General features: G+C 42.6%; 90 protein-coding genes (1 of these 90 running past the window's edge). 37 read left to right on the forward strand and 53 right to left on the reverse strand.

The genetic code is table 11. The features are described from left to right. Positions 1–306 precede the first annotated feature (306 nt). Positions 307–1,128 (reverse strand): hypothetical protein, encoded by an 822-nt coding sequence (locus DN068_RS15150; protein WP_123985367.1) that lies wholly within the window; start codon positions 1,126–1,128, stop codon positions 307–309. Positions 1,129–1,362: 234 nt separating this feature from the next. After that, positions 1,363–1,881: a ferritin gene (locus DN068_RS15155; protein ID WP_110999784.1), complete on the reverse strand. Its 519-nt coding sequence runs from the start codon at positions 1,879–1,881 to the stop codon at positions 1,363–1,365. 490 nt (positions 1,882–2,371) lie between these two features. Here DN068_RS15155 and DN068_RS15160 point away from each other — a divergent pair, with 490 nt between their 5' ends. The 3 genes from DN068_RS15160 to DN068_RS15170 are packed head-to-tail and all read left to right on the forward strand — an operon-like array spanning position 2,372 to position 4,912. Then, on the forward strand, positions 2,372–3,745 hold the full coding sequence (locus tag DN068_RS15160; RefSeq protein ID WP_110999785.1) for a pyridoxal-phosphate dependent enzyme: 1,374 nt from the start codon (positions 2,372–2,374) through the stop codon (positions 3,743–3,745). A gap of 6 nt (positions 3,746–3,751) precedes the next feature. Further along, on the forward strand, positions 3,752–4,117 hold the full coding sequence (locus tag DN068_RS15165; protein WP_123985368.1) for a hypothetical protein: 366 nt from the start codon (positions 3,752–3,754) through the stop codon (positions 4,115–4,117). 3 nt (positions 4,118–4,120) lie between these two features. Continuing rightward, positions 4,121–4,912 carry an ABC transporter substrate-binding protein gene (locus DN068_RS15170; protein ID WP_243630268.1) on the forward strand — a complete coding sequence of 264 codons (792 nt, stop codon included), beginning with the start codon at positions 4,121–4,123 and terminating at the stop codon, positions 4,910–4,912. A 273-nt stretch (positions 4,913–5,185) separates the two neighbouring features. Here DN068_RS15170 and DN068_RS15175 read toward each other — a convergent pair whose 3' ends face one another. After that, positions 5,186–6,061, reverse strand: a complete 876-nt coding sequence (locus DN068_RS15175; RefSeq protein WP_110999787.1) for a hypothetical protein — start codon at positions 6,059–6,061, stop codon at positions 5,186–5,188. Positions 6,062–6,207: 146 nt separating this feature from the next. On the opposite strand from DN068_RS15175, the gene DN068_RS15180 reads away from it, so the two are divergent. The 4 genes from DN068_RS15180 (at position 6,208) to DN068_RS15195 (ending at position 11,460) form a co-directional block, all read left to right on the forward strand. Then, positions 6,208–7,794 carry a glycosyltransferase family 39 protein gene (locus DN068_RS15180; RefSeq protein ID WP_110999788.1) on the forward strand — a complete coding sequence of 529 codons (1,587 nt, stop codon included), beginning with the start codon at positions 6,208–6,210 and terminating at the stop codon, positions 7,792–7,794. 309 nt (positions 7,795–8,103) lie between these two features. Next, positions 8,104–9,162 (forward strand): class I fructose-bisphosphate aldolase, encoded by a 1,059-nt coding sequence (locus DN068_RS15185; protein WP_110999789.1) that lies wholly within the window; start codon positions 8,104–8,106, stop codon positions 9,160–9,162. A gap of 169 nt (positions 9,163–9,331) precedes the next feature. Next, on the forward strand, positions 9,332–11,098 hold the full coding sequence (locus tag DN068_RS15190; protein WP_110999790.1) for a T9SS type A sorting domain-containing protein: 1,767 nt from the start codon (positions 9,332–9,334) through the stop codon (positions 11,096–11,098). 86 nt (positions 11,099–11,184) lie between these two features. Then, positions 11,185–11,460 (forward strand): carboxypeptidase-like regulatory domain-containing protein, encoded by a 276-nt coding sequence (locus DN068_RS15195; protein WP_110999791.1) that lies wholly within the window; start codon positions 11,185–11,187, stop codon positions 11,458–11,460. Between the two features lie 259 nt (positions 11,461–11,719). On the opposite strand, the gene DN068_RS15200 is transcribed toward DN068_RS15195, so the two are convergent. The 3 genes from DN068_RS15200 to DN068_RS15210 all read right to left on the reverse strand — a co-directional run bounded on the left by DN068_RS15200 (position 11,720) and on the right by DN068_RS15210 (position 15,104). Continuing rightward, positions 11,720–12,694, reverse strand: coding sequence for an electron transfer flavoprotein subunit alpha/FixB family protein (locus DN068_RS15200; RefSeq protein WP_110999792.1), 975 nt, complete (start codon positions 12,692–12,694; stop codon positions 11,720–11,722). A gap of 90 nt (positions 12,695–12,784) precedes the next feature. Continuing rightward, entirely contained in the window at positions 12,785–13,528 is a 744-nt protein-coding gene (locus DN068_RS15205) for an electron transfer flavoprotein subunit beta/FixA family protein (RefSeq protein ID WP_110999793.1), read from the reverse strand. A 526-nt stretch (positions 13,529–14,054) separates the two neighbouring features. Next, positions 14,055–15,104, reverse strand: a complete 1,050-nt coding sequence (locus tag DN068_RS15210; protein ID WP_207798966.1) for an endonuclease/exonuclease/phosphatase family protein — start codon at positions 15,102–15,104, stop codon at positions 14,055–14,057. Positions 15,105–15,241: 137 nt separating this feature from the next. On the opposite strand from DN068_RS15210, the gene DN068_RS15215 reads away from it, so the two are divergent. The 4 genes from DN068_RS15215 (at position 15,242) to DN068_RS15230 (ending at position 22,026) form a co-directional block, all read left to right on the forward strand. Next, entirely contained in the window at positions 15,242–18,067 is a 2,826-nt protein-coding gene (locus DN068_RS15215; protein ID WP_110999794.1) for a peptidase associated domain and porin domain-containing protein, read from the forward strand. A 39-nt stretch (positions 18,068–18,106) separates the two neighbouring features. Then, a complete protein-coding gene (locus DN068_RS15220) occupies positions 18,107–19,507 on the forward strand; it encodes a DUF5689 domain-containing protein (protein ID WP_123985369.1) in 1,401 nt (466 codons plus the stop codon). A gap of 91 nt (positions 19,508–19,598) precedes the next feature. Continuing rightward, on the forward strand, positions 19,599–21,419 hold the full coding sequence (locus DN068_RS15225) for a T9SS-dependent choice-of-anchor J family protein (protein ID WP_110999796.1): 1,821 nt from the start codon (positions 19,599–19,601) through the stop codon (positions 21,417–21,419). Positions 21,420–21,519: 100 nt separating this feature from the next. Continuing rightward, complete coding sequence (locus DN068_RS15230) at positions 21,520–22,026, forward strand: DinB family protein (protein ID WP_110999797.1); 507 nt, start codon at positions 21,520–21,522, stop codon at positions 22,024–22,026. A 170-nt stretch (positions 22,027–22,196) separates the two neighbouring features. On the opposite strand, the gene pfkA is transcribed toward DN068_RS15230, so the two are convergent. From pfkA to DN068_RS15245, 3 genes are all read right to left on the reverse strand, one after another. Beyond that, positions 22,197–23,180: a 6-phosphofructokinase gene (pfkA, locus tag DN068_RS15235; protein ID WP_207798968.1), complete on the reverse strand. Its 984-nt coding sequence runs from the start codon at positions 23,178–23,180 to the stop codon at positions 22,197–22,199. Positions 23,181–23,247: 67 nt separating this feature from the next. After that, positions 23,248–23,883, reverse strand: coding sequence for a response regulator (locus DN068_RS15240; protein ID WP_110999798.1), 636 nt, complete (start codon positions 23,881–23,883; stop codon positions 23,248–23,250). Then, positions 23,880–25,823 carry a tetratricopeptide repeat-containing sensor histidine kinase gene (locus tag DN068_RS15245; RefSeq protein WP_110999799.1) on the reverse strand — a complete coding sequence of 648 codons (1,944 nt, stop codon included), beginning with the start codon at positions 25,821–25,823 and terminating at the stop codon, positions 23,880–23,882. The genes DN068_RS15240 and DN068_RS15245 overlap by 4 nt, the downstream gene beginning before the upstream one ends. A gap of 228 nt (positions 25,824–26,051) precedes the next feature. On the opposite strand from DN068_RS15245, the gene DN068_RS15250 reads away from it, so the two are divergent. Then, complete coding sequence (locus DN068_RS15250; RefSeq protein ID WP_110999800.1) at positions 26,052–32,123, forward strand: Ig-like domain-containing protein; 6,072 nt, start codon at positions 26,052–26,054, stop codon at positions 32,121–32,123. Positions 32,124–32,282: 159 nt separating this feature from the next. On the opposite strand, the gene DN068_RS15255 is transcribed toward DN068_RS15250, so the two are convergent. The 3 genes from DN068_RS15255 to DN068_RS15265 form a co-directional block, all read right to left on the reverse strand. After that, a complete protein-coding gene (locus tag DN068_RS15255; RefSeq protein ID WP_110999801.1) occupies positions 32,283–32,960 on the reverse strand; it encodes a carbonic anhydrase family protein in 678 nt (225 codons plus the stop codon). Between the two features lie 83 nt (positions 32,961–33,043). Further along, entirely contained in the window at positions 33,044–34,705 is a 1,662-nt protein-coding gene (locus tag DN068_RS15260; RefSeq protein WP_110999802.1) for a SulP family inorganic anion transporter, read from the reverse strand. A gap of 142 nt (positions 34,706–34,847) precedes the next feature. Further along, positions 34,848–35,135, reverse strand: coding sequence for a hypothetical protein (locus DN068_RS15265; protein WP_123985370.1), 288 nt, complete (start codon positions 35,133–35,135; stop codon positions 34,848–34,850). A gap of 607 nt (positions 35,136–35,742) precedes the next feature. On the opposite strand from DN068_RS15265, the gene DN068_RS15270 reads away from it, so the two are divergent. From DN068_RS15270 to DN068_RS15295, 6 genes are all read left to right on the forward strand, one after another. After that, a complete protein-coding gene (locus tag DN068_RS15270; protein ID WP_110999804.1) occupies positions 35,743–36,846 on the forward strand; it encodes a tetratricopeptide repeat protein in 1,104 nt (367 codons plus the stop codon). A gap of 91 nt (positions 36,847–36,937) precedes the next feature. Next, positions 36,938–38,353, forward strand: a complete 1,416-nt coding sequence (locus DN068_RS15275; protein WP_110999805.1) for a peptidylprolyl isomerase — start codon at positions 36,938–36,940, stop codon at positions 38,351–38,353. Positions 38,354–38,477: 124 nt separating this feature from the next. After that, positions 38,478–39,068, forward strand: a complete 591-nt coding sequence (locus tag DN068_RS15280) for an RNA polymerase sigma-70 factor (RefSeq protein ID WP_110999806.1) — start codon at positions 38,478–38,480, stop codon at positions 39,066–39,068. 8 nt (positions 39,069–39,076) lie between these two features. Beyond that, a complete protein-coding gene (locus DN068_RS15285; RefSeq protein WP_110999807.1) occupies positions 39,077–40,051 on the forward strand; it encodes a FecR family protein in 975 nt (324 codons plus the stop codon). Positions 40,052–40,095: 44 nt separating this feature from the next. Then, complete coding sequence (locus DN068_RS15290) at positions 40,096–42,642, forward strand: TonB-dependent receptor (RefSeq protein ID WP_207798970.1); 2,547 nt, start codon at positions 40,096–40,098, stop codon at positions 42,640–42,642. Positions 42,643–42,645: 3 nt separating this feature from the next. Then, positions 42,646–43,698 carry a DUF4249 family protein gene (locus DN068_RS15295; protein ID WP_110999809.1) on the forward strand — a complete coding sequence of 351 codons (1,053 nt, stop codon included), beginning with the start codon at positions 42,646–42,648 and terminating at the stop codon, positions 43,696–43,698. 133 nt (positions 43,699–43,831) lie between these two features. On the opposite strand, the gene DN068_RS15300 is transcribed toward DN068_RS15295, so the two are convergent. The 7 genes from DN068_RS15300 to DN068_RS15325 form a co-directional block, all read right to left on the reverse strand. Then, entirely contained in the window at positions 43,832–47,578 is a 3,747-nt protein-coding gene (locus tag DN068_RS15300) for a DEAD/DEAH box helicase (RefSeq protein ID WP_110999810.1), read from the reverse strand. A 317-nt stretch (positions 47,579–47,895) separates the two neighbouring features. Next, positions 47,896–48,030, reverse strand: coding sequence for a hypothetical protein (locus DN068_RS22435; RefSeq protein WP_262508863.1), 135 nt, complete (start codon positions 48,028–48,030; stop codon positions 47,896–47,898). 147 nt (positions 48,031–48,177) lie between these two features. Further along, entirely contained in the window at positions 48,178–49,374 is a 1,197-nt protein-coding gene (locus tag DN068_RS15305; RefSeq protein ID WP_110999811.1) for an inorganic phosphate transporter, read from the reverse strand. 18 nt (positions 49,375–49,392) lie between these two features. Further along, entirely contained in the window at positions 49,393–50,040 is a 648-nt protein-coding gene (locus DN068_RS15310) for a DUF47 domain-containing protein (RefSeq protein WP_110999812.1), read from the reverse strand. Positions 50,041–50,527: 487 nt separating this feature from the next. Then, entirely contained in the window at positions 50,528–51,580 is a 1,053-nt protein-coding gene (locus DN068_RS15315; protein ID WP_110999813.1) for an ABC transporter permease, read from the reverse strand. A 116-nt stretch (positions 51,581–51,696) separates the two neighbouring features. Next, the gene (locus DN068_RS15320; RefSeq protein ID WP_110999814.1) at positions 51,697–52,809 is read right to left on the reverse strand and encodes a BT_3928 family protein; all 1,113 of its coding nucleotides are present in this window, start codon (positions 52,807–52,809) and stop codon (positions 51,697–51,699) included. Between the two features lie 154 nt (positions 52,810–52,963). Beyond that, complete coding sequence (locus DN068_RS15325; protein ID WP_110999815.1) at positions 52,964–53,503, reverse strand: DUF1599 domain-containing protein; 540 nt, start codon at positions 53,501–53,503, stop codon at positions 52,964–52,966. 44 nt (positions 53,504–53,547) lie between these two features. On the opposite strand from DN068_RS15325, the gene folP reads away from it, so the two are divergent. From folP to DN068_RS15340, 3 genes are all read left to right on the forward strand, one after another. Next, on the forward strand, positions 53,548–54,402 hold the full coding sequence (gene folP / locus DN068_RS15330; protein WP_110999816.1) for a dihydropteroate synthase: 855 nt from the start codon (positions 53,548–53,550) through the stop codon (positions 54,400–54,402). A 507-nt stretch (positions 54,403–54,909) separates the two neighbouring features. Then, positions 54,910–56,388 carry a C1 family peptidase gene (locus DN068_RS15335; protein ID WP_110999817.1) on the forward strand — a complete coding sequence of 493 codons (1,479 nt, stop codon included), beginning with the start codon at positions 54,910–54,912 and terminating at the stop codon, positions 56,386–56,388. 164 nt (positions 56,389–56,552) lie between these two features. Beyond that, on the forward strand, positions 56,553–57,137 hold the full coding sequence (locus DN068_RS15340) for a hypothetical protein (RefSeq protein ID WP_110999818.1): 585 nt from the start codon (positions 56,553–56,555) through the stop codon (positions 57,135–57,137). A gap of 88 nt (positions 57,138–57,225) precedes the next feature. Here DN068_RS15340 and DN068_RS15345 read toward each other — a convergent pair whose 3' ends face one another. Further along, the gene (locus tag DN068_RS15345) at positions 57,226–59,565 is read right to left on the reverse strand and encodes a T9SS type A sorting domain-containing protein (protein ID WP_110999819.1); all 2,340 of its coding nucleotides are present in this window, start codon (positions 59,563–59,565) and stop codon (positions 57,226–57,228) included. 446 nt (positions 59,566–60,011) lie between these two features. Here DN068_RS15345 and DN068_RS15350 point away from each other — a divergent pair, with 446 nt between their 5' ends. After that, the gene (locus tag DN068_RS15350; RefSeq protein ID WP_165836414.1) at positions 60,012–62,837 is read left to right on the forward strand and encodes a discoidin domain-containing protein; all 2,826 of its coding nucleotides are present in this window, start codon (positions 60,012–60,014) and stop codon (positions 62,835–62,837) included. A 143-nt stretch (positions 62,838–62,980) separates the two neighbouring features. Here DN068_RS15350 and DN068_RS15355 read toward each other — a convergent pair whose 3' ends face one another. Continuing rightward, complete coding sequence (locus tag DN068_RS15355; protein WP_243630269.1) at positions 62,981–64,105, reverse strand: hypothetical protein; 1,125 nt, start codon at positions 64,103–64,105, stop codon at positions 62,981–62,983. 425 nt (positions 64,106–64,530) lie between these two features. Between DN068_RS15355 and DN068_RS15360 the strand changes: the two genes are divergently transcribed. Both DN068_RS15360 and DN068_RS15365 read left to right on the forward strand, forming a co-directional pair. Then, a complete protein-coding gene (locus tag DN068_RS15360; protein ID WP_110999822.1) occupies positions 64,531–66,564 on the forward strand; it encodes a vWA domain-containing protein in 2,034 nt (677 codons plus the stop codon). Between the two features lie 65 nt (positions 66,565–66,629). Then, positions 66,630–67,031 (forward strand): four helix bundle protein, encoded by a 402-nt coding sequence (locus tag DN068_RS15365; RefSeq protein ID WP_165836415.1) that lies wholly within the window; start codon positions 66,630–66,632, stop codon positions 67,029–67,031. Between the two features lies 1 nt (position 67,032). Here DN068_RS15365 and DN068_RS15370 read toward each other — a convergent pair whose 3' ends face one another. The 5 genes from DN068_RS15370 to DN068_RS15390 all read right to left on the reverse strand — a co-directional run bounded on the left by DN068_RS15370 (position 67,033) and on the right by DN068_RS15390 (position 73,957). Next, positions 67,033–68,421 (reverse strand): exonuclease domain-containing protein, encoded by a 1,389-nt coding sequence (locus DN068_RS15370; RefSeq protein ID WP_110999824.1) that lies wholly within the window; start codon positions 68,419–68,421, stop codon positions 67,033–67,035. Positions 68,422–68,554: 133 nt separating this feature from the next. Continuing rightward, complete coding sequence (gene metK / locus DN068_RS15375) at positions 68,555–69,808, reverse strand: methionine adenosyltransferase (RefSeq protein WP_110999825.1); 1,254 nt, start codon at positions 69,806–69,808, stop codon at positions 68,555–68,557. A 49-nt stretch (positions 69,809–69,857) separates the two neighbouring features. Continuing rightward, complete coding sequence (gene glmS, locus DN068_RS15380; RefSeq protein WP_110999826.1) at positions 69,858–71,696, reverse strand: glutamine--fructose-6-phosphate transaminase (isomerizing); 1,839 nt, start codon at positions 71,694–71,696, stop codon at positions 69,858–69,860. Between the two features lie 13 nt (positions 71,697–71,709). Then, the gene (locus DN068_RS15385; RefSeq protein ID WP_110999827.1) at positions 71,710–73,092 is read right to left on the reverse strand and encodes a hypothetical protein; all 1,383 of its coding nucleotides are present in this window, start codon (positions 73,090–73,092) and stop codon (positions 71,710–71,712) included. 37 nt (positions 73,093–73,129) lie between these two features. Then, positions 73,130–73,957: a glycogen/starch synthase gene (locus tag DN068_RS15390; RefSeq protein ID WP_110999828.1), complete on the reverse strand. Its 828-nt coding sequence runs from the start codon at positions 73,955–73,957 to the stop codon at positions 73,130–73,132. A 91-nt stretch (positions 73,958–74,048) separates the two neighbouring features. Here DN068_RS15390 and panC point away from each other — a divergent pair, with 91 nt between their 5' ends. After that, on the forward strand, positions 74,049–74,918 hold the full coding sequence (panC, locus tag DN068_RS15395; RefSeq protein ID WP_243630270.1) for a pantoate--beta-alanine ligase: 870 nt from the start codon (positions 74,049–74,051) through the stop codon (positions 74,916–74,918). 155 nt (positions 74,919–75,073) lie between these two features. Here panC and pyk read toward each other — a convergent pair whose 3' ends face one another. Further along, positions 75,074–76,495, reverse strand: a complete 1,422-nt coding sequence (pyk, locus tag DN068_RS15400; RefSeq protein ID WP_110999830.1) for a pyruvate kinase — start codon at positions 76,493–76,495, stop codon at positions 75,074–75,076. 261 nt (positions 76,496–76,756) lie between these two features. Here pyk and atpG point away from each other — a divergent pair, with 261 nt between their 5' ends. From atpG to DN068_RS15445, 8 genes are all read left to right on the forward strand, one after another. Next, positions 76,757–77,638 carry an ATP synthase F1 subunit gamma gene (gene atpG / locus DN068_RS15410; RefSeq protein ID WP_110999832.1) on the forward strand — a complete coding sequence of 294 codons (882 nt, stop codon included), beginning with the start codon at positions 76,757–76,759 and terminating at the stop codon, positions 77,636–77,638. A 194-nt stretch (positions 77,639–77,832) separates the two neighbouring features. Next, positions 77,833–79,077 (forward strand): ABC transporter permease, encoded by a 1,245-nt coding sequence (locus DN068_RS15415; protein ID WP_243630271.1) that lies wholly within the window; start codon positions 77,833–77,835, stop codon positions 79,075–79,077. Between the two features lie 36 nt (positions 79,078–79,113). Beyond that, a complete protein-coding gene (gene rsgA, locus DN068_RS15420; protein WP_110999834.1) occupies positions 79,114–80,040 on the forward strand; it encodes a ribosome small subunit-dependent GTPase A in 927 nt (308 codons plus the stop codon). Between the two features lie 125 nt (positions 80,041–80,165). Continuing rightward, a complete protein-coding gene (locus DN068_RS15425; RefSeq protein ID WP_110999835.1) occupies positions 80,166–80,471 on the forward strand; it encodes a DUF4286 family protein in 306 nt (101 codons plus the stop codon). Between the two features lie 311 nt (positions 80,472–80,782). Next, positions 80,783–81,067 (forward strand): HU family DNA-binding protein, encoded by a 285-nt coding sequence (locus DN068_RS15430; protein WP_110999836.1) that lies wholly within the window; start codon positions 80,783–80,785, stop codon positions 81,065–81,067. A gap of 79 nt (positions 81,068–81,146) precedes the next feature. Then, on the forward strand, positions 81,147–81,266 hold the full coding sequence (locus DN068_RS15435) for a 30S ribosomal protein THX (protein WP_110999837.1): 120 nt from the start codon (positions 81,147–81,149) through the stop codon (positions 81,264–81,266). A gap of 238 nt (positions 81,267–81,504) precedes the next feature. Beyond that, complete coding sequence (locus DN068_RS15440) at positions 81,505–82,794, forward strand: nucleotide sugar dehydrogenase (protein WP_110999838.1); 1,290 nt, start codon at positions 81,505–81,507, stop codon at positions 82,792–82,794. Continuing rightward, complete coding sequence (locus DN068_RS15445; protein WP_110999839.1) at positions 82,795–83,787, forward strand: SDR family oxidoreductase; 993 nt, start codon at positions 82,795–82,797, stop codon at positions 83,785–83,787. Between the two features lie 15 nt (positions 83,788–83,802). Here the strand turns inward: DN068_RS15445 and DN068_RS15450 are convergent, their stop codons facing one another. Beyond that, positions 83,803–85,011 (reverse strand): glycosyltransferase, encoded by a 1,209-nt coding sequence (locus tag DN068_RS15450; RefSeq protein WP_110999840.1) that lies wholly within the window; start codon positions 85,009–85,011, stop codon positions 83,803–83,805. A gap of 163 nt (positions 85,012–85,174) precedes the next feature. Further along, positions 85,175–87,088 carry an asparagine synthase (glutamine-hydrolyzing) gene (asnB, locus tag DN068_RS15455; RefSeq protein ID WP_110999841.1) on the reverse strand — a complete coding sequence of 638 codons (1,914 nt, stop codon included), beginning with the start codon at positions 87,086–87,088 and terminating at the stop codon, positions 85,175–85,177. A 51-nt stretch (positions 87,089–87,139) separates the two neighbouring features. On the opposite strand from asnB (DN068_RS15455), the gene DN068_RS15460 reads away from it, so the two are divergent. Continuing rightward, positions 87,140–88,489 carry a hypothetical protein gene (locus DN068_RS15460; protein WP_110999842.1) on the forward strand — a complete coding sequence of 450 codons (1,350 nt, stop codon included), beginning with the start codon at positions 87,140–87,142 and terminating at the stop codon, positions 88,487–88,489. 80 nt (positions 88,490–88,569) lie between these two features. Here DN068_RS15460 and DN068_RS15465 read toward each other — a convergent pair whose 3' ends face one another. The 23 genes from DN068_RS15465 to DN068_RS22160 form a co-directional block, all read right to left on the reverse strand. Further along, positions 88,570–89,655 (reverse strand): glycosyltransferase family 4 protein, encoded by a 1,086-nt coding sequence (locus DN068_RS15465; protein ID WP_110999843.1) that lies wholly within the window; start codon positions 89,653–89,655, stop codon positions 88,570–88,572. Beyond that, entirely contained in the window at positions 89,633–90,535 is a 903-nt protein-coding gene (locus DN068_RS15470; RefSeq protein ID WP_110999844.1) for a class I SAM-dependent methyltransferase, read from the reverse strand. Before DN068_RS15470 ends, DN068_RS15465 begins: the two co-directional genes overlap by 23 nt. 95 nt (positions 90,536–90,630) lie before the next feature. Next, entirely contained in the window at positions 90,631–91,689 is a 1,059-nt protein-coding gene (locus DN068_RS15475; protein WP_165836416.1) for a glycosyltransferase family 4 protein, read from the reverse strand. Positions 91,690–91,814: 125 nt separating this feature from the next. Beyond that, positions 91,815–93,092, reverse strand: coding sequence for a glycosyltransferase (locus tag DN068_RS15480; RefSeq protein WP_110999846.1), 1,278 nt, complete (start codon positions 93,090–93,092; stop codon positions 91,815–91,817). Beyond that, positions 93,035–94,927, reverse strand: coding sequence for an asparagine synthase (glutamine-hydrolyzing) (asnB, locus tag DN068_RS15485; RefSeq protein ID WP_110999847.1), 1,893 nt, complete (start codon positions 94,925–94,927; stop codon positions 93,035–93,037). The genes DN068_RS15480 and asnB (DN068_RS15485) overlap by 58 nt, the downstream gene beginning before the upstream one ends. A gap of 4 nt (positions 94,928–94,931) precedes the next feature. After that, positions 94,932–96,071 carry an acyltransferase family protein gene (locus DN068_RS15490; protein ID WP_110999848.1) on the reverse strand — a complete coding sequence of 380 codons (1,140 nt, stop codon included), beginning with the start codon at positions 96,069–96,071 and terminating at the stop codon, positions 94,932–94,934. A 67-nt stretch (positions 96,072–96,138) separates the two neighbouring features. Further along, positions 96,139–97,032 carry a glycosyltransferase family 2 protein gene (locus DN068_RS15495; protein ID WP_110999849.1) on the reverse strand — a complete coding sequence of 298 codons (894 nt, stop codon included), beginning with the start codon at positions 97,030–97,032 and terminating at the stop codon, positions 96,139–96,141. 14 nt (positions 97,033–97,046) lie between these two features. After that, positions 97,047–97,871, reverse strand: coding sequence for a glycosyltransferase (locus DN068_RS15500; RefSeq protein WP_110999850.1), 825 nt, complete (start codon positions 97,869–97,871; stop codon positions 97,047–97,049). After that, complete coding sequence (locus tag DN068_RS15505; protein WP_110999851.1) at positions 97,864–98,970, reverse strand: glycosyltransferase WbsX family protein; 1,107 nt, start codon at positions 98,968–98,970, stop codon at positions 97,864–97,866. The genes DN068_RS15500 and DN068_RS15505 overlap by 8 nt, the downstream gene beginning before the upstream one ends. Positions 98,971–99,192: 222 nt before the next feature. Continuing rightward, positions 99,193–100,137 (reverse strand): glycosyltransferase, encoded by a 945-nt coding sequence (locus DN068_RS15510; RefSeq protein ID WP_165836417.1) that lies wholly within the window; start codon positions 100,135–100,137, stop codon positions 99,193–99,195. Between the two features lie 12 nt (positions 100,138–100,149). Beyond that, positions 100,150–101,271: a DegT/DnrJ/EryC1/StrS family aminotransferase gene (locus DN068_RS15515; RefSeq protein WP_110999853.1), complete on the reverse strand. Its 1,122-nt coding sequence runs from the start codon at positions 101,269–101,271 to the stop codon at positions 100,150–100,152. After that, the gene (locus DN068_RS15520; RefSeq protein WP_110999854.1) at positions 101,271–102,203 is read right to left on the reverse strand and encodes a GNAT family N-acetyltransferase; all 933 of its coding nucleotides are present in this window, start codon (positions 102,201–102,203) and stop codon (positions 101,271–101,273) included. The genes DN068_RS15515 and DN068_RS15520 overlap by 1 nt, the downstream gene beginning before the upstream one ends. After that, positions 102,200–102,682 carry an acyltransferase gene (locus DN068_RS15525; RefSeq protein WP_110999855.1) on the reverse strand — a complete coding sequence of 161 codons (483 nt, stop codon included), beginning with the start codon at positions 102,680–102,682 and terminating at the stop codon, positions 102,200–102,202. The genes DN068_RS15520 and DN068_RS15525 overlap by 4 nt, the downstream gene beginning before the upstream one ends. Further along, a complete protein-coding gene (locus tag DN068_RS15530) occupies positions 102,669–103,604 on the reverse strand; it encodes an aspartate aminotransferase family protein (RefSeq protein ID WP_110999856.1) in 936 nt (311 codons plus the stop codon). Before DN068_RS15530 ends, DN068_RS15525 begins: the two co-directional genes overlap by 14 nt. Then, positions 103,591–104,019, reverse strand: coding sequence for a sugar 3,4-ketoisomerase (locus DN068_RS15535; protein ID WP_110999857.1), 429 nt, complete (start codon positions 104,017–104,019; stop codon positions 103,591–103,593). Before DN068_RS15535 ends, DN068_RS15530 begins: the two co-directional genes overlap by 14 nt. A 4-nt stretch (positions 104,020–104,023) precedes the next feature. Next, positions 104,024–104,428 (reverse strand): sugar 3,4-ketoisomerase, encoded by a 405-nt coding sequence (locus DN068_RS15540; RefSeq protein ID WP_110999858.1) that lies wholly within the window; start codon positions 104,426–104,428, stop codon positions 104,024–104,026. After that, positions 104,400–105,701, reverse strand: a complete 1,302-nt coding sequence (locus DN068_RS15545) for an ABC transporter ATP-binding protein (RefSeq protein ID WP_110999859.1) — start codon at positions 105,699–105,701, stop codon at positions 104,400–104,402. The genes DN068_RS15540 and DN068_RS15545 overlap by 29 nt, the downstream gene beginning before the upstream one ends. Positions 105,702–105,864: 163 nt before the next feature. Then, positions 105,865–106,740: an ABC transporter permease gene (locus DN068_RS15550; protein ID WP_207798971.1), complete on the reverse strand. Its 876-nt coding sequence runs from the start codon at positions 106,738–106,740 to the stop codon at positions 105,865–105,867. A 104-nt stretch (positions 106,741–106,844) separates the two neighbouring features. Next, positions 106,845–109,232 (reverse strand): GumC family protein, encoded by a 2,388-nt coding sequence (locus tag DN068_RS15555; RefSeq protein ID WP_110999860.1) that lies wholly within the window; start codon positions 109,230–109,232, stop codon positions 106,845–106,847. 22 nt (positions 109,233–109,254) lie between these two features. Further along, entirely contained in the window at positions 109,255–110,076 is an 822-nt protein-coding gene (locus DN068_RS15560; RefSeq protein WP_110999861.1) for a polysaccharide biosynthesis/export family protein, read from the reverse strand. Positions 110,077–110,132: 56 nt separating this feature from the next. Further along, complete coding sequence (locus DN068_RS15565; protein ID WP_110999862.1) at positions 110,133–110,894, reverse strand: tyrosine-protein phosphatase; 762 nt, start codon at positions 110,892–110,894, stop codon at positions 110,133–110,135. Positions 110,895–111,096: 202 nt separating this feature from the next. Then, complete coding sequence (pdxH, locus tag DN068_RS15570) at positions 111,097–111,747, reverse strand: pyridoxamine 5'-phosphate oxidase (protein WP_110999863.1); 651 nt, start codon at positions 111,745–111,747, stop codon at positions 111,097–111,099. Between the two features lie 12 nt (positions 111,748–111,759). Further along, positions 111,760–111,903: a hypothetical protein gene (locus tag DN068_RS22160; RefSeq protein ID WP_165836418.1), complete on the reverse strand. Its 144-nt coding sequence runs from the start codon at positions 111,901–111,903 to the stop codon at positions 111,760–111,762. A gap of 225 nt (positions 111,904–112,128) precedes the next feature. Between DN068_RS22160 and chrA the strand changes: the two genes are divergently transcribed. The 3 genes from chrA to DN068_RS21970 all read left to right on the forward strand — a co-directional run bounded on the left by chrA (position 112,129) and on the right by DN068_RS21970 (position 114,982). Beyond that, a complete protein-coding gene (gene chrA, locus DN068_RS15575; protein ID WP_262508864.1) occupies positions 112,129–113,322 on the forward strand; it encodes a chromate efflux transporter in 1,194 nt (397 codons plus the stop codon). Positions 113,323–113,367: 45 nt separating this feature from the next. Beyond that, positions 113,368–114,522 (forward strand): hypothetical protein, encoded by a 1,155-nt coding sequence (locus DN068_RS15580; protein ID WP_110999864.1) that lies wholly within the window; start codon positions 113,368–113,370, stop codon positions 114,520–114,522. Positions 114,523–114,703: 181 nt separating this feature from the next. Further along, the gene (locus tag DN068_RS21970) at positions 114,704–114,982 is read left to right on the forward strand and encodes a hypothetical protein (protein WP_123985371.1); all 279 of its coding nucleotides are present in this window, start codon (positions 114,704–114,706) and stop codon (positions 114,980–114,982) included. Positions 114,983–115,131: 149 nt separating this feature from the next. Here DN068_RS21970 and DN068_RS15590 read toward each other — a convergent pair whose 3' ends face one another. Continuing rightward, positions 115,132–115,343: the 3' end of an SCO family protein gene (locus DN068_RS15590; RefSeq protein ID WP_110999866.1), read on the reverse strand. It continues 421 nt past the right edge of the window; 212 of the gene's 633 nt are visible here — the last part of the coding sequence; its start codon lies beyond the right edge, outside the window — the gene reads right to left on this strand; its stop codon occupies positions 115,132–115,134.

A 115,343-nucleotide genomic window follows, 5' to 3' on the forward strand; every position in this document is an offset into this window, starting at 1 on the left:
ATGCCTGGTTTCTCGGCATGACATGCGCGAATAACACACATCGTGTCTTAGCGCCATTGCGAGAGATTTTCAATGTTAGTGAGACTTTGCAAAATTGAGTTTATATATCGTGGGATGCCTCGTATCTCGGCATGACATGCGCGAATAACACACATCGTGTCTTAGCGCCGTTGCGAGAGATTTTTCAATGTTAGTGAGACTTTGCAAAATTGAATTTATACATCGTGGGATGCCTCGTATCTCGGCATGACATGCGCGAATAACACACGTCGTGTCTTAGCGCCGTTGCGAGAGATTTTTTCAATGTTAGTGAGCTGTTTTAGCCGAACTGCTACCTGTACGGAACCGCGGCGCCAGATTAAACGTCACACCCAGCGACATATAAAACGGCGATGGATTGTTGAGATGTTCTGAGGTTGCCATGTTTACACCAGCGCCTGTTTGCAGGTTGAATTTGGCGTATTTGCCACCAACGGAAAAATCAATAAACGGTTCCCAGAATACAAAACTTGAGCCCTGAATACGCACACCAGAGCCGGAGAGATTTTCTTCCATATTTGGGTCGGTAGAGGAGAAGTCGGTGAAGTGCTGATAAGAAAAGCGCATCCCACCAGCAATCTCTACAATGTCTTTAATCTTCGCACCACAGGTTGGCTGGATGAAAATGCGATTGTAATTGGCACGGAAATTACCATCTATCGCTTTCAGATTATCACGATTGATGCTGCCAAATCCGCCACCGGCATAAATTTCAAATTGTCCGACACGACCGAACGGCATATAATAACCGGCACCAAATTCAAAGCGATTACCTGAATAGTGAATGCTATCTTGTTCTGTGTTGCCCAGTGTGAGCCAATTTTCATCATTGGCGAAACGGTTGGTGTTGCGGAAGCTCACCATCAATCCCAGACCTTTTATTGGCGATGCAGAAAAATCCAGCGAAGGACTCATGGAAACATGTCCAGAAATTTGATTCTGCACTTTAGTAGCGGCGGTCAGTTTCATCTCGCCGGCTTCACTCAAAAAAGGAACATTCGCCCGGTCAGGAAAATAAATTCGCGGGGAACATGAACTAACGAACAGTGCTAAAATAGCGAGGGTATATAATGGGAGTCTGGTTTTCATTGTGCGAAAATAGTCAATATGATTAATGTGGGCTGATAATGTGTTTAATGTGGTAAATGTGATTAATGTGCCAGTCCATAATTTTCCATATTCACCACATTGATCGCATTTATTTTATTGCGGGCAACACATTTACCATTTTATAGTAATTGTGTTGACCACATTGATCACATTATTTTATTTGCGGGCAACACATTTATCATATTAATCACATTAAACACATTGAAGCGGCCGCTAGCGGCGTCCAGGTCCCTTATTATCCTGATCCAGCGAAAGAATATCACGGTCAAATAGATATAAGCCACCACGGTCATCACCGATCATTTCCAGTTTATCGTTGCAGTCGCGGGCGAGTTTTTCTTCTTCTATCTGTTCATTCACATACCATTGAAGGAAATTGTAGGTAGCATAATCTTTTTCGCGCAGCGCCATATCTACGAGATCATTGATGCCTGCACTTACTTCAAGCTCATGTTTATAAAGCATTTCAAAAGCCTGTTTCAGCGATACAAATGTAAGCGTAGGCTGGGCCAATGGCGGCACTACGGCAAATCCACCGCGTTCGTTGATATAGTGGATGAATTTGAGCATGTGCATTCTTTCTTCATCGCTATGCCGGAAAAAGAAGGCCGTCACGCCTTTCAGCCCAGGCTGTATCTCAGCCCAGCTGGCCATAGCAAGATATGCCTGCGAACTCTGCGCTTCCATTAGTAATTGCTGATTAAGTGCTTTCTGCATGTTTTCACTGAGCATAATGTGTGGTTTTGTTCTAAGTTACTTAATTTTTTTAATGTGTTAAATCTGTTTAATGTGGGGAATGTGCTACTCTGCGCGAGTCTTAAAATGTATGCTTTAAATGCTTTAAATGTGTGAATGTGTGAATGTGTGAATGTGTGAATGTGTTGAATGTGTTGAATGTGTTGAATGTGGAAAATGTGGAGAAACATATTAATCATTTTCTGACACATTAAAGCACATTAATTAAAGAACACATTAAACACATTATTTCGGGAACACATTAACCACATTCTGACACATTAAAGCACATTAATTAAAGAACACATTAAACACATTATTTCGGGAACACATTAACCACATTCTGACATATTAAAGCACATTAATTAAAGAACACATTAATCACATTCCCCACATTAAACACATTATTGCGGGACCACATTAACCACATTGCCATGCAGTATTTTGAAGAAAAGGTTACCTTAGCGACTAACCTCAAATTGCTATAATGAATCCGAATAAACGGGTATACGACAATATCCTCCAAACGATTGGTAATACTCCTCTTGTAAAATTGAATAAAATAGTAGCGGACCTTCCGTGTACCGTGTATGCGAAAGTAGAGACCTTTAATCCGGGCAATTCTATCAAAGACCGTATGGCTTTGAAAATGCTGGAAGTGGCGGAGAAAGAAGGCAAAATCAAACCGGGCGGTACTATTATTGAAGGTACATCCGGCAATACAGGCATGGGATTGGCGCTGGCAGCGATCATTAAAGGCTACCGCTGTATTTTTACCACTACCGATAAACAATCAAAAGAAAAAGTAGATATCCTGAAAGCCGTTGGAGCAGAAGTAATCGTTTGTCCTACAAACGTAGAGCCGGAAGACCCACGTTCTTACTATTCTGTATCTAAACGCCTGGCAAAAGAAATTCCGAATTCATGGTACGTAAATCAATACGATAACCTGGCTAATCGTCAGGCGCACTATGAACAAACCGGTCCTGAAATCTGGGATCAGACAGAAGGTAAAGTAACACACCTCGTTGTGGCGGCCGGTACTGGTGGCACAATTGTGGGTACGGGTAAATATCTCAAAGAACAAAACCCCAACGTACAGGTTTGGGCGATCGATACATATGGTTCACTGCTGAAAAAATGGTTTGATACGGGAGAGCTCGATATGAGTGAAGTACATCCGTACATCTCCGAAGGTTTCGGCGAAGATTTCCTGCCAGAAAACTATATCAAAGATGCCATCGATCATTTCGAAAAAGTAACCGATAAAGATGGTGCGGTAATGGCGCGTCGTATTTCTAAAGAAGAAGGCATTTTTGTTGGTTATTCTGCCGGTTCTGTGATTGCAGGCCTGAAGCAGATGAAAGATAAACTGAAGCCAGAAGATGTGGTGGTGGTTATTTTCCATGATCATGGCAGCCGTTATGTCGGTAAAATTTACAATGACGAATGGATGCTGGACCGTGGTTTCCTGGAAGTGAAAACCGTTCGCGATCTGGTAGGCGGTCTGGGTACGCGTCGTCTGGTGACTATTGATCAGGACAGTAAAGTTTCTGATGCAATGGAACTGATGAAGAAATATGATATCGAGCAGATTCCGGTGATGAGTAGCGGCGATATTACGGGTACGGTAACACAGACTGGTTTGTTCCGTCGACTGATGGAGGACATCGAAGTGAAAGATGCATTGGTAGCCGATGTTCAGGAAAAAGAACTGCCAGTGGTGGAAATGGATACAGCTGTTGAACGCTTGTCACATTACATCAACAAGGACAACGGTGCTGTGCTGACCAAAGATGAAAGCGGCCAGTTCCACATCCTCACCAAATATGATATTCTTACTGCTTTTTCAAAAGGCTAATTAAACGTGCGTAGTACTAAAACATTTTTTAAAGACATCATCAGCAAGCCACCCATGTTATTTCCCTGGGTGGCTTTGTTTCACCTTGTGCTCTGCTGTATTTCCATCTATATCTACAGAACAGAGCCGTTTCCATCAATAGGCTGGATACAGCCTGCATGGATCGTAGCATCTGCAATTGTTTGGATCTTCATCTGCGATATGAAACGGTGGGCGGCGTACACTTATGTATTTCTCACTTCGCTGAGTTTGCTGCTTCGTTTCCTGCTTAAGATGAACGTTACTGAAATCTCGCTTTATTCCTCGGCGCTTTTCCCGATGGATGTTATTTTCAGCTTTTTTGTCCTTTACTATTTCAAACGTTTCAGATAATACGTGCCGAAGCAAAAGATTTCCGATATGATGGGCCGGGAAATGGAAATCAATTTTCCGCCCAAACGTATTGTGTCGCTGGTACCTTCGCAGACTGAACTGTTGTATGACTTGGGTCTGGATGAAGAAGTGGTAGGTATTACGAAGTTTTGTCTGCATCCTGAAAGTTGGTTTCGAAGCAAGAAACGAATCGGCGGCACCAAGCAAGTGCATTATGAGGAAATAGCGGCTTTGCAGCCTGATCTTATTCTCGCCAATAAAGAAGAAAATACGCAAGAGATTGTCGATAAATTGTCGGCACAATTTCCGGTGTGGGTGAGCAATATTACAAGCTTGCAGGAATCGCTGGAGATGATTACAGAAGTTGGAAAGATTACAGGCACTGAAGAAAAGGCAATTGCAATCGCAAATGAAATTCGAGGTAAGTTCGATGCACTCGCTAAAGCTTCAAGACCTTTACGAGTCGCCTACTTTATCTGGCGTAATCCCTGGATGAGTGTGGGCGCTGATACGTTTATCAGTCACATGATTGCCGAAATCGGCTGGGGAAATGTTTTTGCTGATAAAGTACGTTATCCTGAAATCTCTTTGGAAGAATTAGCTCACGCAAACCCCGATCTGGTGCTGCTTTCATCAGAGCCATATCCGTTTAAAGAAAAGCATATTGCCGAAATACAGTCGGTTGTTCCCAATGCAAAAATCTTACTGGTAGACGGTGAAATGTTTAGCTGGTATGGAAGCCGTTTGAAATACGCACCTGCGTATTTCAAACAATTGACAGCGGACAGGCAATGAATGGTGAATGGTCAATTCTCAAAACGTGTAGCTTTCCACTGGCGCGAGAGTTAGCGTAGCGCTCTCGTGCCGGAATACAAGACCAGTCTCTGACTGGTGCCAAAGCCACAATTCATTTGATGACAGTCAGAGACTGTCGACGTAAATAGACACGAGAGCGCTGCGCTAACTCTCGCGCCAGAATTAAAAAACAAAGAGGTCAACGAAACGTTGACCTCTTTGTTCATATTTTAATGAGTGCATTCACCATTGCCCATTCACCATTGACGACTATTATTTAACCGCCATTCCTGTTTCGTACCAGGTTTTAGAGCTTTCAAACAGCGCTTCGCGATCGCCGCCTACGCCACCGCCGCCGTGCATACCACCACCGTGCATACCACCGCCACCGCCGTGCATGCCTCCACCGCCGCCGCCCATGTTACCCATGTTCTGACGACCAGCTACGCTGCCGTTACTCATACTGCCACCGCTGCCGCCATCTGTTTTCGGGCGTTGCAAGCCTTTAATCGAAAAGCAAATACCGATTGGTTTGTGTGCATCAGTTGCGGCGAGCGCATCTTTATAAAATGATTTGAAAGGAATCACTGCTTCCCAGATAAGTGTGTTGTATTCATCAAAACCCATACGCACATTAACGCCGCAACCATTGTTCTGTTTGATCAGGAAACTACCATTGCAGCCTTTAAAGCCGGTGAGGTACAGATCGCGTGCGCTTTCCAACATACGCTTGTGCATTTGATCTGCATCCATTTTATCCATTGGCTGCGTTTGGTCTTTTTGCACATGGGTTGGTGCATCTGCATTTTCCATCGGGTAATTGACCGAAATATTCTGTGCTTTTTTACCGCTGGTATCAATCCAAAGTGTCATGCCATTGCGCAGAATCTTCATGATCGTCATACGGTCGCCGGTTTGCATGGTGACGTACAGATTGTCTTTATCATTGGTTACCACGTAGCCGATTTTGGCTTTTTCATCGTAAAAAGGATAAGGCGAAGGCCAGTCATTGTTGGCGCCATCAACTACGATAGGCTGATCTTGCCAGGTGCCATTGGCTACCGCGTGTGTTTTTTGTGAACTTTTACAAGCGGTAAGTCCCGCTGCTACAGCGATACAGCCGATTGCAATATTGGTAACGAATCTCATATTGTTTTTATGTCAGTCGATTTAGACGAATTCAGCGGCGTAAAGTTGCATGATTACATCAAAACTTTTTGTGAAAAGATTTTAAATATATCCAAGGCGGCTGATTCTTCTATATTTGTGCCAGTAATTTATAGATAAAAAATAGCATGCATTCAGCCTCAGCAGAAAAACGCGGTTTACGTATTCTTCCTTTGCTCTTTTCCATTGGCTTGTTGCTTTTGCTTTTTGCAGGTAGTTATCATTATTTCCAATACTTTATTGATCCGGACGGCGTCAATTATCTGACTATTGCACGCCGCTATGCGACCGGCGATTATTTGCGGGCAGTCAATGGTTTGTGGAGTCCGTTCAGTCCCTGGCTGATTGCTTTGGCTATGCGGCAGGGTATAGATCCGGTGACGGCGGCTCATTTTATAAATCTGGGTGCGGCAGTTTTTGCATTGTGCGGTATGTTCTTCCTGTTTCGCAGGTTTCGTGTGCCGGATAAAATTGTGAATGCATTTATGCTTGTATTGCCGGTGTTCTTGCTGTACAGTATTTACAAGCAGTTGTTCGATGATTTATGGCAGGTTGGTTTTCTGTTGTTCTATCTTTTGCTGCTTTTATCTAAGGATTTCTTGCATCGTTGGTGGAAATGGATTTTGTGTGGAGTGTTGATCACTATGGCTTTTTACGCGAAGACTTATTCATTTTATTTTGCGCTGTTGCACTTACCTGTAACGGTATTTCTCCTTTCAAAAAAAGAAAATCGTCGGTTTAAGAAATCGATAGGCTTGTTGGTAATGGTGGCTGTCGTGTTTCTCATGCTGGTATCGCCATGGCTGAATTTGATGCACGAAAAATACGGGTCATGGACAATAAGCAATGCCGGTGCACTCAATACTTCCTGGTCGCTGAAAGGACATAAGACACTTAAAGATGGTATGACTTATCTGGTGCCGCCTTCTTATCCGGATGGGCCCAGCAATATGGAAGATCCGTCAATTAACGAAGGGTATTTAAATACATTCCTCAATAATTTCCCCGGATCGGTCATTAAGCAAATAGGGCGAAGTGGATATGCGGTAGTACAAGGCATTTATGTGACCAGTGAAATCAGTATTCTGATGTTGGGTATTATTGTGGCGACGGCGATTTTTATTTTCTTCAAGAAAGACCAACGCCTGTTTGATGATGATCATAAAGTCTTGCTCTGGGCTTCGCTGATTATGCCCCTGGGTTATTTTATGTTGCATTTTGAGGCGAGGTATATCTGGCTGCTGGCTTATGTTTCCCTCATTTTTGCGTCGGTATGGCTTGCTGCCTTTCGGGATTATATCAATAATCGTCGCGCGTTTAATATCGTATTGGCGATGGTTGTTTTTTCCTACATCGCGTATCCTGTTTACGATCTGAAAAATTTATTCCGGAACGGAGAAAGAGAATATCAGCTTTCGGAACAGATAAAAGCGTTGCACCTTAATGGTGCTTTCACATCAAACAGTGACCCTGATATCGAGTCGATCGTAGCGTATCGCACAGGTATGCCTTATTATACCATTGAATTTGCACCGCCTTCCGAGAAGGAATTGCTGCAGGAAATCAGGAAGTATAATATTAAGTACTATTTCTATTACGTAAAACCATATGATGCCGTTTCTGTTCAAATGAAAAATGAGCAGGGTAATCCGTTTCCGGAAGTGACTGGAGGAAAAATTGAAGGGCTGAAAATATTTCTGATCGATGATCGCTGATGTCTGATTTCGGGCAAACGTGAAACGTCAAATGTCAAAGCTCGTGTTTTCGTCTACTCTTGCTTGTCAGGCTGAGCGAAGTGAAGCCCGGATTCTTGTATATTTCTCACAAAGGCGCAAGGATATTTCTTTCTCACGGTGGCACGACGACGCAAAGGTTGTGTTATACCACATTGACGTTTGACGTTTGACCATTCACCATTGACTATTCACCATTGACCCTGACATTGTTATGTAATTTTGTGTATCATTTTTCACTTTTGACGCCAGATAAATTACCTTTGCGACACTTTTAAAAAAAACCATTGTATGGCTTCTCAAAAAATTCAGGAACTTCTGGGCGATCAGGCCGCATACTACTTAGACCACACGTGTACTACAATTGATAAATCATCTCTTTACCTGCCTACTGGCACTGCGGTAAATGATGTATGGATGAATTCAAACCGTAACGTACAAACGCTCCGCAGCATCAGCACGCTGATGAACCACGGTCGTCTGGCTAACTCTGGTTATGTGTCTATCCTTCCGGTAGATCAGGGTATTGAGCACAGCGCTGGCGCTTCTTTCGCTCCAAACCCAATTTACTTCGATCCTGAAAATATTGTGAAACTGGCTATCGAAGGTGGTTGTAACGCAGTTGCATCTACTTACGGCGTACTTGGTGCTGTAGCCCGCAAATATGCTCACCAGATTCCTTTCATCGTAAAGATCAATCACAACGAATTTATTTCTTACCCTAACCGTTTCGACCAAATCATGTTCGGCAATATTAAAGATGCATGGAACATGGGTGCTGTAGCGGTAGGTGCTACTATCTATTTCGGTAGCGAAGAAAGCCACCGTCAGATCGTAGAAGTAGCGAAAGCTTTCGAATACGCGCACGAACTGGGTATGGCAACTGTACTGTGGTGTTACCTGCGTAACAACTCATTCAAGAAAGATGGTGTTGATTACCACACTGCAGCAGATCTTACAGCTCAGTCTAACCACCTTGGCGTAACTATCCAGGCAGATATCATCAAACAAAAATTACCTACGAACAATGGCGGTTACACTGCTATCAACTTCGGTAAAACACATAAAGACGTTTACAACAAACTGACTACCGATCACCCAATTGATCTGGCTCGTTACCAAGTGGCAAATTGCTACATGGGTCGCGTAGGTCTCATCAACTCTGGTGGTGAATCTAAAGGTGCATCTGATATGGCAGAAGCTGTAATGACTGCAGTTGTAAACAAACGCGCTGGCGGTATGGGGCTGATCTCTGGCCGTAAAGCGTTCCAGAAACCAATGAACGAAGGTGTTTCTTTGCTGAATACTATTCAGGACGTTTACCTCGATAACAGCATCACTGTCGCTTAATTTTCGCGATTGCTATATTATTCTTTGGAAAAGCTGCCTTCGGGCAGCTTTTTTTATTGTCCGTCAACTCCTTAATTATTGCTAAGTAAAAAAGTAACAGGAATGCATTGTCTTTAATTTAAATATTAAAATATTGTTATTATATTGTTTGAGAACAAGCCCAAACTGTATGAAACAATTTCTTTACACTTTATCCGCTATTGCAATTCTGGTGGGATTGCAGAGCTGTCTTCCTACACTTACTGTTACCAATTACAGCATTTGCCAGAACAACACAGTTCCTTCCGGACAAGGGATGGTAGCGAGTACTACGCTTACTTCGTCCATCAATTGGTATGCTGCCCCGACTGGTGGTTCTGTGTTGTATACCGGAACTGTCTTCAATCCGGTGGGTGTAGCTGGCTCCGGTATTACGAATACGGGCACGTCGGGAACTACAACCTTTTACGCCATTGAACAGACCAGTACCAGTTCCCGGACTGCAGTAACGTTTACAATTAATCCGTCGCCGACAGCAAGCATTACATCGAATACCACTGTTGTCTGCAGCTCCGGCGCCAATGCGACGCTAAGTGCCAATACGGGCACCGGACTGACTTATCAGTGGAAGTTGAATGGAAGCAATGTTTCAGGCGCGACGAATGCGACTTATACGACGAATGTTACAGGTGCTTATACCTGTGCAGTTTCTAACAGTACCTGCGGCCCAATTATCTCAAATAGCATTACACTAACGGCGGGAACACCACCAACGGCAACGGCCACAGCAGCTGGGGCCACTAGTTTTTGTCCCGGAGGAAGTGTAGTGCTGAATGCCAATACAGGTACAGGTCTTACGTATCAGTGGCAACAAAACGGTTCCAATATTTCTGGTGCTACAAATGCTGCATATACCGCGAGCGGAACGGGCAGTTACACAGTAATAGTGACCAATGTCGCCGGTTGCAATGCTACATCTTCCGCCATCGCAGTTTCGGCAAACGGCAGTTTTACTGTTGCCATTGCCTATACAGGTCCGGTAAATGTATGTGCCGGAAATCCTGTGACACTTAATAGCAGCGTGTCTTCAAGTGCCGTGACTTACCAATGGAATCTTAATGGAATAGCAGTTCCGGGCGCTACGGATGCATCTTTCCAATGCGCCACTTCCGGAAATTATACAGTTACGGCGCACGATGCCAGTATTAGTTGTACGGTGACGTCCAACCCGATGGTGATTACCGTTTATCCGCAGCCCAACAGTTATGTTGCCTATGCATCGCCTTTGTCTTTTTGCGAGGGTGGGGCAGTAGTGCTGACCGCAAATACTGATCCTGCTTTAACGTGTCAATGGCTGCGTGACGGCTATGTTATTCCTGGTGCAACAGGCTATTATAATGTTGCCGAGCAAACCGGTTATTACAGTGTCATCGCAACCGATGTTCATAATTGCGCTGACACGTCAGATCGTGTTTCTATCAATGTTTTTCCGCTGCCACAGCCAACGATAACACGCACAGCTAATGTTTTTGCCACAGCATCTACTTTCAGCAATTACCAATGGCTGCGTAACGGTGCTGAAATTCCGGGTGCTACGCAATACAGTTATACGGCGACCTCTAACGGCGCTTTTTCTGTGACAGTATGGGATGCCAATAATTGTACACGGACTTCCGACGCGATTTTTATCAATGACTTGAGTGCAAATGGTGCAGTTGCTCCTTCTGATCAGATAATAGTATATCCAAACCCAACTGCGAAAATTGTATTTATAGATGCGCCTCAGTCATCGTTGAACGTATACTTGTGTACTATGGATGGTAAGCTGGTGTGCTATTGGCTTGCTACAAAAGAAGTAGATCTGACAGATGTTGCCGCAGGTAATTATGTTATGACTTTATTGGATCAGGATAACCGGGTTTTAAAAGTGGAGAAGTTGCTGAAATCGGACAAATAAAATGTTTTAAAAAATAATCTGTGGAAATATATAAACTATTATACTTGTTTATATATTTATCATAGTTTTTTAAACCACATATAAACATGGATTACAAAGTAACTATCGAAACGGGAGAATACCTTCCGGATGGTACTCCACTGGTACGTTCGTTGTTGATTAACGGCCGTGTCACTACACCGACTGGAGACCCTGTTGGCAATGCCGCTATCAGAATCATTGAGCCCGATATTAACGATATCGGCGAAGGCAGATCAAACCCTGACGGAACGTTTAGCATTCGCGTAGGCGACGACACAACGCACCAGGTATGGGTAAATGGTGTGATGTCTCAACTGGTAAAGGTTTTGACGAAAGGATAATTCTCTTGGATTCATACAACGAAAAAGATTGTCTCAGCAATGAGGCAACCTTTTTTTACACTGGCGCGAGTCTTCCGAAAGGTGACTTGTGTCTGCAATGCCACGACAGTCTCTGATTGTCCTCGTGTTCCATAAGAACCAGTCGGCAGACTGGTAAGACATTTTAGACACGGGAGCGCTGTGCTAATGCCCGCGCCAGTAAAAACGAAAACGCGGGAACATCAACCGATGCTCCCGCGTTTAATATGATTAGTTGCGACTAGTGATTCGCTTTGAATTTCTTCACTGCTTCAGTCAGTTTCGGAACGATTTCCAGTGCATCACCAACAACACCGTAGTCAGCCGCTTTAAAGAACGGAGCTTCCGGGTCTTTGTTGATAACAACAATTGTTTTAGAACCGTTTACACCCGCCAGGTGCTGGATTGCACCGGAGATACCTACAGCGATATACAGGTTCGGACGGATGGTACCACCTGTCTGACCAACGTGTTCGTGGTGCGGACGCCAGTGGCTATCTGCTACCGGACGGCTACAAGCCAGTGCTGCACCAAGTTCGTGTGCCAGGTCTTCCAGGATGCCCCAGTTTTCAGGGCCTTTCATGCCACGACCGCCAGATACTACGAGTTCAGCTTCGCTCAATGGCACTTCACCAGTTACTTTATTTACCGCTTTAACTTTTACGCTAAAGTCTTTGTCTTCGAAAGCAACATCCAGTTTTTCAACAGAAGCACTTCCTGCGCCAGCCTTCACCTGGAAAGTGTTTGGCATCAGGGTGATTACTTTTACATCGCTGGTTACATTTACGAAAGCAAAAGCTTTACCTGCAAAAACGTTTTTCTTTACTACAAAACCTTTGCTTAGGTCTGGTGCAGAAACAGCACCGGCAACCATACCAGCTTTCAGTGCAGCAGCTACGCGTGGTGCTACAGCTTTACCTGTAACATCGTGTGGTGCTACTACAACTTTTGCACCTTCTTTCTGCGCAGCAGCGATGAGCGCTTTGCTGTAGGCACGTGCGTTCAGCGTATCGAGGCGGCTGTCTGCAACCTGCAATACTTTATTGGCGCCATATTGGCCCAGACCTTGCATTTCTGCGTCGGTTGCATCACCCAATACTACAGCAGTAGTGGTAGTGCCCATGCTTTGAGCGATACCTGCAGCATATTGTACGAGTTCGAGTGTTTTCTTTTTGAAAACGCCCTGAGTATGTTCGGCTAAAACGATTACTGACATTTTAGTTTCTTTTTTGTTTTGTTGTTAAGTAGATGATTTGCGAAGCCATTTCAGTTGAACAGCTCTGCATTTTACGCCTTTACAATAAGCTTAGATCACTTTCGCTTCTGTGTGCAGCAGGCTCACCAGTTCGTCCATATTATCGGCGCTGATAAGTTTTACACCTGTTTTTGCAGGCGGCATTTCATAAGAAACGATTTGTGACAGCGGCTGAACATCTGCCGGAGCAACCACTTTCAGCGGTTTAGTGCGAGCTGCCATAATACCGCGCATGTTTGGAATGCGAGCTTCAGCAACACCTTTCTGGCAAGAGATAACTACAGGAAATGCACATGTGTCTACTTCTTCACCACCTTCAATTTCGCGGGCAACCGTTACTTCGTTACCTGCTACATCAATTTTAGTAGCGAAACCGATGTAGTTCATATCCAGCATTTCTGCGAGCATACCACCTACAACACCATTGTTGTAATCGATGGATTCTTTACCGCAGAGTACGAGATCGTAGTTTTCGCTTTTTGCGTAAGCGGCGATTTGCGCAGCTACTACATATGGGTCATTGCTGTCTGTGTCGATACGGATTGCTTCATCACCGCCCAATGCCAGCGCTTTACGGATAACCGGTTCGGCATCAGCTTTACCAACAGTTACGAGATTTACAGTTGCGGCAGTACCTGCTTCCGTCAGTTCCAGCGCACGAACCAGTGAATACCATTCATCGTAAGGGTTGATGATCATGGTAACACCCTGTGTATTAAAAGTAGTATTGTTGTCGCTGAAAGCGATCTTGGTAGTGGTGTCTGGCACCTGGCTTATACAAACTAATATCTTCATCAGAAGTGAAATTTGTTTCAAAAAGTTAGATTGCCGTAAAACGGCAGAAATCGAGTGCGAAAGTACGGGAAAATGGTCAATTTGTTATATTGACAGTAGACAATTGACAGTGGTCAATGTTGATAATTGATAATTTCCTTGCTGTTAATAAAAAAGACCGGAACGTTCCGGTCTTTATATTATCCATTTGATTTTTTTGTTTTTGGCAGACAGCCATCGGGATTGTGTGTCGCATTCCGCGGGACCCTTCCTTCGTGCCAATGACACATAACGCGTATCCACATTCCGCGGGGCCTCTCCTTCCGTCGAGGTGACAAACGCGAGTGGCTCATTATTTAACGATAAGAGTGTATAATACCATGTCTTCCCGACGAAGGAGGGAGCCCGCAAAAATATAGACAGTTATTTCTGTCATACTCTTTTGATTGCGGTCGCCGAATGATTGGTCAGGGTGACCAGCACGAGTAATTGTTCCCAAACACGAATAACTGATCCCGACCCATGTCGGGATCAACTGTCAACTGAACTACGGATTCTGCGTAGCTCGGATAAAATAAATAATCGTTGGGAAGTGGTCGCTGTAGCCATTGATCCAGTTGTTGCCGTCGAAAGAACGGTGCGGCGAACCTTTATACTGACCGAATTTGTTTTTCAGAAATTCACGGTTGAAAACTTCCGCTTTGTAATAGCGCCAATGTTCATCCGGTTGCTTGAGCCATTCGCCAGAGATCATAATCTGATCAAATAAATTCCATGCATTATTATATGCCAGTGTGCCAATACCTTGTTTGTAAAAATTAACGAACGGGTTAAACAACCCTGTTTGGTCTACTTTGTCTTTATCACCTTTTGCACCTAATACTTTTGCAACACTAGGACTGATTGGGTCGTCGTTTAAATCGCCCATCAAGATCACACGCGTAGCCGGATTGGCAGCCATCATAGAGTCAATTAATTTCTTGCTCACGTTTGCAGCGATGGCACGAAGTGGCGCAGACGCAGCTTCACCGCCGCGGCGCGATGGCCAGTGGTTTACGAATACATGAACGGTATCTCCTGCAAGCACTCCTGCAACATGAAGTACGTCGCGGGTCTTACCACCTTTTTCACCAGTGGTGCTGATGTCTGTGTATAATGCTTCTGCATTTAGTACCGTAAAATATTTTGGATTGTACAGCAATGCTACATCGATACCGCGTGAGTCCGGACTTTCGAAATGCACGTATTTGTAGTTGCGGGCTTTGATTTCTGGTTGGCTGACTAACACATCCAGCACATGATCATTTTCAATTTCAGCAGTGCCTATAAGTGCCGGCCCTTCTGGGTTTAGCTCTGTGCCGAGTTGTTGTAACACAGTTGCAATATTGTGTGCTTTTTGTTGAAAGATTTCTTCGGTATAATGATACGGACCGTTTGGCGTAAACTCATCATCGCCCCAGTTTTTCGGATCATCATCCGCATCAAAGAAGTTTTCGAAGTTGTAAAATGCAACGGTTGTTACGTGGTAATTTTTCTTTTCGGCAATTGAAGAAAAGGCAATAAAAGACGCAATGAGCAGCAGAGAAATTCGTTTCACTACAAAAAATTTTTGCAAAGGAACCGAAAAAACAAGTGCACTCAGTTTCTTAAAGATCACTTAATGGAAACTTAACCATTCCGAAATATTCGGCATAAGAATTGCAAGGAACTTTGCAAACAAGATTTATAGCTCTTATGAAATTAAAACTACCCGCAGTTTTGTTGCTTGCCGCTACCCAAACAGTAGTCGCATCTGCACAAAACAACAGGCAGACCTCTCTCGTAAAGGGCAGGCTGTTTAATAAGATAACGAAGCAGCCCGCCAATGATGTTCAGATTATTTTTCCTGGTCTGAAATTGCTTACAATCACTGATGGCGAAGGCAATTTTAATTTTAGCCAGGTTCCTTATGGTACTCAGAAAATGGTTGTAGGCGGTAACACCGTTAAGGCAGATACCATCACAATCGTGATCAGTAAAGACCTCGTAGATGTTGGCGACATTCAAGTGACTCCTTCCGAAAATGGTCTTGTAGCTACACAGTTAACACAGATTCCGACAATCGCTATTGAAGATGCGAATGTGAGCGTGGACGACGATGGTGTGAAAGGTTCTGCAGTAAGTGGTTTGCTGACTGCTAGTCGTGATCCGTTTGTAAATACTGCTTCCTTCACATTTGGTCAGTATCGTTTCCAGGCGCGTGGTTATGATCGTAACGCGCAGCAAGTGTTGGTAAACGGTATGCCGATGAATGACGTGGAAACCGGTGATGCAAGCTGGAACCAGTGGGGCGGCCTGAACGATGCATTCCGTGCAAGAAACAATACTTACGGCCTTACGCCGTCTGATTATACGTTCGGTGGTATGAACGGTAGTGTTTATTTTGATGCAACTGCAGCCAACCAACGTAAGCAAACACGTATTACTTATTCAGCGACCAACCGTCAGTATAAAAATCGTCTGATGTTAACGCACAGTTCTGGTTTGATGAAAAATGGCTGGGCTTATTCATTGTCTGTGTCTAAACGCTGGGCGAATGAAGGATATATTCCGGGTACGTTTTACGATGCGTATTCTTATTACGCCGGTGTCAGTAAAGTGTGGAAAAAACATCAGTTTAACCTGACGACATTTGGAGCGCCAACCCGTCGTGGTAAAGGTACAGCGGCAACGCAAGAAGCTTATGATCTTGCTGGCAGTCACTTCTATAATCCAAACTGGGGTTATCAGAATGGCGAAAAGCGTAATGCTAAAGTGAACGAGTATTTCCAGCCGGTGGTTATCGCTAACTACGAATACAAACCTTCTGATAAAACGGATTGGAATACTACAATAGGTTATCAGTTTGGCAAGAATAAAAACTCTACGCTGGACTGGTATAACGCACAGGACCCTCGTCCGGACTATTATAAAAACATGCCGAGCTATTATGTAAATGGTCTGACGAATCCATCTCCGGATCTGGCCGATCAGGTGCGTGCTCAGCTGGAAGCAAATCCAAGCCAGATGCAGCTCGACTGGAATAAACTATACGATGCGAATTCTGTGAATTACGAAACAATCCACAACGCAAACGGTATTGCCGGTAACGATGTGTATGGCCGTCGTGCAATGTATATCGTCGCTAATGATGTGGATGATATCAAGAAATTCAACTTCAGCAGTAACCTCACGCATTCACTGAACGAGCATATCATTCTGTACACAGGTATCACGTTTATTACACAACGTACAGAAAGCTACAAGGAAGTTGCAGACCTGCTTGGTGCCGATTTCTATGTAAACTACAATCAGTTTGCATCACGTGATTATCCTGGTAAAGCGGATGTGTATCAAAATGATCTGAACAATCCAAACCGCATTGTGAAAGAAGGTGATAAATATAGTTACGACTATATCACGCATTTCAACAAAGGCTGGTGGTGGGGCCAGGCGGCATTTACTTACAACAAGTTTGATTTCTTTGTTGCGGCAAATGCAGGCATCAATTCATTCAGTCGTGAAGGTCTTTATCGTAATGGTTTGTTCCCGAATACTTCTTATGGGAAAGGCGCTACTGAAAGCTTCTTTATCTATGGTCTGAAAGGTGGTGCTACTTATAAGATCAACGGTCGTAACTATCTCTTCGTAAATGCGAGCGCTGGTGCAGATGCCCCAACGGTTGATAACACTTACATTTCTCCGCGTACCCGTGGTAACGTAGTGGATAACCCGACAACGCAAAAATACCAGACGGTAGAAGGTGGTTATTTGCTGAAAGCACCGAATATCAATGCGCGTGTGGTTGGCTATGCAACAGATATCAAAGACGCAACAGATATTCAGCGTTTCTATAACGATGATCCGAACGTACAGTCTTTCGTAAACTTTGTATCGCAGCACGTAAACTCACGCTATGTGGGTACTGAACTTGCGGTAGATGTGAAGGTAATGCCAACGCTGAATCTTATTGGTGTTGCGGCTGTAGGACAGGCATTCTATACAAATCGTCCGACGATTTCTTCTTACAAAGACAACGACACAACAAGTAATCCTACGACCTATACTGTTTATAACAAGAACTACTATGTTGCTGCTGGTCCGCAAAGCTCTTACACTGCTGGTGCACGATACAACTCTAAAAAGTACTGGTGGGCTGGTATCAATTTCAACTATTTCGACAGAAACTATGTTGCTGCTGCGCCAATCCGTCGTACGGTAGATGCTGTTGATGGTCTGGTGCCGGGTTCTCCTGAATGGAATGAAGTATTGAATCAGGAAAAACTGCCGTCTGCTTTCACTGTAGATCTGAGTTTTGGTACTTCTATTATGCTGCACAAATGGCTGAAACAAATTCCGCGTAGCACAATTTTATCAATTAACGCCGGGGTGAGCAACCTGCTTGATAACCAGGATGTCGTTACCGGCGGGTTTGAACAGCTGCGCTTTGACTTTACTAACGGTAATATCGGCAAGTTTCCAAGCAAATATTTCTATGGTTTTGGCCGTAACTACTTCGTGAACGTGAGTCTTAGATTTTAATCAATTATCAAAAAGCTTTTAATAAAAAATATTCCAATAATGAAACGTTTTCAATTAGCTCTGTGTGTTCTGGTTAGTGCTTTGTCATTCACTTCATGTGTGAAGAAAAATTTCGACGCGCCACCAGATTCAAGTAACTACGATCCAAATCTGCCGACCAGCGGTTCGCTTGCAAAAGCACGGGCGCTTTTAGCCGGTACTGTTGCTGTACCTATCGATTCAGACTGGACCATTTCGGCGACAGTTATTGCAGATGACCGTTCGGGTAATCTGTACAAGCAGATCGTAGTGGACGATGGTACCACAGGTATGACTTTGCTGCTCGAAGCAAACAATCTGTATGGTAACTATCCGGTAGGCCGTAAGATCTATCTGAAAACAAAAGGCCTTTACATTGGTATGTACGGTGGCTTGCCCCAGATCGGCATGATAGATGAAACAGGTTCTATGATCGGTATTCCGTCTACACTGATCGGTGGTCACGTAATCAAGGGTGATTTTCCGCATCCGGTTATTCCAGATACTGTTTCCCTGAATGATCTGAACGATGGTTTACTGAATCGTTTGATCTATATCAAAGACGTAGAATTTGCAGGTTCTAACCTCGGTATGAGCTACGCACAGCCGTCAGCAATTGCGAGTGGTACAAGTCGTACTGTTGAGGATTGCGCTGGTAACACCATTACGCTGCGCACCAGTGGTTATGCAAACTTCCAGCCTTATATCGTTCCTTCTGGTAAAGGTGGTATTGCTGGTATCTACACTACTTACAACGGTACGCCGCAGCTGATACTCCGCGATACTACAGATGTAACTATGTATGGCGAACGTTGTGGCGCAAATACGCCATTTATTACGATTGACAGCATGCAGAAAATGTATACCGGCGCTGATGCGGTAATGCCAACTGCAAAAATCTCTTGTATCGTAATTTCTGACCGTGCAAACGGCAATACGACCGCTTCTAACGTAATCGTTCAGGATGCAAGCGGTCGCGGTGTTGTAATGTATTTCTCCGGTAGTGGTAACACGCCAACTTATGATATGGGCGACTCGCTGGTTGTAGATATCACGGCTATGACGCTCACTACTTATCAGGGCGGACTGGAACTGAAAGCAAACACAAGTAAAGTTGTAAACTATAAAGGCAACCACGCTGTAACGCCTTTGTCGATCTCCCTGGATGACCTGAATGCAAGTTTCATCACTTATCAGTCTACACTCGTAGAAATCAAAAATGCAACAGTGTCTGGCGGTGGTACTTACAGCGGCAACAAAACACTGAACGACGGTACTAGTACCATTTCTCTGTACACAACGAGTGCAGCAGGTTTTGCTTCGCAGCCTGTACCGACTACCCCGATGACTTACCGTGGTATCGCAACGCCATATACTAACGGTAACGAAATCAAACTCCGTAACCTTAACGACGTTTATTAAAATTTAAGTGTAGCGGTTGAGCACTGAACCCGTTTGGCTGCTGCGCTTTTCATAAATACCCATAATAGAAGAAAATTTAAAAATCCATAAAATGAAAAGAATCGCTTTACTTATCGCAGGCATCGCTGCCGGTTTCGCAGCGAATGCTCAGCTTTCCCTGTCTGGATCAAGCTACACTCAAAATTTTGACAACATCGGCAACGGTTTGCCGGCAGGTTGGGAAGTAGACTCGCTCGCTACGCCAACTTCAAAAGGTGTTGTAATGGCATTTGATACGACAAAAACAGCCTGGTCGGTAACAACCGGAAAGTTTAAAAACTTTGCTTCTAAAGGCACTTTCGCTGTAAATAACATTCCTTCGGCAACTCAGTCTGCTGCCACAGACCGCGCTTTGGGTGTTCGTCAGGTAGGCTCGCTCGATTCAATGATTGCATTTGAATTGCAGATCACAAATACTTCAGGGCTTACAGGTTTCAATCTCGGTTTCGATCTGATGTCTCTTGATTCTACTACGCCTCGTACTTCTACATGGGCTGTTGATTATGGTTTTGGCGCTAGCCCTTCGTCATTTACAACAGCAAATGCTACTGGTACGCTGACTACAGGTAACGGTGTTTTTTCAAGCAATCACATCACTGTAAACTTTGGTAGCGCACTGGATAATCAGACAGGAACAGTTTGGATTCGTGTAATTGTACCACACAGAACAACCGGTTCCGGTACGAGATCTTCTGCTGCAATTGATAATTTTAACTTGACATGGAATGGCTCGGGCGTGACAAACTATCGTCCGCTGGTGAGTGCTAAGAACCCTACAAACGGTGCTACCGGTGTACTGCCAACGACCAATCTGGCTGTAACTTTCGACCGCAACATTTCAAAAGGTTCAGGAAATATCTACCTGAAAAATCGTACAACGCAGCACACAGATACTTTCGCAGTAACTGCTTCAAGTGTAGCAGTAGCAGCAAAGGTAGCTACGATCACTACGGGTTTCTTGTTGGATAGCAATACAGTTTATCATGTTACTTTTGATTCTACTGCTTTTGATACAGCTTCTTACAGAAGCTACGGTATCTATGATACAACTGCGTGGATGTTCACAACTATTCCAAATGCATCTCCTGTAATCACTGTTACTTCGCTGAGCGAAAATTTTGATAATGCATGTGCTACAGGTAGCACCAACCAAATGCCGAATGGCTGGAGCAAATACAGTGTAACTGGTGCTCAGCAATGGAATTGTTATAGCTACGGTTACCAAAGCACTCCTTGTTACAACATGAACGGTTACCAAACGAGTGTTAACTATGTAAACGAAGACTGGTTGATCACGCCACGTATGGATCTGTCTGCAATGTCTGCTGCTTATTTCACTTTCCGCGCTTACAAAAAATTTGCGGGTGATGATATGAAAGTAATGGTGTCTAACAGCTACTCTGGCAATGGTGCGCCTACAGGCTTTATTGATCTGGCTGTAAACTTCTCTGCTGTTGATACAAACTTCAAACAATTCTCTGCTGATATTTCTTCTTATAAATCACAGCCGGTATTCGTAGCGTTCAAATATACCAGCGATGCTTCTAATGCAGCTCAGTGGAAAGTGGACAACGTACTCGTGTCTGCAACACCTGCAAGCGTAGCTAACCTGGCTAAAAACAATATGGAGCTGACAGTTGTTGGTAATTCAACATCAAATAACATCACGCTGATGTTTGATGTAAAACAAGCTGGTGCTTACACTGTGAGCGTACTTGATATCACTGGTCGCGAAATTGTTCGTCGTAATGTAACATTAGGAACAGGTGTACAACGTTTTTCTGTAGATGGTATGTCGCTGAACAGCGGTATGTACATCGTTAAAATGAGCAATGAAAATAGCTTCGGTGCTACAAAAGCTGTAGTACAATAATTTAGTTCTGATTTTTTGAAAAAGCCTGCCTGTATTTACAGGTGGGCTTTTTTCTTGTCATAAAAAATTGGTTAATTGCAGCACTAAAAAAATTGAAATTATGTCACTGAATCAAGCGTTGATCGCAGAACTGAAACAAGAAGCGGCTAGCACCCGCAAAATGCTGGAACGTGTACCTACAGAACACCTTGGCTGGAGACCACACGAAAAATCAATGACACTGCGCGGCCTGGCCGGTCACGTGGCGGAATTGTCTGGCTGGACTGCTATGACCGTGCACACCGACGAGCTTGATTTTGCTAAGACAGAATACGCGCCGCCAGCGGTAGAAAGTACAGAAGATTTGCTGAGAATTCACGACGAACATCTTGAAAAAGCGGTTGCTGCTTTGCAGAACATTCCGGAAGAAGATTTTAATAAAATCTGGACGCTGAAAGCTGGTGATCAGATTTACCTGCAACAGCCGAAGAAAGTGGTATTGCGCAGCATGTGCTACAATCACGTATATCATCACCGCGGTCAGCTGAGTGTATATCTGCGTATGCTCAATGTACCGGTTCCGGGTATGTACGGTCCGTCTGCAGATGAAATGCCAGCTGCTAATTAATTGCTCAAAGCTTAACGCACAAAGCTACTCTTTTCATCCGGAGCGGAGTCGAAGGGGAAGTTTCCCACAAAGAGTCATAAGAAGCAAAGATGCCTTATAGAAAACGGTCCCACAGCACTGCGGGACCGTTTTTACTATATGACCTTTTAACTTTTTAACCCTTTAATCTTTTACACAGACAGCACCCGTATCATTTCAATCATATCCGTACTGATACCGGCATTCGTTTTGATCACCTGCTGGAAAGGTGTGTACGTAATATCTCCATTAACGATGCCCGTCATTACTTGTGTTTTATTTTCACGAAGTGCTAATACTGCTGCATAGCCCAAACGGCTCGCCAGCACACGGTCGGCATAAGTAGGAGAGCCGCCGCGCTGAATATGCCCCAACACTGCATAGCGCGTATCTATTTTCGGAAAACGCTCAATTATTCTTTTCGCAACTTCTGCGGCACCGCCAAATTCATCGCCTTCCGCAACTACTAATATATGTACACTTTTACTGCGGCGCTCATCACTATCAATCCGGCACAATACGTCCTCGATATCGGTCATGATCTCCGGAATTAAAATATCTTCTGCACCGCAGGCAATGCCACTATTGAGGGCAATATAACCGGCGTCACGCCCCATTACTTCAATCACAAATAAACGATCGTGTGCTTCGGCAGTATCTCTGATTTTATCGATCGCCTCTACTGCAGTGTTTACCGCCGTATCAAAACCGATTGTAAAATCGGAACCGGAGAGATCTTTATCAATAGTGCCCGGAAGTCCTACTGCAGGAATTGTATATTGTTTAAAAAATTCTACCGCTCCGCGAAAAGTACCATCGCCACCGATCAAGACCAAAGCTTCAATGCCATGTTTCTGCAATTGATCATAAGCAGCCTTTCTGCCTTCATCAGTTTTAAAAGCGTCACTGCGGGCGGTTTTCAGGATGGTCCCCCCTCTTTGAATAATATTGGCGACATCGGTTGTTTTCATCTGGAAAATATCACCTTCGATCATGCCCTGATAGCCATGGCGGATACCGTACACTTCCATGTCATAATACAACGCCGTACGTACCACCGCACGAATTGCAGCATTCATCCCCGGACTATCGCCGCCTGAAGTCAGTAAGCCTATTTTTCGGATCGTCTTTTCCATAGTGTTTTTCCAATCAGTTATTACTACTGCAATTTACAACTAAGCTGTGTTTAAAATAGAGGTCCGACTAATCTATCAGCCCCATGTCAATCGCTTTTTTTATCAAAGCTGCAGCATTTTTTACACCGAGTTTCAGCAGCAGATTATTACGGTGATGATCTACTGTTCGCTTACTGAGAAATAATTTATCGGCAATATCCTGACTGGTTTGATTGGTTGCCACCAGCTGCAGAATTTCTTTTTCCCTGCGCGTCAGCACCAGCTCTTCTGGAAATGTTTGCGCGCTGCTGATGGTATGGCGCAGTACTTTATCTTTCAGTTCATCTGCCAGAAAACTCTTGCCGGAGTTGACTGCATGTATAGCGGCTACAATCTCTGCTTCTGGCGCGGTTTTCAACACATAGCCCAAAACGCCTTGCTGTAGCATGTTTTTGATATGGTAAACAGTGTCCAGATTAGTGAGTGCTACCATTTTTACAGAAGGATAGAGCCGGGATACAATCTTTGCCAGTTCATCGCCTTGTTGTCCGGGCATTTGAATATCGAGCATCAAAACATCGGGTAATGTTTTTTTCAGACCTTCCAGCAATTCAGTTCCATTCCGGTAAGAACCGCAGAGTTCCATGTTGTTCTGGCGTTGAATAATACTTTCCAGTCCGTTCAATATAAGTGGATGATCGTCTGTGATGGAGATTTTGATCATAAAGTTGTAGTCGCATTAACGCCAGGTAAATCAAACTCAATATAAACTGTTGTTCCTTTTCCTTCAAAAGATTCTATGGAAAGCTGTCCGCTCATGCTCTGTATCCGTGATTGCAAATGCAGCAGACCCTGACCCGAATGGTGGTTTGTATCGGTGATTCCCCGACCGTTGTCTTCTGCGGTAATGCTAAAAAGTCCGTTGTCTGAGATTAACTGTACCAGCATTTTTGAAGCATTTGCATGTTTAATGGTATTTTGGACGAGCTCTTGGATAATCCGGTAACTAAATAGTTTAAAATCTTCGGAAAACGATTGAAAATCTCCGTATGCCTGCACATCGATGTGAAGGGACTTATTTTCATTTACCGTTGCACAAAATAGCCGTACCGCTTCCGGAAGACTGTTGTGCAGCAGTACGCCAGGCATCAGATTATGTGCGGCATCACGGATATCCTTTCCCATTTCCTGCAGCATTTTCCAGACGCGCGTATATCCCGGTTGGGAAGAAAGATTGTTTTCTAAGCCTAATGTTTCATAACCCATTTTCACGGCAGCTAACATGCCGCCAACACCGTCGTGCAATTCCCCGGCAAGACGTTCCCGTTCTTTTTCTTCGCCCTGCATGGTGGCGCGCAGCATCATGATCTCCTGCGTCCGTTGAAGGTTTAGCAGTTTTTCAGTTTGTAATTTCTGTTTTTGCTGTACGTTCCTGTACCGTGCTACCAAAAGCGTTGTGAGCAACAGAAGACACCCGATAATGATAACGATCCAGCTATTTTTTTCTTTGAGTGAATTTTCCTGCTGAGCGATCAGGAGCTGGTTTTGGGCCAGTGTTTTGTCTTTCTCTGCTGTCCGGTATTTTATTTCTAGTTGATTGATATTTTGTGTCAGGTCCTTCCCTTCAATACTGTCTTTGAGTTTATTGAAATTCATCAGATGTTTGTAAGCCGCTTCGTAATTACTTTTACGGGCATAGATCAGTGACAGTATTTCCTGAAGCTGCATTTGATTATCCTTGAGCGATGATGCTTCTTTTGCATCAGATGCCAGTTGCAGATATTTTTCCGCAGCGTCATAATCATGAAGCATGTAATAAGCTCTGCCAAGTGATAAAAAAAGACTTTGTGTATTCAGGTCTTCCGGAAGGAATTGGTCGTGCATGCGGAGTGCTGTCTGTAAGTAAGGCAGCGCTTTCGCTGCACTATCTAATCCGATGTAGTGCGTGCCGATATCGGTAAGTGTGATAAATTCTATTTCAGTGAACTGGTGTTCCCGGGCTATTTTAAGCGCCGCATTGAAATAACCTAAAGCTTTTTCTGTATCTTTTTTATGACTGTAGATAAAGCCTTTATTTTCCAGAATGCCGGCCATCAGTAAGTAATTTTTTTCGCGTCCGGCTGCTTTGGCTGCTTTGTCGAGATAATAAAGCGCTTTGTCGGGTTGCCCCATCCGGTTCATCAGGATTCCGAGATTGCTGTATATTCTTCCACCCGGTATGATTGCCGGAAACATTTCCGCCAGGAACATCGATTTATAACAATACTGAGCGGCGCTATCATAATTGCCGCGGGTATAAAACACATTCGAAATATTGTAGTAGAGCTTAGCTGTAAACAATAATCCGGCGGGAGACCGGTCGCAATAGGGAAGTGCCTGCCGGTATCTGGAAAGGCTTTTTTCATATTCGCCTTTTATGAAATATATATTACCTGTTTCAATCAGTGAAAATATCAGCCCTTTGGTGAAACCGATTTTCCGGCTGTCGTCAAAAATCTGAGGGAGAAGCTGCAGCGCGCTATCCGGCATTTTCTGCTCTAGCTTGATAATCAGCGCTTCGTTTTTTAGAATCGAAACGGTGTCAGGATTTTGTGCCAGGGCCGACGAAGTAAATAAGGAAATAATAATAATAAGGTGGGTTAAATATAGTTTAATGTCAGTCATTAACAGAGATGTATTTTTTTAATACTTAATTTTGGATCCGACTGTTATGTTAGGGGTATTTAGGTGAAACTAGGTATTTATACCGAATCTTAAAACTGGTATAAATGCGGAAAATAGTGCCAGTTAATGAAAATATTTTTATCGGTTATATAAAATAAAAAAAGTCATACTGGGTCGAGTCACTCTTTGTAAGGTATAAATTTTCTCTTTAATTAAAAATAACAGCTTATGAACCGGAAATTTCGGATAGGCGCATTTCTCCTTGTCGGCCTCCTATCCTGGAGCGAGAGCAAAGCACAGCTGACGGGCACTATTACAGTGCCAAGTGCTACGTATCCTGATCTGACAACGGTGATCGGTGCATTGAACACCCAGGGTGTAGGAACTGGTGGCGTAGTGATTAATATTACTGCATCAAACCCACAGAGCGCGCCAACTGGCGGCTATCTGTTGGGTAGCGCCACACTCAACAGTTCTGCAACTGCAGCCAACCCAATTACGATCAACGGTAACAACAACACCGTGACTGCGAATGTGGGGACCAGCACAACCACAGATGGTATTTTTATCATTCAGGGTGTCGATTATCTGACTATTAACGGACTTAATCTCGCTGATCCTAATACTGCGTCACCAACCGCTGAAATGGAGTGGGGGTATGCTTTATTGAAATTAAATAATACAGCGCCTTTCGACGGTTGCCAGAATGTGACGATCAAGAATTGTACGATCACAATGAATAAAGCCAACACAGCATCTGTTGGTATTTATTCCGGTAATCATACGGCTGCAGCCACAACAGCGCTGACGATTACGGCTACTACAGACGCCATGAATAATGGTACGTTTACAGGCAATACGATTCAAAATACATTTGTCGGAATTAAACTGACGGGTTTTGCTGCGCCTTCTCCTTATAGTTTGTATGACCAGAATAACGTGATCGGTGCCGCTGGTGGTGGAAACACTGTTTTGAATTTAGCGCCAGGTTCATCTGCAAATGGTTCTTCAGCCGGCATTTGGCTGGTCAATCAGAATAATGCAAACGCATCTTACAATACGATTGATAATGCTGGTGGCGGCGGTTCAGGCGCAGCCTATACTTCTTACGGTATCTTTCATTCCACTGGTGTGACTTCATCGTTCACTGCCAATCAGAATTCGATTACTTCAACCATTTACACGTTGCCGGGCGGTGCTAACACGGTGTATGGAATTAATAGCGCTGCAACAGGTACCGTTTCTATTTCGAACAATACCTTTCAATTGAACACGCCTGCGGCGGTGAATGTGTTTGGCGCCTACTATTCTATTCTATCAAGTGGGGCAAATAATCTTACGGAGCAGAATAACAACTTCAGCAATAGCTTTGGGATTGTCTCTCCCTCAACCATGGGTTTTATCAGTAACTCCGGTAATCTGACGACGACGGCGCAAGGCAATACCGTCAGCAATCTCTCGTTTGCGTCAAATAGCAGCGCAACATTTTATTGTTACAATAGTTCTGGTACTGGTACAAATGGTTCTGAAACTATTTCAGGCAATACATTTTCCAATATCAGTGGCGCGCCAGGTTTGTCGATGTATGGTTTCTACTCCTTTTTGTCGAATGCCAACAAAACGGTGCTGAATAACACGGTTTCTAATATTAGCGGCGGTTCGCTTACCGGTTTTGATATTGAGAGTGGCAACGTCGTTTCGGTAACAGCAAATTCGGTTAATAATATGTCCGGCATCGGCAACTCTGGCGGTTCGGGAAATGTCTTTGGTATGAAACTCGCAGTGAGCGCTTCCTTGTCGACTGCGCAGATGAATGCCAGTCAGAATACGATAGCGGGGCTTAAAGACACTTGTACGGCTTCAAACGTTTATGGTGTACAGGTGGTTACCGGTATGGCGGTCAATTTATACAGCAATAAAATTTATAACCTCGAAAATACAGGTCGTTCTACCGGTGCTGGTACTAATGCTAATGTCTACGGCATTTACATTAATAATGGCACGCAAAATAATGTGTATAACAACTTCGTGAGCGATTTGAGAGATACAGGCACTGTGGGTTATTCTACCATTTTCGGAATTTATGAAAATGGCGGGGTATCCAATCTATATTACAACACGATTAATCTGGGATCGGCAGCTCCGCTAACCGGTGTTGGTGTTACGGGTATCAGTTATCTCGCAACGGCAGCAACCAACAACATTCAGAACAACATTATCAACATTAAAGCGACAGCCGGTGCCGGAAACAACGTTGCGGCAATCCGACGCGGTGTGGCGGGTACAGCAGGCATTGCGCCAACGGCAGCGAACTTTAACGTTGGCAACAATATTTATTATGTAACACCGGCCGCCAACAACTATATCTATGCAGAAGGGACTACCAATGCAACATTGGTAAATGCTTACGCCGTTTCCGGTGTTACTGCAAATACTGCGGCCAATATCTTTAACGACCCTGCGTTTAATACAGGTTGTAGCGTGTACAAACAATTTATGGCTGGTCGTGAAAACGGAAGTTTTACAGAAAATAATCTGAGTGCTGCCGGTACCGGGTTATTTGCGCCGTCAGGTTCTTCTTATGCGAAATCCGCAGCAACAGGAAGCACGACCATTCCGATTACTACAGATTACAACGGCAGCACGAGAGCTACACCAGCAGATATCGGCGCATTGCAGTTTACCGGCACGGCTATCAGCACGGTAACGCCTACGATCGTTTTTACTGCGCTGCCAACTACCGTATATTGTAATAATGGGCAAATTCTCACAGCTAACATTACAACTACTGCAGGTAGTATCAATACCACTGCTGGCACTGCGCCAAGATTGTATTATAAGAAGGCAACGGAGAATAACAGTTTCGGTAACTATCCAACTGATAATACTTCAGTATTCAATGGTTGGAAATATGTAGAAGCAACAGGTACTGCTCCGAATTTTACATTCAATATTGATTATACTAAGTTAAACTCACCAATTGCGATAGGTGATTCTATCAGCTATTTTGCGGTAGCGCAGGACAATGCGGCAACACCAAGAGTTGGCATTTATGCAGCTGCATTAGCTTCGTGCCCTGTAAGTGTAAATCTTACTTCAGCGGCAGCGCCAGTGTCGGCTACACCGGCTCCGTTTGGTTACAAACTGGCAGCTCTGCCATCCTTTGCAGCGCTGGCCACGCCTGATACCGTTTGTGTGAGTGGTTTCAGTACGATTAAAATGAATACGCTGCCATTGGGTATGCAGGTACAATGGCAGATGAATAATGGTTCCGGTTATACAAGCATTACCGGCGCTACAAACACGACCTACATTACACCTACACTTACTTCTACTGTAAAATATCAGGCAGTATTGAATTGCGGTAGCACAGTAGCAGCTACAACTTTGCCCGATACAGTATTCGTGAGCAATCCAACTGTAACAGGAACCACACCGGGTAACCATTGTGGTGCTGGCACAGTAGTATTACAAGCGACAGGTAATGCAGGTGCTAATTTTAACTGGTATGCCGCAAGTACTGCAGGCGCACCGCTTGGAACAGGCGCATCATTTACAACGGCTCCAATCTCTGCTACCACCACGTTTTATGTAGGGGCAGCATTAGGAACGAATACGTTGAGCACGGGTATCAGCAGTACTACTTCTTTGACAACTGCAAGCACCACTACCGGTCTGGTATTTGATGCAGCGGCTCCTTTCGTCTTAAAGTCAGTGTCTGTTTACGTTATCGGCACAGCTGCGGGTACTGTTAGTGTAAGCCTGATGGATGCAACTGGCACTAACATGCTGCAAATGCAGACATTTAATGTGAACGTTGGCACATCTGCCAGTCCGGTAAGAAATGATCTGCCACTGAATTTCTCTGTGCCGGTGGGTACTGGTATGAGACTGCTACTTACTGCTAAATCTACTACGGTAACTGGTGTTTTGAGAGACCTTTCCGGACTTAGTTTCCCGTATACGGTACCGAACGTTATGTCGATCACTGGCGGTGTCTCAACGGCTACCGGTACGCCTGTTACGACCAGCTATTATGATTTCTACGACTGGAAAGTAGGGGTGGTCTGCGAAAGCGCGCGTACGCCGGTGGTTGCAAACATCACAAGCTCGCTGCCATTTTCTGTAAGTACTGCGCAAACGGTATGTAACAACAATATTGCAACGATCTCTGTTACTTCTCCAACTGCAAACTTCAGCAACTATTCATGGGCACCGATTGCTAATCTTTACACAGATGCTGCAGCAACTATCCCTTACACGGGTAACAGCGCAACAACAGTTTATGCAAAAACGACTACGCCGGGCAATACCAACTACATTGCAACAGCGAGCGATCCAGTTTCACAATGTGGCGCGATTGATACAGGAAAGGTATTTGTACAACCCTCCGCAGCAACTGTTACGTCTCCGTTATTTAACTTCTGTGGCAGCGGTTCTTCGGTGATGACGCTGACGGCTGCAGGCAATGCCCCGGTAAGTAATATTCAATGGCAGAATTCACCTACCGGTACGACATTTACAGATATCGCAGGAGCTACAAGCAATACGTTTACAACACCAACGCTTACTGCAACTACTTACTATCGCACTCAGCTCAAGAACAGCGCAGGTACTGCATGTTTGCAGATTTTGGATACGGTTCATATTTACAATGCACAGATCGTAAGCAATACTCCGGCTACACGTTGTGGTACCGGTACTGTGACGTTGGCTGCAACGGGTTCGGCAGATGCAACGCTTAATTGGTATACTTCTGCAACTGGCTATACGCTGGCAGGTACAGGTGCATCTTTTACAACGCCAGTACTCAATAGCACCACTACTTATTATGTAACGGCGCACAATGAAGCGGGCAGCGAAAGTATTCCTTCGCCAACTGCAAATGATTCTACTTCCAATCTGACCTTAAGCGGCGGTGGTCTTTTCTTTACTGTAAATACTCCGGCAACGATCCGTACTGTAAAAATCTATCCTTATTCTATTAATACGGTCCCGGCAAGTATCCAGATTAAGATTACCGACTCTTCGAATAATGTGTTGTTCACCGGTCCGCTTTATACCTTCACTTGTGGTCCGAATGCAGGTCCGCAAACAGTGCCGGTAAATATCTCGCTCCTGCCAAGACATTACAAGATGGAAATGGTATCTTCTGGTATCAGCTACATGCGTATCACTACACCAAATATTGGTGCGCTGTCTTATCCTTATTCAGCCCCTTCAGGTGCAATTGATATTACGGCTAGCTATCTGGCTACCGCGAATACAACTTATTACATGTGGTTCTATAATTGGGATGTTACCACTGGTTGTAACAGTACCCGCGTGCCGGTTGTGGCAACGATTACAACGCCACCGGCATTTACAATTACACCTGCTGCTCCGGCAATTTGTACGGGAGATACGGCACATGTGAGCGTTAGCTCTGCAAACACGGGTTATACATACAACTGGACTCCGGGCAACCTCAGTGGTACCACACAGGCACTGAGCCCGGCAGGTACTACTAAATATTATGTAACAGGTTCTGATAACAGCGGTGGCACCAACAATGGTTGTGTACGTGTTGATTCGGTAACAGTGATGGTAAATCCAAGACCGAATAATGCTTTAAGCCTGATTGGCCCATCTACTTTCTGTCCTACGGATAGTACCCGCTTGCAGGCCGTAGGTACATTCAACTGTGGTTTTAAATGGTATAATAATGGAACACTCATACCGGGTGCAAACCAGCCGGCATACTATGCGCATACAGCCGGCAGCTATACAGTGGTGATTACCGATACAGTTTCTACTTGTAGCGCTACATCTGCACCTAAGGTTATCACAGTGTATTCAACGATAACGCCTGTGGTATCTGCTAGTGGAGCTACTTTCACCGCTACGGGTGGCACGTTTACAAGCTATCAGTGGAAATTGGACGGCACAGATATTCCTGGCGCTACGAATGTTACTTATACCGCAACACAACCGGGTCAATATACGGTCGTCGTTACGGATGCAAACGGTTGTAGCACGGCTTCTCTGCCTTACGCATATAATGTGGGTATTGTAAACGTGACTGTAGCCGCAGATATGATTAAAGTTTATCCAAATCCGGTAAGTACAAAAGTTTACATTGATGCACCGGTTGCGGTAAATGTATCATTGCAGAGCCTCGATGGTAAGCAGATTCTACAACAGAAAAACGCGAAAGAAATCGATATGAATGATCTGGCGGATGGCGTTTATATGATTAGAATTACTGACGGAAACGGACAATTAATAAAAGTAGACAAACTGGTAAAGACGAATAGATAGATGGAAACACAAGGGCCGCTTCTGCGGCCCTTTTTTTATGATCTGTCTGCAGTTTGATATTTGAGATTGATTCGCCGCGAGAGGGAAATTAATGAACAAAAAAATAAGCCGTGTAAAAACACGGCTTCACCCTAAAAAATAAAAAAACAAAACGAGGTATTATGCTGCTTCAGATCCGTCATTAAACGGTACAGCCATTTCAATTATTTCAGTTTCTAAAAAATTTACTTTTCCGGTAGATACATTGTACACCGCAGCCGCAATGCTCACTTTCTCCTGCTCTACGAGGTTGCGGATTACTTCACTTTTTTCCAGAATTTCCTTTACACCGTTTTTTACATTTAGTTCTGCCACGGCGTCTACAAACGGAGCATTTTTGCTGTTGCGGTTTTCTGTAAATGTTGTTTCCTGTGCTACAGCCGGAAGAATGCGCTCGATCAGCGAAGTGAGGTTGCCCATTTTTACATGATCGCAGGCTCCTTTAATGGCGCCACAATTAGTGTGACCCAATACCAGGATCAATTTAGAACCAGCCACTGCTGTTGCATATTCCAGGCTGCCGAGAATACCTTCGGAAATAATATTGCCCGCAATGCGCACGCTGAAAATATCGCCCAGTCCCTGATCAAAAATCAGTTCGGCAGAGGTGCGGGAATCCATACAGCTCAGGATAGCTGCGAAAGGCCATTGACCATCCTTGGTTTCATTTACCTGTTGCAATAGGTCGCGGTTTTTCCGGAGGTTATTCATAAACCGGAAGTTGCCTTCTTTCAGCTCCTGTAAAGCCAGCTCCGGCGTTATATCATATGGTATCGTTTGACGTTGTTCGTTTTTCATACTGGTTTTTATTTTAGATAGTTTTCAAAAAAGTGATAGGAATTTATAGTTAGGTCAGCTAATATGGTTAAGTGATTATTTTCTTATTCAATGCCCAATTGTTTGAGCAACTTTTTGTGGTCGCCTGCCGAGCGTTTCGGTACTTCGTTGATGTCAAGCAGGCTGGAGATGACATCTTTGTCTGAAGCTGTTTTAGGAACGTTATACACGTTTTTAAATCCTTCCAGCGATATGTTTATGTTTTTCGCAGTAGCCTTTGAATCTGCAAAATCGCGGATGATATCCAGCACATCAAAATCGATGTATTCGGTTTGACTAGCGTCGATGATCACACTACTGTTTTCCGGCAGTTTATCGAGTGTTCGTTTGATACTCGCTTTATTTAGAAACGAAACTTCCTGCGCCAGCACAATTTTGATCAGATCTTTGTTAGTGTAACTGCTGCGGCTGTAGTAGTAAGGAATGCGCATGTTGTTGCGCAGAATAAAAAATACACTTACTACAAGTCCCAGCGCTACGCCTTTCAGCAGATCCGTAAGCACTACGGCAACGACGGTAATGATAAACGGCGCAAACTGATTGAACCCGCCTTCTTTCCACATATGTTTGAACACTGCGGGATTGCAGAGTCGGTAACCCGTGATAATCAGAATGGCCGCGAGTGACGCCAGTGGAATATGATTGAGCAGTTTTGGAATAAACGCCACACAAACCAGCAGCAACGTGCCATGCACCATTGTCGACAATTTGGTTCGCGCACCTGCATTGATATTGGCGGATGAACGAACGATTACTGAAGTAACCGGCAGCGCACCGATCAGACCGCAGATCAGATTGCCGATTCCCTGGGCTCGCAGTTCTGCGTTACCAGAAGTATATCGCTTCAGAGGATCTAGTTTGTCGGTAGCTTCAATACACAGCAGTGTTTCAATAGATGCTACAATGGCGATGATCAAACCCGTTTGCCATACATGGGGATTGGCAAAGCCTCGAAAATCCGGTAAGGTATATTGTTGCAGATATTCGCCAAACGAGCTGGGAGTGGGTAGATGTACCATGTGTTTTGCACTGATGGCCCAATTACTGCCGGTCATTCTGAAGAGCTCATTTACGAGCACACCTGCCAGCACCGCAGCCAGTCCGCCCGGTAACCATTGTATTTTTTTTAGCGCCGGCCGTTGCCAGATAATCAATACCGCCAAAGAAACCAATGCTACCACAATTGCACCCGGATGTAGAAAATTGACAGAGTTGAGAATCGCGGAAAAAGTATTTTCTCCGGAAGCCTCAATAAAAAAGAAATCGCCCATATTGTCCTTATCATAACCCACCGCATGGGGCAATTCTTTTAGTATGATGATAACGCCGATCGCAGCCAGCATCCCTTCAATCACGTTAGAAGGAAAATAGTTGGAAATGCTTCCGGCTTTTAAAACGCCAAGAATAAACTGGATAAGCCCTGCCACCATAACGGCGCACAGGAAAACTTCAAAACTGCCGAGTGCTGTAATAGCCGTAGCTACTATAGCCGTAAGCCCGGCAGCAGGTCCGCTGACGCTCAGGTTGGATTTACTGAGAAATCCTATGACAATTCCCCCAACAATACCCGCGTTAATACCGGCAATCAGTGGGGCTCCGCATGCCAGGGCAATGCCTAAACATAACGGAACCGCAATGAGGAAGACCACGAGTCCCGCCGTCGCGTCGTTTTTTGTATTGGAGAACAAATTAGTTTTTGTGTTCATGTTTTTGGAAATGGTATGCCGGCAAATGCACGGAACAAACATGCATGCACGTGGCACAAGATGATTTTGTGAGAATAAAAAGGAAGATGCTGCAGTCTTTCTCAGACAGCAGGATACAATGAGCGGGGAGGCTCAGAAAAAACTAGCAGTTGGGAGGCGGCGTGAGGATGTCCGGTATATGGTAATCCGGAAGTGAGGCGGTGCGGTGGATTACCAGCAGCACTTTAGCTGTAAATTCTTTCGCTCTTGCGGTGGAGGTCATGTCCATGAAACTCACATGAAACGGGTCGCCTTCTTTTTTGATTTTAAGGTCGGGACCGTCGTCTGCATGGCCTTCATGTATTTCTTCAGTAGTGGTTGATTTGAACAATAACTTGCCGATCTCCTTTACAGGCAGTACCTGAAAGGAGAAGATCAATAGAAAAAACATGGCAAGATGTTGACGCATCAAGGCAAATATGCATCATTCCGGTGAATTATAAAAAACTGATCTGTTTAAAAGAATGTTAAGACCCTGTTTTCGTAATGTGAGGAATGTGCCGAAATGTGATTAATATGGTGAATGCACGAAATAGAGGGAATGTGATAAATGTGCGCAATTGGGTATAATGTGCCCAAGAGGGGAATGTAAGTACGTGGGTTAAACAGATTCCTCAGATTAAACACATTTTTAATCAGGATCTGGGCAAACACATTAAACCACATTTATCACATTCACCGCATTTTTATTTAGAATCTGGACCAAACACATTCCTCACATTAAACAGATTAAACGCATTTTTAATCAGGATCAGGGCAAACATATTAAACCACATTTATCACATACATCACCTTTTTAATCAGAATGTGGGTCAAACACATTCCTCACATTAAACAGATTAAACACATTTTTAATCAGGATCAGGGTAAACACATTAATCCACATTTCAGCACATTCCTCACATTTTTAATCAGAACGTAGGTCAAACACATTCCTCACATTAAACAGATTAAACACATTTCATTGGTACAAATTATCAATACCTTTGCTGCAATTTATGACCAACCAATTCACGAAGACCGTGCGCAGATATGTATTGGCTGCCGGCATTACGCTGGCTTCCGTACAGGCTTTTGCGCAAACCGCATGGCCCTCGCCGGAGGTAGAGCAGATGTATCAGCAGGCGCGTAATTATCTCACGTCAGGCAATATCCGTCAGGCAGTTGTGACCTATCAGCAGGCCATACAGCTGGCGCCAGATATAATGGTGCTTCGTCGTGATCTGGCACAGGCATATCAGCTTTCCGGCAATTACGTGGATGCGTACAAACAATTGGACCCGGTTATCAAATCAGGCGCAGCTGATGAACAATGTTTTCAGCTCGCTGGTGCAAGCTTGGCGGCACAGGGAGAAGCAAAGAAGGCAAAATCTGTTTTATCTAAAGGAATAGAACGTTTCCCGCATTCCGGTTTACTTTATCATGAGCTCGGTAAGCAATATGATGATGTAAATGATGAGGAGAACGCCTTAAAAGCCTGGGTGGAAGGCATTGAGGCAGAACCTGCGTACCATGTTAATTATTATGAGGCAAGTCGGACCTATTTTATTTCAAATAAGATTGTCTGGGCTATTATATATGGAGAGATTTTTGTGAACATGGAACAGCAGACGCCAAGGTCTAACGAAACCCGGAAAATGCTGCTGGCGGCCTATAAAAAACTGTATTATACACCTGTTACAGGTGAATTGCCCGGTTTCGGACAGAATAAGAAGGAGAATATCAGCAACTTTGAAACTGCGGTGAAAACCACTTATATGAAGCTGGCGCCGGTAGTGAGTGATGGCATTACGACCGAAAACCTCATTATGCTGCGTACCCGTTTTTTGATGGAATGGCAGACAAACTATGCTGCCCAATATCCGTTCACCTTATTTAAGTTTCAGGATGAATTGCTGAGAAATGGCAATTTTGATGTATATAATCAGTGGATGTTTGGCCGTGCCGATAACCAGCAACAATATGATGCCTGGAATAAGTTCCACGAAGGAGAAGTGAAAGCATTTACCGCCTGGGCAGGTCAGCACCGTCTGGCGCCGGTTGCCGCGGACTTTTACAATGATAAAAAGGTAAAAGATATCTTCCCGAAAAATAAAAATTAATAATAAACGTTAAAAAACAGGGCCTGCCTATGTAAAGCCCTTAAATACACTACTTTTGTTCGCTAACTATTTTCGTTATTATCCAATTCGCATGATGAGGCGTTACTCTTTCCTGTTCAGTACCTGTTTATTTGCGCTTGTTCTGTCTATCAGTTTGTTTGCCGGCCACAAAGCCGCCGCACAGCCACAGGGCGCTGCTGATAAAATACTTGCCGTAGTAGGACGTAACCGCATCATCCTTCAGTCTGAACTGGAAGCGCAGGCAACAAGCATGCGTATGCAAAATCCTGATCAGTGGAATGATACTATGAAATGTTCCATTCTGCAGCAGATGATCATGTCTAAAGTACTGGTAGAACAGGCAGAACGTGACAGCTTGCTGGTGAGTGACGATGATGTAGACGGTCAGCTCGATAACCGTATCCGTTACTTCATCAGTAGTGTATACGGAACAAAAGAAAGAATGGAAGAAGCAACCGGTAAAACCATTTACCAGTTGAAGGACGAATATCGTGACGTGGTGCGGGAAGAAATGATGCGTGAAAAAGTGCAGCAGAAAATCCTGGAACACGTAACCATTACACCGACAGAGGTAAAAGCATTCTACAATAAAATTCCAAAAGATAGTTTGCCGTTTTTCCCTGCATCAGTAGAGATCGGACAGATCGTAATTGATCCGCCGGTAAGTCCGGAAATGGACCAATATGCTTACAAAAAACTGGAAGATATCCGTAAACAGATCGTAGACGAGGGCAAAAGTTTCGAAACAATGGCCAGCATTTACAGTCAGGATCCGGGAAGCCGTGATAATGGCGGTCGCTACGATGGGGTAAGCCGCACCTCGGGTGGCTGGGCTCCGGAATTCGTGGTGGCAGCGTTCAAACTGCAGAATGGTGAAGTATCGCCAATCATTAAAACACAATTTGGTTACCATATTATACAGATGATCCAGCGCAAAGGCGATCAGGCCGATCTGCGTCATATCCTTATTATTCCTGACCGTACTTCAGCCGATTTCAAAAAATCGATGGAAAAACTGGACAGTGTACGTGCAGAACTGGTAACTGGAAAACTGACTTTCGCCCAGGCAGTAGGTAAATATTCTACGGATGAGGCATCCAAACTTACCGGCGGTATGATTTCAGATCCGCGTACGAACAGTACACAGCTGGAAATTGATCAGCTCGATCCTGCAATGGCGTTGATGGTAGACAGTGTGAAAATGGGTACTTATTCGCAGCCACAGGTTTTCACAAAACAATCAGGTGATAAATCTTGCCGCATCATTTATATGAAGGGCAGAAACGAACCACACAAAGCCAATCTTACAGACGATTATAATAAAATTCAGCAAGTAGCTCTTTCTCAGAAGCAAAATGAAAAAGTAGAAAAATGGCTGGAAGATAAATTGCCTTCTTACTATATGAAGATTGATCCGGAATATGAATCCTGTAGTGCTTTTGCCAATTGGAGAAAATATCTGAATCACAGTGGTGAGAGCAAATAAAGAGATAGCGACGGGGCATTAAAAAGCCCCGTTTTTTGTTTTATGTAATTTTTCAATCCGATATCCGGTGTTTTGCTTTTCCGGTTAAAGAAAATCCCGTTTTTTTGTTTCGTCAATTAGCCCAATGACAAAAGTGTCGGAAGAATCTGTATTTAAATCCCTGTTTGATCAAGAATACGTCAAATTATGCCGCTATGCGTATACCTATATGCAGGATTCGCAGCTGGCGGAAGACGTTGTGCAAGACACTTTTATTAAGATCTGGGAGCAAAAGCGCGAACTGATCACTGCCCCTAATATTCGTTTTTATCTCATTACGGCCGTAAAGAATAACTGCATTTCAGCTATCAGAAAGCAGAAAACGCAAATGATGGTGTTTACGGAAACGGCACCTGAGCCAGATCCGGAACCGGCATTTCATGTAGAAATTGTGGAAACAGAAGATCCGCAGGTAAAAAAGATAGCGGGAGCGCTTAATATGTTGCCGCCAAAATGTAAAGAGGTTTTTCTTCTGGTAAAACTGCATGGGCTGAGTTATAAAGACGCAGCCGCAACGTTGGGACTTTCGGTTAAAACGATCGAAAATCAGATGGGCAAGGCGATTAAGATTCTGAGAGAATCAGTTGCATTCTCCTTATTGACTGGACTTATGATATTGTTTGCAAAAAAATATTTACTTTTTGTAGGGGTTTCTATGATTTCCTGCGTATTATAGAGTAGAGCATGAATGAGCAAATTCAAATAATTATTGCAAAGCAACTGAGCAACGAGGCCTCAGCTGCTGAATTGCAATTATTGCAAAACTGGCTCGCTGAAAATCCGGACCACTCAAAAGAGCTGGATTCAGTAAAAACAGCGTGGCAGGCAGCCGGCCAGGTGATTGAAAAATTGCCGGTTTGTGATGCTTCCGCCGCCTGGGCTAAAATATCGTCAAGAATCTGCCCCGATAAATTACAGGACAAAAAGCCTACCCGCGTTATTTCTTTGACAAAATGGGCAGTTGGTGCTGCCGCCGTTTTGCTCATTGGCTTTTTTGTATTTCGCCTGGCTTCACCAGCTGATGTGAAAGTACTGGCTTCCACCCAAAACCAAATGATTGTATTGCCTGATGGTACGCATGTAACCCTGAAAAAAGGCAGTACACTTACTTACCCTAAAGAATTTGCCGCTTCAGAACGTCATGTCGCGCTTAGCGGCGAGGCTTTCTTCGAAGTAACTCACAACGAGCACCAGCCGTTTACCATCGGTGCTAAAAAAGCTGATGTACGTGTGCTTGGCACCAAGTTTAATGTTTGCTGTAATGATCAGCGCACAGAGGTAACCGTTGCCAGCGGTCGTGTGCAGGTAACCAATCATGACAACTCGGAAGAAAAAGTAGTACTCACAAAAGGCGAGCATGCAATTGTTGCTGCCGGACCAATTGCGAAAGATGCGGTGGCCGATGATAATTATCTTTACTGGAAAACCGGCAATCTGGAATTTCGCCAGACGCCATTTGACGAGGTCGTAGCATCCATTGCAAAAGTGACCGATACGCAGATCCGGCTTGACGCCAGCCTGTCTGCCACCCAAAAATCCCAGGCGATCAATATCTCTTTCCACGAGCAATCTGTTGAAGAAATGCTGACGGAAATATGTCTCATCACCCAATGTAAATGGGCAAAGCAAAATAATATGTATATTATCACCGCAAAGTGATAATGAACAGGCTTTTGAGATGTTTTTTCCTGTTGTGCTGCTGCATGATAGTCTCCGGGTTTTTATGGGCCCAGGACGGACGCTTATTGCAAACGCCTTTCACACCGCCATTTTCTAAAGGATCTATCCAGTCTTATTTCGAGTCTATTACCCAAAAGACGGGCATCTCTATTTCTTATAGCACTGCTGTTTTAAACGGACAGCAAAAAGTAAAAATGCACGGCGATGAGCATTCTGTTTCAGACGTGCTGAAAACGATTATCGGTAAGCAGCCGCTGAAAATTGTGGAGCGCGCAGATAAAATTCTGATTGTTCCGATAGATGCACCCGATGAGGGGAGCACAGGTAGCGTTTCGCAGTTTTTTCCTACAGACGGTTATATAAAAGATAAGAACACCAAAGAGGCGCTCATCGGTGCCAGCATTTATTTTCCCGCATTAAGTGCCGGAACAGTGACTAATAGTTTTGGTTTTTACAGTATCACTTTACCAAGAGGCATTTACAAGGCGTACGTCTCTTATGTTGGTTACCGCACGGATACTGTTGTTTTTAACGTAAATGATCATCGTCGCGTGGATATGTTGCTGCAGCAAGACGGTAGTAGATTAAGAGAGGTAAAAGTCTCCGCACATCGCTCCAACGAAAACAATGGTGATTACATACAGCTCTCGATGCGTGATATTGCGCGTTATCAATCGTTGCTGGGCGAAACAGACGTGATGCGTGCCTTGCAGATGTACCCGGGTGTGCAGTCGGGCATAGACGGTACAACAGGTATACAAGTGCGCGGCGGCGACCCGGGGCAAAATCTGAATTTGCTCGATGGTGTACCGCTTTACTATGTCGATCATCTTTTCGGCGTCACGTCGGTGTACAATTCGGATGCAATAAAGTCAGTGGATTTTTACAAGGGCGCTTTTCCGGCGCGTTATGGTGGCCGTATTTCTTCTATCGTAGATGTGCACACCAAAGATGGCGATATGCAAACAACCGGCGGGCAGTTTACGATGGGGTTGGTGAAGGCGAGTCTCATGCTGGAAGGGCCGATTTTAAAGGATCGCTGTTCTTACATGGTCTCTGCGCGGCGCACCTGGATTGATGGTTTGTTTGCACCGTTTTACAGTCAGGTAGGCGTTAATTTTTACGATATTAATGCTAAGGTCAATTATATCCTTAATGATGACAACCATATCTACCTGAGTTTTTATAATGGCCGCGATCAGATCCGTTATTCTGAAGATGACGCGTTCTTTCGCACCCGCTGGGGAAATACTATTGCTTCCGCCAAATGGAATTCGATCCTCAATCCGAAATTCTTTTTGAATACAATCTTTACCTATAGCCAGTTTTCTTATGAATTGAAGGATCAGAACCAGGTAATCGATAGTGGTATTATTTCCAATCTGAGTAACTATGTTGGTGTGTCTTCGATCAAGGATATTTCGCTGCAACTGCAAGGGCAATGGTTCCCGAATTACAGACATAAAGTAGAGTTTGGCGGTAACTATGCGCGTACTTATTTCGTGCCGACAGAAATTCAAAGTACCGATTCTAAAGTGATCGTTCCGCCGACGAAAGGCAGTGGTACTATGCTTTCTAACGAACTTACCGTATATGCCGAAGATGAAATCAAAATTTCTAAAAAGTTCTCAACGCGCTTAGGTTTGCATTGGGCTAACTGGTATAGCGGTCAGTACGATTATTCCAGCCTGCAGCCCAGAGTTTATTTTTCTTATGATGTCAATAGTGAAAGTTCGCTCTACGCTTCGTTTTCGCATATGGCGCAATTTCTACACCTGATTAATAACAATACATACGGTCTGCCCACTGATTTCTGGGTGCCAAGTACGAAGATCATAAAGCCGGAAGAAGCATATCAGGGCACGCTTGGCTACAATACAACTATTGCCGGCGTTCACGCGAATGTTGAAGTGTATTATAAAGACATGCTCAACGTGATTACCTATACAGCTGGTAAAACATTGTTTGATAATTCAGATAACTGGCAGCAGAAAGTAGAGCAGGGGAAAGGTTGGGCATATGGAGCAGAGCTTTCGCTTGAAAAGCGCATAGGGCCGGTGTCTGCTTCGCTTGCGTATACGCTTGCATGGAACTGGCGGCAATTTGATGATCTGAATAATGGAGATCCGTTTCCATATCGTTATGATCGCAGGCATAATATAAAAATTGCGGGAACCTACCGTATCAAAAAAGGCATGCGCTTTACAGCCAACTGGATGTTCATGAGCGGCGAAGCATTTACCTTACCTGATCAGGTGTACCCCGATTTTGACAACAACCTTTTAATTACGCAAGGTAATGCGAGCAGCACATCGTATACATATCATTACTCGAAGTGGAATGCTTACCGTTTGCCTGCAGTTCACCGGTTAGATATCGGTATGGATTTCGTGAAAAAGAAAAAGAATAATCTGGAAAGAACCTGGTCTGTGGGCATTTTCAACGTGTATGCACGCAAGAATGTAATGTTTGTTACACTGACCAATGATCTGGAAAAAGGGAACCTGCAACTACAAGGACTCAGCTATCTGCAATTTATTCCTTACGTCACTTATAAACTGAAATTCTAAGCGATGAAATGGACTAAAGTAATCAGTAAAACCATCGCGTACTTTAGCATTGCGGTGCTGTTGAATGCCTGTACCAAAGATCTGAAATTGCCCGATATCAGCGCAAAAAACGAAGTGGTGCTGCTTGGAGAATTGGTTGCCGGTGATTCCATCAATTTCCGTGGTGGCCAAAGTGTACCGCTTTCTTCGGGCTCTTCGCTTAAGTTTGAATTGCCCGCCGGGCTTGCTGCAACGATGACTTCTTCGTCGGGAATGTTGTGGACACTGAACGGACGTGTGGACGGATTTTCGAACATGGTGCATACGCTGATTTTTTCTGCACCTGATTTAATTCAAAGCGGACAGACTTATACGATCACGGCGCAAAATAGTCAGCTAGGTACAGCGAGTTGTAGCGTCACTATTCCGCAGCCGTTCAATACTTATGTCGCAGACACTGCCACTGTTTTGTATTCGGGTTCTAATCTCTGGCGGGCAAAAGTGAATATTATTGACGATGGTTCGGCTATGAATTTTTATACTATCGAAGCGCTGAAACAAAAAGTGTATATCGATGGAACCTTTACCTACAACGGACAAACTATAAAAGCTTCAGACAATAAAGATCTGTATGATAGTCTGAAAGCGGCTGGCACATTGCCGCCGGTAATTTGGGATACTAGTTATAGTCCTACTTATGAGCGAGTGGATATTTATACCGATGATCCTGCCACAGAAAATATTAAGTTGAGTAATGCCTTGAGTACAAATCGTCGGATTCTCTTATCTGACGTGCGTTTCAACGGCCTGGCGTATACCACATCTGTTTATTTGGATACTACTATTTTCCGGGCGGATGAAGACAGCGCAAAGGGGCGGATTGTGTTATTGGTAAAATCAGTCAGCGAATCTTATTTTAATTTCCTGAAAGGTTATGAAATGTATGAACCTTCTACCGGATTTACATCGTTGGCGCAGCCCGTAAAAATAGATGGAAATGTTACGAACGGCATGGGCATGGTTGGTGGGGTGTACTTACATAAGTTTGTGTATACATTTGATCAATGGGATTGGTAAGTGGTGAATGGTCAAACGTGAAGTTTCAACCATTCTGTAGAGACGTAGCATGCTACGTCTTCAGATAATAGAAAATGAAAAGGTCAACGACGTTGACCTTTATTTCATAAATAACATGAGCAATTCACCATTGTTAGCTTAAAAGGAATGCAATATCCTCTCTGGTCAAGCGTTTCAGGAAGGCGCTGTCATCAGCTACGAGATCATTAGCGAGTGAGCGCTTGCGGTCTTGTAATTGCAGCATCTTCTCTTCAATTGTGTCCTTACAAATAAGACGGTATGCAAAAATATTTTTCGTTTGTCCGATACGGTGCGTCCGGTCAATTGCTTGTTGTTCTACAGCAGGGTTCCACCATGGATCTACGATGTACACATAATCAGCTGCAGTTAAGTTGAGACCGATACCACCAGCTTTCAGTGAAATCAGAAACACACGGCATTCGTGATTGTTCTGGAAATTCTGAATCGCTTTTTCTCTGTCTGTCGATGAAGTACTACCATCAAAATATGCGTATGGAATGCCTTTCGCTTCCAGCTGTTCACGAATAAGACCAAGCATGCCCAGGAACTGAGAGAACACCAGCGCTTTGTGGTCGCCAACGTTTTCTTCAATTTCACGCATCAGTTCTTCAATCTTCACAGAGTGATTGCCGAATTTTTCCTGCTCATTTAAGATCGCCGGAGAGTCACATATCTGGCGAAGTTTGGTCAATCCCTGCAAGATGTGCAGTTGTGATCTTTCCAAACCGCGCTCGTCGATCATGCCGAGGATCTGGCTTGCATAAGCATTGCGGTATGCATCGTATATTTTGCGCTGATCGTTGCCCATTTCGCAGAACAGCAATGTTTCTGTTTTTTCCGGTAAATCTTTTGCCACCTGCTCTTTAGTGCGGCGCAATAGGAATGGATAAATCAGCTTGCGCAATTGTTGTTTTACCTCTGTTTCCTGGAATTTATCGATTGGCGTAGCAAATTCATTCATGAAGAATTCACGACTGCCCAACATACCCGGATTCAGGAAGTTCATCTGAGCAAAAAGGTCAAACGTATTATTCTGTACCGGTGTACCACTGAGTGCCAGACGGTTTTTGCTGTTGAGTAGCAATGCCGCTTTCGCTACTTGTGATTGCGGATTTTTGATTGCCTGCGATTCATCGAGCACTACGTAATCAAAGTTGATTTCCTTGATCACTTTAATATCACTGCGCATGGTGCCGTAGGTCGTGATCATGATATCATAATCATCGATTTTCAGTCCAAGTGCGTTGCGTTTTGGTCCGTGATGGATAAAATGTGTGAGGTTCGGTGTGAATTTTTTGATCTCGTTTTCCCAGTTATACATTAGCGTAGTAGGGCACACGACCAAAAATTTCGCATCCGGATTATTTTCTTTATGATGTTGTAAGAAAGAAAGTGTCTGTACTGTTTTACCAAGACCCATGTCATCGGCCAATAAACCTCCCCAGCCTGCTTCTTTCAGGAACACCAGCCATTGGAAACCAGCCACCTGATATGGTCGCAGCGTTGCTTCGAGATGTGAAGAAGGAGTGATATTGCCGTAGTCATTTGAGATGATGCCGTTGAGGCGTTCTTTCTTTTCCTCCAGTTCATTCGCAAGTTCTTCTTCACTCACTTCGGCGAGCAATTCATCGAGCACACTGAAATGCACTTTACGCAGGCGTAATTTACCACCTTTGTTTTCGCCCATTTTCAGCAGCAGCGAATATTTTTTCAGCCATTCTTCAGGAAGCAAACCTAAAGTGCCGTCGCCCAGCTTTACATAATTTACTTTCTGCGCCAGTGCTTTTTTTACATCAGCAATCGTTACGGATTGGTCACCGAACACGATTTCTACAGAAGCATCAAACCAGTCGATACCGCTGCTGACCTGCACACGGGTATCTGGTTTGTATTGGCTGATCCGGAGATTTTTCAATCCCTCAAATCCATACATCTCCACATTCCATTCTTTCAGCGTATCTACAAACCGGAAGAACCAGTTATTGGCCAAAACCTGCGTAGCCGGCAGATAGAAGAAATGGTCTTTATAATTCTGTTGCATGTCTGAATGCAGACCACGCAGTATATTGATGTATTGAAGTTCTGTTTCTTCGTCGCGCTTTACGATTTTTACCACGCCATTATGCGGCATGATCACATCGCCGAAAAAGCCCCATTTTATTTCCGCGTTATTATAACGGAATATCGGGTACATCAACAGCATTTGTTCACGCTCCTGCAGCAGCAACCCAAAAGTTGGCTTTACTTCGTCCACGTGTTCAACGAGATCATCGGCAAAGTCTACTTCAGTTTCTTTGCTCCAGTTCATGACTTCTTTTTCGAGATAAGAAGGCCATGCGTCTGCGGGAACAATCAGATTGCCATCGGGTGCAAATTCCTGCGCCAGTTTTACAACGGCCATATTGGCTACGGCATAAAGCTGGTCATGATGCAGGATGAGACCAGGATTGAGCATACGCACTTCTTTCCAGCCGGCATAAACACCTTCTACTTCCCATTGGAAAGAAATGTGCACCATATCATTTTTGCGTTTTACCTGCAGACGCACATGCGCTGGTTGCGGAGCAAAGCGGATTGGTTCTAATGATGTACTGTTGAGTGCTTTTCCCGGTTTTTTCAAAAAGCAAAGCGGATACGCGGAAAAGCGCTGCAGCAGTTTTTGATATTTAGGTAAGAGGAATTCCCACACCTGCTCACGCACATCCTCTGCGGGCTGTTCTTTCAGCACCGTTTGATAGTCGTCGAGGAAATCACCGAAAGGAAGATTTTTCCTCAGGTATTTCATTATTTCTTCTGGCCCGAATTTGCGAACGATCGGTAATAACTCACGTTCTGCTTCCGGAAAACGGTTGGGATTGATGTACTGTTGTAATTCCAGCTTCTCAATCGGGCCGTTGAATTTATGTTCGGTTTCGTCAGCATTACCCGCAATAAGCAGGATCTGTACAAACGGATACCAGGATACCGACGGATCGATTACAATACCCAGCCGTTTTATTTCCGGCTGTACAATCGTTTCTACCGGCTGTACTCTTTCTTCACGCTCGCGCACATGTGTTGGTGCGCTGTTTACTTTCTGAATTGTCGGATCTAATACACGAAGAAACGGTTTGCCACTTTCATAGGTAAACGTAAACTTATTGGTCAGATCATCATTGAGCGTATACCCGTATTGCTGAAGCAATTTATTCTTCTGCTCATCCCAGTTGCGCAATGTCTGAAAGTATTGCGGGCCGAAGGTTTGCAGCAGTTGAATAAACAGCGTCGCCTTGTGTACGCACAATGGGTGTTGCGTCTCGCTACAGCCGCAGGAAGTATCAAAATACTTCTCGTCGTTCTGTTTGATGATGACTTTATATGTAAGCTCAGCTTCCGGAACTTCCGCTTCAATGCGATCGTTGCGATTGCTGGTAATAATTGCTTTTTTGTTAGATGCCCAGATAGTTGCCTGCTCCATGATCGTCGGAGAGGCAAACACACGCAGCGTATGTTCGTTTACGTTGCGCAAACGGACTACCGTATGTTTTTGATCATAGGTAACATCAGTGTTTTCAAACAGACCACTTTGTATGATATCATTCAGTTGAAAAAGGGCAGCAACTTCATGACGGCAGATATCGCCCATATTATATGGACATTGACAACGTACCGAAAGCTGGTCGGGATGCAGATATTTGGAAATAGTGACAGTGTAGTAGTTCTGATACAGATCGTTTCGTACGCGAAAACGCACCTGTTCGAGCAGATGGTCAACGTCTAAAAGGCTTACGCCGGAAGTACCAAAAATCTTTTTACCACGGCGAATAACCTCCTCTGTACCATAATTATAAACGTGCTTCAGCAGCGGCGGTAAAGACATGTAATATGAATCAGTTCAAAATAAGGCAATCTCCAAAGTTAGCGAAAAACGTGCTTATTCTTTGTCACAACTGATTAAAAGTATGTTAAACGGAAAATGAATATATAAGTGCTTCTTCTTACTTTTTTGCTTGCCCAAAAAAGTAAGCAAAAAAAGGCAGTCGGAGCCCGATCACGCCGGGCCTCCGACAGTTGCTCGATTAAACTGAATTACTACTGTGCTGCCAGGCATCGGAATGCTACTACGTTTTCGTTTGTTGAAATATTCTGTACTGAAGCTGACCTCGCACAAAGCAACCGGCCTAAGGAAACACAGCGTTAAAAAATGAAATGCAGGCGCGTAAAGCAATTATGATGGTTGTAAGAATTGGAAATGGTCGGCAATAGATTTGATTGGTATTGCAATAACGCCAGATAGTAAGCTTCAATAATTGTAGCTGCATGCCTTTTCATTTTAGCCGGAGTTTCCTTAAGCCTTGAATTTTTTGGTTACTTTTTTTTCAAGAAAAAAGTGACAGATGCACTAACTCCCGCCAGTTAAAACAAAAACGGTTGCCTCAAACGAGGCAACCGTTTTACGTTTATTTAAAATCTATTTTACTACATAAACAAAGAGCAAATCAGATAAACAACGGCAGCGATACATGCGCTCACCGGAATGGTAAGAATCCATGCCCAAAGGAGATTGATCGTAACGCCCCAACGTACTGCGGATAGACGTTTTGTAGCGCCTACACCAATAATGGAACCGGTGATAGTATGTGTGGTACTTACCGGAATCTTGAGGTTTTCTGTAATGAATAACGTCAGCGCACCTGCAGTTTCAGCAGCTACACCTTCAAACGGAGACACCTTCGTGATACGTGTACCCATTGTTTTGATGATCTTCCAGCCACCGCTCATAGTACCGAGGGAGATTGCCGTATAACATGCAAGCGGTACCCAGATCGGCATTTGATTAAAGTCGTTGATTGTACCGTTGGCGATCAGCGCAGCGGTGATGATACCCATCACTTTTTGCGCATCGTTACCGCCGTGACCAATACTGAATGCTGCAGAAGAGACCAGCTGCAGGCGTTTAAACCATTTCTGAGAGCTGGCATAATTCAGCGAACTCAGGAAGAGTGTAAAGCCACTCATGATCGTCATAATAAACGCGAGCAAGATCCATTTAAAATTTTTGCCGTCGAAAATCACGCGCAGTGCATAAGAGTCAAAATGTGATTTCAGTTTTGCCGGGTCATATTCCAGCGTCTTGTTCAAGAATACCAGCACGCCAATGATCACCGCAAACGAGATGATTTTGGGTAGCAGTCCTTTCTTGAACGAGTTAATAAACCAGACCGAAATGATAAATGCGGCAATCATGCCCACCAGCGGCGCCAGGATGATAAAACTTACTGTTTTAATAACTGGTTCCGGGTTTACCGAATGGAAGCCAGCGTGTGCAATAGCAGCACCGGCAAAGCCACCGATAAGGGTATGCGAAGAAGACGAAGGAATACCAAACCACCAGGTCAGCAAGTTCCAGCTGATGGCAGCAAGCAAACCTGAGATGATAACGGGCAGGGTGATGAATTCTTCTTTTACAGTTTTGGAGATCGTATTGGCAACCCCATGATCTTTGAAAATGAAGAACGCTGCAAAGTTGAACAATGCTGCCCAAACAACAGCCTGCAGCGGCGTCAGTACTTTTGTGGAAACGACGGTGGCGATGGAGTTGGCTGCATCGTGGAAACCGTTGATGTAGTCAAATATCAGCGCCAGAGCGATGATTACAATAAGGAGTGCCGGCATAAAATTGAATGAAACAGATTAAGAGTATTTGATGATAATAGACTCAATGACATTCGCTGCATCTTCACATTTATCTGTTACGATTTCGAGCATCTGGAACAAGTCTTTTTTCTTGATCAGTTCAATCGGGTTGATATTGGAAGAGAACAGCCCGATCATTGCTTTATCGAGCAGCTCGTCGCCTTCGTTCTCAAGGCTGTTGATTTTTACACATGCTTCGGTGATAGAACGCAGATCGCGCATATTACGAAGCTCTTTTACTGCTTTGTTCAGTTCATTTACCGAACGGTGGATGATATCTGCAAAGCCAACTGTGATAGCATCTTTCTCATGAATGCTGTAATTGACAATTCTTTTGGCTGCGCCCCAGATGTAGTCGGCAACATCGTCGAGTGATGTAGCGAGAAAGTGAATGTCTTCGCGATCAAAAGGAGTAATGAAATTACGGCCCAGCTCAATAAAGATACGGTGGGTGATCTCATCGTTTTTGTGTTCCAGTTCTTCCAGGCTTTTCAGCAAAGAATCACGACGAGCGTAATCCTCTTCAGAAACCGCTTTTTTAAACACTTCACTCATTTGCACCAGAGAAGCGGTTACTTCTTCAAACAATCCGTAGAATACACGGTCTTTCGGCATGAACAGTTTTACAAAAGATCCAAACGCCATAATTCGTTTTAGTTAAAAATTTGGTCGCAAAATTATCTCTTACAAAGGGCTATGTTAAGTCTTAACACAGAATTAATAATTTCTTAACCTTGATTGTGAATAAATAATTATTATAAATTTAAATGTTTATTGTCTTTATATCGCTGATGTCTGATTTCCTGCTATCTGATTTGAAAGGAAATTCTGGAAATCTTGTATAAATACGGGAATCCATGGTGTTGGTCAGGAAGCTTTGTGTGTTCGCGGAACTGCTCGCACAAGAGTAAAAGATGAACTGCGGTCAATCTTTTGAGTCGCATTAAACATTGTTTGGTTCTGCGGGCAAAAGTATCTGTTAATATTGTCCTGACACAATGATAATTCAAACTTAATAATTTGGTAACAGTGAGGTTAAAAATGTTTCGTATGACGTTGATAAAGAAAGTATAATAGGATATGCGAAACGTGTTGTTTGTGTAAAAAGAAGTGTGTATTGAATGAGGTGCGATTATAAACGGACGCGCGGATCGATCTTGCTGTATAGAATATCGGTCAGCAGATTAACGATGATAAAGATGAATGCAGTGAGTAGTACAGCGCCCATAACCAGGGGAAAGTCAAATTTGTCGAGGGCATCAACCGTTATTTTGCCAACGCCTTTCCATCCGAAGATGTATTCGACGAAAAAAGAACCCGCCAGTAATTCGGCCAGCCAGCCAGAGACTGCGGTAATAACTGGGTTAAGCGCATTAGGTAAGGCATGCCGGAAGATAACGCGTGTTTTGGTCAGCCCTTTGGCATTGGCTGTGCGGATATAGTCCTGTGATAAAACATCCAGCATAGCGCTGCGGGTCAGCTGTGTGATGATCGCCAGCGGACGAATGCCTAGTGCTAACGCCGGTAAAATCAGATTGCGCAGCATGAGTCTTTTTCCTTTGAATGCATCATATTCCCAAAGGCTGCCCGTCATATTCAGGCCGGTAATGCTGTGCAATAAAAAGCCGAAGAAATAAGCAATCAGTAAGGCTGCGAAAAAGGAAGGCATAGAGATGCCCGCTACACTCGCCACGATTGAAGATGTATCAAGCCAGGTATCTTTTTTGAGTGCAGCTAACGTACCGAGTAAGATGCCAATGATAGTAGCAAACGTCATTGCTGCCAGTGCTAGTATAATGGTTCCGGGTAATGCTTCTGAAAGTACGGCGCTTACTTCTTTTTTGGTGCGGTAAGAACGGCCGAGATAAGGCCATTTGGCAGCAATGCACCTGGAAGAAAGCGGAATCAGTTTTTGATAATGGTACTTTGTTTGTGTGGCCGAATCATTCTCGTGCAGTCCGATCGGTGAAAGGTCATTCAGGTAAAGGCAATAGCGCAGCCACATCGGTTTGTCTAAATTCAGGTCGCGGCGTGCATTTTCAATGGACGCAAGGTCGCTGCGCTGGCCCATTACCAGTCGTGCAGGATCTGCAGGTAGTACGTTGAACATAAAGAACACCAACGTTACCACACCCCAAAGAATAAACAGGCTGTACCTGATTCGTTTTGCTAAAAACCTGATCATCTATTTAGTTGACAGTTCTCAATATTAATTGACAACATTAATTTGAGTTGACAATTGACAATGGTGTTGGGAGTCAATTTGGGAAAACTGTCAACTGTCCATTGTCAATTGAAAATTTAGTTATGCCAATCCACTTGTTTCGGATAGTCACGGAAGCTCCATTTGTTGACTACCGTGCCATTATTCAGTAACATGAGACCAGGATTGGTGCGCATGCCGGTTTTGCTTGCTGTATTGTCTACCACCAGCAGATTGAATTTGGTCAGATTCCATTTTTGCAGGAATGCCATAGTGCTCGGCTGGTCAGAGGAAGACAATATATAGGTTGGGATGTTTTTCGCTTCGGCTGCGTCCAGCAATTGTTTCAAACGATCCATATTGTCGGTCCGCGCTTTGTTGACATCGCGAACAAAGAAAAGAAACACATAACCCGGTGCTTTCAATACTTCATCTGTGTGATCATTGCCTTCGTAATCGCTCAGTTTAAAATCCTTGATTGCCGCTTCACCCGTACCTTCTTTAATCAGTTTGGTTTTGCTGTCCACAAATTTCCAGGTACTGTCCTGCCATGGATAATCAGCGGTTGTGAAATCTTTCTTCACACCGTCTTTTTCATAAGTCAATACCGTTTCAAAAACGGGAGGCTGAGCGCCTGGCGGCAGTTGTGATTTCTCGTAGAGATTATTGCCAATTTTATAAGGCAGACAATCGTAGAAAGGCAGATGTTCCAAAACATACCACTGAATACCAAATGCAAAGAATACTGTAATGATCATCAGGGCCAGGCTAGGGTAGCCGCTGAACAGCGGTTTGATGCGCTTGCGGAAAATCCAGAGTACAATGGCCATTACCAGCAGCGCAACATCCTTATAAAAGGTTTCGGTATTCGTTATTTTAATACAGTCACCAAAACAGCCGCATTCTTTGATTTTTCCGGAGAATAAGACATAGGCAGTGAGGAACGTGAAAAACGTAATCAGTAATAATAAAAGCATGGAGAAGACGCGCTGCGCAAAACCGAGTAACAAAGCCACGCCGGCAATGATCTCAAAAGCGATCATCAGTACAGATAATGACAGAGACCAGGAAATGAGACTTGGCATATGCCAGACCTCAAAAAACTCCATCATTTTATAACTTAATCCAAGCGGGTCATTTGCCTTCACCAGTCCTGAGAAAATAAACAGAACGCCTACCACAATCCTTAGTAACCAGAGAACGTATTTCATTATTGATAGATTGTTGATTTATGATTTTTGATTGAGTGTTTGGGTTGTAGAGACGTAGCATGCTACGTCTCTACGCTATGTTGTGCCCTTCGCCTCCGCTCAGGGTGACAGTATGATTAAACATGTTGACGTTTGACGTTTCACCATTGACCATTCACGATTCACCGATCTTGATCAGTGCAAACATTGCATAGTTTACAATATCGGCAAAGTTCGCGTCAATTCCTTCTGAGACTAAAGTTTGTCCGTCGTTGGCAACAATCTGGCGAACACGCAGCAGTTTTGTGAGAATAAGATCTACAAAAGATTCCTGCGACATATCGCGCCATGCTTCACCATAGTCATGATTTTTTTCCAGCATCAGGTCTTCGATTTCCTTTGCTTTTGCTTCATACCATTGCTTTGCTTCATCGAGGCTTAGCTCAAAAGGTGTCTCCTTCGGCAGCACTTCCTGTACCATTGCGATAATGCCATAGTTCACGATACCTACAAATTCGCTTTCAATACTATCACCGATTTTCTGTTTGCCCGTTTCCTGTATCTGGCGGATGCGCCATGCTTTAATATATATCTGGTCTACGATAGAAATGGTGCGGAGTACACGCCATGAAGTACCATAGTCCTTTGCTTTTTTTACATATAAATCTTTACAGCGGGTAATTACCTCGTGATATTGTTGGAGCGTTTTTGTCATCTGTGTAATATTGTGTGCGATGCTGAAAGCATTGTTTTAAAACGATGAGTTCCAAAAATACACTTTTACCCATACAAACCACCCTTCAAAGCCGCGGCCAGCTGCTCAATCTTGAATGTCCTGTTGTAATGGGTATTCTCAACGTTACGCCGGACAGTTTCTATACTAAAGGACGGGACAGCGATGCAGATGGTTTGCTGCGAAATGCTGAAAAAATGTTAAACCAGGGCGCCAGGATCCTTGATATTGGCGGCGCTTCTACAAGGCCGGGTTCAGACATCAGCGACGCAGAGGAGGAGCTGGCCCGTGTAATACCTGTTATGAACGCCATCAGCAATCGTTTTCCGGAAGCATGGTTGTCGATCGATACATATCATTCTAACGTAGCGAGGGAAGCCATACAGGCCGGTGCGCACATCGTCAATGATATTAGCAGTGGCAAGATCGATGCGGAAATGATGCAGATTGTAGCTGCGCTGAAAGTACCTTATATAGGTATGCATATGCAGGGCGTACCAAAAAATATGCAGGAAAATCCGCAGTATGAAAATGTAACTGTTGAGGTGCGGAAAGGTCTCGGAGATATGTGTCAGCAGGCGTCAGAAGCGGGCATTACTGATATTGTTGTTGATCTGGGTTTTGGTTTTGGCAAAACAGTGGCGCATAATTTCGAATTGCTGCGCAATATGCATACTTTTCGGATGCTTGGAAAGCCAATACTGGCAGGACTTTCGAGAAAGTCGATGATCTGCAAGACGCTTCATGTAAATCCGGAACATGCTTTAAATGGTACCACAGCACTAAATATGGTGGCGCTGCAGCAGGGCGCCAACATACTTCGGGTGCACGATGTAAAGGAAGCCGTTGAGGTAATTTCTTTGTTCCGAGCTTTGAAATAATGAATAGAAAATAATAATTTATTTTTTGTTAATGCATTTTGCATTGATAAATGCGGCCACTCATTATTTGGGTGGCCGCATTTATATGTGTGTTTAATAATGTCTGAAATGCAGTTGGGATATGGGTTTTGGTGAGAATTTTGATATGTAGAATATTTTACACAAACTAAAAATCTCAATAAAGCTTCAAAATATCGATGTGTTTTATGTATTATTTTATAAATGATGTAGGGAAACGTTCTTTTTCATGATTTAGTATAAACTGAAAAAAAAAATAGATCACAATTTGTTTTTTTCTAATACTATTTCGTAATTTTTCTTTCTACCCACCCGTCATTCCCACCAATTCCCCAATTTTCCCACTCCATGATTTCACCTTTGTTGGTTCATAAATTGTTTAACAGGTCAGCGTCCTTTCGTTTCCCAATTTATCGACTTGCATAGACTAATTGCGTTGAAAACAGCAAACAGTAACATTTTAACCAAAACAAAAAACAATTGTAGTCTATGTTCAGAAACAAAACTACCCGCTTGTCGATCTTAGCTTCTCTGCTATTCTCTAGTTTAATCGCAACAGCGCAAACCAATGAAACTCCTCTCGTAAATGGCCACGGTACCGGTCTTATTTCATTAACGCCACAACAAATAGCCGAACAACCTCAGGTAAATTGGGACATCCTGGCTAAGTATTCACCTTTAAAAAATGCAGCATTACAACGCACCACAGGTGCCAACGGTGTTATGCTCCCAACCCCGCCAATCATGGATCAGGGTCAGCAAGGCAGCTGTGTGGGATTTGCTTACGCAACAGCAATGAGTATTATGCTGGATGAAGCAATGGGAAATGTTGCCTGGACAGCTGATATTGTACGCAGCCCGGCTTATATCTATAATCAGATTAAAGGGAGCAGCAATTGTGCCAGCGGCTCTAGTCCGGTAAGCGCGGCAAGCCTGTTGGCTAGTTCTGGTGTTTGCTCCTGGAATGCGATGGTGTACAATCAGCTTGATTGTTCCACAATGCCTACCAGTGCACAAAATGCGCTGGCTGCACAAGTAAAAGGTGGCACCAACGGTGGTAACGCCTGGTTGAACGGCAGTTCAATAACCGATTACAAAAATGCGCTGAACTTAGGTTATCCGGTTGCCGGCTGCATCAACGCTAGTACTTTTGCAGTAAACGCTCAAGGTGTGATCACGAGCTACACCAGCTCTGGTGCTAACCACTGCGTTTGTGTGGTTGGATACGACGACAGTGCACAATTGTTGAAAGTACAGAATTCATGGAGTGCTTCATGGGGCGCTTCTGGTTTCTTCTACGTTCCGTATACTGCCGTTGCGGGTAATTTCTTCTGTGGTGGTGCAAACGTAATTTATGGTGTTAGCTATGGCAGCGTTACTCCGCCGCCAACACCTCCAACACCTCCGACACCGCCAACGCCAGTAGCTACAAATGCTACTTTCTTTACTAATTGCAGCTACGGTGGTACGTCTGTAACGCTGGCCGCAGGTAATTACAACAGTAGTGATCTGGTTGCTAAGGGCATTGGAACGAATACGATTTCTTCATTGCAGGTGACTGGCTGTAAAGTGACTTTGTACGCTAAGGCAAACTATACAGGATCAAGCAAAATTTATACAGCGAATAACTCATGTCTGACTATTGATAAGTTTGACAATAAAACCATGTCGCTGAAAATAGCTGCTACTACAGCTGCTTTGGCTTCTGTAAATGAAGCTACGGGCTTTGATGTAGAAGTTAGTCCTAATCCTGCAAGTGACAAGTTGGTTGTGCATATTGATGGCTCAAACGAAGCGGCTCATGTACAACTGATGAATCTGCAGGGGCAGGTTGTGATTGACAGAACTGAAACTATTAATGGTTCTACTGATGTGACTGTAGAACGCGGTTCATTGGCCGCTGGTATGTATATTCTGCAAGTAGTGCAGGGTAGCAGCCGCGATCAACAGAAAGTAGTTTTTAACTAGTTCGGAAAAAATTATAGCAAGAACGAAGCAGTCGCCTGTGGCGGCTGCTTTTTCTTTTATTTAAACATAAAATGAAGAGGAGCTTTGCGAAAAAAAATTTGCAGTATTATTGCAGCCCTGAAAAAGCGGGTGATCCCGTTTTGATTTAATTAAACCAAGCAAAAGTGAAAAAAATCCTATTCAGTATTTCTTTACTGACGTCTATTTATTCGAATGGACAATCCGTCATTCAATGGGACGGTCAATATCAGTTGCAGTTTTCCGATTTCCAGTCAAAAGCGACGCAGCTCACCGGCGCAAGAGTATATAGTATTAATCCTGGTGACAGAATTAGTTTTGCGTATAACACGACTAATGGTCAATTACTGTTCACCAAAAACTTTAATTCCACTGTCAGCTGCTCTTTTAACCGGGAGATCGCCGCGCTAATGGCTCCCGATGAAGAAACGGCAAATGCTTTATTGAACTATGCACGTTACGAATTTGACCTTTCGGAATTGTACGCACGAAAATTGAGAAAGCGTTTCTATGAAGGAAAAACTATCGCGTCAGGAATAACGTTTTTTGATCCGTTGTATGATGCCGTGCAGAAGGAATATTCTGCCAGGAACGGGCTAGATGCGCAAGAGACGGACATGGGAAGGAATGAAATACTGCTGAAGGAAAAACATGAGCAGGTGCTGAAGGAAATTGCGGATTTGGAAGATTTTTGCAAAACATGCAAACCAGCTAAAAAGCATAAAGTATAGTTCTGGCTACATTCCAGTGTTTCAGACTGATAATATGCAAAACGAGCAACGAAAGAATCGTTGCTCGTTTTGTTTTATTCTGTTTGTCTTACTTGCTTATTTTCTGCGTAGCGCTATGGCCTTCGTTAGTAGTAACGCGTATTAAGTAAATACCGCTGGTCAATTGTGTCAAACCATCAATCGTATATACTGTAGCACCTTTTTGGAAGAATGCGGATATGCTGACTAAGGTTTTGCCACTGAGATCGATTAATGAAATTGTTCCTTTTATGTCAGTCCCTGTATTAACGGTAACGTTCAGTTTGTCCTTAAATGGAACAGGCGTTACTTGATTAATAGCAATTTCAGGTGCGGTAGCAGTATTGTTCCCTTCTCCGTTCAGTTTTACCACGTTGCTATAAGAAAATTTATCGTTATTGTCCACCATTTTCAAACGATAGTAAGCAACGCTCCCGGTACTGTAAGCAAAAGAATAGTTGTGCGTCAACGTTACTTCTGTCGCAGCATTTACGACTCCGATTACCGTGAAGTTATTGCCGTCTGTGCTATGTTCTACTTCAAAATGATGAAGGTCTTTTTCTTCTGTTGTAGTCCAGGTTAGATTATCCACATTATTATTTCTGTTACCTAAGAAGGTGATTAGCTTCAGTGGCAGTGGTGCTATTAGATTTACCTGTGCAGATGCAGGGCAATTGTATGCATTATTAGCTACTAGCGTGTAGACTGCATCATCTACCGCTTTTCTGTAATCAGGTATTGTGTACGTGTTGTTTGTTGCTCCGGCGATGTTTATGCTGTTTTTTCTCCATTGCATAGAACCTACAAGGCCGGTTACCGTTGCCGTGAGTGTTACATTTGGTGCTGCTGCCAATACATCAATTGTTGAATTGACTACAGGAGGAGGATTGACACTTACCGTGTATGTTACTGGTGTACCTGTTGCATTCTGTGTACCTGTTTGTGTTTGATAGGTCTTTACCGGAGTCATCGTATAAGTAACAACACCTGGCGTGATACCGTTATTAGCCAGTGTATTATTGATAGCTGGTGCGGCGACAGCATTATTTGCCTGTCCGGTAACAGTTCCGGAAGTCAACACGGAAGTCCAGGTATATTTGGTATTGCTTATATCTGCAACAGGTATTCCCGTTGGAGTCGTGTTGCCACAGATGGTTTCCGAAGCAGCAGCTGCAATTGGGATACGATAGGTCGTAACTTTTGAAGTGTCGTCGTTTTGATTCGCGTCAATAAATCCGGTAGGCGCCGTTACATAAGCGGTTGTATTCAACGAATCGTCAGTATTACCAGTAAAGTTAGCAGTACCGGTAAACGTGAATGTGCTATAGCTATTTGCTTTGAGTGTAAGCGTGCCATTATATTGACTGCCGTTATAGCTGCCAGCAGTGAGTGCATTACCTGCAGTTACGGGCGTAAAGACGGGATTGCCTGAAGGACTGAAATTAGCAGGCAACAAGTCTGTAAAATTTACACCCGAAATATCGGTTACATCCTCATTATAGACATTTACATTGTAGGTTACTGTGCCGCCTGGAGATACAGTAGTTGTACCTGTTTTTACGACCCGCAACTGTGCGGGGGAGCTCACCACAACGTTTCTAATTTCGTGTATGTCCGTAAAAGAACCAGTAGATGCCGCAACACCAATTTTAAGTGTTGCCGGTGGAGGCGTATTGATTGTGTACGGGGCAATTACCTGCACCATTGGGCCATTAAGACTAGCCTGCATAGAAACGGATACCTGGTACTTACCGAGGGGGCTATTATAAATAATGGCGACTCGTCCTTTAAGAAAATAGGCACTTTGTGCAGGCCGTGTAGCTGCGTAACCATAGTCGAACCACGGTATGCCAAGCGGGGTATTGGATACTGCTGTGCCCGTAAGATAGGGATAACCATCGGTAGCAGCACCATGCATTGATACGCTTTCTCTAACATAGCCCGGACCGCCACCCCAGGAAGAAAAACCTCCGTATTCGTCAAAGCCAACACCAACATAGCCACCCGACAGGCCATTGTATCCCAAAAAGCCACCATAACCGCCGATAGTAAAAGTTCCGGGGCCATAGGAGCCGTCAAAAAGAAAAAGAGAAATCCCATCGGCCGGAGTACCGCTTGTTTTACCCCAGCAGGCAAGTTCAAATTCGGCCACAAAGCCTGTGGTAGAAGGAAATGCCTGATTAAAGTATGCATAGCCTGCCTGGTTAGCAGTTGCATCGGTAAGACGCAGATAACCAGAACCCACAGGATCAATACTGTTAGCTGCGGTAAGGTACGCGCTACCTCCAATGATAAGAGAGTTGGCCGTAGTTCCCGTACAAGGTTCATTAAAAGATATTTGACTAATTGCTTTATTGCTGAATAAACCAAGTGTTGCCAGTAGCAGTGATATTTTGAATGTTTGTCTCATATTTATATATGATTAATTACATGCAAATTTCCGCAAGAAATGGGCCTGGTGCAGGACTAATAAGGCATAAAACTGATCCAATCGGACATTTTAAACAGGGCAACCCTGCTTAAAGATGTATTTGTACAGTGTAAAAAGTCAGAAACTACTTTATCTAAAGTAAAAGCTTGCCGGTTTTTGATACGGCATTTCACTCAAATTCACCATGTAAAGCTGCTTTTTGAAATTTTTTTTGTTAAGGTTGCTAACATATTGAATTAAACGCTGTATATACTGATTGCCAGAGTTTGTTGGTAGTCAAGTGCTCATTGAATCAACTAGTTTATATACTGCTTGTTTTTTGATTGTTAATTGACTGGTAATCATTTATTTGTGTTTTTGTTTGGCATTCTGTTTGTGTTTTCAGCATTGCTCAGTTGGGCGATTTTATGAAAAAAATGGAATTCATGTCTAAAAGAACTATTCGATTATCAATTTTGATTTCTTACCTGTTAACAGGTGTAAGCGCATTCGCTCAAAATTCCCAGACACCTATTGTGAATGGGCATGGTACAGGGGCGCTGCCTATTCCTCACGAAAAAATGGCCACATTGCCAAAGGTAAATTGGGACACATTGGCGAAGTATACGCCGGTCACAAATAGAGCAATGATGAAAACCACGGGGGCGAGTGGGAGCGTTACTTTACCAACTCCACCTATTATGAATCAGGGTGCGCAAGGTAGCTGTGTTGGTTTTGGATTTGCAGCATTGATGAGCATCATGCTGGATGAGGCAATGGGAAATGTGCCGTACACAAATGATATTGTGCGTAGCCCCGCTTATATCTATAACCAGATTCACTCAGGGAATTGTGGAACGGGATCATCTGTTGATGCTGCAGTTAATTTATTAGGTAAGGATGGTGTCTGTTCCTGGAATGCGATGCCGTACAACCAGTCTGATTGTGCCACTCAGCCAAACAGCGCGCAAAATGCATTAGCCGCTCAGTGCAGAGGCGGTGTTACAGGCGGTAATGCATGGCTGACTTCCAGCTCTTTGACAGACATTAAAAAAGCACTGGACCTTGGATATCCGATTGCTGCAACCATTGATATTTCCGATGCTGTGTTCAATGGGCAAGGAATACTAACCAGCTTCAAAAAAAATCTCGATCACTGTGTATGCATTGTTGGGTATGATGATAATACGCAATTGGTAAAAGTGCAAAACTCGTGGGGGACCTGGTGGGGCGATAACGGCTTTTTTTATGTTCCATATACCTCAGTTGCCGATACTTTTTTTCTCGGTTTAAATGTTATTTATGGCGTCAACTACAACAGTCAACCGCTGCCTTTTGCCGGCATTCAGACTTTGCCAAGTACTGCAGCAAAGCTAAGTGGTACAGTAATCGGTAGCAGTGGGTCATGGAATAATAATCCGGGTCTGGTGAAGGAAAAAGGTTTTGATGGAGACGTCAATACTTACTATGACGCTGCTCTTCCCAGCGGTCAATGGCTGGGGCTTGATTTAGGAAGCACAAAAAACATCCGTTATATAAAATTCAGACCACGTCAGAGTTATGAAAACCGCATGCAGGCTGGGCTTTTCCAAATAAGCGGTGATAGTAGCTTTACAAACCCGGTTACCCTTTATGCCGTACCTTTTGATACGCTTCAATTCAAAGATTATTATGTAGGAAGTACTAACGGCAATGGTGTCAATGCAAGGTATATACGATATATAGGTTCTGGCGGCGGCGCTTGTAATGTAGCAGAGATTACGATAATGACGGATGCGAATGCAACGTCTACATCTTTTGTAAGTACGCAAACCACAAGTGGCTCGGTTGCACAGCTTACAGGTACCGTGATTGGTAGTACCGGTTCGTGGAACAATAATCCAAATGCGACAAAGGCCAGTGCTTTTGATGGCAATATCAATACATTTTTTGATGCGCCTACAGGCAATGGTCAGTGGGTAGGGCTTGATTTGAGTACCGCTCAAAACATTAGCTATATTAAATTCAGACCGCGTCAAGGTTATGAAGACCGTATGTATGGTGGTAAGTTTCAGATAAGCACAGATGCTGCGTTTACGAATCCGACTACTGTTTATCAGATTCCAAACAGTCCGCTTAGTTTTCAGGACTACTACATTGCAAGTGTTGATCCTAATGGCGTATCCGCAAGATATGTGCGTTATCTGAGCCCTGATGTTGGTTTCGGTAATGTAGCAGAAATTACGGTGATGAGTGCTGCCAGTTCTGTAAATACATCTTTTGTAAGTACGCAGGCCACAAATAGAATAATTACACTGTTAACAGGTACTGTAATTGGTAGTGCCGGTTCGTGGAACAATAATCCCTATGCGACAAAGTCCAGTGCTTTTGATGGTAATGTCAATACATTTTTTGATGCGCCTACGGGCAATGGTCAATGGGTAGGACTTGATTTGAGTACCACTCAAAATATTAGCTACATTAAATTCACACCACGTCAGGGTTATGAAGACCGCATGTATGGAGGTAAGTTTCAGATAAGCACAGACGCTGCATTTACGAACCCGACTACGATTTACCAGATTCCAAACAGTCCGCTTAGTTTTCAGGACTACTACATTGTAAGTGTTGATCCTAATGGTGTGCCTGCGAGATATGTGCGCTACATGAGTCCTGATGGTGGTTTTGGTAATGTGGCAGAAATCTCTGTGATGAGTATTGCGGCAACTCCGGTCACAGCGGCGATTTTTTATACTGATTGTAACTATGGCGGGACTTCCGTTTCGCTACAGCCGGGTAGCTATAATATGAGTGATTTAATTGCGGATGGAATCGGTAATGACGCATTGTCTTCTTTAAAAATTATGAATGGGTATACCGTCACTTTGTATTCTGACGCAGACTTTTCGGGAGTTCCTTTAACTTTAACACTCAGCAATACATGTCTTCTTTCCTATAATTTTAACGATCTAACTTCTTCTATAAAGATTTCTTCTTTGGGTACCGCAGCACTTGGTTCTATAGAAAATACCGCAGGGGCACCATTGTCGATGCAGTTAAGTCCAAATCCTGCTTTCGATAAAGTTCAGTTACATTTTGACGGCGCTAAGGCTGGCGAAATCAGTCTTCAGGTTTTAAACCTGCAAGGCCAGACAGTAATCAACAAAACATTGGTGCTCCATGAAGGAAGTAACGATCTTACATTGGAACGTGGTTCATTGCCCGCAGGTATGTACATCATAAAGGCTGCGAGTGACGATAATCGTGCAACGGCAAAAGTTGTTTTCGAATAACTGTCTTAAATATTTAATTCCGGAAGACAGATGCATTAAGAATGCTATCTGCAGATTTAAGGAAAATTATCAGCGATAATTTGTGTTGCATAAAAATGGCTGCCTCCGTAGGGCAGCCATTTCCAATTGTATGAAAGTCGTTTCTAACCCAGCATTGGGTGGCGTTTAAATTCTTTCTCTCTGTCGAAATTGTAGCGGTAAGTAGTGAGCTTGCGACTACGTGTCGTGCCAAGGCTTTCCGCAATATTGATCATTTTTGGGTTAAAATCCCCAATCCACTGCATTTCATAATCTTCATATTTCGCAGTCGACTGCATGACTTTGGCACCTTCTATAATAATGTAAGCATCTACGCCTTTGCCCTGAAATTCAGGCACCACTCCAAAGACAAGCCCCAGGAAGCGGGAGCATTTACCAAATTTCTTCAGCCAGAGGAAATATAGTTTTTGGAACAGACCGAATTTGCCACCCATGTGTTTAAAAAACTGGTTGAGATCCGGCAGGTTTACCCACATTGCAACCGGGTCTTCTTTATAATAGGCAAACCATATGAGATGCTCGTCCATGACGGGTTTCATCGTCTTGAACATCTTTTGCACGACGCGTTCTTCCAGCTCTTTGCCGCCCGCATGTTTCGCCCATGCTTTATTGTAAACGATGGTAAAATCTTTAGCAAATTTTTCAAGTTCCACTTTACGGATATGACGTGCAGAAAAGTCTGGGTCTTTAGAGATCTCATCATGACGTTGGTAGAATTTATCCTGTGGACGGCTTTGCACCTTCATCGCAAAACAGATCTGGTGGAAGTACGGTTGAAACCCGTAGTTTTCCATCAATTGCTTATAGTATGGCGGATTGTAGTTCATACAATACAGCGGTGGCTGAAATCCTTCCACCTGCAATCCCCACCAGCGCTCGCGTTCACCGAAATTGATCGGGCCATCCATCGCTTCCATCCCACGTTCCCGCAACCATTTTTTACAGTAGTCAAACATGAAATTTGCGGCGTCCTGGCGATTGATGCATTCAAAAAAACCAATGCCACCTACAGGGCCATCGTCACCCTTGTTCTTATATTTCTTGTTCACAAACGCCGCAACACGGCCGAGCATTTGTCCGTACACATCTTTTAAGATCCAGCGCGTACATTCACCTTGTTTGAAAAACTTATTCTTAGCCGGGTCGAATACTTCTTCAATATCCTTATCCAGCGGACGGATCCAGTTCGGGTCATTTCTGTAAATATCTATAGCTATCTGCAGAAACATACTTTTGTCTGTTTCCGTTTTCACCTCGTGCATTACCATATTGTAGCAGAAAAATCTTTAGGATTGGAAAGATACGCCATTATTAAACAAATTGACAGCCGTCTGATAATGACGGAAACTATTTTGCAACCAACGTTACAGCTTCGATTGGGCCTGAGTTGCGTCGCACGTTTCATCGACAGTGCTGCTATTAGGCAACCATATTTGTTCTGGTCTGCCTTGTCTACAAACGCCAGGAGCTCGCCCCAGCTTATCTTTTTGCAGGTTGCGTTCCATACATTTCATTGATAGTGGCTATGAACCGGCGTTTTTGAAAGATCGCACTGTTTAATTGTGTTGTTCCTTATGACACAGTTTTAAGCTTTAGGTTTTACGCTTTTAGCTTAATCACAAATATTCAATCGCAAATACTATATTGCGTATACATGCAGTGGATCTACTGGTTATTAGCTATACTCCTTTCGTTAGGTGCGGGTTATTGGGTTTACAGGGCCGATAAACGTCGTGCTGTTCCATATCCTTGGCTGACCGCCTTGTTGCGTTCTTTGGTTGTATTTTTAACCGCTTTGCTGCTGCTGATTCCTACGCTTAATATTCATAAAAATGAAACCGAGCAGCCTGTTGTATTGCTTTTGCAGGATAATTCACGTTCTATTGCCGAAGCTTTAAAATCAGATACGGCCGCTTATCACAAAGACATGGAAGCCTTGCTCCAAAAGCTTTCCGACAAATATCACGTGGTAAAATGGGGCTTTGGTGCTACAACGCGCGAAGACAGCCTGTTTCAATACAATCTTCCTGCTACAGATATCGCCGCGGCTTTACAGCGTGCTCAGGAATTTTACGGGCGGCAAAACCTGGGCGCGATCATTCTTGCTACCGATGGTCGATTTAATCAGGGTGCCCATCCGCAGTTTCAACCGCTGGCTTTAAATGCGGGTTTGTATACTGTTGCAATCGGTGATAGCGCTGCTGCAAAAGACATCCGTATTGGGCAGGTTTACGCCAATAAAACAGTTGCACTCAATAGCCAGTTCGAAGTCCGTGCTGATCTGATCGCAACGCGTTGCAACGGTTATAGCAATAATGTAAGCTTGCAGGAAACAGGTGCAGGGACACTGGCAACTAGTCCCGTGTCTTTTAACTCCGATCAGTCCGATCGTTCTGTTTCTTTTTCGGTGAAAGCTGATAAGCCTGGTTTACATCATTACAATATTTCATTACCACCAGCAGATGGCGAACAAAACGTGGCCAACAACCGTCGCGATTTATTCGTAGAAGTAGTTGATGAAAAGAAAAACATACTCATTGCTACAGCATCACCGCATCCGGATGTAAATGCTTTGCGCGAAGCGCTTGAAGGAATTGAAACATACAAAGTAACGATCCGTACGATTGATAATTTACCTGCCTCACTGAACGATTATCAGGTGATCATTTTGCATGGGTTGCCATCTGGCGGAGGAAATCTGCCACAGCAACTATTGCAGTCGAAGAAGCCCGTATGGTATATTCTGGGACCGCAATCGAATACTAATGCGATCAATCAACTTCAAAAGACTGCAACGCTTAATGTAAATGCTGTAGCGCAGCGCGATGCATTGCCCGCGTATAACGCTTCCTTTAACGGGTTCACGCTGCCTTCTGATATTGCAGCTGTTTTTGATAAAATGCCGCCTTTAAGTGTACCGGTGGGTGAAATAAAACCGTCACCGGATGCTGCCGTATTATTGACGCAGCGCGCTGGGACAACACCGTTATGGATGGTTCATTCAGGAAGCCCTTCTGTTGCATTGCTGATGGGCGAGGGTATCTGGCGCTGGCGTCTTTATGAGTACAAAAATTTTAATCGTCACGAAGTAATTGATGAATGTATCCGGCAAACGGTTTCGTTGCTGGCAGCTAATACGAGTGAACGGCCTTTTCACGTTGAATTGCCAAAATATGTCTGGAGTGATCAGGAAGCAGTTATACTGAATGCTTATTTGCTCAATGCAAACAACGAGCAGGTAAATACCGCTGATGTGCAAATTACAATAACAGATAGTGCTGGTCGCAAACAGCAACTAGCTTTTGAGCGTTCGGGAAATGCTTATCGTTTAAATATTGGTGTGCATGCCGGAGGTTCCTATACTTATCTGGCACAGACTAAGTATAACGATAAAACCTACACTGCCGCTGGCAGCTTTGTGGTGGAGAGCATTCCGCTGGAATTAATGCAAACCGGTGCGGATTATCCATTGCTGTATACACTTGCAAGAAAATATAATGGCGCATTTGTTCCGCGTACACAACTGGCTTCTTTATACGACAGCATTACTGCGAATAAAAGTATTCATCCGCTCATTCGCACCAATACGGAAGCTGTTCCATTAGTAGACTGGAAATGGTTTTTCTTTTTGATTCTTGCATTTGCCGCCGGAGAGTGGTTGTTGCGAAAATATTGGCTCGCGCAATAATAGTTGAGGTTATACGCTCGAGGTCAGATTTTAAAATTTGGTACGGTTCTTGCTCAGTATCAAACATGAATGAATACAAAGATTTAAACGTTTGGCAAAAAACGAAGGCGCTTGTTGTCCGCATTTATGAAATTACAAAAGCATTTCCTGACGCGCAGGGTTACGGGATTGCAGAAGAAATGCGACGTTCCGTCATTTTCGTCCCTTGTAATATTGCAAAGGGTTGTTGGGGATTTATGACCAGGGAAAAGCTCCAGTTTTTAACTGAAGCCAGAAATTTACTTTTCCAGTTAGATACTCAGATTTGCATCGCGCACGATCTGGGCAATCTGAAACAGGACGTTAAGGATAGCCTTATTGTTGATATCGTTGCCTGTCAGAAAATGCTTAGCGGATTAATTAGCCACAACAGAGAAAGACTGGAAAAGAAAACGACGCTCAATCAGCCGGTAGAAGAAAAGAAGTAAGCTAGTTTCTAGCGTCCAGGTTAAAAGAAATACATTTCTCCGGATACTCTGCAGCATGTTTATAGACGAGGTTACGTATGTAATCGTTGTCCTGTAAAGGTTCCAATTCAGCCTGCAGTTTGTCGAGGTCGTTGAGCAGACGCTCTTCTTTGATGTAGCCCATGCCGTAGATATTACCGTTGCGGATAAGGATACAACTTTGTTCTTCTGCCGTCAAACCTTGGTCAAGCAAAATGAAAGTAGGCAGGTGTGTCTGAATCCAGTTGACAGCATCCTTCACGCGTTCGTTATAAAACGCAGGATCAATATTGGCGCCACAGGTTCCTGTGCAGCCTGTGGCATCAATTCCATTTTCGCAGTCGGCACTTTTAGCCATATTACAAAGGCGAGGGCAGAGCTCAAATTCTGTAATCATCTGGCGCAACCAATGGTGTCCTTCAATAATGGTGTTGAATGTATATAGTGGCTTGAAATGATTCTTGTTTTTTTCGATAGCCAGGCGCATATAGCCGAGCTGATCTTCATAAGCAAAAAGACCAAACTGTGGCAAATAGCCTTTCTGGCTACGGTTATGCAACGGCCATAACTTCCGGATTTCAACGCTCTCCAAAATGTGCGCCATCAGTTCCGTTGCACATGGTTTAAAGCTGATGCGATAAATATCACGCAGAAAATCCTGTTTTTGCTTGCCTGCTTTATTGTTGGAGAAATGGCTTTTAACGCGCTTTTTCAGGTTTAAAGCCTTGCCTACATAAATGATCTTGCCGCGTACATCGTAGAAATAATAAACACCTGGTGACGGCGGTAAACTATCTAACTGCTCGATAGGTACGTTAGGCGGCAGATATTGTTCGCTATTGCGGCCTTTCAGCATTGATGCAATCACTTCCTCGCTGTCTCTTGCTACCAGATAGGCAAACAGATCAGACGTTGCCAAAGCGTCGCCGCCGGCACGGTGATGATTGTTGTGATTAATCTCCAGATGATGACAAAGTTTGCCAAGATTGTAATGCTTCAGTCCCGGTACAATTTTACGGGCCAGACGAACCGTACATAGCTTACGTAAATTCAGCTCGTAGCCGGCTTCTGAAAGGTGATGCTTTACGAAGGAATAGTCAAAGTTGACATTGTGCGCAACAAAGATTTTGTTTTGCAGCAGTTCGTAAACCTGTGCTGCAATTTCATCAAACGTAGGAGCATTTACAACCATTTCGTTGGAAATACCAGTAAGTGACTGTATGAAAAGCGGAATATGTCTTTGCGGATTAACCAGCGTTTCGTAGACATGCAATACGCGTTCGCCGTCGTGGATGACAATGGCGATTTCGGTTATGCCATTACCCAATGCATAGCTCCCCGTCGTTTCAATATCTACAATAGCGTACAGCATTTGGCTGATATGGATCACTGATCGTACGCGAAGTTAGCTATAATTGTTTTTCCGCGAAGCAGCGACATTTTGAATTAAAAATGAAAAACCCGCAGTGTTTAGACTGCGGGTTTTTATATTGTAAGAAAAATGCTTATTTGATTTTGAAAGCTTTTTTCACTTTAGCAACGTGATCGAGTTTTTCCCAGGTGAAAAGCTCCACTTTTACGTTTTTAGATTTGCCGTCAGCAGATTTGAACGATTTTGTTACAACCTGTGGTTCACGACCCATGTGGCCATAAGCAGCACATTCGCTGTACATCGGTTGACGCAGTTTCAGGCGTTGCTCGATGAAGTAAGGACGCATATCAAATACAGAAGATACAATTTTAGCGATTTCGCCATCGTTCATATCTACTTTCGCGCTACCATAAGTGTTTACATAGATACCCATTGGCTCAGCAACACCGATTGCATAAGAAACCTGTACGAGTACTTCTTCACAAACACCAGCCGCCACGAGGTTTTTAGCGATGTGACGTGTAGCATATGCAGCAGAGCGGTCTACTTTGCTCGGATCTTTACCAGAGAAAGCACCACCACCGTGCGCACCTTTACCACCGTAAGTATCTACGATAATTTTACGGCCTGTAAGACCTGTATCACCGTGTGGACCACCAATCACAAATTTACCAGTTGGGTTGATGTGATATTTGATGGCGTCGTTGAAGAATTTTTTATACTGTGGATTTCCTTTGATCACGCGAGGAATCAGCGTTGCCAGAACGTCTTTTTTAATACGCTCCTGCATCGCTTTTTCGTCAGCGAAATCATCGTGCTGTGTAGAAATTACGATCGTGTCGATGCGTGTAGGCTTGTTGTCATCGCCATACTCTAGTGTAACCTGGCTTTTCGCATCCGGGCGCAGATATTTCATCTGTTTGCCTTCATTGCGGATAGCGCTCAGTTCGCGGAGGAGGATGTGAGCGAGATCCAGTGCCATCGGCATGTAATGAGCGGTTTCGTTTGACGCATAGCCAAACATCATGCCCTGATCGCCTGCACCCTGATCTTCTTTTTTCTTTTTGTCAACACCCTGGTTGATGTCTGGAGATTGTTCGTGAATCGCAGAAAGAACGCCACATGATTTTGCTTCAAACATGTATTCGCTCTTTGTATAACCAATTTTAGAGATTACATCACGAGCAATGCTTTGAACATCGATGTACGTATTTGACTTTACTTCACCAGCCAGTACTACTTGTCCTGTTGTTACCAGGGTTTCACAAGCAATTTTAGACTCGGGGTCCCAAGCAAGGAAATTATCTACTAATGCATCAGATATCTGATCCGCTACCTTGTCAGGATGTCCTTCTGAAACGGACTCTGATGTGAATAAATAAGGCATTCGTTTATGATTTAGAAATTAATGGTTTGAACGAAGATAAAAATGTTTTTTATTCTACCGTAACTGACTTCGCCAGGTTGCGCGGTTGGTCCACATTACAGCCACGGAGGATGGCAATATGGTAAGCGAGCAATTGCAGCGGAACTACCGTTACCAACGGAGAAAGTACTTCTTCCGTTTCCGGCACTTCAATCACGTGATCGGCCAGGTTGCGGATTTGGGTATCTCCTTTGTTTACGATGGCAATGATCTTTCCTTTACGGGCTTTTACTTCCTGAATGTTGGATACGATTTTTTCGTACGCACTCTGGTTGGTTGCCAAGAAAACTACTGGCATTTCTTCATCAATCAGCGCAATCGGGCCGTGCTTCATTTCTGCAGCAGGATAACCTTCTGCGTGGATATAAGAAATTTCTTTCAGTTTCAATGCACCTTCCAGGGCAACCGGGAAGTTTACACCGCGACCGAGATACAGGAAGTTGGTTGCGTCTTTATAAATAGCAGCCAGTTCGCGAATCTGACCATCCAGTTGCAAGGTCTCTTCAATTTTTTCAGGAATATGTTCCAGTTCGTACAGAATCTGACGAAGTTTTGAAGTAGAGATCGTTCCTTTTGACTGCGCAATTTGCAGTGCAAGCAACGTAAGGATGGAAACCTGTGTAGAGAAAGCTTTAGTAGAAGCTACGCCAATCTCAGGACCTGCGTGTGTATAAGAGCCTGCATGAGATACGCGCGCGATAGACGAACCGATTACGTTACAAATGCCGTAGATCAGCGCCTGGCGTTCTTTCGCCATTTCAATCGCAGCCAGTGTGTCCGCTGTTTCACCAGATTGAGAAATCGCAATTACCACATCTGTCTCATTGATGATTGGGTTGCGGTAACGGAATTCAGAAGCATATTCTACTTCTACCGGTACGCGTGCCAATTCTTCAATTAAATATTCTGCGAGCAGACCAGAGTGGTAAGAAGTTCCACAGGCAGTAATGATAAATCTTTCTGCTTTGTCGATTTTGGTAGAAAATTCACTGACGCCACCTAGCTTGATCCAGCCATCGGTAGCACTCATGCGGCCGCGGAATGAATCTTCGATCACTTTAGGTTGTTCGTAAATTTCTTTCAGCATGAAATGTTCGAAACCACCTTTTTCAATGGCTTCGAGGCTCATTTCGAGCTTCTGAATTGCGTGTGATTTTTCAATATTACCCAGCGTCTTGATGGTATAATGCCCGTCTCTTTTGATAACGGCATATTCCTTATCGTCAAGATAGATTACATTTTTGGTGTACTCAATGATTGGTGAAGCATCTGACGCGATGAAAAATTCTTCTTCGCCGATACCTAAAACCATTGGGCTTCCCTTGCGGGCAGCAATCAATGTATCCGGATCGTTTTTCTCCATTACAACGATCGCGTATGCACCGACTACCTCATTCAAGGCAATACGTACTGCATCTTCCAGCGCGCATTTTTCCTGCTTTTTCACCTCTTCGATGAGATTCGCCAATACTTCGGTATCTGTGTCTGAATGGAACACATAGCCGCGTTTTTGCAGCTCTTCTTTCAGCGATGCATAGTTCTCAATGATGCCATTGTGAATAATAGCAATGCTTTCGGAGTGAGAAAGGTGTGGGTGCGCATTACAATCGTTCGGAACACCGTGGGTAGCCCAGCGGGTATGTCCCATACCAATCGTAGCGCCAATAGACTTGTCTTTCGTGTACTCTTCAAGGTCACTTACTTTCCCTGCTTTTTTGTACACGTGCAATTGGCCATTTAACAAGGCAATACCGGCGCTGTCATAGCCCCGGTATTCAAGTCTTTTAAGTCCTTTTATCAGGATAGGAAAAGCCTCTTTCTTTCCTATGTAAGCAACGATGCCGCACATACGGATAAATTTTTTAGTCGATTTTGGAATAAATTACATTGATCTGCAGTTTGTATGTAGCGTTGCTGTTGCTCTTTCCTCCGGCAATTAACCGGTATGCCCCGGGATACGTCTGCGTGCCATTTAGGAGTAAATGTAAGTTAGTTCTTCCTTGTATTAAAGCTTTTTGAAGTTCACGCGGGAAATTAATAGAGTACTGTGTTACTGTAAACGCACCGACCGTTACGGACTGAGCAACACCATCAATAAAAGTGGAAGATGTACTGCTGCCGACGTAGTTGTCCGCGATAAAGTAATAGGTACCATAATCATCAATTCCCGTTACACGAATACGTGAAGGTTCTGTGTATATCGACGAGGAACCAACATCTACTTTAGTAATCAGGATCTGCGCTTTGTTGATCAGAGATTTTCCAATCACACTGTCTATATGGCGGATATTTGTGATCCGGATATCTGCTGCGGCGCCAGGTTCATTCTGAATCATGATGATGGAATCATCGGTGCGTGACGGCGAATAGTACGGAGCCACCGGATAGCCGGTGTAGTTACGTTTTACCCAGGTAGAGTGCGCACAGTTGGTCGTGTTGTATCCAAATTGAGATACAACGCTGTCTTGCATATAAAACAGGAGGCCTGCTGTGTTGTAGTAGCTGTCGCCGTCCAGTTCAAAATAAGCGAGTGAAGTACCTGTGGCGCTGCTTGTAGTATCTGGTTCTACATATAAACCTTTAAACCAACTGAGGAACGTAGGATAGTCAGCATACTGAGACGAGCTGTCCATCAGTTTCTGAATAAAATCATTGTCGGTGATCTTAATGCGCATGTGCGGCGTTACGGATGAGTCTTTCAACTGCACGTAATTCTTAAGATCATTGATATTCGTTGTAACGGTACCGAGTAAATGGCTTCTGTCTACGCCAAAACGGCTGAAGCTATAATAATAGCCCGTAGAAGAGAAAGTATCGGTCATACGGTACACTGAAAACTTCTGCGGACGGTTTGTGTTGTTCGTGTCGCCCCATGTAAAATTATAAGGCAAAACCAGCACTACCGAATCGATTGAAGATCGTGAAACCGGGAATGTATAAGAAGACGTAGGCGGAATTACGTTAAAGTAAATACCTGCATTGGTCACACCGAAGAAAGGATCCGCATTTACCGTGCCCAGACCTGCAATTACAGGAGATGTATTGAGACTGGTGACGATAGAGTCATCATAAACTGTTTTGGACAGGCATGAGATATCATTGGGATCGAGGGCAAACGTTTTGATATTATCAACTGCCGGTGCAAGATTGGAGTTGATAATAGTATTTTCCTTACAACTGGTAGCAGACAAAGCAACAATTGCGGCGAATGCGCCGGCTGCCGTTCTCCAGATACGATTCTTCAAGATGTATTAATTTTCAGCGAAAGTGATAAAAGAAATTCTAAGACTCTGTTAAGCTTTTATAAAGGTCGAGCAGTGGCGTTATATCCTCTTTCCAGCTATCCTCATATTTCAGAACTTTCTTATAACGGCTTGGTTTCACTTCCTCTACGATCTGCGGATCCAGGTTGTCTTCGCCAAATACTACCACATCGGCATATTTGGAAGCACCCAGCGTCAGCGCCATGTTAGTACCTTCTTTAAATACTTCCAGGTCTTTTTCCTTGATCTCATTACTGATCATGGCTTTTCTGGTGAACTGATCGTTCAGTATTTCGGAGAACTGTGGTTGTTGCGCAGTAAATATTGTTTTAGAGTAGCTGAAAACTGGCTCTTTCTTGTAGGCAGTTTTCAGGTACAGCGGAATCAGGGAGGTCATCCAGCCGTGACAATGGATCACGTGCGGTGGCCAGCCAAATTTCTTCACCGTTTCCAATGCACTTTTGCAGAAGAAAATCATGCGCTCGGCATTATCTTCAAAAAAGTTGTCCTGATCGTCGCGAAATACAGATTTGCGCTTGAAATAATCGTCATTATCCATGAAGTACACCTGCAGTCGCGCATTTGGCAAAGAGGCTACTTTGATGATCAGTGGGTAATCATCTTTGTCGATAATAACATTGATGCCTGAAAGGCGTACCACTTCGTGCAGGCGATGCCGGCGCTCATTAATGATCCCGAATCGAGGCATGATTACACGGACTTCCAAACCGGCGTCAAAAGTTTTAATAGCGAGCTTGTTCAGAATCTGTGCGAAATCTGTAAATTCAAGATAAGGAGATAATTCGTTAGCTACAATTAAAACACGTTTTTTGGTGTCTGCAGACATGTGGTTGTTTTATATTTTAAAAAGCGGAATGATTAAATTCCAAAAAAATAGGTCTGCAAAATTACGGAAATATTAAATTCCCCGCGTTATTTTGCGTGATATAGCCTCTGATGATATGACAATATTCAAAAAAATCAAGGATTTGCAGGAGTTTCTGCAACTGCAGAACGGCAAGATAGTAGGCTTTGTGCCAACGATGGGCGCCCTCCATAACGGTCATCGCTCGCTTATAGAAAAGGCGAAAGCAAATGCTGAAATCGTCGTTTGCAGTATTTTTGTCAACCCAACTCAATTTAACGACAAGGCTGATTTTGAAAAATATCCGGTTACGACCGACGCTGATATTGCTTTATTAATGGATTCCGGATGCGATGTCCTTTTCTTGCCTGAGGTCGCAGAAATGTATCCCGATGGCCTTGAAAAAGGTAGCATATATGATTTCGGATATCTGGAAACGGTACTGGAAGGCGCAATGCGCCCGGGTCATTTTAAAGGTGTAGGACAAATTGTTTCCCGATTGTTGAATATTGTGCAGCCAAATAAGCTGTTTATGGGGCAGAAAGACTATCAGCAATGTATGATTGTCAGAGATCTGCTTCGTCAGATGGGTAAAGCTGATACTATTGAGTTGGTTATTTGTCCGACTAGAAGAGAAGCAGACGGCTTAGCTATGAGTTCCCGCAATCGTCGCCTTTCTGAACCGCAACGAGTACTTTCAGGTATTCTCTATCAATGTCTTGTGTCGATCCAGTCTAAGAAAAGTACTGATAGTTTTGCTTTGGTACAAAAAGAGTGCACGGATCTGCTTAAGGCAAAAGGTATTGAGCCGGAATATGTTGCGCTGGCAGATGCCGGGGATTTAAAAATATTGGATAATTACGACGGCAACGACTCCATGGTTGCATTGATCGCAGCCAAAGTGGGTAATGTTCGTCTGATTGATAATTTGATTTTAGAGTAGCTCTTAATCGCTGATGTCTGATTTTTAGATCGCTGATTTAAGCTCTGTATAAAACAGAAGAGGTTGTCAAACGACAACCTCTTCTTGTATGTTGGCACGAGAGCACTATGATAATTCTCGGCAGTAGAAATCAGATATCCGCCATCGGCAATTTTTTATTCCACCTTCGTAATCTTCAGCATATTCGTTGGTAAGTGTTGTAAAACCGGCATACTTCCGGTGTTCACCACAACATCTCCTTGTTGTATCAATCCTTTTTCTTTCAGAATATTGATCTGGTCTGCAATGATTTTATCGGCGCTCTCTTCATTATCGTAAAAGAAGGCCTGCACACCCCAGCTCAGACTTAACTGATTGACCAGCGTCTGTGTTTTGGTAAATACAAATAGCGGAGATCGTGGACGGTAGCTGGAAAGCATAAAACCAGTGTATCCGGATTGCGTCATGCCAATTAAAGCATTGGCTTCAATGCCGTGGGCAATTTCGCAAGCGTTATAACAAAGTGCATCACTGAGAAAAGATGGTGAATGAGGCTGCGGTACAAGGTTTTTGTTGTACACGATTTCTTCTTTTTCCACTTCGTTAATAATGCTTACCATCGTGCGGATTACTAACTCAGGATACATGCCCGTAGCCGTTTCTGCACTCAGCATTAAAGCATCTGCACCTTCCAGAACAGCATTAGCTACGTCGGTGATTTCACTACGGTTCGGACGTGTACGGTCCAGCATGCTTTCCATCATCTGTGTAGCAATGATTACCGGTTTGGCACGGTGAATACATTTGCTTACAATATTTTTCTGAATCATTGGAATTTGCTGCAGCGGTAATTCTACGCCCAGATCGCCACGGGCAACCATGACGGCGTCTGATGCCAGAATAATATCGCGCAGATGTTCCAATGCTTCCGGCTTTTCAATTTTAGCAATGATTTTGGCATTGCTGCTCTTTTCTTTCAGTTTCTGACGAAGATCCAATACATCATCCGGGCGGCGCACAAATGAAAGTGCAATCCAGTCGATGCCTTGCGTCAGAATAAAATCAAGGTCCAACAGGTCTTTTTCTGTCAAAGAAGGCAGCGATATTTTTGTGTCCGGCAGATTGACTCCTTTTTTTGAAGACAGAATGCCTTCGCTGGTCACTTTTACCTTCACGCGATTATCCGCTGTAATTTCCAGGACTATCACTTCTATTTTTCCATCATCAATCAGAATCTTTTCACCGATGCGGACATCTTTATAAAAATCGGGATAGGATATATAAACCTGTTCCTTTGTGCCGATACATTTTTCATTGGTGAAGTAAAATTCATCTCCGTTTTTCAATTCCAGCCGATTATCTTTTATTTCGCCCACGCGGAGTTTTGGTCCCTGTAGATCTGCCAGTATGGCTATATTAAAAGGGAAGTCGGCATTTATCCGGTGTATGTATTCAATAACAGTATGGTGCTCATCGTGGGTTCCGTGCGAAAAATTGAGCCGGAAAACATTAACGCCCTCATGCACTAGTGCCAGTAATTTCTCATATGTATTGCAGGCAGGGCCAACCGTGGCAATGATTTTGGTTTTGTGCAGCATGATCGTGGTTAATTCTTAACCCAAAGTTCTGTGTTTTAATGTGATGTCAAAAATATCATATTGTGAAAATTGGAAAAATGGCGCTGCCATGTAGAATTGGGAGAAATATTTTTTGATTTCATATAGCGTTTCCGCCGCTGTTAACTGACTGATCTTAATGAAAACTCCGGTTTTTAAGCGTTCGATTTTGGTTTTCACTTTTAAATCTTGCCCGATTGTTGTACTTTTGCGGCCGGTTTACCATTGATATCATAAAAAAATATGTCGGGACAGCTTAAAGAAGTTCGTAATCGTATAAAATCAGTAACATCCACACAGCAGATTACAAAAGCCATGAAAATGGTGAGTGCTGCTAAATTGCGCCGTGCGCAGGATGCTATTTTGCAAATGCGTCCTTATACGCAGAAGCTGCAGGAAATGCTCAGCAATATCGTGAGCAGCACCTCTGCCGATATGGATCTTCCGCTGGCTGAAGAGCGTGCGGTTGAGCGTGTACTTCTTATTCCAATTACCAGCGATCGTGGTCTGTGCGGTGCATATAATGCCAACGTAATTAAAATGACACGCCTGGCAATCACTGAAAAATTTGCAGCACAACATGCAAAAGGTAATGTGAGCGTATTGCCAATCGGTAAAAAAGGTTTTGAATACTTTTTGCGTCATGGCTATAAAGTGATCGATAACTATTGGAACATTTTTTCAGATCTGACTTTTGAAAATGTTCGCGATGCTGCGATCTACGCACAAAAAGCGTTTCTCAATAAAGAATTTGACAGAGTAGAAATCGTGTACAGCCAGTTTAAAAACGCAGCTACACAGATTTTCGTTTCAGAACCGTACCTGCCGATTCCTAAAGTAGAAAACGCAGAAACTACTAAAAGTTCAGACTTTATCTACGAACCATCTAAAGAACTGTTGATTCAGGAGTTGATGCCAAAAATCCTGAATACACAGGTGTATAAAGCTGTATTGGATGCGAATGCTTCTGAACACGGTGCACGTATGACTGCGATGGATAAAGCTTCTGAGAATGCAAACGAAATGCTGCGTTCACTGAAAATCAGCTACAACCGCGCTCGTCAGGCTGCGATTACAACCGAGCTTACAGAGATCGTGAGTGGTGCAGCTGCATTGCAAGGATAATTTTTCTAAAAATTATATGGAAAACCGCTGTTGCTACAGCGGTTTTTTTTTGCCCAAAAACGGAGACTTAAGGTTTAAAACTTATAGCGTTTCGTTAGGTTTACTGTTTATTACGGACGGCTTTAAGCGTTAGGCTTTAGGCTTTAAGCTTTTTGCGCTAAATTCAGCCTCTAAAACTAGCCTGCTACTATCGTATGATGCAAATGTTGTTTAATCTTACCCTTGCCTGGCGCGCGATCCGGACTAATAAGCTGAGATCGGTGCTGACCATTGTGATTATCGCAATGGGAATTTGGGCCTTGGTGGGCATTCTTACAGCAATCGAAGTGATGAAAGGTGCGGTGTATTCCAACTTCAGCAGTATGGGCGCCAATTCATTTCAGGTAACGAGTGATATTATTAAGAAAAGTCGCAAAAAAGGCGGTGTAAGCATCAATATCAATGACGGCAAAGCGATCAAATATGATGAAGCCAAAGCATTCAAAGATCGTTTTCATTTTCCCGCATCAGTAGGCGTTTCCATGACAGGTACATCTATTGCGACTGTAAAATTCGGTTCAGAAAAAACAAACCCGAATGTACGGGTGATTGGCGGCGAATCTGAATATCTGGCAATCGCGGATACGAAGTTGGATGTGGGGCGTAATTTTTCTGCCTACGAATTAGAGTCTGGTAGTTATGTATGTATTCTCGGCAATGGCACTGCAAAAAAAATTTTCAAGAATAACTGGAAAAAAGGTGTCGGTGAAATGATCTCAGTGGGCGATGTAAAATATCGTGTGATTGGTATAATGGAATCGAAGGGCGGTAGTATGATTATGGATGCTGATAACACAGTGCTGGTGCCGCTGAGCAATGTACGCGCGGTATATGGTGGCGATAACACGTATTTGATTAGCGTGCTTGTGAAGGACGTAAAACAGAAAACACTGGCGACTGAAGAGGCAGAAGGTTTGTTTCGTGTAATTCGTAAAGTGCCGCTGGGAAAGGATAATGACTTTAGCATTAATGATAACAATACGCTGATCGATACTTTGATGGACGTAATCAAATACATAGCCTGGGCGGCCATAGTAATTGGTGCAGTGACGGTGCTCGGCTCTGTAATAGGGCTGATGAATATAATGTTGGTATCGGTTGCCGAACGTACGCGAGAAATCGGTGTGAGCAAGGCTTTGGGGGCGAAATCATCTATTATCAAATCGCAGTTTCTTACAGAATCTATTTTGATCAGCTTGATAGGCGGTATCGCTGGTATTTTAATGGGTATTCTTACAGGAAATCTTATGGCCATTCTGATGCATGCAAACTTTGTCGTTCCATGGTTGTGGATTATGGTAACGGTGAGCATTTGTGCGGCAGTTGGCATTATTTCAGGTATTTATCCGGCCATCAAAGCGTCGAGATTAGATCCTATTAATGCATTACGCTATGAATAACGGACAATACTTTTACAAAACTTTTAAATCGCAGTATTGCAGGGCTTAGTTTATAAATCGACAGGGAGCTGGTACGTAGTTCGCGACCAGCAGGGCGTTTTTTGGAATGCAAGAATAAAAGGAAAGCTCAAAATTGATGATGATATTTCTTCCACGAATCCAATTGCCGTAGGTGATACTGTGATTTTTGATGCAGAAGATGAAGCTACCAAAACAGGTATCATCAGTAAAATTGCCGACAGGCACAATTACATCGTGCGCGTTTCGCCGCACAATAGAAATCAAAAACATATTGTTGCCGCTAATCTGGATCTGGCGCTGCTTATCGCTACGATTGCAGAACCACGCACTTCTTCGGGGTTTATAGATCGCTTTTTGATCACAGCTGAGGCGTATCATATTCCTGCAATTGTAGTCATCAATAAAGCAGATCTGCTGAAAGAAAAACATAAAGAACAATTGCGTGAATGGCAGAAAACATATGGTGATGCTGGCTACGAAGTATTGCCAGTAGTAGCATTGGAGCCGGATTCGCTGGCACAGCTTTCCGAAAAACTAAAAGGAAAAACTACTTTATTCAGCGGGCATTCGGGTGTAGGTAAAAGCACACTTATCAATCAACTTATTCCTGGCATTGAATTGCGGACAGCCAATGTTTCGGACTGGAGTGGGAAAGGGCAGCACACAACTACGTTCGCAGAAATGTTTGATTTGCCGGAAGGCGGAAAAATTATCGATACGCCGGGTGTGAAGGAATTTGGTCTAATTGATTTCAAAAAAGAAGAATTAGCCCATTATTTCCCTGAAATGCGTGCTGTGATGAATGATTGCCGGTTTAATAATTGCCTGCATATTAATGAGCCGGGATGTGCAGTAAAGGCTGCCGTCTCTGACGGAACAATCACTGTGGATCGCTATGCAAGTTATCTCGCGATTATGGATACGATTGAAAAGAAATGGTAATTTTTAATGTGGTGAATGTTTGAAATGTGTTTTCAATTGATAATAAAAAATGGCTTAGTGTTTGCGTTGGGAATCCTTCTTCTTTGGAGGAGTTAGAGGAGGTTTAAATATATAAATTTAGAATTATGATAATATACAACGTAACAATAAAAGTAGCGCAGGATATCGTCAATGAATGGACTGCCTGGATGAAAAATGAACACATGCCTGCGCTGATGGCCACAGGGCTTTTTACTGAAAGTCGCCTCTGTCGTTTGTTGGAGCAAGATGAAACAGAGGGGGTGACTTATGCTGCGCAGTACCATTGTAATAGCATCAATGAGTATAATAAATACATTTCCGACCATGCAGATGCTATGCGTCAAATGAGTTTTCAAAAATTTGGGAACAAATTTATTGCGTTCCGTACAGTGATGGAGATTGAAGAGTAGGGTTTGAATAAATCGGAAATCAGCGATTGATCAAATCGGGATAATGGCTCTGGGTCAGCATTTGTGCGTAAATTGTTTGTGTTCCAGTGTTTTATGTTTTTTGGAGATGCGTTCCTGGCAAGGGTTTGAAGATGGGTTTTTCGTTTTTTGAAGGTGAAATAGAATGAGTAAATTTCCGGAAGCAGCCACAGTAAAGGGTTTGGGGAGCAGGGGTAATTTATTTAATATTTGGTAGTGTGGTAAAGCTGAGTATATTTGCTTATCACACTTAATTTTAATTCTTCACAACCAACTAAAAACGTTCACACGCTATGAACAAAGCAGAATTGATTGATAAAATTGCTAGTGACGCCGGCATTACCAAAACGCAAGCTAATGAGGCATTAGATTCATTCACCAACACAGTGAGCACATCTCTGAAAAAGGGAGATCGCGTTACATTGGTCGGCTTTGGTACGTTTTCGGTATCGGAGCGCTCTGCCCGCAATGGCCGCAACCCGCAAACCGGGGAAGTGATCAAGATTAAAGCACGTAAAGTGCCGAAATTCAAGGCAGGTAAAGAATTTTCAACGAAGATCGCAAGCAGTAAAAAATAAGAAGATTGAGACTTTAATAAAAAAACAGGAGTATTTTTCTCCTGTTTTTTTATTTTTGCAGTTCTAAATTTATTTAACAATGGGTAGAGGTGACAAACGCACTAAGCGCGGTAAGATTTCAATGGGTTCTTTTGGTAAAGTTCGCATTGCCCGCCGTAGTGCAAGAATAGCTAAGAAAGCTGCAGCTAAACAAGCATAATTTATGCTGTTTTGAAATTATTTTAAGGAACGCGATAAGCGTTCCTTTTCTGTTTTGTATAAGTTTTAACAACTTCCAAAAAAGGCCATGTAAGGGACATTTGGAGATTAATAAAAAATTATTCTCTTAACTTATGTGCGCTTTTTTTGAATTAGTAGAGATTGTTCTATTTTGCACCGCGTTTATACACTTCCTTTTTTAGCGAAAAGAAATTTATTAATCACCATCGCATTATTTTATGTATCAAAAACTTTTAAACAAGGAAGAAAAACTGGCGGTTATTGGTCTTGGTTATGTAGGATTGCCAATAGCACTGGCGTTTGCTAAAAAGATACATGTTATTGGATTTGACATTAATGCAAAACGCATTGATTTGATGCGTCAGCAGATCGATCCGAGCAATGAATTGACAAAAGAAGCTTTCGATAACACTACGATCTGTTTTACTAATGATCTGGAAGTGCTAAAAGAAGCTCGTTTTTATATTGTAGCAGTACCGACTCCTGTAGATGAGCATAATGTGCCAGATCTTACACCAGTAATTAAAGCATCTGAAACGATCGGTAAAGTGATCAAGAAGGGGGACTGTGTGGTGTTTGAATCAACAGTGTATCCCGGTTGCACGGAAGAGGATTGTCTACCTGTAATAGAAAAGCTTTCTGGTCTGAAAGCGGGTGTGGACTTTACTTATGGATATTCTCCGGAAAGGATTAATCCGGGTGACAAAGTACATACCCTGGAAAATGTTGTGAAGGTTGTTTCTGGTTCTGATGCTGAAACACTTGATCTCGTTGCTAAGGTTTATGAACTGGTGGTAAAAGCTGGTGTGCACCGTGCATCTTCGGTTAAAGTAGCTGAGGCCGCGAAAATCATTGAGAACACACAGCGTGATCTCAACATCGCGCTAATGAATGAGCTTTCTATCATTTTTGATATGATGGACATTAACACGTTTGAAGTGCTGGAAGCCGCCGGTACGAAATGGAACTTCCTGAAGTTTTTCCCTGGACTGGTTGGTGGTCACTGTATCGGTGTTGATCCGTACTATCTCACCTACAAATCTCATCAGCTGGGTTATAACTCGCGCGTGATTCTCGCAGGCCGTGTAATCAATGATGAGATGGCAGCTTATGTCGCAAAAAAAACAGTACAAACTATTATCAAATCCGGTCTGAATATTGCAGCCTCGAAAGTATTGGTAATGGGTTGTACCTTTAAGGAGAATGTATCGGATATCCGTAATTCGAAAGTAGCTGATGTAGTAAAAGAATTACAAGGTTACAATGTAGATGTGCATGTTGTGGATGCTCATGCAGACCACGACGAACTGATGCATGAATACGGTTTTGGTTTGCATCCACAGGTAGAAACTGATTATGATGCGGTGATTGTAGCTGTTAACCATGAACCATATTGCCAATTGGATGAGAATTACTTTAAGTCCATCACCAAACCGGAAGGATTGTTGGTAGATGTCAAAGGTATTTTCAGAAATAAAATAAAAGATTTAAAATACTGGAGTTTATAGATGTCCTTCATCGATACTGAAAAAATTGTCCGGTCGAGCTTTTTGATTACAGGCGGCGCCGGGTTTATAGGGTCTCATATCGTAGCATTTCTTTTGGAAAATGGTGCGAAAAAGGTCCGTGTACTGGATAACCTTGCCACTGGATTACAATCAAATATTGATTTGTTCCGGGGTCATCCTGCATATGAGTTTATCAACGGTGATATACGAGATTTCGAAACCTGTAAAAAGGCCGTTGAAGGAATCGATTTTGTAAGTCATCAGGCTGCATTGGGGTCTGTACCAAGATCTGTAAAAGATCCTGTTACAAGCAACGAGGTGAATGTAAGCGGGTTTCTTAATATGTTGACGGCCGCGAAAGATGCAGACGTAAAGGCGTTTGTTTACGCTTCCTCTTCGTCGGTTTATGGTGATGAGCCAAATTTACCGAAGGTAGAATCGAAAGTGGGGAATCCATTGTCGCCATATGCTGTGACGAAGAAAACGAATGAGCTGTACGCCGGCGTTTTTGCGGAACTATATGGGATGAAGGTGATCGGTTATCGCTATTTCAATGTTTTTGGTCCACGTCAGGATCCTAATGGTCCATACGCGGCGGTAATTCCGTTGTTTGTAAGTGGTATTATGAACAATACACCGGTTTACATCAATGGTGATGGTGAACAAACCCGCGATTTTACTTACGTTTCAAACGCTGTACAGGCAAATATCCTGGGTATGCTGTGCCAAAATGAAGCAGCATTCGGAAATGTATATAACGTAGCAGTAGGAGAGAACTTTTCTGTAAATTACCTTTACGAATCTATCCGTGAAATGCTTGGCGAAAAACATGAGGCCACTTATCGTGATCCCCGTGCGGGTGATATCCGGAATTCACTGGCGGATATCTCAAAAGTGAAAGATTTGCTCGGGTATCAACCAGCAATGCGATTTATGGATGGATTGAAAGACACCGTCGATTATTTCAAAGAAGTTTATAGTAAAATATCATAAACAAAAACGCCGTTCTTAAGAACGGCGTTTTTGTTTTGCATTTTCTAAGAGACTATTGTAGTAGCCTGACATATCATTGACTAATCTTTGATAAGAATATTTTTCATAAACGTGTTGATATCCGGCTATACCGAACCGACGACGCATTTCTTCTTCATTGACTAATTCAACTAGTGAGCTCGCAAATGATTTTACATTGCCAGGCTCAGAAATGAAGCCCGTTTCACGGTTGATGACAACATCTGCTACACCGCCAACATTCGTGCTTACCACAGGGCGTTTTGCGGCTTGCGCTTCTATCAGGGAAACAGGAGTTCCTTCATTATTGGAAGTAAGTGCTACTATGTCCAGGCCCGCCAATACCTCATCCATTTCCGTTTGCCAGGAAGTACAAATAGCAATAGCATCGCGTGGGTCTTCAGGAAAATACGCATAGTCGATATCAGCTGCTCTCAGCTCCGATTCCATATGGCTGCGCATATCACCATCTCCAATGATTACAAAACGTACTTTTTTATTAGTCTGCGATAACACTTGTTTGGCTGCAGCTACAAAAAGACTATGATTTTTTACAGGAACTATGCGGCCAATAATGCCAATAGCCAGCTCATCCGACGCAATTTTATATTTGCTGCGGAATCTATTTCTTTTTTCTTCCTGATTCTCAGAAAACTTATTCAGATCAAGTCCAAGCGGAATGATGTTGATCTTGTTTTCGGGACAAATCCTGTAAGTATCCGCCAGTTCTTTCTTCTGTAATTCACTGATGGCAATAATTCCGGAAGATTTTTTAGCGAGATACCTTTCGATTTGAATAAAAGCGTTTGTTTTCCATTTGTTGAAATAACTGTGAAAAACATGGCCATGGAAGGTATGCACGACCACTGGGACATTGCATTTGATAGCAGCGAGGCGCCCGATAGCTCCTGATTTTGCAGCATGGGTATGCACAATATCAGGTTTGTATGACTCTATCAGCGCTTTGATTCTATCGTAAGCCCTTCTGTCTTCCTGAAATCTGATGGCTCGTTTCATTTCGGGTACAACAACCGGATCAATTCCTAATCGTTGTGTGAGATGGGTTGCATCTTGTTCATGGTCGTCCTTGCCTCCAATTACCAGCATTGTTTCAAACTCCGGCGACATATATCTGGTGAGATAAGTCGCATTGAGTGCCGGGCCGCCTATGATGAGACGGTTTAAAATTCTTAGTACGCGAGGCATAGTCAGTATTTGGTAGCCACTGAAATAGTGGTTTTAAACTCCCTTTTTAAATAAACATCTTTATCTCAGAACTGCAATAATCAGGCCAGAAATTAAGGCTATTTATTTTGCGAAAGATAGATGTATTTCAACAAAAAATTATGTTGATTTCAATGAACAGAAATTAATCCGCCATGTATTTTTTCCACCAGTATTGAAAAACTATGAGCGCCCATATAGTGGCGTGGCTATCTTCAGGATTACTGCTGTGCAATTTTCGCTTTAAACCTTCTGTTGCAGCAACATTAAAGATGCCTTGTTCTGTTACAAATTTTTTGCCTAAAAGGTCGTCGTCGATCAGGCTCCATAAATCGGTTTTAAACCAATCCAGCAGCGGTATCTCAAAACCATGTTTGGGTCTGTTGTACAATTCTTCCGGTAACATGGGACGAAATGCATCCTGCACGATTTTTTTCTTCAAGCGACCATCAATTTTATATTCAGATGGCAAGCCAAATGCAAAATCAACTAGTTTATGATCAAGAAACGGACTTCTTACTTCAAGGCTGTTCGCCATGCTCATCATGTCAACTTTCACCAACATGTCGCTCAGCAATACAAGGTTCATATCAGTGAGCAGCACTTCGTTGTAATCCTCGGTTTGAATCCCGGAGAGTAACGAAGCCTTTTCGTCGTTAAAAACAGCTTTATCTACTCGCTTTCTTGCGTCTGGATGCAATAGTACATTCACTTCGTCGGGAGCGTTAAATGACGCCCAGCGCCAATAGCGTTCCTTTACAGAAAGATTGGCTCCGGATGCGAAGCGGTGCAGTTGACGGAATGTATTGGTGAGCTTGTTATTCCGACTATGCGGTAATTTTTCCCATAATGGGAGGCCGGCATTTACTAGTGTATTTTTCCAGGATTTTTGTCGCACACGCCATTCTGCGCCATGCTTATTGTACCCTGCAAATACCTCATCGCCGCCATCGCCGCTTAGCGCTACAGTAACGTGTTCCCGTGTATGTTTACTTAAAATATAAACCGGTATGGCTGAAGAATCAGCAAATGGTTCATCAAGATAATCCAGCACATCGTGGATATGATCTAAAAAATCCTGATTACCGAGCGAAAAAACAGTATGATTGGTTTTATATTGTTTGGCTACAAGTTGCGCGTATTTTGTCTCGTCAAAAAAAGCATTGTCTTTATACCCAACAGAAAAAGTGTTTAATTGTTTCGTGTGACGACTAGCCAAAGCCACAATTACCGATGAGTCAATGCCGCCGCTCAAAAATGCACCCAATGGTACGTCTGCAATCAATCGTTCCTGAATGGCAGTATCCATGTGTTCGATCAGCTTTTGCTGCGCCTGTTCGTAGGAATACTGGCTATATTTTTCAGGGTGTGTTTTGAGTTCGTAATAAGGCTGATAATCTGCGAAGCCGTTTTTGTTTAATTTAATAAACCAGCCCGGTTTCAATTTGGCTACACCTTGTAGCATGCTTTGTGGTTGCGGAATATAATTGAGCTGCAGATATTGATATAACACAGTATAGTCCAGTTCCTTCGGAATGCCCCATTCCAGCAGCGCTTTCATTTCGGAAGAAAAAGCAAAATAATCAGGGCTAGAATAATAAAGCAGTGGTTTTTTGCCAAAACGATCGCGTGAAAGGATCATTTCGCAGGTTTCTGTATCATAAAATGAAAAAGCAAAAAATCCGTCAAGCCATTCCAGACATTCGGTGCCATAATCAATTAATAAATAAAGTAGCACTTCTGTATCAGAATGTGTTTGCGGTCCACCGATCCGCTCCCAGGTCTTTTGCAGATATTTTTCTACCAGCTGGGTATAATTAAATATTTCACCATTGAAAATGAGCACATACCGGCCCGATTTGTCCTTCATTGGCTGCGTCGCAGCGTTCGATGTATCAATAATGGACAATCTTCTATGTCCCAGTGCTATTTGATCTGAAACAAAAACATTTCCACTGTCCGGACCTCTCTGGAACAGTTTTTGATTAGATTGATTTATTTTTGTCAGATGTGCTTTTGCACTGTCATTAAAAGCGTAAAATCCGGTAATGCCACACATTCAGTTTCAGATTGTCGGTAGTTCTAAGTAGAAAAATTATTATTTCAAGCGATGCAATTTATAACATTAACTGATTATCTGCTGTTGCCTTTTTATGTGGTTATTATCTACATGATTGCGTATCGTTTCAGAAATAATAAATATCCCGAAGGGCATCCCTGGAGGCCTTATTTCATGCCTGCGCTAACGGCAAAGATTGTGGGTGCCATATTTATCGGTTTGATTTATCAGTATTATTATGGTGGTGGCGATACTGCGAATTATTATTTGCAGGGGGGCATTATCAATAGTTCAATGGCTGAAGGACCTTCAAAGTGGTTTAATCTCCTTTTCAGTATTCCCGAATGGTATGAACCGGGCTACTGGAATTATATTTCTCAGCTTTATTGGTATAATTCAGTCGCAGAATATACTGTTTGTGGGATTACTGCCGTTTGTCGACTTCTTACGTTTGGTACTTACCTTCCTATAGCACTTATTTTTGCTTCTTTAGCGTTTACAGGTTTCTGGGCATTGTTTCGCACATTCGTTTCTATTTATCCTAAATATATACGTGCAATTGCAGTTGCTGTCTTATTTATCCCAAGTTGTATTATGTGGGGCTCCGGATTGTTTAAAGATACTCTGTGTATGTTTGGCTTAGGTTGGATGACATTCGCCGCATTCCGCCTTTTAATTAACCGCGATTTCAGTTTTAAAAATATTCTGATTGCAATCGCGAGCTTTTATCTGGTTGCCCATATCAAGATATATATCCAGATTGCGTTTCTTCCGGCAGTAGTGCTATGGATCCTATTTTCTTATTCGCATAAAATCCTTAACGGATTTGTCCGTTTTTTTGTTCGTATAGCGGTAATTGGTATTTGTGCCGGCGGTTTTATGCTAATGGCCGACAAATTTTCGGAAGATCTCGGCAAGTATTCGCTCGATAAAATTGGGAAGACGGCTGAGATTACGGCAACTTACCTTCAAGGGATTTCTGTTGAATCCGGTGGCTCCGTGTACGATCTCGGTACGTTCGATCCTAGTCTGCAAGGAATGCTAACCAAATTTTTTCCAGCTGTAAATGCGACTTTTTTCCGTCCTTATGTCTGGGAGGCTGGTAAGGCACTCCAATTTTTATCAGCGATTGAGGCACTCCTGTTTTTGTTTATTACTTTGAAAGTGTTGCTTGTGGTTGGGCCACTAAGGGTCTGGCGTACTATTGTAAGTGATCCTAATATTCAATTTTGTTTGATTTTTTCTACCATTTTTGCATTTGCAGTAGGGGTTAGCTCATATAATTTTGGGACGTTATCACGTTACAAAATTCCATGTTTACCGTTTTACATACTTGCCATGGTGTTGATTTTTTACAAGAATGCAGAACCGGGAAAGCGTTTATTGGGAAGACTGATTTAGTATTAGGTTGCCCGGTGTTAATAAAAAACAGAGCATAACTGCAGATAGTTATGCTCTGTTTTTTTGTCTATAATTAATAATTAGCTAAACAAGGAGAGGAAATTCTTAGAGTTGGACTGCACACTATAGTTATCTTCTATCTTTTGGCGTCCTTCTTTACCCATCGAAGTACGAAGCATTTCGTCCTCAATTAACTTTTGAAGTGCTGCTTTCCACTCATCTTTTGAACTGCATAAGTAGCCATTCTTACCGTTGTCAATAATTTGTTTGTTTATGCCAACAGGGCTAGCGGCGGCAGGAATGCCTAAGGATAAATATTGTATTAGTTTAAATCCGCATTTACCCTCACTCCATTCATCATTTTGCAGCGGCATAATGCCGATATTGAATGTGAGTAGGTCATCAATTTCTGATTCTTCCTGCCATTTAATAAAATGCATGGATTGAAGCGGCAGGGATGCCGGTTTGTCGCAGATAACGGTAAAGACAATTGGGTATTTTTCTTCCAATTCCTTCAATATGTCTGCAACCAAATCAAGGTATTTTAGGGTAGAATGTGAGCCGGTCCAGCCTATGGTAATGGGTTTTGAATTTTGATCTTTTATTTCGTTGTACCGGCCAACAATATCCACGCAGGTTGGAGTTATTGTAACATTCCGATTATACTGTGAGGCCCAGTTAGCGAGATATTCATTTCCTGCTGATATTTTATACGACCACTTACTTATGTACCGTATTTTCCAAAAGCATTTGACATAACGGGCTAGGCGGTTTGAAGCTGATGTATTAGCTATCCAGATAGCATCATCAAAATCATACACGATTTTCTTTTTTAAAATTTTCGCCAAAAACCACTCGAATATCGGAGGTCCGATAGGAGCTACCTCCCTTTGCAAAAAAATAAAGTCATACTTGTGCGCTGTCAGCAAAAAGCCGACACGAGAAATAAAGCCCTTCACAACCCCCCAGATCTTTTTAAACAGAAAGCCGTTTTTGTACAATATGCGATAAGTCTTCTCGTCTAAAAAAGAACATGTAACAACTTCAAAATTGTTGTCACTGAGTAGCTTTTCATATTGCTCAAATCTAAATCGTTGTCCCGGCGATACATGTTTTGGAAGTTGGACAACGAAAGCTATTTTCTTAGGCTTTTTGTCCGATTGCATGCCAGTATGGTTCCGAATTTGATACTACTATATTTTTCAACCCGCTTTTTTCCATCATCTCGATAATTTGTTTCTTTGAGAACCGTTGTTCCAATGGCGTACCAAATCTGTCCAGCGCATCATTTTTCATTATCCAAAAGCTCTTATCGCCGTAATAAGAAAGCGGCATTTTTTTTGAGATTGATTTTAATCCAATTTTTTCAACTAACCGCGAGATTTTCGCTAGTGGGTAATAAACACCAAATGCAATCAGGTCGCAAATTATCCTCTTTAATCCCGAAGGCATTTTTGAAATTACCGCTCGGAACAAGTTCGAAAGTTTAAAAAGAAGTTTATATCCAACTGCACGATTATCGAGACTGTAATAGAGATAAACTAGGAAATATCCGCCTTTTTTAACTTTTTCTACACATTTTACCATCGCTGCTGAAGTGTCGGGGATATGATGTAACACTCCTAAAGAATACACGAGATCAAACGAGTCATTATTAAAAGGTATGTTGTCCACGTCCGCCCGGGATATCCTTATATTTTTATATTCATTTAAAAATCGTGATGCTGCAAACACAGCGTCACTTGGGTCAATACATTCAATAAACCCAACTTTATCTGCCATGTAAGAAGCCCATCGTCCTGTTCCACACCCTACGTCTAATACTTTCTTATGGGGAGAGAAAAAATCGGAAGGTAAAATGTCAAAGTAATCTAGACCGATTTGGTTGATGTCTGCTTTAGAAAAACTATTAAACTTTAACCATTCCTCGCCAAATGATTGTACTGTTACTTTATCAATATTTTCACTCTCCGCCATTGAAAATTCAAATATTGGATGAAATTCCGTTTGTATGCTAGTAATTGGCTGTTTAGAGTAATCGATCATTAAAGAATGTTTTGTGTTAAGGTAAATTTTTATCTAACAAAAATGTAGTGATTAGTACGCCGTCGGTACAATGCATTTGGTAATCGTTTTTAAACTTAGTCTCCTGCTTTTGAAATTATTTGTGTGTAAATATTGATCATGTGTTTGGCCGTTATATGGGGATCAAATTTTTCATGAACAAAATTCATACCATTTTTCGCTCTTTCTTTTGCTGCATCGGGATTCTTAAGAATATGCTTGACAGCCATTGCGGCAGCTTGAGCATCTCTATTAGGAACTAAATCTGCATAATGCCCCTGATCTGTAATTTCGGCTGGTCCGCCGCAATCAGAAACTACCAAAGGCACGCCGCAGGCCATTGTTTCAAGCGTTACCATAGAAAACGATTCCGATTCTGATAAATTAAGAACGATATCTGCCTGCTTGATGCGGCCCTCAATATTCGATACTTTTGGTTCGAAAATAACGCTGTTGTTTATTCCTAGATCTCTTGCAAGATTCATCAGCGATTGCCGAAATCGTTCGTCTGCATCACTGTTGGTGCCGCCCGCAAAATGTAGTTTTACTTCTGGGAATTCGTTGAGAATTTCTTTCAACGCATGGATGGCATATTGCTGCCCTTTGCCGTTTACAAAGTTTGCCAGGTATAGTATTTGCGCATATTCTGGATATTCTAGGCCTTTTTTGCGGGCTTCGCCTCCCTTTATCGAAACCGTGTCATAAATGATATCCGTTTTGGAAGAGCGGTGTATGTCTTTTTCAACTGCAGCTGATACACAAATAATTTTATCGGCGTATCGTTTAATCATAGATACAAAATAAGGGTAGAGCGTGGCAATGTAAGACGTAGAAAGTAATCTTGCGTGATATACAACCGGGAATAACGGGAGTTTTCGTTTAACGGTACATCCAAGCATATTGTAGAGGTCGTTTATGTGTAAAACGTCAATATTTTCCTCTTTAATAATTTGCAAAAGCCTTTTCGTATTCTTCCATAATCTTGGCAGATAATTAAGTGATTTTAAGCTTTTACTTATTTCCAACATTGGGATGGTATAGACCTTCAATCCTGCAGCTGTTACATATTCAATGGCATTACTGCCGGTCGGCAAGACGAGAATGAATTCCAATTGTTCGCCAATAGAAGCGGCCATATTGATAATCGAAGTTAAAGACCCGGTTATATAGCAGGCATTATCGATAACAAGTATTTTTCGGGGCCGAACAGGCATACAATTATAAATTATTAAGAGAATAAGTTGATTTTACCCAAATGAGCTTAATTACCATCGACAATTTGGTACCATTTATCGGCGATATTATTGAGGCTAAATGTGCTTATACGCTGCAATGCATTTTTTTTCATCTTTCCTCGTAAAATTTCATCGTTTAGCAACTTTGCAAGCGTTTTACTCCATGTATCAATTGCATTTTCCTGGTCAAGCATTGGCAACAATACCCCGTTTTCGGTATATTCCGCATCTTGAAATTGAAATCCTTTTAAGGGTTTTCCATTTAAAATGTCGCGCGGTCCCCACGGACAATCAGAAACTACTACCGTAACGCCGGCAATCATCGCCTCGGCAAGTGCATTAGGAAAACCTTCTGTAAAAGAAGGCAGTGCAAAGACGGTTGCTTTAGATAGCCAGGACAGCGGATTAGATTGGTACCCAGCAAAAAAAACATCTACACGGTTTGCTTCGTCCCAGACTGATGAATTGGTCAGTTGATATTCTTCGCAAAGCGCTAATAATGTTTGTTTGTAGGGCCCGTCGCCTACTAATATGAGGCGGGCATTTTTATTCTGTTTTTTTATCTGAGCAAAAGCTTGCAATAAATATTGAAATCCCTTTTCATGCGATAATCTCCCGTGAGAAATGATGGCAGGTTGCTGAAACAGGTCGTCAAAATTTTGAGGTAATGGCTGTGACGCTGTTTGCTGCATTGCCTCAACATCATAATAGTTGAAGATTTCTGTAAAATGCACGTTGTTGCTGACGCCAAAGTCATTTTTTAGTTCTTCGGAAATACCTTTGTTCACAGTAACGATCGCGTCTGCTTTGCTATATAGATAAGGAATTAGTATTCTCTTTCGGAGCCACCCGGAAATGCCAATAATATTGCGATCGTAGGTTTTTGATCCGCGAATACTCAATATTTTTTTGTCTTTTCCGCCTGCTAGAATGTTGATATAATCAGCCCCTTCCAGAAAACTTATCGTTACATCGATGCGCAACCTTTTCTTTAGGGCTTTTACTTTTTTTATCCGGTCAAAGAAAGCTTTGGCTTTTTTCAGTATGCTATTGCCTGTTGTTATTTCAAGATCTATAAAAGTCCCTCCGTGTGGATATGATTCTTTTGTGTAAGAGTCCTTGTTAAACACGGCAACATACACATTGTGTTTTGCTGCCAGCAGATGGCTCAGTTTAGCAAACGACTTCTCAGCCCCACCAAAACCGAGGTTAGGGATAAGCATAAGTATATTTTTGGATCCGGCCATTAAACAGAAGTCAGCATGTAGCGGTAATGCCATTTGATGAGGCAATACAAATGCCATATCATAAGCAGATTATCTTGCCTGCCTTGTTTTTTTAATATTAGATATAATTTATATTGTTTATGTACTTCGTCGGTTTCGATGTATGTAATCTCTTTAAGTGTTGTGTGAGAAAATGCCCAGGCAAATTCGTTTTCAAGATCATTTCCAAACCATTTGAACAGTGGAATGGAGAAACCCATTTTAGGACGTTCAAAATAAGACCGTGGAATGTATTTATCTAACAAAGCCCGCAAAATAACTTTATTGGTTCCGTTGCCTATTTTTTGATTGAGCGGAAGATTAAATGCGAACTCTATCAGGCGATGATCAAGTAATGGTTCCCGGCCTTCAATATTATTATACATCGTAGCCCGGTCCACTTTTACCAGCAAGTCATCTGGCAAATAATGTTTAAAATCCCAAAGCATCATAGATTCTGCGAATGAGATCTTACTTCCTCCTTTCCAGTCGGTGTTAAAATTTCTTCCAGTCAGTTTTTGTAGAAATGTCTGGTTGGGGACAGACAGGTACCTAGGGTAGAATTGCTCAAACCCTTCCTGTGCTGAACCCACCCAATCGCTCAGTTTGCCCAGTTTATTACCGATATTTTTCCATGATGCGTGACGAGTACCTTGAAGTACAGTATTGTAGGCCAATCGATAAATACTACTGGCCGAACGTGGAACTTTGCTGAATTTTTGAAAGGCATTGGCGGCGTCTATATAACGGCTGTATCCGCCAAATAGCTCATCACCACCATCAGCAGATAAAACGACTTTACAACCTTCCGATTTGGCAAACTTGGATACCAGGTTGGTTGGAATACCTGAAGAGTCGGCAAATGGTTCATCATACATCTCAAAATATTCGTGCAAAACCTGTTTGGCATCCTTTGCTGTTAGTATTTTACAGTGATGTTGCGTGCCAAGGTGTGCCGCCACTTTATTTGCATAACCCGATTCATTGTATACCGGATCATCAAACCCAATAGTAAAGGTTTTGATATTGCCGAAATGTTTCTGAAGTAAAGCAGTAACGAGAGAGCTGTCGACACCGCCGCTTAAAAAAACGCCAACGGGGACATCTGCAACCATACGGTATTTTACCGATGATATCATAACTTCTTCTAGCTGTTCCAGATTTTCTTCAAGACTATATTTATGCTGTCTGCCTGTTATGTTTGTGTTTAGAGACCAGTAGCATGTTTCGTCTAGTTGTTTCTTCTTTTCATCCCAGATCAGCATATGACCTGGTTTTACTTTCTTAACGCGATCAATAATGCAATGTTGTCCGGGCAAATAGCCCAAAGACAAATAGGCTGCAAGGCCTTCCATATTTATTTTTTGATCGACGACGTTCCACGAAAGCAAACTCCTTAATTCGCTGCCGAAAATGAAAACGTCGTTTTCCTGAAAAAAGTAAAGCGGTTTTACACCTACTCTGTCACGGAACACGAACAGCTTTTTCTCAAGTGTGTCAAAGATTGCAATGGCGAACATGCCAATGAATTCATCAACGCATTTTGGACCGTATCGAATGAACGCTTTTAGTACGACCTCAGTGTCTGAGTGGGTACGAAAATCAATGCCTTCACTGATAAGCTTGTTACGGATCGTTTCATAATTGTAAATCTCTCCGTTAAATACAATTACCCATCGACCGTCCGCTGAGTACATCGGTTGATTTGCCGTTTCGGAAAGGTCGATAATACTAAGTCTGCGGTGAATCAGGCATACATTTTCGTGCAGATATACACCTGTGGCATCTGGCCCCCGGTGTGCTAGTGACTGACTACACTTTTTAATCGAATCCTGAGATACCTGTTTCCCAATTATTCCCGCTATACCGCACATTTAATCAATTTTTTACAAATAAAGCAAAACGCTTCTTTAATTCTAAAGCTGGCTTCTCAAAATATTTATAGCTTAACACACTCATCATAATTGCTGCTGAAAAACACAACGCTATTTTAAATAATACTACAGCCAAGCCTTCAGTATGTATAAATTTATCAACTGCTGTATTTACGCTCCATTGGGCAATACGGTGGTACATGTAAAGTCCATATGTATACTTTCCTGCTATTACCCACCTGCTATGTTCATTACTTTTCGCATAGCTATTTGGATCAAATAAAAGCTGTAAGATAAACCACCCAATAGAAACTGCAGTAAGTATCCAATAGGATAAAAAACCTAAACGGGTAAATAGCATGTGATCCTTCGCATAAATGAGTACTAGCAATAATGCTGCCAGAATGAAATAACGAGCCTTATTACCACCGGTAATCAATTTTTGTAGCAGGGTGTTGTGATATGTATACAGCCATGCCAACACTCCCCCTGTACTCAAAAATAAAAAGTTTGAAAATGTATGATAATATACTTGTAGACCATTGAGGTTATTGAATAAAATAAAGGTTGAAGATAGCAACAAAATGATGCTCATTGCGCCAACTACTTTTTTGGAACTGAACAACATGAACAACAAAGGCCAGAATAGATAAAATTGCTCTTCAATTGCAACTGACCAAGTTATGGCTGACATAGAGTTGAGGGAAGCGTTAGGAGAACCAAGAATACGGATCACGTCAAAGTTGCCAATGAAAAATATGTAAAACAGTGGATTCTCGGCAGAAGAACCTGTTAGGTTTGCAAAATGTTTTAACGCAGGATAAACTATAAATACAAACCCAACTACTAGAAAATAGAGTGGCCAGATGCGAAGTATACGCCTTATGTAGAAATTTTTTATATTGATAAAACCCATAGACGTTTTTTCCTGCAAGAGCAGGTAGGTAATAAGAAAACCGCTGAGCATGAAAAAAATCTGGACTCCCAATCCTCCATTAACAAAGAAGAAAGCCAAGAACCTGTTTTCTGCTATTTCGGGATAAAGCTTTTCGAGACCATCCCAAGCAATATGCGCAACGAGTACGAACATACAGGCAATGGTGCGCAACAAGTCAAGGTCAGGAAAAAAAATACGTTTTTTCATGTAATAAATTAAATCGAAGTATTTCCTTCTCTGTGTAAATGTATTTTTATAGTAAATGTATTGATAGTTAAGAGCCGAACCGGGTAAGAATATTTTTTGCTGTAGCTAGAAAACGTTTGCTCAGCAAAATTATTGGTGGATATACTATGAATGCTTGTTTTAGATATTTTAATGCCTTACCCTTGGTTTTGAAATTGTTAGCATATGAGAGTGCTATGAAACTGAGTGATTGCGCTATAAAGAAGTTGACTTCCTTTTTGTAAAATGACACGAATGCTTCGTCTGCCAGTAGTGCCTCATTCATGGCCAGATTACGGGCTTCAATGCGTTCGGATGAAATAGTGTTGAGGCTTCGTCCCTCGTGCTCCTGTATAGCAAAGGTGATCGTATTGCTACCAACAATGCCGTACCTGCTTACGAGTCGTAGCCATATTTCCCAATCCTCGCCGGTAGAAAGCGCTCTGTTTTCGTTAAAGCGATGTTTCAAAAACGTTTCGCGTTTTACAAATACGGTATTGCAGGCAAGGAAATTATTTTTTATGAGATGTTTTACTGTTCCTTCTGGGGGCACAGATACCTTTTCGGTCACTTTACCTTCTGTATTTTTAAATTCGTAACAAACATGCAATAGCTCGGGACTACCGTTTTTCTGTATGACTTGCATGGCTTCCGACAGGTGATTAGGATACATCCAATCATCACAGTCAAAGAAGTTGACATAAGTACCAGAAGCATGCATCGCTCCATAGTTTCTGGCTGCCGCTCGTTCTCCATTGGTTTTATGTAATACCTTTAATCGAGGATGTGATACAGATTGTAATAAAAGCAATGAATCATCGGTACTGCCGTCATCGACAACTATCACTTCATAGTTGTCATAGTTTTGGTTTAGGATGTATGGTAACGTTTCCATTACAATACTCCCTCTGTTATATACCGGTACTATGATAGAAAAATCCATAAGTCTCAGTATGATTAAGATAAAGAATGTGCTAATTTTTCAATAGCCTTATATACCCGATAATACAATGATCCATAATAACGATTCATTAGTATCTCAAAATTCTGGCTGGCCATTTCATTTTTAAAGGTGTTTTGACCCTCAAAATGTACCACTTTGGCTTCGGCACAAAACCAGGTCTCATAGCCTGCTCTTGCTGTTTCAATTCCCCATTGTAAATCCTCGTTGTACATAAAAAAATCATCAGCCAGTTTGCCCGCGGGCAGGAATGGTAACATTGACTTTTTAAACATAAAAAATGTTCCCCACACCCATCCTGCTTTTACATCACGATTATGATCAAAAAAGGTACTTAGCAATATTTCTTCACGTCTGGCTTTGGGCATTAATTTCTGAAGACGAAATAATTGTATCAATAAGTATTTTATTTCGGGTAAAGGTTGTGCGCAATGCTGAATATTTCCATCGGGATACTGGAGTCTTGCAGACACCACACCAGCATTAGATTTGCTAGTTAAAAAACGATAGGCGAGTCCTACTGCATCGTTCAACAACAGAGTGTCGTTGTTGAGCAGAAGTACCACTTCACCAGATGTGTGCTCTATACCTAAGTTGTTGCCTTTGGCAAAACCAAGGTTTTCGGACGAACGCACAAGTTTTATTCGACTATCTATTGACTCGATATCAGAAATGTCTCCCTGAGTGGATGCATTATCAACTACGATAATTTCGTAACTTACTAAAGCTGTATGTTTTATTATAGAATGAATACAGCTTTTGGTGTATTCTGGTTTATTGTAATTTATGATAACAAGTGAAACATCTGGTTTATTATTCATCGCTACCTATTCCTTTCTTTAATGCTTCGAGGTATTGTTTGCCCCAACGTTGGCAGGGTTCTAGATGATTGCCTTCCGCCCATTCATTCCAGGCATTGATAAAAAACAAATTTTCGTCGTCTGAAAACGGTTTAAAACGTGCCACTTTTTGACGCACCCATTGTTCAAACTTTTCAGGTGTTGATTTTTTTAAAATAGTGGGCTTTTTACGTCGCGAAGTATTGTCCCACATAGGTGTTACGCAAGGAAACTGTTTATAGGCAGGTGGAAAACTAGCCAAATCTGTGGTCATCATTTCGTCATAAGAAAGAAAATTGGCCTTGTGAAACAGTTTTTTGTAACGGTTGCTTACTCGGCTCCAGATTGCATTTTTAATCCGGGATGCGGTGATGCCCTGATTGTTTTGATTATTTATGTTCAGAATTCCAAATGGGGGGAATTGTATAGTAGCATCTAATCCCAGTATTTTGGGATCCGTTTTGGGCTCACCCAGCGATTCGAAATTACAGAGGTACAATTCGACTCCTGCTTCTCTTGCCACTTCCCGCCACACCTCAACAGTTTTACGAATGTCGGGCAATAAACTCGCTTTATATACTGCAAACACAGGTTTGCTGTCTATCCTGATGTAACGCGGGTCTTTAAAATAAGCAAGCAGCGATTTTATATGGTTAGCATCGTCTTCGCTGTTATATTTCTGTTCGAGCAGTACATTTTTTTCGCCACCATCCCATACTCTGGTCCAGTTCTCATTGGCCCAGCAAAGCATAAAAGGAAAATCAGGCTTGCCACTTTCAAACACTTCCTGAAAAGGACGTTCGAGTATGCGGCGACCATTAAACCAATAATGATAATAGCAAAAGCCATAAATCCCATACTCCTGCGCAAGGCGAGCTTGTGCTTCCCGTGTCTCAGGCAAACGCAAATCATAAAAACCAAGATCAGCCGGCAGATGAGGCTGATAGTGGCCGCGATATAAAGGAGTTGCCTTAGTTACGTTCCGCCACTCGGTGAATCCCTTCCCCCACCATTCGTCGTTTTCAGCTACCGGATGAAACTGGGGCAGATATATAGCTATCGGTCTTAATTTTTTTCTCATTTAAATATTCTCTTTTGTTGGTAACAACATTTTGATCGCTCAACTTAAGATGACATCCAATGCATACGTTTATTCCGTTTCAGCTTCAATGTTTAAGTAAGCCCACTTTTATGAAAAAGTACTACAGCAAATTTACAATCGGGCTGTTCGAGCAATGGTAATATGACTTTATTTTTCATGATTGTTTCTAATCGTTGGATTGATAGCATGAAAAATTGTCAATTACGTCAAAACGTTGACCGAATTAGAAAGGTCCTTGTACTTCAATCTTGCAACTATTCTTTTCCCAATGAAGTGCGGAAATTTTACATCCCACAATTTTAGTATCGTACTTATTCCTGGAATAACTTCATTGAGCGACCGTAATTGTAGTATGCTTTCTTTATCTCGAACTATGTAAGAAGCAACCGCGATATCGAATAAAGCTCTTCTAGCCGTCGCATGATCGATGAACTTTGCAAAAATTCTAACCTGAGATGGATTAAAATTTTTGCTCGAGTGCATAAGGCTACCTTTTCTTATTCTGTATTTTACCGTTTGCTTGTTTTGAAAGATAATTTGATATTTTTCTGCTATTCGCAACCACATATCGAAATCTTCATAAGATAATGTCGGGTCAAAGGAACCAATTGCATCAATTACCGATTTTCGAATCAAAGTAGCCATTCCAGGTATGTAATTACCTTTAATAATATCGTCAAAAATCCACCCTGAAGGCGGCCATATGAAATCTTGGCGATAACGTTGGATAAAATTACCATATATAGGTCGACCGTCGTCCTGAATCAGGCGCGCGTCGCTGTATACCATGCCAACATCTTGTCCAGCTTGTTCCAGCAGTGCGGCTTGTTCCGCTGTTTTTTCCGGCAGCATTATGTCATCGGTAGCAAGGAAACAAATGTACTTTCCTGACGATGCAGCAATGCCATCGTTGGCGGTAATACAAATGCCCATATTTCTCTCGTGACGGATGAATTTAAAGGTGCCTGTGTAAGTTTTTAGCCATTCTTCTATTAAAGACGGGCTATTATCTTTTGAGCAATCGTCCAGAACGATAATTTCAATATTCTTGTAAGTCTGTGTCGCCACACTATTCAAAGCTTCGATAACCCATGGAGCATTGTTGTAGTTGCACATGATTACTGAAACCAAAGGAGTGGTATTCATTGTAGACATAAATTAATTTACCTCAACACTATTATGGTGATGCTTTTTAATAACCTGCGAAACGTATTTCACCATTTCTTCCGTCATACCCGGCCACATTGGCAAGCTCAGACATGTTTCGGCAATTTGCTCTGCAATTGGGAAATCACCTTTTTTATATCCGAGTGATTGATATGCTTCTTGCATATGTGGCGGAATAGGGTAGTGAATCAAGGTTCCAATTCCCTGTTCTGAAAGATATTGCTGCAATTCGTTTCTACGGGTTGTACGAATCATGTACAAATGGTAAACGTGCGTAGCATCTGCATGTACCGCAGGTAAAATCAGATCATCAATACCTTGTAACGCTTGGTTGTACCACTCAGCAATTTCTCGACGTTGCCGCGTCCAACTGTTGAGGTGCGGCAGTTTTACAGAAAGAAATGCTGCCTGACATTCGTCCAAACGCATATTATGACCGATCACTTCATTATAATATTTTTTTTCTGATCCATAGTTGCGGAGAATCGTTGCTTTTTTGGCTAGTTCCGAATCGTTGGTTGTTACCGCGCCAGCATCGCCCAGTGCACCGAGATTTTTGCCTGGATAGAAGCTGGTGCCGTTAATATGTCCCCAGCTGCCCGTGAGCTTTCCTTTAAAAGTAGATCCCTGTGATTGAGCGTTATCTTCTATTACATACAATCCATGTTTCTCTGCGATGGCCATGATCGCATCCATTTCACAAGTTTGCCCGTAAAGATGAACCGGCATTATTGCCTTTGTACGTGGACTTATGGCAGCTTCGATATTTGCAGGATTAATGTTGTACGTGTTGATGTCTGGTTCTACAAATATTGGCGTGGCACCGACGTATGAAACCGCTAGCACTGTGGCAATGTAGGTGTTGGATGGCACAATGACTTCATCGCCGGGACCTAAACCTAAAGTTTTTAAAGCGATATGCAAAGCATCAAGCCCATTGCTTACACCTACACAGTTTGTAACCTGATTGAATGCTGCATATTCTCTTTCAAATGTCTTTACCCGTTCGCCCAAAATATACCAGTTGCTGTCAAAAAAAGATTCAAAAGCCGCCAGCATTTCTGTTTTTATCAGGTCATTAGCAGGTGAGAAGGACAAAAAAGGTATCTTCATTAGAATGTTATTTTATAGAAATCGTAAACAATACCACGACCACCCATCATTTCTTTCTGCTGAATGAGGCCTTCATTTAGAAACTGCCCCATGCTTTCCGTGGATATACCAAAATTATAATATTCTCTGTCACGGTAAACTTCTGTTATCAGTATGTAGTTGATATAATCCAGTGCACCCGCATTTCTGCCAGCGTTTGAATTTGCCATATACTGTGTATGAATGGACCTACCATAATCATAGATAATAATACCTGCCATTAATGTCCCCTGATCCCGGCATTCATATAGTTTTATTTTTTCAGGAAACTGGCTTTTAAGGTGTTTAATTTCCTCAAGTGAGTGAACTGGTGGTGTTCCGAATTTTGACAACACTTCGGTAAGCAATTGCCAGTACTCGCTGAAATCGTCATTAGGAGCAACAATAAACCCCTTATTCCGACATTTAGTTACAGATTGTCTTTTTGTTTCTGAAAATCGTATCGGACTTTTTAAATCTACGGCTGAAGAAATATCTCTACGAAATAACACAGCGTTATGTCTGAAAAGTGCATAGAGATCTTCCTGAGCAGGGTATTTATGAAAAATAGCAGGAATTACTTTGTATATAAGAGCAGATGCTCCTTCATTTTTCAGGTAATCAATGGTTTGTGAAAAAATATTTAGAACTTCTGTTGCTTTGATGTCGTAGTGCATGATCAGGCCGCCAAAAGTCAGGCCACCATGAGTATGTACTTCATCGCCTTTGCGATTGCAGGGAAGTACCGCGATAATTTTGTTTTTTTTATAGAAAATCAGAGAATTGTCATTAAACCTATCACTGTGATAGTTCATGTAATCCCGATCAAAAAGAAACGTACCATTTTTCGCCGTTCTAATAAATTCGTTCCAATCTTGTTTATCAGCAGAGTCATATTTCTTAATCTCGATCATATTTCCTTTTTGAGTGTGCGGATCAATTTCGCGGGGTTGCCACCAATTACGGAATAGGGGGGGAAACTGGTATTTACAAAAGAATTTGCTGCCACAACAGTAAATTCGCCCAATTGCACACCTGGCATGATGATGCAGTTCGCTCCAAGCCAACAATGATCGCCAATCGTTATTGCTCCCTGAATAAGCGGAAAATATTTTTGCATTTCCACGCTGGCGTTCGGTCCCGAATCTGCCATGATGTTTACATGCTGAGCTATAGATACATTATTCCCGATTTTTATTTTTGCTGCATATCCATTGATGATTGAAAACATACCCACATAGACTTCCTTGCCGATTTCAAGCGGATGATCGGCAGCACCATACAAACTGCAATATTTAGCAACTTTGGTAGCGTTACCTATAGTAATATTGTTAATAGAACTGGTCGGGTCTACAACCACGTCAGCTCCTATTGTCAGGTTACTTATTTTCATTGAAGTAGTATTGGATTAATGAAGCAATAAATGTTACATCTGTTGGCGTCAGATATTGGTGTACCGGAATAAAAAACGCATCCCGTCCATAAAAGACGCTGGCTTCAACCCCGTTTTTTTGCATGAATGCTTTTAATCCGTTCAGATCCATATTTTCTGCGTGAAACATGTAAACAGATGGCACATCTCGTTCTTGTTCCAGATCAAGTTCCGGATAAAATCCTAATGGTTCTAATAACTTAGAAAATAATAAATAGTTCTCCCAGCGACGCTTTTTGATAGTATCGATTTCGGAAAGAAAATGTGGTACGAGTTTGCCAAGGTACTCTTCGACAATCGGATCCTTTTCTAAGAGTACCTGTATTGCAGCTTGGTTATTTATTTGAATAATTCCGCCTGCTTGTATTGGAAAGAACTTCGGCAAACTATAGACTGTGAAATCGCCGAAGTTTCCCGTTTGCAAATTTTTATCTATGGATAACATACTCATGGCTCTGTCCTCAATAATAGGAAGTCCTAAGTCGAGAAGACCCCGGACATTTTTATGCGTTGTACCGAATTCATGATTTACAAAAATGAGTTTGGTATGGTTCGTTAGCGTTCGACTCCACTTGCAAAACTTTTCTATTTCGCGTGTTACACAACTGCTGATATAAGTATTTTCCGTTGTGGTTGTTATATAAACTTCATCATTAGGAGAGAGGTTATATTGTTTTAACACCGCTGCAATGGCGGTTTTCCCACTAGAAGTATATAGATGCTCGCCCCAGAGTTGCAGGGACAGGTCTTTTATTTCTTGTGGTGCGAATTGTTGTTGTAACGTGGCATTTCTATGAACCCATTCTGTTGAGAATGGGCTGATGTTATACTGTGGTATACGAAATGCATCCGGATTAATCAGGAAATTATTATAAACTTTCATGCTCAGGAAGTGAACGATACATTAAAAAGTCTTCATATTTTCTTAGATAATCTGCCTCGTCATATAAATGGGAGGCAAGTACGAGGCAAATAGCACCGGATGAAAAATTTATTTCGGATGCCCAGATACCCGGAGGTATGTGCAATCCGATATCTGGTCTGTTGAGCATTACCTGTCTTTTTGTTCTGCCATCGTCAAGTAATACTTCAAATGCGCCGCTTGCCGCCACCAGAAACTGATGACAATTTTTATGTGCGTGAGCCCCTCGTGATTCCCCACCAGGTATATCGTAGAGATAAAAAACCCTTTTTATTTCAAACGGCAGTTCCGCATTATTATGAATTGGCGTAATGTTCCCAGCCCTGTTTTTTATCTTAGGGAGATATATCAATGCACAATCAAAAACAGTAACCATTCTTTTATTGAGTCTTTTTTTGAAATTCTTGAAAATCGCGAATGTACTCAGAAGCATTGTAAGGCTGGTCCGCCGCTATGAATGCAACTGAATTGGTTGAAAAATTTTCCATATGACGCCAGACTCTATTTGGGACATAAAGGCCGTAATTAGATCTGTTTAAAGTATATGTTTTCTTGTTTTTTCCATCGTTCAGTACGACATCAAAACTGCCGGACAACGCAACGATGAATTCCTGCAATGTGTTATATGCATGGCCACCGCGTGTTTCCCCTCCTGGCACATCATAAATCCAGTACACTCGTTTTATTTCAAATGGAATATGTCCATTATTCTGGAAAAATGAAAGATTGCCTCTGTCGTCCAGAATCTTTGGTAGATTAATAATTTTCGCCAATTCTAAGCTCATTGCCGTAATGTTGAAAAACTGTTTCAAATTCGATATTGGGCTTCAGCACCCCTGGAAGTACGCTGCTATTATTGTCAACCGCTTCATTTAAAATTTCGAATTGGATAAATGAATCTACTTGAAATAGAGCATATCGCTGATCCTGACCAAAGATTATTTTGAAATAATAGGTGCCAGCGTTGAGCAGGTTCGGTGGTAGTTTGCCTTTAACAGTATAAATACCACGACGGGAATCATGATTTACGCTCAATAGCGTTCCTCTATGGAAAATAACGACCTCATCAGCATTTTTTAACTCGAAAGTGGTGTCTAGGTTGATTCCTGGTGTTTCGTTATAAAATTTAAGTTCAAAGATAACACCTGAAGAAACGGATATGATATCCTCGTGCTCAGGCGTTATATCGAATTTCAGAATGCGAATATTTGTGTTGCCGGGCGCTTGATCAAGCGGGCCATTATGCAAAAAACTGGAATTGGTATCATGTGAAGATTGGTAGTAGTTGACTGCTTCTAGTGCCGAACCTTCAAATGCAAACCCTCCGTACTTTAAGACAAGCCCCTGCGTACATAATTGTTTTACTGCCGCCATATTATGGCTTACAAATAAAACTGTTCGCCCATCATTTACACTCACATCTTTCATTCGTCCCAAACATTTTTTCTGAAATTCAGCGTCACCAACAGCGAGCACTTCATCTACAATCAGAATTTCTGGTTCCAGAAATGCAGCTACTGCAAACGCCAGACGCACATACATGCCTGAACTATATCGTTTTACGGGTGTGTCCACGTATCGTTCTACGCCTGCAAAATCAACTATTTCGTCAAATTTTGAGCGTATTTCATTTTTGGTCATGCCCAGGATGGCGCCATTGAGAAAAATATTTTCTCGGCCGGTTAACTCAGGATGAAAGCCTGTACCAACCTCAAGTAATGACGCAATACGCCCTTTCACTTTGATCCGTCCTGTAGTGGGTTGGGTTACTTTACTGAGCAATTTTAGCAAAGTGCTTTTGCCAGCACCATTTCGACCGATTATACCTAGCACTTCGCCTTGCTTTACATTAAAACTGACATCTTTCAGTGCCCATACATAGTCGCTATCGCCTTTTTTTGTACGGTCGTTACTTTCTCCAATCCGGGCAAACGGATCTTCCTTACCTCTAATACGGGCCATCCATCGGTTTAGATCATGGCTGATAGTGCCCGTTCCTACTTCTCCTAAACGGTATAATTTTCCTAAATCCTCAACTTGTATTGCAATATCGCTCATTACTTATGGCAATCGTATTTATAAATGTAGTAGCTGTTTAAATGTGCATGATGCGCATAGTCGACGGCAGCTCATTTTCAGTGGTCAAATAAAAGTAAACATAAATGTTTTCCAGCAATATTGATTATGGTTTTATAGCTGATACATCAAATTTTAAGCCAGACTAAACGGTGTCCATAAAGCTTTTTTCTACTTTATTGAAAATGACAGTTCCAAAGGCGAGTACCACTAAAGTAAAGGCTGCGCTGTAGCCTAAATAAGCCCAACTAAAAGTACCGCTACCCAAAAAACTATATCGGAATGTTTCAATAATTGATGTCATTGGATTGCTCAAAATCAACCATTTATATTTTGGGCCAATTTTGCTAAGCGGGTAAATAACAGGTGTAGCATACATCAGTAATTGAATACCAAAAGTCAACAGAAATACGAGATCACGGTATTTGGTAGTCAATGCACTGATGATCATACCAAATCCAAGCCCTAAGCCGCCCATCAGCAGAATCAGAGCCGGTAGCAATGCAATAGTGCTGTTTGGGTGGATATTAGAGCCACTTTTAGTCAAATAGAAAATCCAGAAGGCGATAAACAGTATCATCTGAATGCCAAGCTTTACAAGGTTGCTTAGTACTATAGATAATGGCATTACCAGACGAGGGAAATAAACTTTGCCAAATACAGCGGCATTATCTTTAAAAACTGTGGCCGTGCGATTTAGACATTCGGAAAAATAGTTCCACATGGTGGTGCCAGCGAGGTAAAAAAGGACCGGAGGCAGGCCGTCTGTGGAAATCTGAGCAATGTTTGCGAAGATTATCACATAAGTGATCGTGGTTAGAATTGGTTGAAGGAAAAACCAGATCGGACCAAGAATCGTCTGTTTATATGTAGCCACGAAATCCCGGCGTACCAAGAGCATCAAAAGATCCCGATAACGCCAAACATCTTTTAATTTTAAATCAAAGACGCTCGTTTTAGGTTCAATTATCTCAGTCCAATGCTCATTCTGAATACCTTTCGTGGGGCTGGTCATTTCCATAGAACGCAAATATAAATAGGTTTTGTAATCGTCATTTATAAATAGCTAAATCTTTATAGCATCTTAATAAGAAATCCTCCCAATTAGGAGGATTTCGGTTAAATCTATTTTTTGAAGAGCTTTTGAAGTCCTTTTTTCTTTGGTTTTTCGTCCTCCTCATAATAACCGTCACCATAGCCATAGCCGTAACCGTAGCCATAACCATAACCATAACCATAACCATATCCATATTTTTTGTGGTGATCTACTCCATTAAAAATAATTGCTGCATTGCGGATTTTACCATTATGGTAAATTGAGTCCAGCATGCGGATTTGCTCTTTAACGGTGTGTGCCTGGCGAGTTACGAATAAGTTCACTCCAGCAAACTGCGACAGGATCAATGCATCGGAAACCATGCCCACCGGAGCTGTATCGATGATGACTACGTCAAACATTTCCTGCAAATCTTCAATCATCTGTTTATTTCTTGGCAGCAGCAGCAGCTCACCAGGATTTGGCGGAATCGGGCCACAGTTGGCAATGTATAAATTGTCGTGAAGTCCCGACGGTTTGATCACTTTATCCAAGCCTACCAGTCCGGCAAGGTAACCGCTGATACCGCCTTCGCGGCTAAGGTTGAGACGTTCGGAAATTTTTGGTTTCCTAAGGTCAAATTCCATTACCACTACACGTTTGTTCGCGAGTGCCAATGTTAGGCCAAGGTTCATAGAAACAAATGTTTTACCTTCTCCACTGATACTGGAAGTGAGCAGAACTACTTTTTTATTTTCCGCAACGGACATGAATTCGAGGTTGGCACGAACTAGACGGAATTGCTCTGCTATTCCAGTACGAACGTGTTCTCCAACGACGATATCGGCGTTGTTTTTGGACTTGCTAATAGAACCAACTAATGGAATATCCGTCAATGACTCGATATCTTTTTCGTTGGTTACTTTATTATTAAAGAACTCCTGACCGGCAAATACAGATACTGGAATAGCTAAACCAATTACAGCAGCAAGTAGGTAAATCATTTTTTTTACTGGCTTAATTGGCGCGTCTGAACTGTAAGGTGCGACTACAATCTTTGATTTATTTGAAGTGGCATTAAGTGCAATCTCGTTTTCCAATTGCTTTTGAAAAAGCAACAGATACATGCTTTGAGTAATATCGTATTCGCGTTTCACATCATTGATGGATCGGCCAACAGCAGGCACTGTTCGCATCAGACTGGAATATTCAGCTGCGTCTCTTGCCGCATTTTTTAAAGAGATATCAAGGGTATTGTCCACCCTGTCAATGGCATCTGACATTCTTTTACGTAGTATAGCAACGTCAGTTTCCTGCTGAATGCGTAAAGGATTTGATTCTGGCAGGTTTTGACTTTCCATTTTTGTAATGGCAGTATTATACTGTGTTACCATATTGTTGAGTACCGGATCTTCCACTGTAATACCTGCAACTACCGGATATTTATTGTCTTTGTTATTGATAATGGAATTTCGCAGGTAATTGAGCGCCTGTTTGGTGCCACTCATCTCAGCAATTTTCTTGTCAGTTTCAGCTTTATTAGCCACGTAAGCCTGTCCTTGCGCATCGATGTTTACCAAACCACTACTGGTCATAATGTTTTCTACTTTCGAATCAGTAGACTTAAGACTTTGTATCAATTGCGCCTGACGTTCCTGAATAAAGTCACGCGTTTTTTGCGCATTCTTGTAAGTATTTTCTACTTCATAACGTTGGTAAACCTTGATCAGAGTGTTAACGAAGTTGACGCCGCGCAGTGGAAGATCGTCCACATAGCTTATTTCGATGGTACTGGTTCTACCATCTCCCGAAGACACGAGGAGATTAGGCATGAATTGTCTCACCGCTGCCGCCTGACTGGTAATTTCTACACGGATATCAGTACCGAGGTATCCATAGTTTACTTCGTAGCCCTTAACGTATTGTATTTTGTATTGTCCGAATTTCGATGATTGCCAGCTGTCAAAAGGTACGCGTCGTTTAACCTTATTTTCTGTAACTTCAAACTGACCTTCTGCAATTTGTTTTACCGAAAGTTCAACTTCATTTCCCATAAAGCCATTGCTGTCGAAAATAACCCTGATTGGACATTCCTGGTAAATTTCATTTTGCTTCACTCTGCCTTTTACCCAATAGTGAACGTTTAGATTCAATGAATCAACTACGTCTCTGGTGAGATCTTGCGATTTTAATATGGAGATTTCATTGAATATGTTTACGTCCGCATGCTTCATTCCAATCTTGTTCAGAAGATCGCCATCATCACTTGCCCCGCCATTTATGATTAATGTGCTTTTTACCGCATATACGGGAGTGGCATACCGCATATATAATACACCAAGGCCAATAAAAATACCTATTGAAAGTACAAACCAATACCAGTTGGATAAAATATTGGCCCAGAGTCGTTTAATGTCAAAATTATAGTTGATTTGCTTGGATATCCTGCTTCCTAGTTGATTGTTGTTGTTTTCCATCTCTCAGTTTTATGTCATTAAACTACTTGGTCAACTCTACGATACCATATACGGCAAGTGCAGTAGACAAAAATGTGGTAATTGTTGGAAGGTAGAAGCGCAGGAAGTCGTTGGTTTCCTGACGACGAACACGTGCCGGCTCTACATAAACAATGTCATTTTGTTCCAGAAAGTAGTAAGGGCTGGTGAATGCATTTTTACTATTCATATTAATTCTGCCGAATTCTCTTTTTCCATCTCGTTCACGTATAATCAATACGTTATCTCTTCTTCCGGTAACCGGAATATCGCCCGCAGCAGAAATAGCTTCAATAATATTCATTCGTTGATTGGGCGCAATAACCGGACCGACACGTGCGACTTCCCCTAAGATTGTCACCTTGAAATTGATAATACGTGCCTCGACTACCGGATTCGTCAGATATGTCTTTAATTTATCCGATAGGTTTCCTTTCATTTGTCTAAGTGTAAGGCCCGCCACGTGAAACTTTCCAACGATAGGGAAGTCTATATTTCCCTCCCGGTCTACGAGATAGCCGCTTACATTAGTACCTGCAGCACCACCGCCAACACCGTTACTCATTGCTGTCAACGAATATTGTGTACCGCCATTATTAAACATACCTACTGGATCTTTATCTGAGATTCCGAGCGTGCTGGAAACAGTAATGGCCAAGATATCATCGGATTGTATAACTACTTCCGGACGGCTTTGAAGTGGTTGAAACGCAACTGTTGTATCATTCGGCGTATCCTGATTAAAATAAATTACTTTTTTAGGAGCAGAGCAAGAAGCAACGAATAGAAGTAAAATGATAGCAATAGCGTTTAAATACCTGAGCATATATATTATTATGTTCTGTTAACAAAAATAGTCTAAATCTTTTATTTGGCTTTCTTTTAATGTGCGAGCAGTTCCGGATTACGGAATCCGTAGTCTCTGAGCTGATGCATGATTCCTGGATGGTCATTTATCATTTTATGCAGATTGTCCATATGGCGGGAGTGGTGTAGATCTGAACCGCAAAAATCATAGAGCTTTTCTTTAAGGAGCAGTTCTGCCTGATTTTTTACCTGACGGCCATAGTAACCAAGCACAGAGAGCAAATTCATCTGGAGCATAATTCCTTTGTCTTTCAACTCGTGGTAAAGCTGAGCTCCTTCTTCATACTGGTATCGTTCAGGATGGGCCAGAATTGGCTTATACCCCAAAGATTGTACTGAGAAAATCAAGTCGCTGAAATTGCGCGGCCAGCCTGCCATGGAAACTTCTACCAGTACATAATTATCACCGAAAGACAATAAGCCTTCTGGTAATATAATATCCATGAAATAGTTGTCAAGGAAATATTCGGCTGATATGCCTAGTTCTATTTGTATATGATGGTCATTAATAAGACGTTGCAGATCTGCGAAATGGCGGCGAAGTTTTTCTGAGTTATTATCATAAAACTCACCGTGCACATGCGGGGTGGTAATTAGCTTCTTGTAGCCTTTTTCTTTAAACCGGCGAATCAAATCCAGGCTATCTTCGGGTGTTTTAGCACCGTCGTCTACTCCTGGCACCAAATGGCTATGCATATCGCATCCTAAAAAAGAAAAATCGATTATTTCTCCGACCGGCTCTTCCTGTTTTTTCTGTTTTTTAAAAAGTGACCACATGCTATTTTTCCACTGCTTATTTTTTAGGCAAAAAATCCCGTTAAATGTTTCTTAGCAAAAAGCGTTCCAATTTAACGTTGCCAGCATTCAGACTGCAAGTTTATATACCTTTTTTTAAAAACGGTAAACTATGCGCGCTAAAATCTTGCTATTATCCTGGCTAAATGGGCTAGAAACACAAAATTAATGGAGAATGGCCCGGTTAAGGCGCAAGACGATATTTTTCCCAGTTGCCGGACGATTGTTTTTTAAATACGATCCGGTCATGAAGACGGCTGCTGCGGCCTTGCCAAAATTCCAGATAATCAGGGATTAAGCGATAACCGCCCCAGTTTTCCGGACGCGGAATATCTGATCCCGGGAATTTTTGCTGAAAACTCAGCACATTTTGTTCCAGTACGCTCCTGTCAGAAATAATATGGCTTTGTGGAGATGCCCAGGCGCCCAGACGGCTGCCTGCAGGGCGGGAATGGAAATACTGGTCGCTTTCAGCAGGCGTGACGCGTGTTACTTTCCCTTCTACGCGAACTTGTCGCTCCAGCTCTTTCCAGAAAAAAACAAGAGCAGCATTTGGGTTTTGTGCCAAATGATGCCCTTTATCACTATCGTAATTAGTAAAAAAAGTAAAACCTTCACTATCCAGACCTTTCAGCAGCACAATGCGTGCATGTGGTCTGTTTTCAACATCCACAGTAGCCAATGTCATGGCATTCACTTCATCTGCGCCCGCGTTTTCAGCTTCCGAAAACCATTTCTGAAAAAAAGCCAACGGATCATTTCCGGTTACGGACTCGTCAAGTGACGCGAGTTGATAATCCTTGCGGATATCAGCAATATGGGACTGTGTCGTCAAGGAAGTGTATTATTATTTGGAAGAACCTGAACCGAGGTACTTAGCCATTACATAAACCAGTTCAATAAAAAGCAACAGACCGAAAATCCAAGCCAGAGTCGGACCTACGCTGGTATTAACTTTATCGTAGAAAGCATTTAAAAGTACTGAAGTCATGACCATTTCTAATTTGCGATGCAAGATACTGCTTTTGTTAAAAAATTGCCAGCGATTTAAAATTTTAAAGAAGCAGGAATGCTTTTACCTAAAGAATTAGTATTGATATATTTGTTCTTTCAATAAGTGTCTTGTTGTTTTGGTTATAAAAAGTCGGTTTTTTGGTCTTATTTTACGGCTTCAAAAACTAGAGCCAAACTGATATTACACAGGCATATACCATTCCTGAAAGCCGTAGCGCTTTACTCTTTCACCGCATTTGGCGGGCCGCAAGGGCACATGGGAATGATGGTAAAAACCTTTGTACAGAAAAGGCATGATGTAACGGAAGAGGAGTTGCTGGAATACAACGCTTTTTGTCAAATGCTTCCCGGCCCATCTTCTACACAGACTGTAACGCTTATCGCCTTTAAAAGAGGTGGTGTCCCGCTTGCTTTGTTAGCCTTACTAATCTGGATTTTACCAGCAACGATCATCATGAGTGCGTTTTCGTTCCTGGTATATTATTTCGACGTAAGAGACATACAGGCAAGTGTTTTTTCTTTTATCCAGCCAATGTCTGTGGGATTTGTATGCTATGCCGCGGCACGGATGATGAGAAACAATGTGCAGCATTTGGCCACCTGGGCTATTATGATCGGGAGTCTGGTTGTAACGGTTTTTTTCCGGTCACCCTGGGTGTTTCCTTTACTACTGTTGATCTCCGGTACAATCAGCAATTTCAGTAACCGGCGCATCCCTGAAGGGAAAGCGAAACCCAAACCTATTAAATGGTTTAATCTGTGGATCTTTTTTACCGTATTTGTTACCGCGGGTGTGATGAGTCAGCTGGCGCTAAAAGGGCATTGGGTACACGGACGTATTTTCAACATATTTGAGAACTTCTATCGCTTCGGAAGTATTGTTTTTGGCGGCGGACAAGCCTTGATGCCGATGATGCTGTATCAGTTTGTGATGCGGCCTATTACACGTAACCGCTCACCATGGCTTACATCAGAAGCACTGCTTACTGGCTATGGTATGGTCAATGCAGTGCCTGGTCCGGTATTTTCCGTTTGTTCGTTTGTGGGCGGTATGGCCATGAGTCAGTTTGGGGCTGCCTGGCAGATTGTAGGTTGTCTTACCGCAACCATCGCGGTGTTTTTGCCGAGTACGCTTTTGCTTTTCTTCTTATATCCGTTATATCAACATCTCAAACAGCATGTGATTATTTATCGCGCGCTGGAAGGAATTAACGCAGCAATTGTCGGAATCATCTGGGCATCCGGTATTGTGTTGTTCCAATCTATTTCGCCTGTGAGCTGGACAAATCTTGCTGTGGTGCTTATTACTTTTTGTGTTTTGTATTTAACCAAAGTTCCTGCGCCTTTAGTAGTAGCCGCCTGGTTGCTGATGGGGTGGATTGCGCATATTATCTAATCAGTGATTTTGGAATCGCTGATTTTTACCTTTTAAACCCCATTTATGAAAAAGACGCGCCTTAATTGCACCGCCTATTATTTTGCATCTGTTTTCCTTTTACTTTTTTTATTTTCTTGCCGTTCTAGGCCCAAGGCATTCAAAATCGTTCGGACCATTGAATTCGACATCAAAAAGAATTTATCTCCGGGCGATGATAATTGGCGCATCGAAAACGGCAAAGCGGTTTATATTTTCCCTTTGACCGAAACGGACAAGCATGTTTATTTCTTCGACGAAAATGGAAAGAAAAAACTGGTCGTTCCACTCAAGGAAATAAAACAACTCACGGATATCGATCGGGTAGCGGTTTTTAACTATGACTCCATATTTGTGAGCAGCAGATATTCTGGAAATTTATACTTGATAAATCACGAAGGGAGCGTGCAGAAACGAATAGTACTGGGCGGACTCGACAGCCTCGGAAGTACCTATCAGTTGATCAGTCCCGGATACAGTTCGTTTCTCTATAATGGTAAATTTTTGTTTACACTCAATCTGGCTATTTACCAGCCGCATTTAGGCCATAATCTGGAGGTTCACGAATATTATAGCATTCAGAAGCACGGACCTTATTTTGCTTTGTACACCGATCCTTTCAATAATCCCGAAAAAATAGATACGTTTTTGAACGGCTTTTTTAATCGATTTATTGACACGAATTGTAACAACCACGATAACCCGCGGCCGACTTTTAATAACGACACGATTCTTTTTTCATCTTGCTATAGCGATTCCTTGTACCTGATAAAACCGGGTCCTTTCCGGATTGTGAATGTGAAGAAGATGGAGTCTTCCTATGATCGTCATTTGTTGAAAAATGATCCGCTCCCGATTGATAGCATGGATCAGGATGAAATGCATCGGAGAGCGGAATGCCAGGGATGGATAAAAAGGCATTTGTACGATCCGTTCCGGCATTTATATATTGTGAGCATTGTTCATTCCAGAAAAGACGAAGATGAAAGACGTTCCTGGTCGGTTATTGTGCTCAATACGAAACTAGAAAAACTGGGCGAGCATGTTTTCTGGGAAGATGAATATGTACCCACGAGTATTTTGGTACACAGTGAAGGTCTGTTGATTCAAAAAAGAGATAAAGCCTATATTCAAAACAAGAAATTCGACCTGTTTTCCTATGATCTTAAACCGAAATCGTAAACTTTTTCTGGTAATTGTATTTCAATTGCCAATAATTTTCTTTGGATGTCGGAAGCCCAAAAACCGTATCCTAGCTGCGGTTCAAGAAATAACGAACCATGCTGTTGTGGCGAAAACACGAGCGGTTGTTATTATTAACCACGAGACCTGCCCGACCTGCAACAAAAAATTTGCTGATTTTATGGCCTATTATTTGAATAACGACAAATTACTTTTAGTAGTGGCGGCCGATGAAAATCAGCTGGACATCAGCCAGTTTCAAAACGGTGGCAAAAGCATTTATTTTGATACAGCGGGAATTTTAGCGAAGCAGAAACTAATCAAAAGTTCTACTGTTTTAATGTTGTCGCAGAACAATAGCGAAGTCGTAGATACTACGTTATCCATCGACGTAAAAACACAGAATCAAACTATCGATTATCTAAAGCAGGCAATAGATGCTGATTTTAGAAAGCACTAAAACAAACAACGGTTCCGCATTATGAGGAACCGTTGTTGTTATAAAATTGTTGGTCTAACGCGGCATCCTTTCTTGTCTGGATGACATGCGCGAGTGTCCATTATCATTCGTTACAAGCAGCTTTAGGCTTTGAGCCTAAGGTTAAGAAACTATTCTTTCTCCGCTTCCAGTATTTTGATGTCACCGATCAGTTGGTTTACATCGCCCATGTTGGTACCGTCATAACTGCCGCGAATGCGACCACCACGGTCTACCAGCATGAAACGGTTGGTATGGATAAAATCTGATTGAATATCTGTTGTAGCGGTATCATCTGCAGCAGTTACGAGGTAGCTGTAACGTGCGTGATCATACAATGCTT

It is taken from the genome of Taibaiella soli (assembly GCF_003236175.1).
Classification (GTDB): domain Bacteria; phylum Bacteroidota; class Bacteroidia; order Chitinophagales; family Chitinophagaceae; genus QKTW01.

What these genes read in the sequence shown, in the direction of transcription:
- DN068_RS15150 (WP_123985367.1), bottom strand. Translation starts at nt 1,128, where the DNA reads ATGAAAACCAGACTCCCATTATATACCCTCGCTATTTTAGCACTGTTC.
- DN068_RS15155 (WP_110999784.1), bottom strand. Translation starts at nt 1,881, where the DNA reads ATGCTCAGTGAAAACATGCAGAAAGCACTTAATCAGCAATTACTAATG.
- DN068_RS15160 (WP_110999785.1), top strand. Translation starts at nt 2,372, where the DNA reads ATGAATCCGAATAAACGGGTATACGACAATATCCTCCAAACGATTGGT.
- DN068_RS15175 (WP_110999787.1), bottom strand. Translation starts at nt 6,061, where the DNA reads ATGAGATTCGTTACCAATATTGCAATCGGCTGTATCGCTGTAGCAGCG.
- DN068_RS15180 (WP_110999788.1), top strand. Translation starts at nt 6,208, where the DNA reads ATGCATTCAGCCTCAGCAGAAAAACGCGGTTTACGTATTCTTCCTTTG.
- DN068_RS15185 (WP_110999789.1), top strand. Translation starts at nt 8,104, where the DNA reads ATGGCTTCTCAAAAAATTCAGGAACTTCTGGGCGATCAGGCCGCATAC.
- DN068_RS15190 (WP_110999790.1), top strand. Translation starts at nt 9,332, where the DNA reads ATGAAACAATTTCTTTACACTTTATCCGCTATTGCAATTCTGGTGGGA.
- DN068_RS15195 (WP_110999791.1), top strand. Translation starts at nt 11,185, where the DNA reads ATGGATTACAAAGTAACTATCGAAACGGGAGAATACCTTCCGGATGGT.
- DN068_RS15200 (WP_110999792.1), bottom strand. Translation starts at nt 12,694, where the DNA reads ATGTCAGTAATCGTTTTAGCCGAACATACTCAGGGCGTTTTCAAAAAG.
- DN068_RS15205 (WP_110999793.1), bottom strand. Translation starts at nt 13,528, where the DNA reads ATGAAGATATTAGTTTGTATAAGCCAGGTGCCAGACACCACTACCAAG.
- DN068_RS15215 (WP_110999794.1), top strand. Translation starts at nt 15,242, where the DNA reads ATGAAATTAAAACTACCCGCAGTTTTGTTGCTTGCCGCTACCCAAACA.
- DN068_RS15220 (WP_123985369.1), top strand. Translation starts at nt 18,107, where the DNA reads ATGAAACGTTTTCAATTAGCTCTGTGTGTTCTGGTTAGTGCTTTGTCA.
- DN068_RS15225 (WP_110999796.1), top strand. Translation starts at nt 19,599, where the DNA reads ATGAAAAGAATCGCTTTACTTATCGCAGGCATCGCTGCCGGTTTCGCA.
- DN068_RS15230 (WP_110999797.1), top strand. Translation starts at nt 21,520, where the DNA reads ATGTCACTGAATCAAGCGTTGATCGCAGAACTGAAACAAGAAGCGGCT.
- pfkA (WP_207798968.1), bottom strand. Translation starts at nt 23,180, where the DNA reads ATGGAAAAGACGATCCGAAAAATAGGCTTACTGACTTCAGGCGGCGAT.
- DN068_RS15240 (WP_110999798.1), bottom strand. Translation starts at nt 23,883, where the DNA reads ATGATCAAAATCTCCATCACAGACGATCATCCACTTATATTGAACGGA.
- DN068_RS15245 (WP_110999799.1), bottom strand. Translation starts at nt 25,823, where the DNA reads ATGACTGACATTAAACTATATTTAACCCACCTTATTATTATTATTTCC.
- DN068_RS15250 (WP_110999800.1), top strand. Translation starts at nt 26,052, where the DNA reads ATGAACCGGAAATTTCGGATAGGCGCATTTCTCCTTGTCGGCCTCCTA.
- DN068_RS15255 (WP_110999801.1), bottom strand. Translation starts at nt 32,960, where the DNA reads ATGAAAAACGAACAACGTCAAACGATACCATATGATATAACGCCGGAG.
- DN068_RS15260 (WP_110999802.1), bottom strand. Translation starts at nt 34,705, where the DNA reads ATGAACACAAAAACTAATTTGTTCTCCAATACAAAAAACGACGCGACG.
- DN068_RS15265 (WP_123985370.1), bottom strand. Translation starts at nt 35,135, where the DNA reads ATGTTTTTTCTATTGATCTTCTCCTTTCAGGTACTGCCTGTAAAGGAG.
- DN068_RS15270 (WP_110999804.1), top strand. Translation starts at nt 35,743, where the DNA reads ATGACCAACCAATTCACGAAGACCGTGCGCAGATATGTATTGGCTGCC.
- DN068_RS15275 (WP_110999805.1), top strand. Translation starts at nt 36,938, where the DNA reads ATGATGAGGCGTTACTCTTTCCTGTTCAGTACCTGTTTATTTGCGCTT.
- DN068_RS15280 (WP_110999806.1), top strand. Translation starts at nt 38,478, where the DNA reads ATGACAAAAGTGTCGGAAGAATCTGTATTTAAATCCCTGTTTGATCAA.
- DN068_RS15285 (WP_110999807.1), top strand. Translation starts at nt 39,077, where the DNA reads ATGAATGAGCAAATTCAAATAATTATTGCAAAGCAACTGAGCAACGAG.
- DN068_RS15290 (WP_207798970.1), top strand. Translation starts at nt 40,096, where the DNA reads ATGATAGTCTCCGGGTTTTTATGGGCCCAGGACGGACGCTTATTGCAA.
- DN068_RS15295 (WP_110999809.1), top strand. Translation starts at nt 42,646, where the DNA reads ATGAAATGGACTAAAGTAATCAGTAAAACCATCGCGTACTTTAGCATT.
- DN068_RS15300 (WP_110999810.1), bottom strand. Translation starts at nt 47,578, where the DNA reads ATGTCTTTACCGCCGCTGCTGAAGCACGTTTATAATTATGGTACAGAG.
- DN068_RS22435 (WP_262508863.1), bottom strand. Translation starts at nt 48,030, where the DNA reads ATGAAAAGGCATGCAGCTACAATTATTGAAGCTTACTATCTGGCGTTA.
- DN068_RS15305 (WP_110999811.1), bottom strand. Translation starts at nt 49,374, where the DNA reads ATGCCGGCACTCCTTATTGTAATCATCGCTCTGGCGCTGATATTTGAC.
- DN068_RS15310 (WP_110999812.1), bottom strand. Translation starts at nt 50,040, where the DNA reads ATGGCGTTTGGATCTTTTGTAAAACTGTTCATGCCGAAAGACCGTGTA.
- DN068_RS15315 (WP_110999813.1), bottom strand. Translation starts at nt 51,580, where the DNA reads ATGATCAGGTTTTTAGCAAAACGAATCAGGTACAGCCTGTTTATTCTT.
- DN068_RS15320 (WP_110999814.1), bottom strand. Translation starts at nt 52,809, where the DNA reads ATGAAATACGTTCTCTGGTTACTAAGGATTGTGGTAGGCGTTCTGTTT.
- DN068_RS15325 (WP_110999815.1), bottom strand. Translation starts at nt 53,503, where the DNA reads ATGACAAAAACGCTCCAACAATATCACGAGGTAATTACCCGCTGTAAA.
- folP (WP_110999816.1), top strand. Translation starts at nt 53,548, where the DNA reads ATGAGTTCCAAAAATACACTTTTACCCATACAAACCACCCTTCAAAGC.
- DN068_RS15335 (WP_110999817.1), top strand. Translation starts at nt 54,910, where the DNA reads ATGTTCAGAAACAAAACTACCCGCTTGTCGATCTTAGCTTCTCTGCTA.
- DN068_RS15345 (WP_110999819.1), bottom strand. Translation starts at nt 59,565, where the DNA reads ATGAGACAAACATTCAAAATATCACTGCTACTGGCAACACTTGGTTTA.
- DN068_RS15350 (WP_165836414.1), top strand. Translation starts at nt 60,012, where the DNA reads ATGTCTAAAAGAACTATTCGATTATCAATTTTGATTTCTTACCTGTTA.
- DN068_RS15355 (WP_243630269.1), bottom strand. Translation starts at nt 64,105, where the DNA reads ATGTTTCTGCAGATAGCTATAGATATTTACAGAAATGACCCGAACTGG.
- DN068_RS15360 (WP_110999822.1), top strand. Translation starts at nt 64,531, where the DNA reads ATGCAGTGGATCTACTGGTTATTAGCTATACTCCTTTCGTTAGGTGCG.
- DN068_RS15365 (WP_165836415.1), top strand. Translation starts at nt 66,630, where the DNA reads ATGAATGAATACAAAGATTTAAACGTTTGGCAAAAAACGAAGGCGCTT.
- DN068_RS15370 (WP_110999824.1), bottom strand. Translation starts at nt 68,421, where the DNA reads ATGCTGTACGCTATTGTAGATATTGAAACGACGGGGAGCTATGCATTG.
- metK (WP_110999825.1), bottom strand. Translation starts at nt 69,808, where the DNA reads ATGCCTTATTTATTCACATCAGAGTCCGTTTCAGAAGGACATCCTGAC.
- glmS (WP_110999826.1), bottom strand. Translation starts at nt 71,696, where the DNA reads ATGTGCGGCATCGTTGCTTACATAGGAAAGAAAGAGGCTTTTCCTATC.
- DN068_RS15390 (WP_110999828.1), bottom strand. Translation starts at nt 73,957, where the DNA reads ATGTCTGCAGACACCAAAAAACGTGTTTTAATTGTAGCTAACGAATTA.
- pyk (WP_110999830.1), bottom strand. Translation starts at nt 76,495, where the DNA reads ATGCTGCACAAAACCAAAATCATTGCCACGGTTGGCCCTGCCTGCAAT.
- atpG (WP_110999832.1), top strand. Translation starts at nt 76,757, where the DNA reads ATGTCGGGACAGCTTAAAGAAGTTCGTAATCGTATAAAATCAGTAACA.
- DN068_RS15415 (WP_243630271.1), top strand. Translation starts at nt 77,833, where the DNA reads ATGATGCAAATGTTGTTTAATCTTACCCTTGCCTGGCGCGCGATCCGG.
- DN068_RS15425 (WP_110999835.1), top strand. Translation starts at nt 80,166, where the DNA reads ATGATAATATACAACGTAACAATAAAAGTAGCGCAGGATATCGTCAAT.
- DN068_RS15430 (WP_110999836.1), top strand. Translation starts at nt 80,783, where the DNA reads ATGAACAAAGCAGAATTGATTGATAAAATTGCTAGTGACGCCGGCATT.
- DN068_RS15435 (WP_110999837.1), top strand. Translation starts at nt 81,147, where the DNA reads ATGGGTAGAGGTGACAAACGCACTAAGCGCGGTAAGATTTCAATGGGT.
- DN068_RS15440 (WP_110999838.1), top strand. Translation starts at nt 81,505, where the DNA reads ATGTATCAAAAACTTTTAAACAAGGAAGAAAAACTGGCGGTTATTGGT.
- DN068_RS15445 (WP_110999839.1), top strand. Translation starts at nt 82,795, where the DNA reads ATGTCCTTCATCGATACTGAAAAAATTGTCCGGTCGAGCTTTTTGATT.
- DN068_RS15450 (WP_110999840.1), bottom strand. Translation starts at nt 85,011, where the DNA reads ATGCCTCGCGTACTAAGAATTTTAAACCGTCTCATCATAGGCGGCCCG.
- asnB (WP_110999841.1), bottom strand. Translation starts at nt 87,088, where the DNA reads ATGTGTGGCATTACCGGATTTTACGCTTTTAATGACAGTGCAAAAGCA.
- DN068_RS15460 (WP_110999842.1), top strand. Translation starts at nt 87,140, where the DNA reads ATGCAATTTATAACATTAACTGATTATCTGCTGTTGCCTTTTTATGTG.
- DN068_RS15465 (WP_110999843.1), bottom strand. Translation starts at nt 89,655, where the DNA reads ATGCAATCGGACAAAAAGCCTAAGAAAATAGCTTTCGTTGTCCAACTT.
- DN068_RS15470 (WP_110999844.1), bottom strand. Translation starts at nt 90,535, where the DNA reads ATGATCGATTACTCTAAACAGCCAATTACTAGCATACAAACGGAATTT.
- DN068_RS15475 (WP_165836416.1), bottom strand. Translation starts at nt 91,689, where the DNA reads ATGGCCGCTTCTATTGGCGAACAATTGGAATTCATTCTCGTCTTGCCG.
- DN068_RS15480 (WP_110999846.1), bottom strand. Translation starts at nt 93,092, where the DNA reads ATGGCATTTGTATTGCCTCATCAAATGGCATTACCGCTACATGCTGAC.
- asnB (WP_110999847.1), bottom strand. Translation starts at nt 94,927, where the DNA reads ATGTGCGGTATAGCGGGAATAATTGGGAAACAGGTATCTCAGGATTCG.
- DN068_RS15490 (WP_110999848.1), bottom strand. Translation starts at nt 96,071, where the DNA reads ATGAAAAAACGTATTTTTTTTCCTGACCTTGACTTGTTGCGCACCATT.
- DN068_RS15495 (WP_110999849.1), bottom strand. Translation starts at nt 97,032, where the DNA reads ATGGATTTTTCTATCATAGTACCGGTATATAACAGAGGGAGTATTGTA.
- DN068_RS15500 (WP_110999850.1), bottom strand. Translation starts at nt 97,871, where the DNA reads ATGAATAATAAACCAGATGTTTCACTTGTTATCATAAATTACAATAAA.
- DN068_RS15505 (WP_110999851.1), bottom strand. Translation starts at nt 98,970, where the DNA reads ATGAGAAAAAAATTAAGACCGATAGCTATATATCTGCCCCAGTTTCAT.
- DN068_RS15510 (WP_165836417.1), bottom strand. Translation starts at nt 100,137, where the DNA reads ATGAATACCACTCCTTTGGTTTCAGTAATCATGTGCAACTACAACAAT.
- DN068_RS15515 (WP_110999853.1), bottom strand. Translation starts at nt 101,271, where the DNA reads ATGAAGATACCTTTTTTGTCCTTCTCACCTGCTAATGACCTGATAAAA.
- DN068_RS15520 (WP_110999854.1), bottom strand. Translation starts at nt 102,203, where the DNA reads ATGATCGAGATTAAGAAATATGACTCTGCTGATAAACAAGATTGGAAC.
- DN068_RS15525 (WP_110999855.1), bottom strand. Translation starts at nt 102,682, where the DNA reads ATGAAAATAAGTAACCTGACAATAGGAGCTGACGTGGTTGTAGACCCG.
- DN068_RS15530 (WP_110999856.1), bottom strand. Translation starts at nt 103,604, where the DNA reads ATGAAAGTTTATAATAATTTCCTGATTAATCCGGATGCATTTCGTATA.
- DN068_RS15535 (WP_110999857.1), bottom strand. Translation starts at nt 104,019, where the DNA reads ATGGTTACTGTTTTTGATTGTGCATTGATATATCTCCCTAAGATAAAA.
- DN068_RS15540 (WP_110999858.1), bottom strand. Translation starts at nt 104,428, where the DNA reads ATGAGCTTAGAATTGGCGAAAATTATTAATCTACCAAAGATTCTGGAC.
- DN068_RS15545 (WP_110999859.1), bottom strand. Translation starts at nt 105,701, where the DNA reads ATGAGCGATATTGCAATACAAGTTGAGGATTTAGGAAAATTATACCGT.
- DN068_RS15550 (WP_207798971.1), bottom strand. Translation starts at nt 106,740, where the DNA reads ATGGAAATGACCAGCCCCACGAAAGGTATTCAGAATGAGCATTGGACT.
- DN068_RS15555 (WP_110999860.1), bottom strand. Translation starts at nt 109,232, where the DNA reads ATGGAAAACAACAACAATCAACTAGGAAGCAGGATATCCAAGCAAATC.
- DN068_RS15560 (WP_110999861.1), bottom strand. Translation starts at nt 110,076, where the DNA reads ATGCTCAGGTATTTAAACGCTATTGCTATCATTTTACTTCTATTCGTT.
- DN068_RS15565 (WP_110999862.1), bottom strand. Translation starts at nt 110,894, where the DNA reads ATGTGGTCACTTTTTAAAAAACAGAAAAAACAGGAAGAGCCGGTCGGA.
- DN068_RS22160 (WP_165836418.1), bottom strand. Translation starts at nt 111,903, where the DNA reads ATGACTTCAGTACTTTTAAATGCTTTCTACGATAAAGTTAATACCAGC.
- DN068_RS15580 (WP_110999864.1), top strand. Translation starts at nt 113,368, where the DNA reads ATGAAAAAGACGCGCCTTAATTGCACCGCCTATTATTTTGCATCTGTT.
- DN068_RS21970 (WP_123985371.1), top strand. Translation starts at nt 114,704, where the DNA reads ATGGCCTATTATTTGAATAACGACAAATTACTTTTAGTAGTGGCGGCC.